Source organism: Ensifer sp. ENS08, from assembly GCF_014852195.1.
Classification (GTDB): domain Bacteria; phylum Pseudomonadota; class Alphaproteobacteria; order Rhizobiales; family Rhizobiaceae; genus Ensifer; species Ensifer adhaerens.
Genome location: NZ_JACVBF010000004.1, coordinates 225,486 through 340,828 on the forward strand (window position 1 = coordinate 225,486; position 115,343 = coordinate 340,828).

Below are 115,343 nucleotides of genomic sequence, written 5' to 3' on the forward strand. Positions count from 1 at the left end.
TATCAGCTCCCGCCGGAGGACGCCTTCCCGGCCCGGCTCGAAAAGGCGCTGAAGGAAAAGGGCTTCGACGTGACGATCGCGAACGCCGGCGTTTCCGGCGACACGAGTTCCGGCGGTCTTGCCCGCATCGACTGGTCGGTGCCGGATGGTACCAAGGGCGTGATCCTCGAGCTTGGCGCCAACGACGCGCTGCGCGGCATCGCGCCTGAAGAGACCCGCAAGAACATCGAGGCGATGATCACCCGGCTGAAGGACCGCGGCATCGCCGTGCTGCTCGCCGGCATGATGGCGCCGCCGAACATGGGCGCCGACTACGCCGCCCGCTTCAACCCGATCTATCCGGAACTCGCCAAAAAATATGGGCTGGAACTCTATCCGTTCTTTCTCGACGGCGTGGTGACGGAGGCCAAGCTCAAGCTCGAAGACGGCATGCATCCCAATGGCGACGGCGTCGGCGTCATGGTCGAGAAGGCCCTGCCCGTCGTCGAGCGGTTTCTGGCAACGCTGAACAAGACGGAGTGATGACATCGTCCACAGTTAAGGCAACGTTAATATTCTGAAGCGTCAAATACCAGTTGCGTGCAGATGCGATGCGTGATTCGCTAAGACATCTGCAAGAGATTCGGGGAGCTCGCCATGCCGAGACTATTCACCGCCCTCGAAATTCCGCGCAATGCTGCAATGAGTCTTTCATTGCTGCGCGGAGGTCTTCCCGGAGCTCGCTGGATCGATGTGGAGAACTACCACATCACCCTGCGCTTCATCGGTGACGTCGACTGGCGCACCGCCGACGAGATCATCGACAAACTCGATCGCATCGAACGTCCTGAATTCCAACTGCAACTGAACGGCACCGGCGCCTTCGGCTCGAAGAAGCCCCACTCGGTCTGGGCCGGCGTTACCAACCATCCGGAAATGTATGCGCTGCAGGCCGAAATCGAGCGCATCTGCCAAAGGCTCGGACTGGGGCCGGACCCGCGCAAGTTCACCCCGCACGTGACGCTGGCGCGGCTGCGCTCCAGCCGTGTCGAAGACGTGGTCGAGTACCTCTCGGGGCGCGGCAACTTCATGACCTCGCTCTTCACGGTCTCCCGCTTCGTGCTACTCTCGTCGCGCGATTCAGTCGGCGGCGGACCGTACCTGACGGAAGAGGTTTTCCCGCTTCACGAGGTGCGTTCGCCGAGCCTTTCGAGCAACGACGAACATCCGGCCTCCAGCATCTGGTAAAGCGCCTCGAAGGCTTCCCGCCCTTCGTAATAGGGATCCGGCACGTCCCGCAGGTCGCCTGACGCATAATCGAGAAAGAGATGCACCTTCTGCGCCGTGCCATCCGGCGCGAACCTTTTCAGCGTGCGGACATTGTTCTCGTCCATGCCGAGGATGAGGTCGAAATCACTGAAATCTGCCGCGGCCACCTGGCGTCCGCGCAGCGCAGAAATATCGAAGCCGTGCCGCCGCGCCGTCTCTATCGATCGCCGGTCCGGCGGATCGCCGATATGCCAGGCGCCGGTTCCGGCCGAATCGATCTCCAGCGCTAAAGCCAATCCCTTTTGCACCGCCAACGCGCGCAACACGCCCTCGGCAAGCGGCGACCGGCAGATGTTGCCGAGACAAACGAAAAGAACTCTGACTGGTTTCATGCTATTCAGATTCGAACGCTGGAGACAGTTGACGCTTATACGCGACAGCTCGGGCTTCGAACAGGCGCATGGGAGGAGACAAGCAATGGCAGCGGAGAGACTGGACGAGGCGACGATTGCCGACAACCTTCACAAGATGGAAGGTTGGGTGCGGGCCGAAGACGGCAACTCGATCTGGAAGGCGTTCCGCTTCAAGAACTTCGTCGAGGCCTTCGGCTTCATGACCGAATGCGCGATCGTCGCCGAGAAGCTCAACCATCACCCGGAATGGTTCAACGTCTACAATCGCGTCGACGTAACGCTGACGACCCATGACGCCGGCGGATTGAGCGAACTCGACTTCAAGCTGGCGGCGCGCATGGACAAGGCTGCGGCAGGCCGCATGCCCGATCATTTGAAATAGGACGCGGAATTCCCATATTGAAAGCGCCGGAGCGCCGCGCGTTCACGAGAACGCCTGGCGCCCGAGAATATAGCGGAAGCGGGACGATGGACGACATCAAGATTGGTGAAATTCTCTTGCCTGGCGAAGAATCCGAGCAGGAGCGGCGGGAAAAGCGCGTGAAGCGCCGCTTCTGGCCGACCTTTCGCCGAGCTGCCCGCCAGATCCCATTCAGCCGCGACCTGGTTGCCGCCTATTACTGCGCCATCGATCCGAAGACCCCGACACGCACCCGCGGCATCCTGCTTGCAGCCCTCGCCTACTTCGTGCTGCCGATCGATATCATCCCCGACGTGCTGGCCGTCGTCGGCTTCTCCGATGACGTTGCCGTCTTGACCGCGGCCTTTGCTGCCATCAGCGGGCAGATCAAGGAAACGCACTATACCAAGGCCGACGAGACGCTGGCCGATACGCCGGAGAGCTGACGCCGGACGCCGCCTGTCCGGTTGTGGCGCCGCATTCCCGCCCGAAAGTCAAACTCTTGCCTAATTCTTTGTGGCATAGATCTGCAAGTGACGCTGGTCGCGCGCTTTGGTGCGGCTGACGCCATGCAATGGCTTGGGGCAGGAAACCTTCTGGAACGGGCATTCCGAGGCAACGCGCATCCTCGATCGAGCCCGGTTCGGCGAAGGCGCGAATCGGCGGTCGAAAGGCACTGTGCGATGGGGCAAACCGCTCCATTTCGGGGCTAAAGCCGCGGTTTTCGGCCACCGTTGACGGTTTGGTAACCTGAATTAAGTCAAAACAAATCAAATCATGACTACGCGTCGCCCGTCTGACCTGTTTCGGGTGATCGAAAAGCAAGAAAAGCGGCAGGACCTCATGTTTGTAAGAAAGATCGCAACCGCAATCGCACTCGTTCTGGCCACCGCCAGCATGGCTGCCGCCCAGTCTCCGACGCGCATCCAGCAGTTCAACGCCTGGGGCGCCTATTCCTACAATGCCGGCGGCGGCAAGGTCTGCTACGTCCTTTCGGTTCCGAAGGAAAAGAGCCCGGCCGGCGTCGACCATGGCGACATCTTCTTCCTCGTTTCCCAGCGCCCCGGCCAGAACATCAGCTACGAGCCTCAGGCAATGATGGGCTATGCTCTGCAGGAAAACTCCAAGGTCAACGTCGTCATCGACGGCCGCACCTTCGTGATGTTCACCAAGGGCAATTCGGCCTGGGTCGAAAATGCTGCCGAAGAGCCGGCACTGGTTGCCGCCATGAAGAACGGCAAGGCCATGTCGGTCAACGCCAAGTCGCGCAAGGGTACCGCGACCTCCTACTCCTACTCGCTCTCGGGCATCTCCGCTGCGCTGAAGCAGATCGAAGCCTGCAAGTAATCGCGAGACCGAAAGTCACGCGTAGGGGCCGGCTGCAAAGCCGGCCTTTTGCGTTCAAGGGGCCTGCCTCGTGACTCCCAGCCAAAACAATGCTAAAGGGCGGCCAACTTGAGAGCCTCCGCGCCCCGATAGGCCGCTTTCGATGGCTCGACCGATTTCAATTCGCGCATCAGGACGATTTCCGGACCCGCTCTCCGGACGGCCTCTCGCCGTATGACAGGACATCATGAGCATGGCAGCCACTGAAATTCTGAACCGGGTGGAAATCGCCAAGGCGCCGCAGGTGCGCGCAGCCGTAGAGGCGGAAAAGCCGTCGCTGATCGGACTTCTGCGCGAGGACATGGCCAAGGCACTGGTCGAAAAGGGCGTGCCGGAACGCCAGGTCAAGATGCGCGTCAGCCAGCTCTGGCACTGGCTCTACGTGCGCGGCGTCTCCGACTTCGATCACATGACGAACGTGTCCAAGGACATGCGCGAGATGCTGAAGCAGCATTTCACCATCGCGCGCCCGGAGATCGTCGAGGAACAGATTTCCGGCGACGGCACCCGCAAGTGGCTGTTGCGCTTCCCGGCGCGCGGCGCCGGACGACCGGTCGAGATCGAGACCGTCTACATTCCCGAGGAAGGCCGCGGCACGCTCTGCATTTCGAGCCAGGTCGGCTGCACGCTCACCTGCTCCTTCTGTCACACCGGCACCCAGAAGCTGGTGCGCAACCTGACGGCCGAGGAAATCCTCGCGCAGCTGCTGCTTGCCCGCGACCGGCTCGGCGACTTCCCGGAGCGCGACACCCCGCAGGGCGCGATCGTGCCGGCCGAAGGCCGCAAGATCACCAACATCGTGATGATGGGCATGGGCGAGCCGCTCTATAATTTCGAGCAGGTCAAGACCGCCCTTCTGATCGCCTCTGACGGCGAAGGCCTGTCGCTGTCCAAGCGCCGGATCACGCTGTCGACCTCAGGCATCGTGCCGGAAATCTATCGCACCGGCGAAGAGATCGGCGTCATGCTGGCGATCTCGCTGCATGCCGTGCGCGACGACCTGCGCGACATGCTGGTGCCGATCAACAAGAAGTACCCGCTGAAGGAACTGATGGACGCCTGCCGCGCCTATCCCGGCCTTTCCAACGCCCGCCGCATCACCTTCGAATACGTGATGCTGAAGGACGTCAACGACAGCCTCGAAGACGCCAAGCAGTTGGTGAAGCTCCTGAAGGGTGTGCCCGCGAAGATCAACCTCATCCCCTTCAACCCCTGGCCGGGCACCAACTACCAGTGTTCCGACTGGGAGCACATCGAGAAGTTTGCCGACTTCATCAACCAGGCCGGCTACGCCTCGCCTATCCGCACACCACGCGGCCGCGACATCCTTGCCGCCTGCGGCCAGCTGAAGTCGGAATCCGAACGCATGCGCAAGGTCGACCGCCTCGCCTTCGAAGCGATGATGATCGCCAATCACGGCGAAGATTGAGACGAAGCGCCTCCTCGGGTCCTTCGTTCCTCGCCCATCACCCATCGATGAAGAACTTTGATGGGTGATGCAGTTCCTATCGATTGATTTCATGTCATCGGTTTCCTAAGAAAGCGGGACATCAATTGGAGGACAACCCATGCGCTCACTTCTCATCGCCCTTGCCGCCACGGTGGCATTCACCCTGCCCGCCCGTGCCGATGAGGTGACCGTCGCCGTAACCGCGATCGTCGAGCATCCGGCACTCGACGCGGCACGCGACGGCGTGAAGGACGCGCTGACCGCCGCCGGCTACAAGGAAGGCGAGAACCTCAAATTCATCTACGAGTCGGCCCAGGGCAACCCGGCGACCGCCGCGCAGATCGCCCGCCAGTTCGCAGGCGAAGCGCCGAACGTGATCGTTCCGATCTCGACGCCGTCGGCCCAGGCGGTCGTCTCCTCGACCCGCGATATCCCGGTCGTCTTCACCGCCGTTTCCGACCCGATCGGCGCCCAGCTGGTCAAGGACATGGACAAGCCCGGCGGTAACGTCACCGGCCTCTCCGACATGTCGCCGGTTGCCGAACACGTCGCCCTGATCAAGGAAATCCTGCCGAACGCCAAGTCGATCGGCTACCTCTACAATTCCGGCGAAGCCAACTCCGTTTCGCTGCTCGCGGTGCTGAAGACCGAGGCCGAAAAGGCCGGCCTGACCGTCGTCGAGTCCGCCGCGACCAAATCGGCTGAAGTCCAGGGTGCTGCCCGTGCCCTCGTCGGCCGCGCCGATGCGATTTACGTGCCCACCGACAATACGATCATCTCCGCGCTTGAAGGTGCCGTCGCCGTCGCCGAAGAAGCCAAGCTGCCGCTCTTCACCGCCGACACGGACTCGGTTGCCCGCGGCTCGCTCGCAGCCCTCGGCTTCAACTACTACGACGTCGGCAAGCAGACTGGCGAAATCGTCGTTCGCATCCTCAAGGGCGAAAACCCGGGTGATATCGGCGTCAAGGTTGCCGCCGGTTCCGACCTGGTGATCAACAAGAAGGCCGCCGAGAAAATGGGCGTCACCCTTCCGGAAAGTGTCGTAAAGCGCGCAACCCGCGTCGTTGAATAAGGCTTTCGGCCTTTTCAGGTTCAAGTTTGTTGCGTTTTGCCCGCCTCCGTTCCATACGGGGGCGGCTCGCTATGAGGGGCCCGGAATACCGGAGGCCGCTCCAAGTTTCTAAGCCGCACATGCGCCCGGCCGTGCGCCCCATGTGCCAAGCGGGAGCGTCGCGCTCATAAGCACAATCAGGCGCGACAGGTAGAAAAGAGGGTCTGGGGTTGAGTCTAATTGCTTTCTGGGGAGCCGTGGAGCTGGGGCTGGTCTATGCCTTCGTTGCCCTCGGCGTCTTTCTCGCATTCCGGGTTCTCGATTTTCCCGACCTCACGGTCGACGGATCGTTTCCGCTGGGCGCCGCCGTCACCGCGGTCCTGATCATCGCCGGCGTCAATCCGTGGCTTGCCGCCTGCGTGGCGATGGTCGCGGGTGCTGCAGCCGGCATCGTCACGGCGATGCTCAACGTGCGCTTCAAGATCCTCAACCTGCTCGCCTCGATCCTGACGATGATCGCACTGTTCTCGGTCAACCTGCGCGTCATGGGCAAGCCGAACGTCGCGCTGATCAACGCCGACACGATGCTGTCACCCTTCTACGGCCTCGGCTTGCGCGATTTCTACGTCCGGCCGCTGTTTATCGGCGTGCTCGTGGTCGTCGCCGTCATCATCGTCTGGCGCTTCCTTGAGAGCGATGCCGGCCTTGCGATGCGCGCCACTGGCGCCAATGCCCGCATGGCCCGCGCACAGGGCGTCGACACCAACCGCCAGATCTATCTCGGCATGGCGATCTCCAACGCGCTCGTCGCCTTCGGTGGCGCTCTGTTCGCCCAGACCAACGGCTTTGCCGACGTCACCTCGGGTGTCGGCACCATCGTCGTCGGGCTTGCGGCGGTCATCATCGGCGAGACGCTGCTCGGTGCCCGCGGCATCCTGATTGCGCTGATCGGCTGCGTGCTCGGCTCGATCCTCTACCGCATAGCGATCCAGCTGGCGCTGTCGACCGACATGCTCGGGCTGCAGGCCTCCGACCTCAACTTCGTGACCGCGGCACTCGTCACCTTCGCCCTCGTCCTTCCCCGTCTGCGTCGTGGAGGTGCGGCATGATCAGCGTCAACAACATCGAGGTCATCTTCGGCAAGGGCACGCCGCTGCAGAAGCAGGCGCTGAACGGCGTCAGCCTGACGATCGAGCAGGGCTCATTCGTCACCGTCATTGGCTCCAACGGCGCCGGCAAGTCGACGTTGCTCGGCGTGCTCGCCGGCGACGTGCTGCCGAGTGCCGGCCAGGTGACGATCGGCAAGACAGACGTCAGCCGCAAGGGTACCGCTGCGCGCGCGGGCCTCGTCGCTCGCGTCTTCCAGGATCCGCTGACCGGCAGCTGCGGCGCACTCTCGATCGAGGAAAACCTGGCGCTCGCCGCCAAGCGTGGCGAAGCCCGCGGCCTCACAGCCGCGCTCGGCTCCAAGCGCCGCGAACATTTCCGCGAGCGCATCGCCGAGCTCAACCTCGGCCTTGAAAACCGCATGGGCGACCGCATGGACCTTCTGTCCGGTGGCCAGCGCCAGGCGGTCTCGCTGGTCATGGCGACGCTCGCAGGCTCCGAAGTGCTGCTGCTCGACGAGCATACGGCAGCCCTCGACCCTGGCATGGCCGAGTTCGTGATGAACCTGACGCAGAAGATCGTCTCCGAGCGCAAGCTCACGACGATGATGGTCACCCATTCGATGCGCCAGGCACTCGACTACGGCCACCGCACCATCATGCTCCACGGCGGCGAGATCGTGCTCGACGTCGCCGGCGACAGCCGCAAGGAACTGCAGGTCGAGGACCTGATCGCCATGTTCCGCCGCATCCGCGGCCAGACGCTCGACGACGATGCGCTGCTGATCGGCTGAGTACAGAAGACTAATTCACAACAAGGCCCGGGCATCCAAGATGTCCGGGCTTTTTGTTTTTGTTTACCGAGCCGTCGTCATGAAAATCTTCACCGCAAACACCGAGAAGACGCCGGCGAAGCTGAAATCAAGTGCCCGCATCACGCCCCTGTTGCGCTGCAGCCAGGAGGCAAGCCAGTCGGCGGTGAAGACGACCAGCATGTTCACCGGCATGCCGATGGTGATGAAGAACAGGCCGAGGAACAGAAGCTTGCCGGTGACCGAGGGATCATCGGCGCTGACGAACTGCGGCAGGAAGGTCATGAAGAAGATGATGACCTTGGGGTTCAACAGGTTCACCCAGAAGCCGGCCGAGATGTTGGCAAGCGCCTTGCCTTCCGTCGGCTCGACCTTCTGCACCGAAATGCTGGAGCCGAAGCGCATCGCCTGCACCGCAAGCCAGAGCAGGTAGGCGGCACCGCCGGTCTTGAGGATGGTGAATGCGGTTGGCGAGGCGGTGATCAGCGCCGAGATACCGAACGCGACGAGCAGCGTATGCACAACGATGCCGAAGCTGGTGCCGAGCACGACGAAGAGCGCGGCCTTCTTGCCCTGGGCGAGCGCCCGGCTGATCGAAAGCGTCATGTCCGGGCCGGGTGTGGCCGCCAGAAGCAGCGTCGCAGCGGCAAAGGTCAGGAGGGTCGGCTGGCTGGGAATGAAGTCCATCGTCGTTTCCTCGGCACGGGGGTCGCCTCCAGTAATCCTGCGCCTGCGCTTTTGCCAGCGGATTCGCATCGTCAAGCGTTCTAGCGCTTGTATCGCCGCAGGTTCTGGCTAAAGTGCCGCAGATTTGCACGCGGCATCGCCGCCCTCCCCAAGACCAGACGGACGGAAACCATGGCATCGCATAAAGACGTGAAAAAGGTCGTTCTCGCCTATTCGGGCGGTCTCGACACCTCGATCATCCTGAAGTGGCTGCAGACCGAACTCGGCGCGGAAGTCGTCACCTTCACCGCCGACCTCGGCCAGGGCGAAGAGCTCGAGCCGGCCCGCAAGAAGGCCGAAATGCTCGGCATCAAGGAGATCTACATCGAGGACGTCCGCGAGGAATTCGTCAAGGATTTCGTCTTCCCGATGTTCCGCGCCAACGCCGTCTATGAAGGCGTTTACCTGCTCGGCACCTCGATCGCCCGCCCGCTGATCTCCAAGCACCTGATCGATATCGCCAAGAAGACCGGCGCCGACGCGATCGCCCATGGCGCGACCGGCAAGGGCAACGACCAGGTTCGCTTCGAGCTTTCCGCCTATGCGCTGAACCCGGACATCAAGATCATCGCGCCGTGGCGCGACTGGTCGTTCAAGAGCCGTACCGACCTGCTCGAATTCGCCGAGAAGCACCAGATCCCGGTTGCCAAGGACAAGAAGGGCGAAGCGCCGTTCTCCGTCGACGCCAACCTGCTGCACTCCTCCTCCGAGGGCAAGGTTCTCGAAGACCCGGCACTGGAAGCCCCTGAGTACGTGCACATGCGCACGATCTCGCCGGAAGCCGCTCCCGACCAGGCCACCGTCATCAAGATCGGCTTCGAGCGCGGTGACGCCGTCTCGATCAACGGCGTACGCCTGTCGCCGGCAACCCTGCTTGCCAAGCTCAACGAGTACGGCCGCGACAACGGCATCGGCCGTCTCGACCTCGTCGAGAACCGCTTCGTCGGCATGAAGTCGCGCGGCGTCTACGAGACCCCCGGCGGCACCATCCTGCTCTCCGCGCACCGCGCAATCGAGAGCATCACGCTCGACCGCGGCGCCGCCCACCTCAAGGACGAGCTGATGCCGCGCTACGCCGAGCTGATCTATTACGGCTTCTGGTTCTCACCGGAGCGCGAGATGCTGCAGGCCGCAATCGACAAGAGCCAAGAGCATGTCGAAGGCGAAGTGACGTTGAAGCTCTACAAGGGCAACGTCATGGTCATCGGCCGCGAGAGCGACAAGTCGCTCTACTCCGACAAGCTCGTCACCTTCGAGGACGACCAGGGCGCCTACGACCAGAAGGACGCCGCCGGCTTCATCAAGCTCAACGCGCTGCGCCTGCGCACGCTGGCCGCGCGCAACCGCTAAGACGACGCGTTTTGAAAAAAGAAGCCTCCGCGACCCGTTCGCGGAGGCTTTTTCGTATGCAGGGCGAAGCGGTATCGATGCCGATGTCGCACCAGATTTCTACTCCGCCGCTTCCGAAAGCGGATCCTTGACCGGCACGGCGAGCGGCTGCGAGCGAACGTTGCGGCGATACCAGACATAGCTCAGGATGCAGACGAGGCCGAAGCATGGAATGATCGTGCCGAGCGCCCGCACCGGAGCGCCGACCGCAGCGGCGATCGCGCCACCAAGCAGCCCCGAGCCCATCTGTACGAAACCCATCACTGCCGACGCCGTGCCAGCGATGTCCGGAAACGGCGCCATCGCCGCCGTCATCATATAGGGCATGACGAAGGCGATGCCGAAGGCATAAATCCCGATCGGCAGCATGACCGAGAGGAAGCTCGGCGGCAGCACGTGCATGGTGTAGGCAAGCGCGAGGCTGGCCGCACCGATGAAGACGAGGCCGGCCGGCACCAGCGCCTGCGGCGTGAAACGCCGCATCAGCAGCCGCACCACCACGGTTCCCGAAAAGAAAAGGCCCGACTGCATCAGCATGCCGACGCCGAACTCGGTCGGTGTCAGCCCCACCGCATTGATCAGTACGAAGGGCAGCATGGTCGCCCAGGCATAAAGTGCGCCGACCGCTCCGCCGATCACAAGTGTCGAGGAAACGAAGCGGCTGTCGCTCACCAACCGCCGATAGGCCGCAAGGATGGGCTTCAGGTGGCCCTTGGCCGGATCCGGGGTCGCGGTCTCGGCCATGAAAAACTGCACGGTGAGACAGGCCATGGCGGCAAAGCCGACCATCAGGAAGAAGATCGACTGCCACCCGAAGAGACCGAGCGCCAGGCCGCCAAGCGTCGGGGACACGGCGGGTCCGAGGGCCAGCATCATGCCGATCATGTTCATGATGCGTGCGGCCTCAGTCCCGGTGAACTGGTCGCGCACGATCGCACGCGCCACGGTCATCCCGACGGAGGCGCCGATGCCCTGCACCAGGCGGCCGGCCAAAAGCACCGCGACGGAAGGCGCAAAGGCCGCCATCAGGCTGCCGACGAGGTAGATCGCCATGAAGATCAGCGTCGCGCGGCGGCGACCGATGACATCGGAGAGCGTGCCGGACACCAACTGGGCAAAGGCGAAGCCGGCGAAATAGAGCGACAGCGTCATCTTGATCGCCGCTTCGCTGGAGGAGAAGGCGCGCACCAGTTCAGGCATCGCCGGCGTATACAGCGCCATGGAAACGGGGCCGAGCGCCACCAGGAAGGCACCGATGATGCTTGTGCGCCGCTCGCTCATGCGACGCGTCATGGCGCGGCTCCGACCCGGACTTCGGCCTTCTCCGCTGTCTCCTTACCGGCAAGGCACGGATCGAGCTGACGCAAATTGTCACGCAGGATGCGCAGGTTGGAACAGAGAAGCGCGCGCGCTTCCGAGTCCAGCCCTTCCGTATAGGCATCCATCATTTCGCGAAGACCGGTCATCAGCTCGTTGAACAACGGACCGGCCTTTTCGGTGATGACGACATTCTTGGCGCGGCGATCCGCCGGATCGGGAACGCGGGCGACGAGCCCGTTCGCCTCCAGCCTGTCGAGATAGGCCGACAGCGTCATCGGCTCAATGCCCATGCGTGTGGCGATTTCGGCCTGTTTGATGCCCTCGGTGAGCGCCACCTGGATCAGCGTGCGCGCCTCGCCAGGCGTGATGCCCAGATCCATGGCATTGACCTTGCGGTCGAAGGCCCCGCGCAAGAGGCGCGAGACATCGGTCAGAAGCATTCCAATGGTTTCGGATTCTAGCTTGAAGGGCATCATGATCGTTCACAGGTGATATAATAAGTTTTACTTATCATACCCTGTGAAAACGTTCAACGCGGAAGGCCATCTTTCCCTTGCCAGTTTAACGGTAAAACTTGCAAGGATTCAACGTATTACCTTCGCAATCCCGCGCGGGACCGTCGTTGTTGTGTCTCAGCCCTCAAGCTCCTCGCGCAGCATTTCGAGCTCCAGCCATTCCTCTTCCATGCGAGCGAGGTCGGCACGCAGCTTTTCCAGCTCCTGCGCCAGCTTCGCAAAAGCATTTGGATCTTTTGTGAAAAGATTGGGGTCCGCCATCTTTTCTTCGCGCTTGGCAGCCTCGGCTTCCGCCTTGGCAATCTCTTTCGGCAGGTTTTCGAGCGCGAATTTCTGCTTGTAGGAAAGCTTACCCTTGGCAGCCTTCGGCGCTTCGGCGACAGGGGGCGCCGCCTCGGCCTTGGCCTTTTCCGCCTTCTCGGCCTTGCGCTTCTCCTCGATCGCGCCCTTGCGCTGCGCCATCATGTCGGAATAGCCGCCGGCATACTCGATCCAGCGTCCATCCGGCGCCTCCGGATTGGCCGGCGCAATCGTCGAGGTGACGGTGCGGTCGAGGAAGTCGCGATCGTGGCTGACGAGGATCACCGTTCCGGCAAAACCGGCGACGATCTCCTGCAGGAGGTCGAGCGTCTCGATGTCGAGGTCGTTGGTCGGCTCGTCGAGGATCAGAAGGTTGGTTGCGCGCGCGAGGATGCGCGCCAGCATCAGCCTTGCGCGCTCGCCGCCCGAAAGCTCGCGGATCGGGGTGCGCGCCTGCTCCGGCTGGAACAGGAAGTCCTTCATGTAGCCGGTGACGTGGCGCTGCTCGCCATTGACCAGCAGGTTGTCGCCGCGCCCGTCGGTCAGGTAGTGCGCCAGCGTTTCGTCGAGATTGAGGTCTTCGCGCTTCTGGTCAAGCGTCGCGATTTCCAGATTGGTGCCGAGCTTGACCGTGCCCGTATCCGGCTCGATCTGCCCGGTCAGGATCTTCAGGAGTGTCGTCTTGCCGGCGCCGTTCGGGCCGACCAGACCGATGCGGTCGCCGCGGTGCACGCGGATCGAGAACGGCGCGACGATGGTGCGCTCGCCATAGGCCTTGGTGACCTTCTCCGCCTCGATCACCAGCTTGCCCGATTCCTTGGCGTCGGCGGCCGTCGCCTGTACCGTTCCCTGCGGCCCCTTGTGGCCGCGATAGGTCGCCCGCATGGTCTGCAGCTCACCGAGGCGGCGCATGTTGCGCTTGCGCCGTGCGGTCACGCCGTAGCGCAGCCAATGTTCCTCGCGCTCGATCGCCTTGCCGAGCTTGTGCTGCTCCAGCTCCTCGGCCTCCAGCACCTCGTCGCGCCAGGCCTCGAAATGGGCAAAGCCGCGGTCGAGCCGCCGCGACTGGCCACGGTCGAGCCAGACGGTCGCGGTCGAGACCTTCTCCAGGAAGCGCCGGTCGTGCGAGATCAGAACGAGCGCCGAACGGCTGCGGATCAGTTCGTCTTCCAGCCATTCGATCGTCGGCAGGTCGAGATGGTTGGTCGGCTCGTCGAGCAGCAGGATATCCGGCTCCGGCGCCATGACGCGGGCAAGCGCCGCGCGACGCGCCTCGCCGCCCGAAAGGCGCTTCGGGTCTTCCTCGCCGGTCAACCCCAGGTGCTGCAGCAGATAGGCGACGCGATAGGGATCGTCACTCGGGCCGAGTCCTGCCTCGGCATAGGCCTGCACGGTGTCGTAGCCGTCGAAATCCGGCGCCTGGTGCAGATAGCGGATGGTCGCGGAGGGATGGCGGAAGATTTCGCCCGACTGCGCCTCGGCCAGACCCGCGGCAATCTTCATTAGCGTCGACTTGCCCGAGCCGTTGCGGCCGACCAGACAGATGCGGTCACCCGGTTCGACTTGAAAATTGGCGCCGGCTAGCAGCGGCGCGCCGCCGAAGGTGAGGAAGATGTCGTCGAGTTTCAGAATGGGAGGCGCCAAGGCTCAGGCTCCGGAAAGATCATAGGGGCGGGCGAGCACAATGGCGCGACCGCTCTGGAGAGTGAAGCGAAGGGGACCCTCCGCAACGTTGGAAACGGTTCGGGACGAGCCGAACGGCAAGGTGAAATCGTCGAGCGGATAGCGCGCATTGACGATCGAAAGACCGGTAAGCTCGGTCAACCCGAGCACCGAGAAGAGGCAGCCCTTGGGTAGGTCGAGGTCGAGCGAGCCGGCCAGCAGCGGATAGGCCTCTTCCTCGCCCGAGGTCATCAACACGGAAAGGCCACGCTCGGCAAGGGCGACGGCATGCAGCAGGTGCATGAAGGCGTGATCGCTGCGGGTACCGCCGAGGGCGCCGGCGAAAATCAGGCGATCGGCTCCACGCGACAACGCCGCCTCGACCGCGATCTCCCCGTCCGTCGCGGCCTTCGCCGCCGGATAGGGCTCGCGCGGGACGGAGGCGTAGTCCGCAAGGAGGGCTTCCTCGGTCGAGTCGAAATCACCGACCCAGACATCCGGCACGATGCCGAGCAATCGGGCATGGCGCATGCCGCCGTCAGCCGCAATGAAGCGACTTGCGGCCAGCTGGTGAGCCAGCCGGTCGGTCAGCGAAAGGGCGCCGCCAAGCAGAATGGTGAAGGTCGATCGAGCCATGGCAAAGCCCATAGCGCAAAGGACCGCCGAAGGAAAACGAAGAAAACCGTCGACCGAGCGGTTCTCGATATTTTGGTCAGACCGTCAATGCCCCTCGGGCACCGGATCGGGGAAAAGCATGCCGGCATAAATGCCGGGAGTCGAATCCGGAATTTCGACGGCGCCGGCCACCCGCTCGTAGAACTTCGCCGGCCCGACGCCGCCGATAATCGCGTAGCCATAGCCGGCCTCGCGCATCGCCGTGAGGCTTGCAAGCAGCAGCGCCTCTCCGATCCCCTGTCCGCGCATGCTTTCGTCGACACCGGTCGGACCGAAGAAGCCGAGTGCCGTTACGTCGTGGCAGGAAAAGCCGACGATCTTTTCGTCATGGACCGCGACGTGCATGCGCGTCGGGGTGGAGGAAAAGGCGGCTTCCGCCTCGCCCGCCCATCCGGCACCGAAAGTCTTTTCAATCCAGGAAACGACCAGGCGGCGCTCCGGCGCCATGGCGCGGCGAATGCTGATGCCAAGGCCAAGCTTCGACTGAGGTTCAGCCGGCAGGGCATAAAGTCGAACAAGCATATCGGGCATGACATTTCCTCCTCGCTGCCGTTGTGTAGCGCAGTTGGCGGCATACGCAAACACGAGCCATTGTGCTGGCCAGGCGTCCCCTTGCTTCGCCGTAAACATCGCTTGCCATGGGACCGAGGCAGCGGTAAATCTCTTGCCGCTCTAACGGGGTGCCTCCCGACCGCATTGCGGCCGGAGGCTGAGAGGCGTCAAAACGCCAACCCGCGGAACCTGATCCGGCTCATACCGGCGGAGGGATTAGACGCGATCGGATCGATACGCCCTTTTCCCATGCAACAACGAACTTTGGGAGAGAGGTCCTCGCCATGTGCAATTCATCGCAACTTAAATTCTTTAGCCGGCTAGCCCTTGCGACGGCCGCAAGCCTTGTTTTCTCCGGCGCCGCGACCGCCGCCGACAAGACGCTGACGGTGTACACCTATGAGAGCTTCATCACCGAATGGGGCCCGGGCGCCAAGGTCGCAGAAGCCTTCGAGAAGACCTGCGAATGCAAGGTCAACTATGTCGGCGTGGCCGACGGCGTCGAGTTGCTCACCCGCCTGAAGCTCGAAGGCGAGGCCTCCAAGGCCGACATCGTGCTTGGTCTCGACACCAACCTCGTTGCGGAAGCCAAGGCAACGGGCTTCTTCGCGCCGCACGGCGTCGAGGCAACCGGCGTCACCGTTCCCGGCAACTTCTCCGACGACACGTTCCTGCCCTATGACTACGGCCACTTCGCCGTCGTCTACGACACCGAAACGCTGAAGACGCCGCCGAAGAGCCTAAAGGAGCTGGTAGAAGGCGATCCGTCGCAGAAGATCGTCATCGAGGATCCGCGAACGTCGACGCCGGGCCTCGGCCTCCTGCTCTGGGTCAAGGCCGTCTATGGCGATGAGGCGGGTGCCGCCTGGACGAAGCTGAAGGACCGCGTTCTGACCGTCACCCCCGGCTGGTCGGAAGCCTATGGCCTCTTCACCAAGGGCGAGGCGCCGATGGTGCTGTCCTACACCACGTCGCCGGCCTACCACATGGTCGCGGAAAACACCGAGCGCTACCAGGCCGCTGCCTTCTCCGAAGGGCACTACATCCAGATCGAAGTCGCCGGCATGACCAAGAACGCCAAGGAGCCGGAACTGGCAAAGCAGTTCCTCGCCTTCATGACCGGTCCGGACTTCCAGTCGATCATCCCGACGACGAACTGGATGATGCCGGTCGCAGCCACCAAGGAGCCGCTGCCGGACGCCTTCAACAAGCTGGTCAAGCCGGAAAACACCTTCCTCCTGCCCTCGGAGGAAGTCGCCAAGAACCGCAAGGCCTGGATCGACGAATGGCTTGCCGCCATGAGCAAGAACTGAGGCCGGATTGTTCGCACTGCGCGAAAATCGCATGACAGTGGTCGCCGGGGCAGCCTGCCTCGGCGTCTTCGTACTTTTCGTCGGTCTTGCGATCGTCGCCTTGCTGAGCCAGACGGGCGGCGCGAGCGACGATGCGCTGTTCGACGCCTACATCTGGCGCGTCACCCGCTTCACGCTGCTGCAGGCGACCCTCTCGACGTTGCTGTCGGTGCTCTTTGCCATCCCCGTCGCCCGGGCGCTGGCGCGACGGCCGCAGTTCCCCGGCCGCATCTGGCTGCTGCGCTTGATGGCGCTGCCACTCGGACTGCCGGTTCTGGTTGGCGCACTCGGGCTGATCGAGATCTGGGGGCGGCAGGGTTTCCTCAATTCCGGCCTGCGCTGGCTCGGCCTCGCGCAGCCCGTCAGCATTTACGGCCTCTTCGGTATCCTGCTCGCCCACGTCTTCTTCAACATGCCGCTTGCGGCGCGCCTGTTCCTGGCCGGGCTCGAGCGCATCCCCGCCGAATACTGGCGCAGCGCCGCCAATCTCGGCATGCCGTCACCGGCACTCTTTCGCTTCATCGAATGGCCCGTCCTGCGCGGCCTCCTACCGGGTGCCGCCGGCCTCGTCTTCATGCTCTGCGCCACCAGCTTCACCCTCGTGCTGACGCTCGGTGGCGGGCCTGCGGCCAGCACAATCGAAGTGGCGATCTACCAGGCGCTGCGTTTCGATTTCGATCCGCCGCGCGCGATCGCGCTGTCAGCCCTGCAGATCGCCATGACCGGCCTGCTGCTGCTCCTGCTTCGTCATCTGGCGACCGAGCCGGAAGAGGGCATGACCGGTGGCCGCACTGTGCGCCGTTTCGATGGCGCGTCAAGGATCGCACGCCTGAGTGATGGCACCTGGATCACGCTTGCCTTTCTGTTTCTCGGCGCGCCGCTGGTCGCGGTTCTCATCTCCGGACTCGAAGCCGATCTGCTGAAGCTCGCCCGCGATCCGGCGGTGCACCGGGCGCTGCGGACGAGTGCGGCAATCGCGCTCGCCTCGGCACTCGCCTCCGTCACCATGGCAGCCGTGATGATCCGGGCGGCGGCAACCGCCACCGCGCCGCGTCACGCGACGTCGCTCTCCCGCGGCTTTGCCGGTGCCATCGGTGCCAGCACCTCGCTGATCCTCTTGGTGCCGCCGGTGGTGCTCGGCGCCGGATGGTTTCTGCTTTTGCGTCCCTTCGGTGACGTCGCGCGCTTTGCACCTGCCATCGTCGTTGCGATCAACGCGCTGATGGCGCTGCCCTTCATCCACCGCATCCTCGCGCCGGCAATGGCGACCCATGCGGCACGGTCCGAACGGCTGACGGCAAGCCTTGGCATTCGTGGTTTTGATCGTCTGCGATGGATCGACTTTCCGGCGCTGCGCAAGCCGCTATTGATGGCCCTTTCCTTCGCCATGGCGCTGTCGCTCGGCGACCTCGGCGCCGTCGCTCTCTTCGGCAGCCAAGACATGGTGACGCTGCCGTGGCTGCTCTATAGCCGTATGGGCAGCTACCGCACCGCCGACGCCGCCGGTCTCGCCCTTTTCCTCGGGCTTCTCTGCCTGATATTCACCATCCTCGGCACGGCCAATGACAGCCGGCCGGAAGGACGCAAAGCATGATCGATCCCGTTCCCGCGATAGAGTTGCGCGATGTCGAGGTCCGCTTCGAAACGGCCAAGCTCACCTTCGATTGCACCATCGCCAAGGGGGGCATCGTCGCTGTCGCCGGTGCCTCGGGCTCCGGCAAATCGACGCTGCTCCACCTCATTGCCGGGTTCGAGGATCCCGATCGCGGCGAGGTGCGCATTCTCGGCGAGAACGTTGCCGATCGGGCGCCGTCGGAACGGCCGGTCTCGATGATCTTCCAGGACAACAACCTCTTCGCCCATCTCGACGTCGCGACCAACATCGGCCTCGGCATCGACCCGGCGCTTCGGCTGAGCGCAACCGACCGCGAGAAGATTGAAGACGCGCTCCGCCGCGTCGGGCTCGAAGGCTTCGGGAAAAGGCTGCCGCCGACGCTTTCAGGCGGCGAGCGCCAGCGCGTCGCCCTCGCCCGCGCGCTTGTGCGAAAGCGCCCCCTGCTGCTGCTCGACGAGCCCTTCGCAGCGCTTGATCCCGGCATGCGCGCCGGCATGCGCACGCTCCTGCGGGAACTGCACGAGGAGGAAGGCAACACGATCCTGGTGATCACACACCATCCCGAAGACGTGAAGGCCCTGGCCGACGGCGTGCTTTTTCTCGACCAGGGGCGTATCATCGCAAACGACACCCTCGACCGCTTCCTGGCGCGGCGGGACAATGCGGCGATCGACCGCTTTCTCGGCAATACTTGAAGGATGGATCGGATTCTCCACGCCCTTGGCCGATTGCCACAATTTGACCGCGGCGGGACAATGCGGCGATCGACCGCTTTCTCGGCAATACTTGAAGGACGGATCGGATTCTCCACGCCCTTGGCCGATTGCCACAATTTGACCGCGGCGCCATGCGACGCGCGAAATATCCGGCAAGGGCGCGAATATTCCCGCATCCGTTGCCGTGATGCCACGGGGCAACTATTTCTACCGAGACAAACTAGGCAGGTGGCGCTGAAATCAGATACAGCAAGACCAGGACTGAGAGGTCGCGGCAGAGCAACGCTGCCGGGCTGAAAAAGTAGGACTTTCAACGCTGTCGTACCACTTGTCCGCAGGATGCGGGCGGAGCGATGGATGGGAACGGGCTGAGGCATGGAGAGGCATACAGTCACACACGACCGGTTCCCGCCGAAGGGCGGACGGCTGCGTGGACGCGCCGTGGTTGCATTGCTTGCGACCACGCTCCTTTCCGCATGCCAATCCGTGATCGAGCAGACCTACCAGCCGACCGTTTCGCCCTCCTCCAATCCGCAGATCGTCGAGGAAGTCCAGAAGAACGATCCGCGGGCGCAGCTGGGCGCGCGCGAACATCCGCGCATCGTCGCAAGCTACGGCGGCGAGTACAAGGACGCCAAGACCGAGCGCCTGGTCGCGCGCATCACCGGCGCGCTGACGGCGGTCTCCGAGAATCCGCAGCAGTCCTATCGCATCACCATCCTGAACTCGCCGGCGATCAACGCCTTCGCGCTGCCCGGTGGTTATCTCTATGTCACCCGCGGCCTGCTGGCGCTTGCCAACGATGCCTCCGAGGTCGCAGCCGTGCTGTCGCACGAGATGGCGCACGTAACCGCCAACCACGGCATCGAGCGTCAGCAGCGCGAGGAAGCCGAAGTGATCGCCAGCCGCGTGGTCTCCGAAGTCCTCTCCTCCGATATCGCCGGCAAGCAGGCGCTCGCGCGCGGCAAGCTCCGGCTCGCGGCCTTCTCGCGCAACCAGGAACTTCAGGCCGACGTGATCGGCGTGCGCATGCTCGGCGAAGCCGGCTACGACCCCTATGCAGCGGCGCGCTTCCTCGATTCGATGGCCGCCTATAGCCGCTTCACGGCGGTCGATCCGGAATCCGACCAGAGCCTCGACTTCCTGTCAAGCCACCCGAACGCGCCGCAGCGTGTCGATCTCGCGCGTCGGCACGCCCGCGCCTTCGGTCCGGAAGGCACCAGCGGCGACCGCGGTCGCGACTATTATCTCGCCGGCATCGACGGCCTGCTCTATGGCGACAGCCCGCAGGAGGGCTACGTGCGCGGCCAGACCTTCCTGCACGGCCAGCTCGGCATCCGCTTCGACGTGCCCGCCGGGTTCCAGATCGACAACAAGGCCGAAGCGGTTCTGGCGACCGGCGCCGGCGACATCGCCGTGCGCTTCGATGGCGTCGCCGACACGGGCGGCCGAAGCCTGACGGACTATATCGCCAGCGGCTGGGTCACCGGCCTGAAGCCCGACACGACCCGGCAGATCAGCGTCAACGGCCTGGAAGCCGCAACCGCGCGCGCCTCCGCCGACCGCTGGGATTTCGACGTGACGGTCATCCGCATCGACACGCGGATCTACCGCTTCCTGACCGCCGTGCCCAAGGGGTCGAGCGCACTCGAGCCGACCGCAAACCAGTTGCGCAGCACGTTCCGCCGCATGACGGCCGCTGAGACGCAGTCGCTGAAGCCGCTGCGGATCCGGGTGGTGACGGTCCGGCCCGGCGACACGATCACCACGTTGTCGGCCCGCATGATGGGAACCGATCGTAAGCTCGACCTCTTCCGGGTGATCAATGCGATGCAGGTCAGCTCGACGGTGAAGCCGGGCGACAGGGTGAAGATCGTTTCCGAATAGGATTGAGACAGGCGCAGCTGAAGCGCGTTCGGTTGCGGGCGTGAATTGCCTGCCATCTGCTAGGCAAGCACGTCGCGAGGCGCCTGAACGGTCACGAACGAAAGCACGCTGCGCCAATCGTCATCGCCAAATTGACAGCGGACAGTGCCGCTTCCCGGCGCAATGCGGGGTTCCGGCGAATAGTACGGGCATGGCGGCAGACGGTCGGCGTCAGGCGGTCAATGAATGCCTGCGGTCAGCGCCGGCGCTCGCGTCGCCAAGGCCGCCCGGAGCTTCTCCAGCGCCCGAGTTTCGATCTGGCGCACACGTTCCTTGGATATGCCGAGATCGATGCCGAGCTCTTCGAGCGTCGCTCCTTCTTCCGTCAGCCGCCGGGCGCGGATGATGCGCATTTCGCGCTCCGTCAGCGCGCACAGCGCGTCGCGCAGCCACACACGTGCCCGTTCGCCGTCGATCATCTCGCTCACCTGCTCGTCCGGCAGCGGCGCGTCGCTGGCGAGGAAATCCAGCCGTTCACCGCCATCGGAATCACTGCCGCCGACCGGCGCCTGCAGCGAGGTGTCGCTGCCGGAGAGACGTGCATCCATCGTCTGCACATCGGCGATACTGACGCCGAGGGCAGCCGCAATCTCCTCATGCATAGCCTGCGATGTAAGCTGCCTGTCGCCCTGGGCAAGCCGGGCGCGAAGACGCCGAAGGTTGAAGAACAGGGCCTTCTGCGCCGAACTGGTGCCGCCGCGGACGATCGACCAGTTGCGCAGGACATAGTCCTGCATCGACGCCCGGATCCACCAGGTGGCATAGGTGGAGAAGCGGACCTCGCGGCTCGGCTCGAAACGGGCCGCCGCCTCCAGGAGACCGATATGGCCCTCCTGGACGAGATCGCCCATCGGCAGCCCGAAATTGCGAAACTTCGCGGCCATCGAAATCACCAGACGCATATGCGACATGGCGATCTTGTTGCGGGCTTCCTGATCGTTGTCGTTTCGCCAGGCTTGCGCCAGCTTGTGCTCCTCGTCGCGCTCGAGATAGGGCGCCTCCATTGCGATCTTGATCATCCGCCGGTCTGCAGTGAGAGTCTTCATCGATCACTCCGTGACTGGCGCCGGGCGCCATTGCGTGTGAAGTCCAAAAGGCCGGACGGATGCAGTGTCCGGCAGCAGGGGGCGTCTCGCGCCGCGATGTCGAAACTTGAAGAAACGACGCGGCGCCCTAACTTCGAAGTCACGAACCTGAACGGTGACGGGATCACAGAAGCAAGATCGCCCGGCGCGAAAGCGGCGCGCTTCTGCCGGCCTTTATAAATGCGCCCGGACGGCAAAAGTTCCATGCGATCAAAGAAAAAGCCCGGCGCGATGGCCGGACTTTTTGGTAGTCTCAGTGCAGTCGGACAGCTTATGCAGCTTCGTCCTGAGCGTCGTCTTCGTCGATCGCCTTGCCGCGCTTCGGACCCTTGCTGAGGTTGGCCTCGACGAGGCGAACAGCTTCGGTTTCCGACATCTTGTTGACGGCAGCGATTTCGCGCGCCATGCGGTCGAGGGCAGCTTCGTAGAGCTGGCGTTCGGAATAGGACTGTTCCGGCTGGTTTTCGGCGCGGTAGAGATCGCGCACGACTTCCGCGATGGAAATCAGGTCGCCGGAATTGATCTTGGCATCATATTCCTGGGCGCGGCGCGACCACATGGTGCGCTTCACGCGAGCCTTGCCCTGCACAACCTTCAACGCGCGGTCGACGAAATCGGTTTCGGAGAGCTTGCGCATGCCGATGCTGACGGCCTTGGCCACTGGCACTTTCAGGCGCATCTTGTCCTTCTCGAAATCGATGACAAAAAGCTCAAGCTTCATGCCGGCGACTTCCTGCTCTTCGATCGCCACGATCTGGCCAACGCCGTGGGCCGGATAGACGATCGATTCACCGGTCTTGAAGCCCTGGCGTGTCGAAGATTTTTTCTGCTGGGTCGTCATTCGTTTCAAAAACTCCCTGTTTCGCGCCGGCCATTCTGGCCGGGGCCGGGTCAGTGAGGCCCGGGATAGACGGGGATACCGCCGGGTGGGTACATCCTGGTCCGTCCAAGGAATGCAAACAGCCTCATAAAATGCGGTCACAACAGAGCAACGCCATGTTGCGTACTAGGGAGAAACCGCGTTTTGGAGATCGTTTGCTTTCGTGATGGTTTTCGGGCGCGCAAAAACACCCTCTGTGGATCAGTAGAAGGAACCTATCACAAAAAAGTGCCGAAATCAATAATTTGCTGCATGGCAGCCATCAAGCCACCATTCTCGCAACTGCGAGCGCGGCTCGTGTTTTCCCCAGCTTTGCGCCCCGGGGGCAGCTTTGCTTCGTCAGCCTCGACGAACGGCGGCGACCGCTTCGTCTCAGTCGCCCTGGCCCGGCTCGGTCGAGAAGAACTTCTCGTACTTGGCTTCGACGCCGTCCATCTCCTTCGCTTCCGGCATCGGATCGCGCTTGACGGTGATGTTCGGCCACTTCGAAGCGAAATCCGCGTTCAGTTTCAGCCACATATCAAGACCCGGCTCGGTATCCGGCTTGATCGCCTCGGCAGGACATTCCGGCTCGCAAACGCCACAATCGATGCACTCGTCGGGATGAATGACGAGGAAATTCTCACCCTCGTAGAAGCAGTCCACGGGGCAGACTTCGACACAGTCCGTATACTTGCAGCGAATGCAATTGTCGGTCACGACATACGTCATGAGGTACTCCAGCCAATGCTCACGTTTGATGGCAGACGGCAATCAATGGTGATGCTCGTCGTCCGCGCATGCTAGGAATGTCCGGCGCGCATAGCTGCCGAAGCAAACCCGATGCACCCAACGTGGGTCTGTCAGGTAAAGGCTTTATGGACCCTTTGCAAGAATATTCAATGCGCGAAACGCCACCGCAAAGGCAGAGTTTTCTAAAGGCTGTCGCGCAAAAGCGCGTCGTGTTTTACAGCCAGCGGCGGGCAGGGTTCGCGGCGCCCATCAGTCCTCGCGCGGATCGAAATCGGGCTTTAGCCGATCGGTTTCCCGCCGCTCCTTCTTCGTCGGCCGGCCCGCTCCGCGCTCGCGCGTGGCAAGCTCGTAGGCCGACAACTTCTCCTTCGGCTGCTCTGGCGTCAGATCGTCGTAAAGCAGACGCGCTTCCTCATAGGGACCGCGCCGCTCACCCGGGCCCAGGACCCGGACGATCAGACTGCGCCGGTCGAGCGCAAGTTCGAGCATATCGCCCGTCTTCAATTGAAACGACGACTGCGTCACGCGCTCGTCGTTGACGGCGACACGGCCATCCTCGATCGCCTTTTGCGCAAGCGATCGGGATTTGATCAGCCGCGTGAAAAACAGCCACTTGTCGAGACGCTGGCGCGATGCCGGGTTGGACGCAGGCTGTTTTTCCATGGTCTACCTTACTTCTTCATCTGCTCCTTGAGAGCAGCAAGCTTGGCGAAGGGCGAATCCGGATCCACCGGCTTTTCGCGACGCGGCGGACGCGCCTCGAATTTGCCCTGACCCGGCTTGCCGCCGCGGTCGTGACGATCATGACGCTCGCCGCGATCCTGACGCGGGCCGCCTTCCGGCTTGCCACCGTCATGGCGCTTGCCACGCGCCTGCTGACCACCCTTACGCCCGCCTTCACGTCCTTCGCCCTGGCCCTGGCCCTGGCCTTGGCCACGCCCGTGGCGCTGACCGCCGCGACGCTGGTCGCCCTCGTGGCGGCCACCGCCTTGGCGCTGGTTGTCCTGACGGGTGCCGGGACGCCAGAGCAGAACGGGCTTGGCTTCGACCGGCTCGCCGGTCTCCGTCACTTGGGTCTCGGTCACCTGAGCCTCAGCAGGCTGGGCCCCGTCGGCAGCGACGGCAACGTCAGCTTCGGCCTTTTCGGCCTCGGCAGCAGGTGCCTCGACGACTGCAGTCTCGGCTTCTGCCGCACTGTCGCCGGCATCGGCGTCATCAACCGCAGCGACCGGTTCGGAAGCGGCGGCAGCAGCCGCAGCACCACCATCCTGACCCATGAGGAAGGCCTGGGCCTCCTCGGCCTTGACGCTGTCTGCGCGGTAGCCGAGGCCCTTCAGGATCTCTTCCATGTCGTCGGGCGTTGCACCGAGGATCGAGAGCATAGAGGTGGTCGCTGTAAAGCGGCGACCGTCATAGGCGCCTTCCGGACGCGGCTGCGTGCCCGGCTTCCACTGAAGGAGCGGTCGGATAAGGTCAGCGAGGCGCTCGAGGATATCGATGCGCACCGCACGCTTTCCGAGGAAGCGGAAACCGGCGAGCTTGTAGAAGGTCCGCTCGAAAGACGGATCGGTAACGACAGACGTACGGCCGGCGGCGAGCATCGGGATGAGGTCGCCATAGCCGGGCTTGTCGAGGCCGTCGTTCTTCAACGCCCAGAGGAGCGTGATGAGTTCGGCCGGAGCCGGCTTCAGGAGCGCCGGCAGGAAGATGTGGTAGGCGCCGAAGCGAACGCCGTACTTGCGGATCGAAGCGCGACCGTCCTGGTCGAGCGACTTGACGTCGTCTGCGACATCGCGGCGGAACAGCACGCCGAGGTTTTCGACGAGCTGGAAGGCGAGGCCCTTGGCGAGACCTTCGAGATCTTCAGCGCGCGAAATATCGTCGAGCGGCTTCAAGACCGTTCCGATGTGATGGTTCACGAAACGCTCGATGCGCGCCAGAACGTGCTCGCGGGCGTTCGCCTGCAACTGATCGTCGGCCAGCAGGATGACGCGCGGGCGCATGACGTGGTCGCTTGCCGTCAGACGGGCGACGGGATCGCCGAGCCAGCGCACAAGACCATCCGACGAAAGCGCCAGGTCGTTGTTGCCGGAAGCATGCAGCCGCGCGGCGCGTGCCTCAAACTCGAGCGCCAGCGCCTTCTGGGCAGCACCCTGCACAGCCTTGGCATCCGGGCCATCGCCGCCGGTCGCCAGCGTAAACCGGAAACCGGTTAGTTGTCCTACGTGATGACCTTCAACGAAGACATCACCATTCACACTGATTTCAGCTTCCAGCATAGCATTCTCTCTCAGGCGCTTCATGAGCACAGATGTCCTGCGATCAACAAAGCGTTTCGTCAACCGTTCATGTAGTGCGTCGGATAATCGATCTTCAATTTCCCGCGTCTTTTCTTGCCAGTGTGTCGGATCGGCCAGCCATCCCGGCCGGTTCGACACATAAGTCCATGTCCTGATCTGCGCGATTCGCGCCGAAAGTGTGTCGATCTCACCGTCCGTATGATCGGCCCGCCTGACCTGCTCGGCCATGAAATCTTCGTTTACGGTACCGCGGCGGACAAGATCCGCGTAGATCGTCGAGATCAAGTCGGCATGTTGAGCCGGTGTAATGCGCCGATAGTCCGGCAGCGCGCAGGCTTCCCACAGTTTTTCCACCCGCTCCGCATTGGTCGTGATGTCGACGACCTCAGCGTAGCGGGCCAAATGCTCGAACGCCTGCTGGTCTACTGCAGGTAGCGCCCGGGCAAGGCCGAGAACCGTCGGCGCGGCCTCAAGACTCTTCTTCAGAGCGGCAATCGACGCGTAGTCGAACGCCTTCGAGCGCCATTGCAGCACCTTCACCGGATCGAATTCATGCGCCTCGATACGGTGGACCAGCTCGTTGTCGAAGGGATCGACGCGGCCGGTCACACCGAACGTACCGTCACGCAAGTGCCGGCCGGCGCGGCCGGCGATCTGCGCGAGTTCGGCCGGGTTGAGATTGCGGAACTGATAGCCGTCGAACTTGCGGTCCTGCGCGAAGGCGACATGGTCGACGTCGAGATTGAGGCCCATGCCGATCGCGTCGGTCGCGACCAGGTATTCGACGTCACCTTCCTGGTAGAGCGCCACCTGCGCATTGCGCGTGCGCGGCGACAGCGCGCCGAGCACGACGGCGGCACCGCCACGCTGGCGGCGGATCAGCTCGGCGATCGCATAGACCTCGTCGGCAGAGAAGGCGACGATTGCCGTGCGGTGCGGCAGGCGGGTGATCTTCTTCGAACCCGCATAGAGCAGTTGCGACATGCGCGGCCGTTCGACGACGGTGATGCCGGGCAGCAACTGCTCGAGGATCGGCCGCATCGTTCCGGCACCAAGCAGCAGCGTCTCGCCGCGACCGCGCAGGTGCAGGATCCGGTCGGTGAAGATATGGCCGCGCTCGAGATCTCCGGCAAGCTGCACTTCATCGATCGCGACGAAGGACGCCGTCGTCTCGCGCGGCATGGCCTCGACGGTGCAGACCGAATAGCGCGCGCGATGCGGGGTGATCTTTTCCTCGCCGGTGATCAGCGCGACATTGTGGTGGCCGACCCTTTCGACCAGGCGCGTATAGACCTCGCGCGCGAGAAGCCGCAGCGGCAGGCCGATGACGCCGCTGTCGTGCGCAATCATGCGCTCGATCGCGTAGTGCGTCTTGCCGGTATTGGTAGGCCCGAGCACCGCGGTGACACCGCGGCCGCTCAGGATCATGGGGTGAACGGACACGTCATCGATCCCGGGCATTCAGAAATTACGGCAGCGTCTTTTCACGCTGGCGGCAAACACATGCCCACGCACCGAGCCAAACGCAAGGGGCGCCGACAACTAAAACCATCGCTTGGCATCTCTTAGCCCATTGCACCACCTGTTGTGGTCGGCGCAATCGACAATTGGAACAGCCGTGGAACGAATCGGCGACGAATCGACGACTCATTGTGATTCACTGTATGTTCACGACTACATATAGATTTCAACGCCGAACGTTGCACCACATGCTGAATCTGGAGCTGATTCCGCGCATCAGGCCCTTTGGCGCGCAACAATCCCGGCTCTGCCATTCCCTGACAGGTCCAAGGATTCCGAATCCAAGACTCTGGAAAGCCTGGAAAATTTTTCACGAAATTCGTCAGGGATTCACCCAAGTGAGAGAATGAGAATCGCAGTTTAGAGTCGCGACCAGTGCGGGAACATTCGGCAGCGACTCGCAGACCGCGCGTCATTCCACCTTTGTTCTCCACAAGATATAGTGTCTACGCCCCACTCCGGCAACGGAACTGCCAGCGCAACTTCAGGATTTCGAGCGGGATTCTCAGCGCTGCCGCCGCATGGAAACGGCGCCTCGAAAGGCGCCGTCCGGTAATGTTCGGCTTGTCTGATGCTCAGACGAAAAACTGTCCGCCGTTCGCCGAAATCGTCGAGCCGGTGATGAAGCCGGCATCGTCGGAGGCGAGGAACACCACGCAGCGGGCGATTTCTTCCGGTTCGCCGAGGCGGCCAACCGGGATCTGCGGGATGATGCGCTCGTTGAGCACCTTCTCCGGCACCGCCCGCACCATCTCCGTGCCGATATAGCCGGGGCAGATCGCGTTCACGGTAATGCCCTTGGCAGCCCCTTCCTGGGCGAGCGCCTTGGTGAAGCCGAGATCGCCGGCCTTGGCCGCCGAATAGTTGGCCTGACCCATCTGGCCCTTCTGGCCGTTGATCGACGAGATGTTGATGACGCGACCGAAGCCACGGTCACGCATGGCCGACCAGAGCGGATGCGTCATGTTGAAGAGACCGGTGAGGTTGGTGCCGATCACCTCACCCCATTGCTCCGGCGTCATCTTGTGAAACATGGCATCTCGGGTGATGCCGGCATTGTTGACGAGCACATCGACCGGACCGAGATCGGCCTCGACCTTGGCGATGCCCTCGGCACAGGCCTGATAGTTGGAAACGTCCCATTTGTAGACCGGGATGCCGGTTTCCTGCTTGAAGGCCTGAGCCTTCTCGTCATTGCCGGCATAGTTGGCAGCCACCTTGTAGCCGGCATTCTTGAGTGCGATGGAAATTGCCGCACCAATGCCGCGCGACCCACCCGTGACCAATGCTACCCTGCTCATATGCGCCTCCCACTTGATCAGTTCAGTTTTTCGAATGCCTTCTGCATCAGCTTTTCGCCGACCTGTTGCCCGTAGAGCCCGGCGGCCGCTTGAAACTGCGGCGTAGCCAGCGCGGACAGAGCCACCTCGCACTTCTCCAGCGCGAGACCCATCATCACCGCGGAGAGCTGCTCCAGCGACACCTTCAATGCGCCGCCGTCATCGTTCAAGGCCGCGACCATCACGTCCTTGAAAACGCTCTCCTCGTCGGAAGTCGTATGTTCCAGCATGCACTCTACCAGCCGCGCCTCGTTAAGAGGCGCGGGATTGGCATGTGCAGAAACGATCGGCGAACCGGCCAGAAGCAGGGAAAATGGAACCCACCTGGCGCTGTTCATGCCGCCAGACCGATCAGAACCGCTCGACGCACATGGCGACGCCCATGCCGCCGCCGATGCAGAGGGTTGCAAGCCCCTTGGAAACGCCGCGGCGCTTCATTTCGAACAGCAGCGTGTTGAGCACGCGGGCGCCCGACGCGCCGATCGGGTGACCGATGGCGATCGCGCCGCCATTGACGTTGACGATCGACGGATCCCAGCCGAGGTCTTTGTTGACCGCGCAGGCCTGGGCAGCAAAGGCTTCGTTGGCTTCCACCAGTTCGACATCGCCGATCGCCCAGCCGGCCCTTGCCAACGCCTTGCGCGACGCCGGGATCGGGCCGGTGCCCATGACCTGCGGATCGACGCCGGCGGTTGCCCAGGAAACGATACGGGCGAGCGGCTGGATGCCGCGCTTGGAGGCCTGCGCCTCGGTCATCAGCAGGGTGGCTGCGGCGCCGTCATTGAGGCCGGAAGCGTTGCCGGCGGTGACCGTGCCTTCCTTGTCGAAGGCGGGGCGCAGCTTCGTCATCTGATCGAGCGTTGCGCCGTGGCGGATATATTCGTCCTGGTCGACGGTGACGTCGCCCTTGCGACCCTTGACGATGAAGGGAATGATCTCGTCGGCAAAGCGCCCGGCCTTCTGGGCGGCTTCGGCCTTGTTCTGCGAGGCGAGCGCGAACGCATCCTGCTCCTCGCGGCTGAGCTGCCACTGGCGAGCGACGTTCTCGGCGGTGATGCCCATGTGATAACCGTAGAAGGCGTCGGTCAGGCCGTCCTTGATCATCGTGTCGATCATCTTGAAGTCGCCCATCTTCACGCCGCCGCGAAGATGCGAGCAATGCGGCGCCATCGACATGGACTCCATGCCGCCGGCGACGATGATCTCAGCATCACCGGTTGCAATCTGCTGCATGCCGAGCGCGACGGCGCGCAGGCCCGAGCCGCAGAGCTGGTTCATGCCCCAGGCGGTCTTTTCCTGAGGAACGCCCGCCTTCATCGCCGCCTGGCGCGCCGGGTTCTGGCCTTCGCCTGCCTGCAGCACCTGGCCGAGGATCACCTCGTCGACCTCGGCAGCCTCGACGCCTGCGCGCTCGAGCACGCCCTTGATGACGGCAGCGCCAAGTTCGTGCGCCGGCGTATTGCCAAAGGCACCGTTGAAGGAACCGACCGCGGTGCGGCCGGCGCTGGCGATCACGATGGAGGGATTGCTCATGGGACGTTTCCTCAGATCTTCTTGCCTAATGCAGGCAGACTGGCAAAGCGCGCGACGCAAGTCAAACGCCTTGATGCAGTGCCACAAAAGCGTCACCTAAAACGCAACCGCAAGATTTTGCACTTGCGTCGCCGCAACGCACAAAGACATTGTCAGCGGCGCGCTTTTGCGGATACTCTGAAAAACGCAATAAAGACGGGATGATGGGGGAGAGGAGACCCTGATGGCGAAGCACGAAGGCCAGATCGTTATCAAAAAATATGCGAACCGGCGGCTCTACAACACCGGGACCAGCACCTATGTCACGCTCGACGACCTGGCTGTGATGGTGAAGAAGGGTGAGGACTTCATCGTTCAGGATGCAAAATCCGGCGAGGACATCACCCATTCCGTGCTGACGCAGATCATCTTCGAGCAGGAGTCCAAGACCGGCAACACGCTGCTGCCGATCTCCTTCCTGCGCCAGCTGATCTCGTTCTACGGCGACCAGATGCAGATGGTGGTGCCGAGCTATCTCGAACACTCGATGCAGGCTTTCACCGAGCAGCAGTCGCAGATGCGCGAGCAGATCAACAAGGCCTTCGGCGACACGCCGCTCGGCAAAAACCTGCAGGTTCCGCTGCAACTTGTCGAAGAGCAGGTGCGTCGCAACACCGAGATGTTCCATCAGGCCATGCAGATGTTTTCGCCCTTCATCACCGCGCCGCCCGTGAAGGAAACAAAGAAGGCCGAAGCCAAGGATATCGACGAGCTGAAGGAGCAGCTTCGCGCGCTCCAGACCAAGCTCGACAATCTCGGCTAAGCAGGACCACCAGGCAGGAATACGGTTCCTGCCTTCACCTCACCTGAACAGAGATCGCGGAAATCGGGGCGGCGTCGCCCCGAACCGTCTGGACCTAGAGGCCGATCGACACGTCCCGGCCGGCCGAGCGCATCGACACGGCAAAGCCGGCGATAACATCGATGAAGCTGATGGTCATCAGGATGAAGAAGAGCTGCGTTGCCGCCGGTGCGAGCAGCAGAAATTCGATCAAAAAGACGATGAACAGGATCATCGAGAGCAGATGATCCATCAGTGCGCGGCTGCTCGTGCGCGTCGCTTTCAGCAATTCGACGAAGAGCAGCAGCAGGGCGCCGACGATCAGAAGGTCGCCGAAGCGCATCGTCCAGGTCGCGCCTGATAGCATGGAGAGCGACACCATGTCGGCGTTCAGGCCGGCGAGGCCGCCGAACATTCCGATCATCGCGAGATTGTAGATTGCAAAAGGCAGGATCAGCAGCGGTATGGCAGCAAGCATCAGAACTCCTTGACCGCGTTTATGGGGAACCATGTTTATGCGGCGTCGTCACGCAAGGCGCCAGCGATACCACGGCGTCCAAGCAAGATCATGTCAGATGCAAAACAAAAGGGCCGGCAGAGCCAGCCCTTTGAACCTAATCCGCGAACGGAAACGCTTATGCGCTTTCCTTCGGGGTCAGAACCTGACGGCCACGGTACATGCCGGTCTTCAGGTCGATGTGGTGAGGGCGACGCAGTTCGCCGGAGTTCTTGTCTTCGACGTAGGTCGGGGTCTTCAGAGCGTCAGCCGAACGGCGCATGCCACGCTTGGACGGGCTCGTTTTTCTTTTAGGTACAGCCATTTCATTCTCCACTTATCGGGCAAACACTGTTCAGCAGCCGAAATGGCCGTGTAAAACAGATGTTAATCACGGAAATTTGGCGCGCTTATACATGGACAACTGCCGTTTGACCAGTCCCCACGGGCAATTTTTCGACTCGACCTTTTCAGACCTCGTCTTCGGCGACGACCCACGGCTCTGCGCGGGCGGCCTCCTCCCATTTCAGGAACGCCGGATGTGCCTTCACGCGGTTCATGTAGCCGAGCGTTTCTCGATCCGCAACGAGATCATAGACGTCGAAGCGGTTAACCACAGGCGCGTACATCGCATCGGCCGCGCTGAAGGACCCGAAGAGGAACGGGCCACCGGAACGCGCAAGCGCCTCCGTCCAGATCTGCTCGATACGTGCCACGTCCGCGCGGACGTCCGCGCCAACGTCCAGCGCCTGCTTTGGCCGACGGATGTTCATCGGGCAGGCACCACGCAGAGCGCGAAAACCGGACAGCATCTCCATCGAATAGCTGCGCGCCCGTGCGCGCGCCTGAGGGTCGGCCGGCCACAGCCCGGCGTCGGGAAAGAGTTCGGCGACATATTCGATGATCGCCAGCGATTCCCAGATAAGCAGGTCCCCGTGGCGCAGCAGCGGCACCTTTCCGGTCGGCGAGATCGCCCGGATCTCCGGATTGCCGGCGGCGAAATCGAACGGAATGACCACGTCCGAGAAATCGATGCCGACTGCCGTCATCGCGATCCATGGCCGCATCGACCAGGACGAATAGTTCTTGTTGCCGACATAGAGTGTAAGTCCGGTCATTTCTGTTCCTTGATTGCTGGTCTCTCCGAGAAAACGATCAGTTCCTCGAAATGGTTCATGTCCTCGAACGAGCAGAAGGCCGGCGGATCGAGCGCGATCACCGGCGCCTGCTCGCGCAGAAAAGCGAGCTGCTCGTCCAGCATCGCCTGCCAGCGCGGCAGCGCCGCATCGTCGAGCCAGTCGACGGGGTAGGCATAGGTGATGTGGAATTGGTAGTCGTCATGATCCGGATGGCGATAGCCGAAGGCTTCCGCGAAAGCGTCGCGCCAGGCCTTGAGACCGGCACGGTCGGCGGCACCGTCGCCTTCGAGCGCAAGGCCCGTCGGCGTGATCTCGGTCACGCGGGCGCGGAACTGCTCCAGCGGCGCAAAATGCGCAAGCCGTTCGCAATAGTGCGCCGTCATCACCTCGATCGGCGTATCGAGCGGCATGCCAGCCGGCCAGTAAGGGAGCTTCCGGCGGTGTTCGATGATGCCCTGGAAGATCGTCATGTGCAGGCTGGACGGGTGGGTAAAGGCGAACTGCCCCGCCTCGGGCATCGCCATCACCCGGTCGCGCACCGCAAGCACGGCGGCCTCGGACGGCGATCCGGCGGCAACGTGAGACACAACCGTGTTGCCCGGTTCCGAAAGGAACTGGCCTTCGGTGTTGTAGCGCGTTCCGAGATGTCTCGGCGGGGCATCGTTGGCGCTGCGGCCAAGGGCGAGAAGCGAGGGGGAAATCAAGGTCATGGAGCAATCGGGCCTTTCGAAGGGAGAGAGGCCCAGATGGCAGAACTCTACAACGCGAGCATGACATCGCCCGACGAGCCCATCCAATGAAAAGGTCTGATCCTAATTATAAAGGCAGGTGATGTAACCGCCGGAGCGGCTGGCGCGGCGCTCGATCAGGTTCGCCAGACGCTTGAGACCGCGGCCTGGTTTTCCGGCGTTGCGCTCCTTCGGATTGGGCAGCGACACCGCAAGCAGCGCCGCCTGCCGGCGCGAGAGCTTCGACGCCGAAACCCCGAAATGATGGCGGGCGGCCGCCTCGATACCATAGATCCCGTCGCCCCATTCGGCGATGTTCAGATAGATCTCCATCATCCGCCGCTTGCTCCACACGAAGTCGGCGGCGACCGCCAGCGGCAGTTCCATGCCCTTGCGCAGGAAGGAGCGACCGTTCCAGAGATAGAGGTTCTTGACCGTCTGCATCGGAATGGTGCTCGCGCCGCGGGTCGATTCCCCTTCGAGCGCATCCTCGACCACGCCCCGCATCTGGCCCCAGTCGACGCCGTCATGCGCGCAAAACTGCCCGTCCTCCGACATCATCACCGACTGCACCAGAACCGGGGCGATATCATCGAACTCGACCCATTGCCGATCGTAGCCGCGCAGCAGCACGAGATCGCGCAGCATGAGCGTCGAGACGGGATGGATGAACTCCACCAGGTAGAGAACGATCAGCGCGTAGGGAAGGACGAGAAAGCCCAGGACAGCCAGGACGATCTGGCGGCGACGCGTACGCAACGTCCGGCGAAGCGAAGACCAGCGACTGGAAGGCAATTCGCCCTCCTCGCGCGCTTCCGGAACGACGTTCGCGGCCTGACTGTTCACCTCGCTGTCCATCCGCTTCTCTTAGTGCATGCGCAGGCAGAGTTGAACGGGCTTTCTGGCAAAAGGCAAGGCGCGGAGAAGGCTGTCCCAGGGAAAGCGCGCGGCTGCGACACGAATCCCCGTTGAAAGCCCTCTTCGCCCATGTCAAAGAGCGCGCATGAGCCAGGACACATCGCCTTTTACCCGTCGCCTCGCCACCAATGCCCGCACCGTCGAGGGTCTGCTGGAACGTCTGCTCGGCCAGACGACGGAAGCCGACGAAATCGCCCGGCCGGCAAACCTGCTCGCGGCCATGCGCCACGGCGTGCTGAACGGCGGCAAGCGTCTGCGCCCCTTCCTGGTGATCGAATGCGCCGATCTGCTCGGCGGCAATCGCGATGCGGCCTTGCGCGTCGGCGCGGCGCTCGAATGCGTGCATTGCTATTCGCTGGTCCATGACGACCTGCCGGCGATGGACGACGACGACATGCGCCGCGGCCAGCCGACCGTGCACAGGGCCTTCGATGAGGCGACGGCGATTCTTGCCGGCGACAGCCTGCTGACCTTCGCCTTCGATATCATCGCAGCACCCGAGACAGCGCTTTCGGATGCGCAGAAGGTGGAACTGATCCTGGCGCTCGGACGCGCCGCCGGCCACGGCGGCATGGCCGGCGGACAGGCGCTCGACCTGGCCGCGGAAAAGTCGCCACCGGACGAGGCCGGGATCGTCACGCTGCAGGCGATGAAGACAGGTGCCCTGATCCGCTTTGCCTGCGAGGCTGGCGCCATCGTCGCCGGCGCCGCGAAGGAGGACCGCGCGCGGCTTCGCGCCTTCGGCGAAAAGATCGGCCTTGCCTTCCAGCTTGCCGACGACCTGCTCGACCTTACCGCGGATGCTGAGACCATGGGCAAGGCAACCGGCAAGGACGCCGCCCGTGGCAAGGGCACGCTGGTCGCGCTCAACGGCCAGACCTGGGCGGAAGACCGGCTGGAGCAACTGGTCGCCGAAGCCGAAGCGCTGCTTGCGCCCTATGGAGCGCGCTCGGCCATTCTCGTCGAAGCCGCCCGTTTCATCGCCAATCGCAGGAGCTAGATCCATGAGCAAATACTGGTCGCCGATCGTCTCCAAGCTGAAGCCCTACGTGCCTGGCGAACAGCCGCGCATCGCCAACCTGGTGAAGCTCAACACCAACGAATGCCCCTACGGCCCGTCTGAGAAGGTGCTCGACGCGATCGCCGCGGCAGCGAGCAGCGATCTTCGCCTTTATCCGGACCCGCTGGCGCTGAAGCTGCGCCAGGCCATCGCCGTACGCTATGGCGTGACCGCCGAAGAAGTCTTCGTCGGCAACGGCTCGGACGAGGTGCTGGCGCACATCTTCGCCGGCTTGCTGAAGCACGACGCGCCGCTGCTCTATCCGGATATCTCCTACAGCTTCTATTCGACCTATGCGCGGCTCTTCGAGATCGACACGGTCGAGATCCCGCTCAGCGATCGCTTCGAGATCGATCTCGCCGACTACGACCGGCCCTGCGGCGCGATCATCCTGCCGAACCCGAATGCCCCGACCGGCATCGCTTTGCCGCTCGCCGACATCGAGCGGCTGGTCGCAAGCCATCCGGACCAGCCCGTCGTCATCGACGAGGCCTATGTCGATTTCGGCGGCCAGTCGGCCGCGGAACTGGTTTCGAAATACGAGAACCTCTTGGTCGTCCAGACCTTCTCCAAGTCGCGCGCGCTTGCGGGCTTGCGCGTCGGCTTCGCTATTGGCCAGAGCCCGATGATCGAGGCGCTGGAACGGGTGAAGGACAGCTTCAACTCCTATCCGCTCGGCCGCCCGGCCCAGGCCGGCGCCATCGCCGCGATCGAGGATGAAGCCTGGTTCGAGGAGACCCGCGCCAAGATCATCGCGTCGCGCGACCGGCTCACGGCCGAACTGACAGCGCGCGGCTTCGAGGTGCTGCCTTCGTCGGCAAACTTCGTTTTCGCACGGCATCCCGGCCATAACGGAGAAACGCTGATGAAGGCGCTCCGCGATCGCGCCGTGCTGGTGCGCCATTTCGCCAAGCCGCGCATCTCCGATTTCCTGCGCATCACCATCGGCACCGATGCCGAATGCGCGCGCCTGATCGAGGCGCTAGACGAGATCCTCTAAGTTGTCTCGGTGACATTTTCGCCGTTTCAAACAAGCGATGGACTGATCTAGCCTCCGGCGACCGAGCCGGAGCTTGTCTTACATGTTCGACCTGACGCCCTATCTGCCGCAGCTTCTCATTGCCTGGACCGCCTATCTGATCGCGACCGCATCGCCGGGGCCGGCGATCCTGGCGATCATCACCACCTCGGTCAGCCAGGGACGAAAGGCGGGCCTGGCGCTTGCCCTTGGCGTTCTGACGGGAAGTTACACCTGGGCAATGCTGACGGCCTCCGGTCTCTCGGCGCTGATCCGCGCCTATGGCCACGCGATCATCGTGCTCAAGATCGCCGGCGCCTGCTATCTCTTCTGGCTCGCCTATAACGCGCTACGCGCCGCCATGCGCAGCGACAAGAGCGCGATCGTACCGACGGCAAAGGTGCAGACCTCGCTGAAGCGGCTCTATCTCAAGGGGCTCGGCATCCACCTGACGAACCCCAAGGCGATCTTCTCCTGGATCATGCTGGTGTCACTCGGCATGCCCGCGGGCGCGCCGGTCGGCGTTACCGCCACTTTTATCGGCGGCTGCATGGTCTTGGGTCTGATGACCTTCTGCGGCTTTGCGATCGTCTTCTCGCTCACGCCGGTACACCGCGCTTATCTCAAGTCCAGGCGGTTGATCGAGAGCCTGATGGCCGGCTTCTTCGCCTTTGCCGGCTTCAAGCTGCTGACATCACGGCTCTGAGGCCACAGCGTGGACAAAGCGCGGCTGCTTACTCAGCGGCCGCCTGGCCGCGGCCGTAGCGCTTCTCGATATAGTCGGAAACCAGCGTCTCGAAGTCGCCGGCAATGTTGGGGCCGCGCAGTGTCATTGCCTTCTCGCCGTCGATGAAGACGGGGGCGGCCGGCATTTCGCCGGTGCCGGGCAAAGAGATGCCGATATCGGCATGTTTGCTTTCGCCCGGGCCGTTGACGATGCAGCCCATGACCGCGACCTTCAGGCCCTCGACGCCGGGATACTTCTCGCGCCAGACCGGCATGTTGCGGCGGATGTCGTCCTGGATCTTCTGGGCGAGTTCCTGGAACACCGTGGACGTGGTGCGTCCGCAGCCGGGACAGGCGGCAACAACAGGGATGAACTGACGGAAACCCATGACCTGCAGCAATTCCTGCGCCACCTGCACCTCGCGGGTGCGGTCGCCGCCGGGCTCAGGCGTCAGCGAAATGCGGATCGTATCGCCGATGCCCTGCTGCATGAGGATGCCGAGCGAAGCGGACGAGGCGACGATGCCCTTCGTGCCCATGCCGGCCTCGGTGAGGCCGAGATGCAGTGCGTGGTCCGAGCGGGCCGACAACATGGCATAGACGGCGATCAGGTCCTGAACGCCGGAAACCTTGGCCGAAAGGATGATGCGGTTGCGCGGCAGACCGATCTCTTCGGCGAGTTCCGCCGAGAGCAGCGCCGATTGCACGATCGTCTCGCGCGTCACCTCTTGCGCCGTCAGCGGAAAACCGTTCGCCTTGTTCTCGTCCATCAGCCGCGTCAGCAGTTCCTGGTCGAGCGAACCCCAGTTGACACCGATGCGCACCGGCTTGTCGTAGCGGATCGCCATCTCCACGATCTCGGCGAACTGCTTGTCCTTCTTGTCCTTGAACCCGACATTGCCCGGATTGATGCGATACTTCGCAAGCGCCTCGGCGCAGGCCGGATGATCGGCAAGCAGCTTGTGGCCGATATAGTGGAAGTCGCCGACGAGCGGCACGTCGAGACCAAGGCGCTCGAGCCGCTCGCGGATCTTCGGCACCGCCGCCGCACTCTCGTCGCGGTCGACGGTGATGCGCACCAGTTCCGAACCGGCCTTGTGCAGCGCGGCCACCTGGGCCACGGTCCCATCGATATCGGCCGTATCGGTGTTGGTCATCGACTGGACCACGACCGGTGCGCCGCCCCCGACGATGACGCCGCCGACATCGACGGCGACGGAGGCGCGGCGGGGCTGCGGATCGAAATCGAAGGCGGAAGACATGAAGGCCTCTTCGTGGGTCACTGAGCCGGGCGAGGATGCGGGCAGAACCCGCATGGACTTTCCTCAACTCGCCCTGGCCATTTGCCCATCAGGTGGATGAGGAAAGCCTGATTGTCAACGGCGACATCATGCCCTGACGGCGATTTGATGGCGCCGTTCCGTCTCAGTGCCCCTTAGCGTGATCCGCATGGATCGCATGGTGCGACAAGAGAAGCACGACGATGAAGAGCAGCGGCACCGAGGCGAAGATGATGGCAAAGCCCGTATGCTCGGCAACGAAGCCGATCAGCGACGGTGCGAACAGCATGCCGGAATAGCCCATGAAGGTCGCGACCGAGAGCCCGATGCCCGGCTGCAGGCCCGGCATGTTGCCGGCGGCCGAGAACGCGATCGGCACCATGTTGGAGATGCCGATGCCGGCGATCGCAAAACCGAGGATGGCGATATAGGCATTGGGCGCCGTGCCCGCGACGATCATGCCGACGAGTGCCGTGACGGTGCAGATGCGGAGCGTCCGTTTGGCGCCGAAGCGATCCCGCACGAAATCGCCGGCAAAACGCATGGTCGCCATGGTGGCGGAGAAGGCGGCAAAGCCGAAGCCGGAAAGCTCAACGGAGGCGCCAAGCTCGTTGCGCAGATAAAGCGCACCCCAGTCGAGCACTGTGCCCTCAGGCACCATCGAGAACAGCGCCATGATGCCGATCAGCCAGGGGAGCGGCGTCATCGGCAGGCGCAGCTTTTCCTTGGCTGCGCCTGGATGCGGCTTGTCAGCCAGGATCATCGGCCAAGCGGCGACGATCAGTACCAGGCAGATCGCAGTGACGACAAGGACATGCGGCAGCACACCGAAGCGGGCCATGAGGAAGCCGCCGATACCGGCACCGATCAGGCCGCCGAGGCTCCAGTAGGCATGGCAGGACGACATGATCGCACGGCGCATGGATTTCTCGACCTCGACCGCATTGGCGTTCATCGCGACGTCCATCGCGCCGGCAAAACCGCCAAGCAGGAACATGGCGACAGCCGCCGTCCAGACATCGGGGACAAGCGTCAGAAGCAGAAGCAACGGCGACAGGATGATGGCGGTGACCTTGACCACCTTCTGCGACCCCACACGGGCGATGTAGCCGCCGGCAATCGGCATGAGTACCAGCGAGCCAATACCGAACATCAGGATCAACAGGCCGAGCACGCTTTCGCTGATGCCGAGCCGGTCCTTGAATTCCGGGATCTTCGGCGCCCAACTGCCGATGACGAAGCCGTTCAATAGGAAGAGCAGCGAAACCGCCAGCCGGTTGCGGGTCATGTAACCCTGGCGGACGGTCGCGGAAGGAGAACGTTGGTCCATGGTCTTGCCTCTGTGCCGGGTCGCCCGGCTCAAATTGTGATTTCGATCAGATTTCCATCGGGGTCGCGAACAACAGCCTCATAGAAGCCATCGCCGGTCCATCGCGGCTTTGCGACCAGAATGCCCTTAGCCTCGGCGCGCGCGGCCATCGCCTCGACCGCCTGCTCGCTCCCGAGCGACAGCGCCACATGGGCAAGGCCGGTACGTTCTTCAGCCGGATCGGCCGGCCCAACCCAGGGGCCTTCCATGATCTCGAATGCCGGCCCGTCGCCAAGCGTCAGGAACCGCGAGCGAAAGCCCGGCCGCCGTCGGCTTTCATAGATCTCGCCGACTTCGGCGCCGAAGAAGGACGACCAGAAGCAGGCAATCGCCTCGAGGTCCCGCGTCCAGAGCGCCACATGCGTGATCGTCGTCATTCCGTCTCTCCCGCCATCAGGACCTCTGCCCTTGTCGCCTCGAAGGCCGACCGATACTCGGCCGACGCATCCGCCTCGAGCAGCAGCGTCACCTTGTCATTGATATCAACGACCCCGTGCGCGGCGGCCGTACCGAGCTTGTCGCTGGTGACGGCGACAACCAGGCGCCGGCTGCGCAACGCAATGAGCCGCTTGAATTCCGCATCCTCGAAATAGATCGCCGTCAGGCCCGCAACGGCGTCGGCGCCGCACGTGCCGAGAAAGCAGAGATCGGGTCGGAGCAGCTCCGCATCGCGCTGAGCCCGCGCGCTGATCGCCGCACCGACGGCACGGTTGAGCGGGCCGCCGAGCAGGATCAGATCGACACCCGGCTTCTCCATGAGCGCGACGGCAATCAGCGGTGTGTTGGTGACGACGGTGACCGGCAGCTCCGGCTCGATCAGTTGCGCGATCGCAAGATTGGTCGAGCCGGCATCGAGAAACACGGTCATATCAGGCTTGATCAGGCCGACCGCCGTGCGCGCCAGCGCCGCCTTGCGTTCCGGCGCCATCGCCACCCGTTCTCGCAATGTGCTGTGGGCCGCCGGCGCGACCGGAAGTGCGCCACCATAGACGCGCTCGCACAGTCCTGCCGCGGCCATTTCCCGGAGATCGCGGCGGATCGTGTCTTCTGAAACGCTAAGCTCAGCCGCAAGATCAGCAGCCAGCACCCGGCCATTGGCCTTCAACCGCTCCTGGATCAGCGTCTTTCGCTCACGAAGAAGGAGTTCCCCTGACATTTTCACCAACCGTGCATAAACGTGCATGAATCGCCATAAATGCGCATAGCAATTTTTGAAACCGTTTTCAAGCCGGCACAGCGCCCAAATCGGAGCGGCGCGCGAATTTCGACAAACCGTGGCTTTTGCGCGCAATCGGGGTCAATTCGAGGAAAATTCTTCATCAAAACGCTCAGGAATTGGTGTTTTATACGCTCAGATCGCCGATTTTTTATGCGATTGTCCGCTCAATCCGGACGCCGGGCCGGGCAAGAAAGAAGATGGAAAATCACGATGAAACTCCTCCCCACGCTGTTTGCCGCCGCTCTGATGCAGGTTGCCGCACTTGGCTCCGCTGAAGCCGGCGAGAACCTCGATGCGATCAAATCTGCCGGTGTCCTGAAGATCGGCACCGAGGGCACCTATGCCCCGTTCACCTATCACGACGCCTCCGGCGCGCTCGTCGGCTTCGACGTGGAGATCGGCCAGGCCGTCGCCGAGAAGCTCGGCGTCAAGGCTGAATACCTCGAAGGCAAGTGGGACGGCCTGATCGCCGGCCTCGACGCCAACCGCTACGACACGGTCATCAACCAGGTCGGCATCACCGAGGAGCGCAAGAAGAAGTACGACTTCTCCGAACCCTATATCGCCTCCAAGGCCGTGCTGATCGTCAAGAGCGACAACGAGGAGATCAAGGGCTTTGCCGATCTCAAGGGCAAGAAGTCGGCCCAGTCGCTGACCAGCAACTTCGGCAAGCTCGCAACCGCGTCCGGCGCCGAACTCGTCGGCACCGACGGCTTCGACCAGTCGATCCAACTCGTCTTGACCGGCCGTGCCGACGCGACGATCAACGACAGCCTCTCCTTCCTCGACTTCAAGAAGAAGAAGCCCGACGCCCCGGTCAAGATCGCCGCTGAGCAGGCCGATGCCGACTTCTCCGGCATCATCATCCGCAAGGGCGAGCCGGAACTTCTCGAGGCGATCAACAAGGCGCTCGTCGACATCAAGGCCGACGGCACCTACGACAAGATCTCGCAGAAGTACTTCGGCGCCGACGTCTCGAAGTAACCCGATCACTGGGCCCTCGGCCGGTTTCTCAGCCGGCCATTCTCGGCTATGAAAAGCGATCCGTTCCGGACCCCGGGGCGGATCGCGCTTTTTGAAAGGCTCGCCCTTGACCACCTGGCTCCCACTGATGCTGGAATCCTTGCCGTCCCTGCTCTGGGCCGGCCTGACCTTTACCATCCCCCTGACGCTGCTTTCCTTCATCTTCGGCCTGATCCTGGGGCTCGTCACCGCCGTCGCCCGGCTCTTCGGGCCGGCACCGGTCGCCTGGATCGCGCGCTTTTACGTCTGGGTGATCCGCGGCACGCCGTTGCTGGTCCAACTGTTCGTGATCTTTTACGGCCTGCCGAGCGCCGGCATCCTGCTCGACGCCTTCACCGCAGCGCTCATCGGCTTCTCGCTGAATGTCGGCGCCTACACCTCCGAGATCATTCGCGCGGTGATTTCGTCGGTCCCGCGCGGACAATGGGAGGCAGCCTATTCGATCGGCATGAGCTGGAGCCAGGCGATGCGCCGCACGATCCTGCCGCAGGCAGCCCGCGTCGCCGTGCCGCCATTGTCGAACACGTTCATCTCGCTGGTGAAGGATACGTCGCTTGCCGCCGCCATTACTGTGCCCGAGATGTTCCAGACAGCGCAGCGCATCGTCGCCACCACCTACGAGCCGCTGATCCTCTACATCGAGGCGGCGCTGATCTATCTTGCCATGAGCTCCGTTCTTTCCGCCCTGCAGGTCAGGCTGGAGCGACGCTTCGCCCGCTATGGCGGCTTCCTGGAGGCACGCACATGATCGAGCTCTCCCACATCGAAAAGCGCTTCGGCGACAATCTCGTGCTGAAGGATATTTCCGTGACGCTCGCCGAGGGCACTGTGACCGCGCTGGTCGGCCCGTCCGGCGGCGGCAAGAGCACGCTGCTGCGCTGCATCAACCTTCTGGAGATCCCGACCTCCGGATCGATCAAGCTTGGCGACGAGAAGCTTGAATTCGCCCCTGGCCGCAAGATCGGCTGGACGGCGATCCAGCGTCTGCGCCGGCAGACCGGCATGGTGTTCCAGAACTTCCAGCTCTTCCCGCACCAGACCGCACTCGGCAATGTCATGGAAGGCCTCGTCACCGTGCTGAAATGGCCGGCGGACAGGGCAAAGACCCGGGCAATGGAACTGCTCGAAAAGGTCGGCATGGCGCACAAGGCCGACGCCTGGCCGGCAACACTTTCCGGCGGCCAGCAGCAGCGCGTGGCGATCGCCCGTGCCCTTGCCCCTTCGCCGCGCGTGCTTCTCTGCGACGAGCCGACCTCGGCGCTCGACCCTGAACTGGCGGAAGAAGTGGTCGAAGTCCTGAGCCGGCTTGCCCGCGAAGGCACCACCATGGTCATGGCCACCCACGACCTCCGGCTCGCCTCGCGCGTTGCCGACAAGGTGATCTTCCTCGACGGCGGCCTCATCGTCGAAAGCGGCGCGCCAAAGACGATCTTCTCGGCGCCCGAGCGCGAGCGAACGAAGAAGTTCATTGCCTCGCTCAGCGCTCCGCACGACTACGAGATCTGAAGGGAAGCATTGGGACCGGTTCCATTGGCCTAGGCGCTAAGCAGCCGTCGTCTCATCCATCGCAAAACAAAAACGGCCGGATTCGCATCCGGCCGTTTTTGTCTGTCCGTTTGGCAAACGCTTACGCGTCGAAGACGATCAGCAGGTCCTTGGCGTCGATCTGGTCGCCGGCGCGCACCAGAACTTCGGCGATCGTGCCGTCCTTCTCGGCATGCAGCGCCGTTTCCATCTTCATCGCCTCGATCGAGAGCAGCACGTCACCGGCCTTAACCGCCTGGCCCGGATGAACCGCGACCGTGGAGATGACGCCCGGCATCGGAGCGCCGAGCTGGGCAGCATTGCCGCCTTCGGCCTTGCGGCGCACGGCGCTCGTCGCACTGCGGTTGCGGTCCGGTACCTTGATCAGGCGCGGCTGGCCGTTGAGTTCGAAGAACACCTTGACCATGCCCTTCTCGTCCGGCTCGCTCTTGGCCTGGTGCAGGATCACCAGCGACTTGCCGCGCTCGATCTCCGGCTGCAGCTCCTCGCCCGGTCCAAGCCCATAGAAATAGGCCGGCGTCGGCAGCACGCTGACCGGACCATAGGTGTCGGCCGCGACCGCGTAATCGGTGAAGACCTTCGGGTACATCAGGTAGGAGGCGAACTCGAAATCGTCGACCTTGCGCTCGAGCTTGTCCTCGATCGCCTTGCGCTCCGCGTCGAGATCGGCCGGCGGCAGCAGCGAGCCGGGAACGGCGGTGTAAGCCTTCTCGCCCTTCAGCGCCTTCTTCTGCAGCGCTTCCGGCCAGCCGCCCGGAGGCTGACCGAGATCGCCCTTCAGCATCGAGACGACCGAATCCGGGAAGGCGATATCCTTGGCCGGGTTCTCGACGTCGGCGACCGTCAGGTCTTGCGAGACCATCATCAGCGCCATGTCGCCGACCACCTTGGAGGACGGCGTCACCTTGACGATGTCGCCGAACATCTGGTTGGCATCGGCATAGGCCTGGGCAACGCGGTGCCACTTGGTTTCCAGCCCGAGCGAACGGGCCTGCTCCTTGAGGTTGGTGAACTGACCGCCCGGCATTTCGTGCAAGTAGACTTCCGACGCCGGTCCCTTGAGGTCGCTTTCGAAGGCGGCGTACTGGTAACGCACTGCTTCCCAATAGAAGGAGATGCGGCGGATCCATTCGGGATCGAGGCCCGGATCACGCTCCGAGCCGCGCAGCGCCTCGACGATCGAGCCGAGGCAGGGCTGCGAGGTGTTGCCGGAAAGCGCATCCATCGCCGCATCGACCACATCGACGCCGCTATCGACCGCGGCAAGCACGGTTGCAGCCGCAATGCCCGAGGTGTCGTGCGTGTGGAAATGGATCGGCAGATCCGTCGCTTCGCGCAGCGCCTTGAACAGCACGCGCGCGGCGGCCGGCTTCAACAGGCCCGCCATGTCCTTGACGGCGATCATGTGCGCACCGGCCTTTTCGAGCTCGGCCGCCAATGCCGTGTAGTACTTGAGATCGTACTTCGGGCGGGCCGAGTTCAGGATGTCGCCAGTGTAGCAGATTGCCGCCTCGCAGATGCGGTTCTCTTCAGCAACGGCCTCCATCGACACGCGCATGTTGTCGACCCAGTTGAGGCAGTCGAAGACGCGGAAGACGTCAATGCCGCCCTTCGCCGCCTGGCGGACGAAGTACTTCACGACGTTGTCGGGGTAGTTCTTGTAGCCGACGCCGTTGGCGCCGCGCAAAAGCATCTGCAGCAGCAGGTTCGGCGCGTCCTCGCGAATGCGGGCGAGACGATCCCACGGGTCCTCGGTGAGGAAGCGCATGGAAACGTCGAAGGTCGCACCACCCCAGCATTCGAGCGAGAACAACTGCGGCAGCGCACGAGCATAGGTGCCGGCGACGCGGGCGATGTCATGCGTACGCATGCGGGTCGCAAGCAGCGACTGATGGCCGTCGCGCATCGTCGTATCGGTCAGGAAAACCTGCTTTTCACCGCGCACCCACTCGGCGAATTTCTTCGGGCCGAGCGCGTCGAGCTTCTGCTTGGTACCGGCGGGGATTTCGCCCTGGATGAACGGCACGACGGGCTTGGCCGCATCCGCCGGCGGCTTCGGGCGGCCCTTGGCCTCCGGATGACCGTTGACGGTGACGTCGGCGAGATAGGTCAAGAGTTTCGTCGCACGGTCCTGGCGCCGGACCTGCTGGAAGAGTTCCGGCGTCGTATCGATGAAGCGGGTGGTGTAGGTGTTGTTGCGGAACTGCTCGTGGCCGATGATCGCCTCGAGGAAGGTGAGGTTGGTCGCCACACCGCGGATACGGAATTCGCGCAGCGCCCGGTCCATGCGGCTGATCGCTTCCTGAGGCGTGCTGCCCGAGGCCGTGACCTTCACCAGCAGCGGATCGTAGTAGCGGGTGATGTAGGCGCCGGTATAGGCCGTGCCGCCGTCGAGACGGATGCCGAAACCGGCCGCCGAACGATAGCCGGTGATGCGGCCGTAGTCGGGAATGAAGTTCTGTTCCGGATCTTCCGTGGTGATGCGGCACTGCAGCGCGTGGCCGTTGAGGCGGATGTCAGCCTGGTCAGGCACACCCGATTGCGGCGTGCCGATCGCCTCGCCGTCGAGAATGTGGATCTGCGCCTTGACGATGTCGATGCCGGTCACCACTTCGGTGACGGTGTGCTCGACCTGGATGCGCGGGTTCACTTCGATGAAGTAGAACTTGCCGGTGTTCACATCCATCAGATACTCGACGGTACCGGCGCCGATGTAGTTGGTCGCCTTGGCGATCTTCAGCGAGTAGTTGGCCAGTTCCTGCCGCTGCGCATCGGAGAGGTAGGGCGCCGGCGCGCGCTCGACGACCTTCTGGTTACGGCGCTGGATGGAGCAGTCGCGCTCGAACAGATGCACGACATTGCCGTGGGTGTCGCCGAGGATCTGGCTTTCGACGTGGCGGGCGCGCTCGACCAGCTTTTCGAGATAGACCTCGTCCTTGCCGAAGGCGGCCTTGGCCTCGCGCTTGGCTTCCGTCACCTCGCGGATCAGATCCTTCGGATCGCGAATGGCGCGCATGCCGCGTCCGCCGCCGCCCCAGGAGGCCTTGAGCATGACCGGGTAGCCGATCTCGGCGGCGAGGCGATGGATTTCCTTTTCGTCGTCCGGCAGCGGATCGGTGGCCGGCACGACCGGAACGCCGACGGAAATAGCGAGGTTGCGGGCTGCGACCTTATTGCCGAGCTGACGCATCGTCGCCGGGCGCGGACCGATGAAAATGATGCCGGCGGCGTCACAGGCATCGACGAATTCCGGGCTTTCCGACAGCAGGCCGTAGCCCGGATGAATGGCGTCGGCACCCGAGAGTTTGGCGACGCGGATCACTTCCTCGATCGACAGGTAGCTTTCGATCGGGCCGAGGTCGCGCGCAAGATGCGGGCCGCGGCCGATCTGGTAGCTTTCATCCGCCTTAAAGCGGTGCAGCGCGAGTTTGTCCTCTTCCGCCCATATCGCGACCGTTTTCAGACCGAGTTCGTTTGCAGCGCGAAAAACGCGGATGGCAATTTCAGAACGGTTGGCAACAAGGATCTTCGAGATAGGCAAGTCGGTCTCCTCAATGACTTGATATTGCGGGAAATGCTGCACCCGCGAAATAAAGTATTAGCGGGTCACCGGGCAGAGCGCAATTTCAGATGCGACAGGAAACCGAATGCCTTTCGACTTTAGGAAATCAGGCCGAGACGGAAGGCGATCGCCACGACGTGGTGGCGGTTCTTGGCCTTCAGCTTTTCCTGGATTCCGTTCATGTACCAATCGACCGTGTGGCTCGAAATATCCAGCACCTTGCCGATGTCGTTGGAGGTCAGTCCGTCGGCGAGATAATTGAGGGCTTCCATTTCGCGCCGCGTCATTTGCACTTCGACACGCGAACCGAGCTCGGCCGAAACCTCGGGGTCGGTCAGGTCCAAGAGCTTCCAGAACAGCCGCTTGGCGATCGAGTCGAACAGGCTGATCTCGACAGGGCTCAGGTCGACGACGCGGCCGCCGACCGTCAGGTTGCCGAGCAGACCGCGCCGGCCGTGCACCGGGAAGATGTAGCCGTCGTAGAGACCGTGGTTGCGGGCCTCGATCATCATGCTTTCCATGCGCTTGCGATGCGGATCGGAGCGGAAAGCAAACAGCGTATCGCGCCAGCGGAAACCACGCTGGGCATGGCCGAGATAGCGGATGGTCGGGTCGATCACCACGAACTTCTTGCGGATATAGATCTGCGGCCAGCCCTCGGGCCAGCGACCGGCAAGCAGCAGCCTCAGCGGGTTGTCATGCGGCTTGGGCTGGCGCACGACGCCGTAGAAGTCGAAGCCGCAGCGATCGAGCAGGCGCTCGAATTCCGGGATGATTTCCTCGCGTGTCTTCATCTCCTCCAGAAGCGCGAGAAACTGTACGAGCAGCGTAATGTTCATGGATCACCTTCCAGGTCGATGCATATGGTCGCATTTCCGAATCCGGACATAAAGGCACCGTTCAGCGACCATTCATGTTGCACCCGCGATAATCCGTCATACCACGCCCGGTCTTATGCGAAATATGCAAGAAATCGGAGTTGGCACGACAGATAGCAGACTATGAATATTCTCGCCAAGCTCACAGACGAGCGAAACGGGAAAACGAGTGGCTGCCCTGCGTCCGGCTACGGCTTCCCATTGCCGCAAAAGACCGTCTCAGCGCGGCCCCGAGTGCTCTAACGGCGCGAGGCTTCAATGCTCGCCATGGGGAACCTCGAGGACGCGGGTGCATCCGCCGCAGAAGGTCTGCGGCGCGTCAAATCCGGTACCCGGAAGGGGTGAGACAGTGTCATTGTTCCAGGTGTATGCAAGAGCGCTCCAGTATCTTGCGGTTCACAAGTTTCGCGTCTCAGCGATCGTGCTTGCCAACGTCGTTCTGGCAGCGATCACAATTGCCGAACCGATCCTGTTCGGTCGTATCATCGACGCCATCTCGTCGAAGGGCGAAGTCACGCCGATGCTGCTCATGTGGGCAGGCCTCGGCGTCTTCAACACCGTCGCCTTCGTGCTCGTCGCCCGCGAGGCCGACCGGCTGGCCCATGGCCGCCGCGCCACGCTCCTGACGGAAGCCTTCGGCCGCATCGTTTCCATGCCGCTTGCCTGGCATAGCCAGCGCGGCACGTCCAACGCCCTGCACACGCTGCTTCGCGCCTGCGAAACCCTCTTCGGTCTCTGGCTCGAATTCATGCGCCAGCATCTGGCGACCGCCGTCGCCCTCGTTCTGCTCGTTCCGACCGCCTTTGCCATGGACGTGCGCCTGTCGCTCGTGCTCGTCGTTCTCGGCGCGCTCTATGTGGTGATCAGCAAGGTGGTCATGAGCCGCACCAAGGAGGGCCAGGCTTCGGTCGAGAACCACTACCACACGGTTTTCTCGCACGTTTCCGACGCGATCAGCAACGTTTCGGTCGTGCACAGCTACAACCGCATCGAGGCTGAAACCCGCGAGCTGAAGAAGTTCACCGAGCGGCTGATCTCGGCCCAGTTCCCGGTACTCGACTGGTGGGCACTCGCAAGCGGGCTGAACCGCGTCGCCTCGACCATCTCTATGATGGCGATCCTCGTGATCGGTACCGTGCTGGTGCAGCGCGGCGAACTCGGCGTCGGCGAAGTCATCGCCTTCATCGGCTTTGCCAACCTGCTGATCGGGCGCCTCGACCAGATGAAAGCCTTCGTCACGCAGATCTTCGAAGCTCGTGCCAAGCTCGAGGACTTCTTCACCCTCGAAGACGCCGTGCGCGAACGCGACGAGCCGGCCGGTGCGACCGAGCTGCCGCCGGTTGTCGGCGAGGTCGAGTTCCGCAACGTCTCCTTCGACTTTGCCAACACGAACCAGGGCGTGCACAACGTCTCGTTCACCGCCAAGGCCGGCCAGACGATCGCCATCGTCGGCCCGACGGGTGCCGGCAAGACGACGCTCGTCAACCTCTTGCAACGCGTCCACGATCCGCGCGACGGCCAGATCCTGATCGACGGCAACGACATCTCGAAGGTGACGCGCAAGTCGCTGCGCCGTTCGATCGCCACCGTCTTCCAGGATGCGGGCCTGATGAACCGCTCGATCTCGGAAAACATCCGGCTTGGCCGTGACGACGCGACGATCGAGGAAGTCATGGCTGCCGCCGAAGCGGCTGCTGCCTGCGACTTCATCGAGGGCCGCACGACCGGTTACGATACGGTCGTCGGCGAGCGCGGCAACCGTCTGTCGGGTGGCGAGCGCCAGCGTGTGGCCATCGCTCGCGCCATCCTCAAGAACGCGCCGATCCTGGTGCTCGACGAGGCGACCAGCGCGCTCGACGTCGAAACCGAGAACCGCGTCAAGGATGCGATCGATGCGCTGCGCAAGAACCGCACGACCTTCATCATCGCCCACCGCCTGTCGACGGTGCGCGAGGCCGACCTGGTGGTCTTCATGGACCAGGGCCGGATCGTCGAGATGGGCGGCTTCAACGAGCTCAGCCAGAGCAACGGCCGCTTTGCAGCCCTGCTCCGCGCCAGCGGCATCCTGACGGACGACGACGTCCGCATGAGCCACACGGCAGCGTAACGCTCGCCCGACGTCAGGCAAATCGTACATCAAGCCACCCGCGGTCAGCCGCGGGTGGCTTTTCTTTTTGGGCAAGCGCCGCATCAGGAAGTCTTGTCATTCGCCAAATTATTGGTAGACGGGAATTCCGGCTTCAATTCCAAGGGAATCACCAATGCCGGATATCTCCACCATCGCTCTGTTTGCCGCCGCAAGCCTCGTGCTGACCGCAACGCCCGGCCCTGACATGCTGCTGATTGCGTCTCGCAGCCTCAGCCAGGGCCGTGCCGTCGGGTTTCTCACCTATGCCGGCATCGCGCTTGGCACCTACTGCCATGCGCTCGCGGCGGCGCTCGGCCTCTCGCAGCTCTTCCTCACCGTACCGGTTGCCTATGAGATCGTGCGCTGGGCGGGCTGCGCCTATCTGCTTTATCTCGCCTGGAAGACGGTACGTTCGCATCCCTCGGGCGCGTCCCCGACGTCGACGCTCAAGCGGCTCTCACGCCGGTGGGTCTTCGGCGAGGGACTGATGACCAACCTGCTCAATCCGAAGATGGCGCTGTTCGTGCTGGCCCTTTTTCCCCAGTTCGTGGACCCGAATGGCGGGTCGATGGTCCTGCAGATGCTTCTGCTTGCGACCATCCTGAACGGGATCGGCTTACTCGTGAACGGCACTGTCATCCTTGTTGGCAGCCATCTGCGCGCAAGACTTTCCGGCTTCCGGCGTTTCCCGAAACTGCCGCAATACCTTCTCGCCGGCGTGTTCACGGGGCTTGCCTGCCGCCTGGCGCTGGGTTCCCGAACCTGATGCTGACGCACGGTCAAGGGTGGCGTTTGCTACGCCGCCCTTAGCGGTTTGGCAGACGCGATGCCGCGCAGCCATTCAAGATAATAGGCATAGGCAAAGTGCAGGCCGATGCCGGCGAGCACGAAGAGGCTGCCGAAGACCGGGTTCTTCCCCGTCACGAACAGCAGCACCTGGCCGGACATCGCCAGGATCGTGCCGAAGATGAAGATCGGTAGCGAATGCCGGCCGACCACCGCCAGCGGATGGTCGCGGTCGAGTTTGGCGAGGTTGCTGATTCGAGGCGTCACCGCGATGACGTAGCCGAGCGCCAGCACATGCAGCAATCGCGGCGTGGACAGGAAGGTCTTATCGAAGCCTGTCAGAACGGCCGGAAGACCGAAGGAGAGGTCGATGCTCCAGAACGAGAACAAGACCCAGACGGCGGAAACGGCAAGATAGGCACAGGACAGCATGATCAGCCAGGGCCAGCGCGGCAGCGATCCGCCGTTGCGCACATAGGTCATCATCACCACGCCGATGACGAACAGGAACTGCCAGGACCAGGGATTGAGAAACCAGTAGCCCTCGTCGAGGAAGTTCGACGGCACGAACTTGAAGATGCCCGCAGCGAACCACAGCGCGGCCGAGAGCAGAAGCAGCAGTTTCTTGCTGACGCCGTTCAGCCAGAGGATGCCCGGCAGCAGCAGGAACAGCGCCGCATACATCGACAGGATGTTGTTGTAGCCGAGCTGATGTCCCAAGAGCACCATGGCAACGATGCCCTGCTCCGTCTGCTCCACCATCGGGCGGATGTTGATCTCGCCGATCAGGTCCTGCCTTCCGAAGTAGATCGCGCCGCCGGCAAAGATCGCCAGCGTTACGATGCTCGTCATGATGTGGGCGACGTAAAGCGCCAGGGCCCGGCGCCAGATTTTGAGCGTCATGGCCAGCCGACCGCCGGAGACGAACTTGCCGCCATAGGCGATCCCGACCGAGAGGCCCGAGATTAAGACGAAAGCTTCAGCGGAATCGGAAAAGCCGAAGTTCTTGTGGGTCAGGTATTCGAGATATTGCCCGGGAACGTGATTGACGAAAATCGTCAGAAGACACAGCGCCCTGAACACATCAAGGCGTGTGTCACGCTCCTTCGGAACCAATCGGGCGGACATCGGGTCGACGCCACCCTGAAAAGTCTTTTGCAGCATGCGGTCCGTTTTCCAGGATTTGGCGCCCCTGCCCCATCCCTGTTGAAACGGGTACCGACGTCCCGCCTTTCGCGCGATGCCCGGCACCATGAAGGAGAGCGGGAGGCCATCTGCAGGCGGTTTCCCGCCCGGCACCCCGCTCATGAAATCTACAGCGCCGCGCGTCTTATCAGACGCGCAAAGGTCGCTGTAGGACTTTGAATTCCTGCACGACGCTCAGCCGTCGAGGTCGCGCCGCCGGCAAATCCGCAAAGAAAAACCGGCCTTGCCCTTGCGGGAACAAAGCCGGTTTCATCCTGTCTTCAATGCCGGCCGTTACAGCAAAATGCCTTCATGCGCGTTTTTTGTGACACTATTGTTGACGCTGACGATCGGCTCGCCACTTTTCTTGTCGCGTTCGACCGCAATCTTGTGCCGCGCGCCATTGAGCGTCACTTCGGCCGAGTATCCGTTCCAGGCTGCCGGCAGCACCGGACGGATGACCAGCCTGTCGCCCTGCCGGCGAATACCGAGGATGCCCTCGACGCCGACACGGTAGAGCCAGCCGGCAGATCCCGTATACCAGGTCCAGCCGCCACGCCCCGCCAGATCGCCTTCGCCGTAGATATCGGCGGCAACGACATAGGGCTCGACGCGATAGTGTTCCGCCGCTTCGCGGTTTTCGGCATGCGAGATCGGATTCAGCATCTGGAAGACCCGCCAGGCCTCTTCCGCCCTGCCCTGTTCGGCAAAGGCCAAGGCGACCCAGGTGGCGGCGTGAGTATATTGCCCGCCATTCTCGCGCACGCCGGGCGGATAGGCCTTGATGTAGCCCGGATCCTGCGACGTCCGCTCGAGCGGCGGTGTGAACAGCCGCACGATGCGCTGGTCGGGGTCGACCAGTTCAGCCATGACCGCGTCCATCGCCTTCAGCGAACGCTGCTCGTCGCCTTCGCCCGAAAGCACGCTCCAGGACTGAGCGATCGAATCGATCCGGCACTCCAGAGCCTCACTGGTGCCAAGCGGCGTGCCATCGTCGTAATAGCCGCGACGGTAGTAGTCGCCATCCCAGCCGGCGGTCGCGAGCGCCTTCTTGAGCGCTTCGAGATGCGCCTCCCAGCGCGTGATGCGCGCCTCGTCCTTGCGCTCGCGCGCGAAGGGCAGGAAGCCACGCAGCGTGCCAGCCAGGAACCAGCCGAGCCAGGTGCTCGTGCCTTGCCCCTTCTCGCCGACCCGGTTCATGCCATCGTTCCAGTCGCCGGCAAGGAACAGTGGCAGGCCGTTCTCACCGGTCCGCTTGATCGCAAGATCGAGTGCACGGGCGCAATGCTCGTAGACGTCGCCGACCTCTTCGGAAATCTCCGGCTTGTAGAAGGCGTCGTGCTGCCCCGCTTCGAGCGCCGGGCCAGTGATGAAGGCAAGCTTCTCGGCAAGGAGATCGGACGTGCCGGTCACCGTGCAATAGCGGGTCACGGCATGGGCGAGCCAGACGACGTCGTCGGAGATCATCGTGCGCACACCGGCGCCGGTTCCCGGCAGCCACCAATGCTGCACGTCGCCTTCGGTAAACTGGCGGGAGGCAGCGTTGAGGATCTGTGCCCGGGCGAGTTCCGGACGATGGATCAGGAACGCCAGCGTATCCTGCAACTGGTCGCGGAAACCGAAGGCACCGCTTGCCTGATAGAAGGCCGAGCGCGCCATGATGCGGCAGCCGAGGCTCTGATAGGGCAGCCAGTTGTTGATCATGGCGTTGAAGGCCGGATCCGGCGTTTCCACCTTCACGATGTCAGTGAATTCGCGCCAGAACGTCTTGTTCGCCTCAAGCACCGTGTCGAACGCGGTCTCACGCAGTTCGCCGATGATGGCTCGAACCTGATCGTCCGTATCGGTATCGCCGAGGATGAACGTGACCTGCCGTTCGGCACCGGGCTCGATGGAAATGTCCGTTGCGACCACGGCGCAAGGATCGCCGTCGACATCGACGGAGCCCGAAAGATCGGCACCCGAAGTGACCGCCTGCGGCGCCAGAATGCCGCCGATCGCGCCCAGGAACTCCCGGCGGCTGGCGGTGTAGCCGGCCGCATCGCCGCCATCGACGGCGAAGAAGGCGGATCGGCCGGCAAAATCGATGCTGTAAGGGTTGGTTGCCACCAGCGCCTCGGCCGTCTCGTCCCATTTCGAAAGGACGAAGGGCGCCGAACGGGCACGGTTGTTGCCAAGTACCCACTCGTTGTAGCCGTAGAGCCTCAACTGCCGCGCCGACGCCGCACGGTTGCGGACAGACACGCGGACGAGCTTGGCCGGCAGGCTGCGATGCACCGTCTGGACGACCTCGATCTCAAGGTCGTCCTGGGTGCTGCGGAAGATCGAATAGCCGAGCCCGTGCGCCGTCTCGAAGACGACGGAACGGCGGCGCGAGAGCGCCGCATAGGGCGTGGCGACCATGCCGCTTGCCATGTCGCGGATGAAGATGGCTTCGCCCGGCCGGTTGACGACCGTATCATTGGTCCAGGGCGTCAGCTGGTAGTCGCGCGAGTTGCGGCTCCAGGAATAGGCCGCACCCTCGGCCGAGATGTGGAAGCCGAAAGCATCATTGGAGATGACATTGATCCACGGCTGCGGCGTCGCTTCGCCGCCGCGCAGGCGCACGACGTATTCGCGACCGCCATCGGCGAAACCGCCGAAGCCGTTCCAGAAGGAAAGACCATCGCCCTTGATTTCCGCCGGGGCGGCATCCGCGTCCTCCTGCGGCGCTGCCAGCAGCGGGCCTGAGAACTCAGCGCTCTTTTCGGAGCCTTTCACCGGTGCCGGCGAATAGAGCGAGTTGGCGCGGGCGATCTGGTCGGAGATCGTGCCGTTGCGGGCATGGAAGACCGCGCGCGAGGCCGACAGCAAGGTCGACCACGTCTCCGCCTCCATCAGGTCGCGGCGCACCGAGAAGATGTGCTGGCGCGGACCGTCCGAGAGACCGCGAAGCCTCAGGTTTTCGCACATGGAGTCGAGCGCGTGCTGCATGTCCTGGGCATAGGACGAGGCGCGCTCGTTGATGATCACGAGATCGGCGGTGATGCCGCGGGCGCGCAGGTATTCCTGGGCGCGCAGCGCCTCACGGGCGATGCCGAGATCGCCGTCGTCATTGATGCGCAGGCAGAAGATCGGGTAGTCGCCCGAAATCGCCAGCGGCCAGAGCTTCGACTGAGAATCCAGGCCGGCCTGAACCGTCGCCGAATCGGCGCGCAGATGCATGTCCGGATAGACGAGGTAGCGGCCGAGCATCTGGAAGCTTGCCGCTTCCTGCGAGGTCACGCCGACATGGCGCATCTGCACCTGGCTGCGGGTCCAGGCGTGGATGAGCTCCTGGTTGAAGGTCTCCGGATGGCGGTAGCGGTCGATCGCGCGATCGACCTCCTCGCGGCTCGGGGCGGCGATCGTCCAGAAGACGACGCTGACCTTCTTGCCGGCGGGGACGCGCACGACCCGGCGCAGCGACATGATCGGATCGAGCGTGAAGCCGTCCGTGCCGGAAAGCACCGCATCCGTATCGAAGGCAGCGGCTTCGGCAAGCGTGCGGCCCGGGCCGATGAAGCGGCGACGGTCGGTCTCGGCTTCCGTATGGCGATCGCTGCCCGCATTGTCGGTGACGAGATGCGCCACTTCCATGTCCGGATCGCCGGAGCTGCGCTTGTTGCGGCTGACGCGGATGACATCGCCGCGGCGGCTGATTTCCGTGCGCAGGAACATCTTCGAAAACGCCGGGTGTGCGCTGTCGGCCTCGTCTGTCGAAAGCACAGGCTCGGCATAGGAGGTCACTTCGATGAAGCGGTCCTGGGTGCCGGTGTTGAGCAGCATGACCCGGCGCCCTTCGGCATCGTGTTCGGTGGCGACGATGCATTCCACCTCGCTGGTGAGATCACCGACGGTCTTGACGAATTCCGCCTTGTCGTCGCCGAAGCGCGTCAGCATCTTCTCACCGGCCGCGCGTCGCGGCTCCGACGTCGCCGACCACCAGTCGCCGGTCGTCGTATCGCGCAGGAAGATGAAGGTACCGGTACGGTCCTCGACCGGATCCGGCTTCCAGCGGGTAACCGACTGGCCGTTCCAGCGGGCGTAACCGGCGCCGTTGGCCGTCAGCATCACCGAGTAGTGGCCGTTGGAGAGGAACACGGTCTCGCGGTCCTGCGAAAGCGGGTTCTCGATGATGCGGACCTCAGGGCGCAGGAGATCGTCCTGGCCCTTGCCGACCGATTCCGGCTCGCGCTTGGCATTCATGATCGGAATGTCGCGCGGCGCCTTTTCCTGCAGCAGCAGTTCGGCGGCTTCGATCACCGGATCGGCGTGGAACCACTCGCGCAGGCGGCCGTTGAAGACGACGTTGGCGACAGCCGCGATCGACATGCCATGGTGGTGGGCATAGTAATTGCGAACCACCGCGCACTTCTGGCCCTCAGGCACGCGCGTCGGCGTGAAGTCGACGGCGTCGTGGTAGCCGTATGCGCCGAGCGCGCCGACCTCGCGGAGACGCCCGAGGTTGGCGAGCGCCGACTTCGGATCGTACATGCAGGCGAGGATCGAGGCGTAGGGCGCGATGACCGCGTTCTGGCCGAGACCACGCTTGAGACCGAGCGTCGGCACACCGAAGTTGGTGTACTGGTAGGTGAGCTCGTGGTCACGCGCGTTGAAGGCGGCTTCCGAGATGCCCCACGGCGTGCCGAGGCGACGGCCGTGGTTGATCTGTTCCTTCACGACCAGATTGTTGGTCTGGTTGAGGATACCACCCTGACGCTCCTGCATGACCAAAGGCGGCATCAGGTATTCGAACATCGAGCCGGACCAGGAGATCAGCGCACCGCGTGCGCCGATCGGCACGATCGGCCGGCCGAGCTTGTACCAGTGCTCCGTCGGAAGATCGCCCTTGGCGATGGCAAACAGGCTGGTGAGACGAGCTTCCGACGCAAGAAGATCGTAGCAGGCCTCGTCGAGCTCGTTGGCGTTGACGCGGAAGCCGATCGACAGCAGGCGCCGCTCCGGACGGAACAGGAAACCGAAATCCATCGAGAAGGCGATGTCGCGTGCCCGGTCCTTCATCACCAGCAGGCGCTGGCGCAGCGATTCGATTGCGCCGAGATCGAAGACGCCATCGGCTATATGGGCTTCGCAGGTGGTGACGAGTGAGTTGGCCCACTTCGTCACTTCGCTGCTTTGCGGCGTGCGCACCTCATGGTCGAGATTGACGGTGAGCTTGTGCATGTCGCGCGCCAGAACGGCCAGGTTGATCACCCGGATCGAAGCGAACTCGTGTTCGCGCATGATCGCAGCGAGCGCGTTCTGGAAGCCGACGATGCGTTCTTCGATCAGGCGACGCAACGGACGCACGGTCTTGCGGTCGTCGGGCAGGTCGCGCAGCACTTCCTGAAGGATCGCAGCGACGTCGCCGATACCGGTGAGACTGCCCTGGACATGCGCCGACGGCGCTTCGGCCCAGTCGCGACACATCGACGACACGGCGATCAGATGACCGGCCAGATTGCCGCTGTCGACCGACGAAATGTAGCGCGGCTCCATGGTTTCGAGCGTATTCGTCCGGTACCAGTTGAACAGGTGGCCGCGATATTTCGGCATCCGGTCGATGGTGGCGATCGTCTGCTCCAGCCGGTTGATCGTCTCCTCGAAGCCGATCCAGCCGAAATCGCGCGCCGACATGACGGAGAGCAGATAGACGCCGATATTCGTCGGCGACGTCCGCTCGGCGAGAACCGGCTGCGGCGTTTCCTGGAAGTTGTCCGGCGGCAGGAAGTGCTGCTCGGCGGTGACGAAGGTCTCGAAGTATCGCCAGGTGCGGCGCGCGATCAGGCGCATCTCGTCGATCGCCTCATCGGAAACGACAAGCTGGTCTTCGGTTTCGGCCGACTGGCTGACGAACCAGGCAACGGCTGGAGACAGGGCCCACAGCAGCGCAAAGGGAATGCCGATGAAGGGCAGGCCAGTGTCGGAAATCGCCGCAAGGGCCAGCGAGATCGCCGACAGCGCCGGCGCAACCCACATGGCGCGGTAATAGTCGCCAATGGTGCCGTGGCCGGCGCTCTGCACCTGCGCGGCCGTGCGCCATTCCAGCATCAGTTTGCCGCTGACGAACGTGCGGTAGAGCGAACGCACGATGGCGTCGCCCATCATCGCCGCATTGTGGGCGATGAAGACGATGCGCAGCGCGACCTGCGCGTTGGCGGCACGGACTTCGTTCAACACCGCATGCAGGTGCGCTCGGGCAACGATGTCGTTGCGGCGCGGCAGGAGGCCGTTGATCAGCGATAGCGTCGGCGCCACGAACAGGCTGAAGATCAGCACGATCTGCCAGATCAGCGCTTCGGTCGGCTCCATGTAGTACCAGCCCATGACCGAGGCGACGAGCCAGGCAAGCGGGATCAGCGAGCGGCGCAGGTTGTCGTACATCTTCCAGCGTCCGAGCATCGACAGCCCGTTCGACAGATTGAAGATATAGGGCAGCAGCTGCCAGTCGCCGCGCGCCCAGCGATGCTGGCGCGACATTTCCACCTCGTAGCGGGTCGGGAAGTCCTCGACGAGTTCGACGTCGGTCACCAGCGCGCAACGCACGTAGGAGCCTTCGAGCAGGTCGTGGCTGAGAACGGCGTTTTCCTGGATGCGCCCCTTCAGCGCCGCCTCGAAGGCGTCGACATGATAGAGGCCCTTGCCGGTGAAGCTGCCTTCGCCGGCAATGTCCTGATAGACGTCCGAAACGGTGAAGACGTAAGGGTCGATGCCGCGGTTGGAGGAGAAGATGCGCTGGAAGGCGGAGGCTTCGCTGCCCGTCGTCAGCGACGGCGTGACGCGCGGCTGCAGCAGGCTGTAGCCGGCGATTACGTTCTGCGTCTTCGGATCGACGACCGGACGGTTGATCGGATGGTACATCTTGCCGACGAGCTTCGTCACCGCATCGCGCATCAGGCGCGTGTCGGAATCGAGCGTCATCACGTACTGAACGTTGTCCGGCACCGTGTTGGCGCCCTGCAGGAACGAGGTGTCGCGGTCACCGCGCAAGAGCATGTTCAGCTCGTGCAGCTTGCCGCGCTTGCGCTCCCAGCCCATCCACACGCCTTCCTGCTCGTTATACAGGCGGCGGCGATGCAGCAGGTAGAATCGGGTCTTGCCGTCATAGGCATAGCGCGCCGAGAGCTGAGCGATCTCGCGCTTGGCATAATCGAGCACATCGGCGTCGGTACTCGATTCCTCGTCCTTGCTGTCAGCCCAGTCGCTGACCAGTGCAAAGTAGATCTCACCGCGCGGGTTGGCGAGATAGTGGACCTCGAGATTGCGCACCAGTTCGTCGACGTGATCGCGCTTTGAAATCAGGCACGGCACCGCAACGAGCGTGCGGGCGTCCTCGGGGATCCCGTCGAGGAACTCGTAGCCGACCAGCCGCGACGGTTTGACGAACAGCGTCACCAGCGTGTTGAACAGGCCCATCGCGCCTTCCGAGGCCGGCAGCGCGAAAAGCAGCAGCATGATCAGCTTCGCGCCACTCGGGATCGCCATCGGGCTGACGAAGGAGTAGACGGCGATCATCGCCAGGATGGTCAGAAGGATGTTCGGCCCGGCGATCGCAAACCAATCGAGCCTGCGGCTGAGGCGAATGATGGTCTGCAGCACCGACGGCCGGTAGCTGATCTTCTTTTCCAGAAGCTTGCGTTGCTTGCCGACGAGGAAGGATCCGACATTCGGCTGCTGCAGCGGCGCTTCCGTCTCGGCAGCGACTTCCGCCTCGCGCACCATCTGGATGGCGATTTGCGTCACTTCGAATTCGCTGTGCCCCGAACGGCGCGCCAGCTTTTCGATCGTGTCGCGGTACTTGTTGCGCGACCCGAAATCGAGCGCCGCATAATCGGAGCCTTCACGCAGCGCCGCATCGATCTTGCTGACGCTTTCGAACCAGACGGCCCAGTCGGTGTCGTCGATCTCGCGCAGGCTGCGGATGATGTTGCTCATCGTCGCATTGCCGGACGACAGACGGTTCTGCTCGGCGACCAGCGCGCTTTCGACATCGCTGCCGCGCTTCTCGAGCTGATCCTCGATCCAGCCGATCACGGCGCCTGAGGTCTGCGACCCGTCACGCATGCGGTAGAGCAGTTGCGCGACGAAGGTGTTGTCGGCCGCCAGCGCTTCCGATTCCGCAAGCAGCGTGCGCGACTTTTCCGGCTCGCTGAGGCGAATGATCTGGTCGGCGACGTCGTTTGCCTTGCGCCGCATGCCGCGCGAGCGTTCGACGCGGATGGCAATCCGACGCAGGTTCTCGATCAGCACGAAGCGCAGGATCGACGGCAAGGCCCAAAGTTCGCCGATCTTGAAGGTCTCGTGCTTCTGGAAGCCCTCGACCATCGCCGTGATGCTTTCGCGCGTCACCGTGCTGTGGGTGTGGGCAGCGTAGAGCCAGGCGAGCGCCATGGTGCGCGGGATCACCGTGCCCGAAACCGAAATCGTCGGGAGCTGGCGATAGAACCGGCGCGGGAAATCGCGCCGCACTTCCTGGATCGCCTCTTCGACGACGTGATGGTTGTCGAGCAGCCATTCGGCGGCCGGCGTGATCGTTGCCCCGGCCTCGACGTCCGCGGCCGTCGCCCGGTAGACGCGCAGGATCTCGTTCTCGTTCTCGCGATGCCGCGGACGGAACTCGAACGGGAAGAAGCCCGGCAGCGAGGAGACACCCTTTGCCGCGAGATCCTCGCCGCATTGCCGGAGGTCCTCCATCGAAAAGAAGGTGGAGCGGATCGAATCGTTGTAATCGATCTGCTTCGCTTCCGGTTCGCGCGGTGAGGTGGGCGGCGTAGTTTGGAGCTGCATGGGTACGGGTTCTGAATCCAACCGGGGTTGATCGGCCCGGCCCTCGTCGGGGTGCCGGGTTGGCTGCGGTCCTGAGAAATCAGGCTGAGCCGGCGCGTTGCTAGACACGGTCATGTGTCCTCCCATCCACCGTCATTTCCCGGGAAACCGGGATCTGGCGGTAACAGGCACCGCCCTCGACTGGGCATCGGAGATCGCAAAGCCGGCGGCGCATTGGTTTTCAAGGCCGCGGTGATGCATGAAAATGGCATTTTTTAGCCGTGGTGCCAACAGCTTGCAAGGATTGCTCATACAAGATCGGACGTTTTGCGCACAGCCGAATCAAGCCGGAACCGGCCGCTGTGCGCGCCCCCAGTGGCACTTCGATACAACTCTTTCAAATGCCCTCTTTCAAGCTTCATCGCGGGTGGCAGACGAGGCGAAACGTGATGGGGCGAGGAAGGTTCCCACGAATTTTCGACAAAAGCACCGCAGGTCAGCCCACCTGCTCGGTGATCCACTCGCGAAACGCCAGGCTGATCGGGTTTTCGAGCTTGCCCTCGGGCACCGCGAGGTAATAGCTGTTTTCCGTCTGCATCGGCCGGTCGAGCACGATCTGCAGCGTGCCGGCGGCAATTTCCTGCTCGATCAGGTAGCGTGGCAAAAGAGCAAAGCCGAGCCCGGCGGTCGCCGCCTCGATCACCATGGAAAACTGATCGAAACGGTTGCCGCGATAAGCGCCGCGCCCGTCCATGTCGTTGGCCTCGAACCATTGCGCCCAGAGTTTTGGCCTTGTGGCGAGATGGAGCATCGGCCCCGTGACGATATCTTCAGGGGAGGCAACCGGATGGGTTGCCAGCATGGCGGGACTTGCGGCGGGCACGATGATCTCACTACAGAGATAGCTGCAGGTGGCGCGCGCCCAGACCGGCTGCCCGTAATGGATAGCCAGATCGAAATTCTGCTCCTCGAAATCGAACGGCGCAGAGCGCGAGGCGATGTTGATCACCGTGTCCGGATGGCGCTTGAGGAAATCGGGGAGACGCGGTACCAGCCAGCGGCTGCCGAAAGTCGGCAATGACGCGATCGAGAGCGTTGAATCCGCCCGGGCAGACGCCATCGCCCGCACCATCAGTTCCTCGGTCTGGTTGAGCAGGCGGCGCACCTCCGGCAGAAACTTCTGCCCGGCATCCGACAGGATCACACGCTGGCGCACACGCTCGAACAGGAGTACCCCGAGCTGGTTTTCGAGATCCTTGATCTGGCGACTGACGGCGCTCTGCGTGAGGTTCAGCTCGGCTGCGGCCTGCGTGAAGCTGCCGTGTCGCGCCGCACATTCGAACGCCTGCAGCGTCGTCACGTCGGGAACCAGTCTTCGGCTCAACTTCATTCCGCCCTCGCATCAACATAGTCAGAAGCAACGCGATCAATGGCCAGTTCGATCGGATATGATCCGAAATGAGAATGACCTTGTCCTTCACCCATAGCGCGAGGCGAGCCCCAGTGAAAGAGAATAGTTTCGTATCCGCCGACGACATCCGCTCGGCCTTTTCCGCAGCCATGTCGGTCATGTACCGCGAAGAGGTGCCGGCCTACGGCACGCTGATGGAGCTGGTCGCCAAGGTCAACGACGATACGCTCGCCGCCGACCCCAAGCTGAAGGAGCGCCTCGACGCGACGGATTCGCTCGACCGCATCTCCGAGGAGCGCCACGGCGCGATTCGGCTCGGCACCCCCGCCGAACTCGCTATGATGCGCCGCGTCTTTGCCGTCATGGGCATGTACCCGGTCGGCTACTACGATCTCTCGACCGCTGGCGTTCCCGTGCATTCGACCGCCTTCCGCCCGGTCGGCGACGCCGCGTTGAAGCGTAATCCGTTCCGCGTCTTCACCTCGCTGCTCCGTCTCGACCTCATCGCCGATGAAGCGCTGCGTGCCGAAGCCGAAGTTATTCTGGCCGCGCGCCAGATCTTCACCGCCGGCGCCGTCGAACTCACGGAAAAGGCCGAGCGCGACGGCGGTCTCGACAAGGTGGATGCAGAGCGCTTCGTCTCGGAAGTGCTCGAAACATTTCGTTGGCACGACAAGGCCAATGTCAGCCCCGACATGTACAAGCGCCTGCATGACGCCCATCGCCTGATCGCCGACGTCGTCTCCTTCAAGGGCCCCCACATCAACCACCTGACGCCGCGCACGCTCGACATCGACAAGGTGCAGGCGCTGATGCCGGCATACGCGATTGCCCCGAAGGCCGTCGTCGAGGGGCCGCCGACCCGCAAGTGCCCGATCCTGTTGCGCCAGACCTCGTTCAAGGCGCTCGAAGAGCCGGTTTCCTTCAAGGATGCCGACGGCACCTGGAAGGAAGGCTCGCACACCGCCCGCTTCGGCGAGATCGAACAGCGCGGCATCGCGCTGACACCCAAGGGCCGCGCGCTTTACGACGAACTGCTCGACGCCTCGCGCAAGATCGTCCGCCCGGCGGCCGACGGTTCCAACGCGCGCGAATACGAAGCGGCACTTGCCGGGGCTTTCGAGCCTTTCCCGGACACCTGGGCAGGCATCCGCGAAGCCGGGCTCGGCTACTTCAGCTATTCGCTGACGGAAAAAGGCCGCAAGGCCGGCGTCTCCAGCAAGCACGACATCGAAGCGTTGATCGCCGCTGGCCTCGTCCAGTTCGACGCGATCGTCTATGAAGACTTCCTGCCGGTCAGCGCCGCTGGCATCTTCCAGTCGAACCTCGGCGACGGGGCGCAGCAGGATTTCGTCGCCAGCCCGAACCAGAAGCGCTTCGAGGCCGATCTCGGTGCGACCGTGCTCAACGAGTTCGATCACTATGCCGGTATCGAGCAGGCTTCGATCGAAAGCTGCATTCAGGCCTTGACCGGCGCCATCGCTGCGGAATGATGCTTCCCTGATGATCGACCAACTGCACATCGACGCGCTCACCGACATGCTTGGAGACAAGGGTGTCGTCACGCGTCCGGAAGACCTGGAAGCCTACGAGACCGGCGCGCGCTATGATCGCGGCCGGACGCCGCTCGTGCTGCGGCCGGCGACGACCGAAGAGGTTTCCGCCGCTGTCGCCTATTGCGTCACCAACGGCATCGCGCTGATCCCGCAGTCCGGCAACACCGGCCTCGTCTCCGGCTCGACGCCGGATCAGTCGGGCGACGAAGCCATCCTCAGCCTCGACCGGCTGGCAAAACGCTTCGAACTCGACCTCGACAACCGCTCGGTTCGTCTCGACGCCGGCTTCCGGCTGTCCGATCTCAACCGGCGGCTGGAAGAGCACGGCCTGTTCTTCCCGATCGATCTCGGCGCCGACCCGCGCATCGGCGGCATGATCGCCACCAATACCGGCGGCTCACGCTTCCTGAAATACGGCGACGTGCGCCGAAATACGCTCGGCCTCAAGGTGGTGCTGGCCGACGCGGACGGCACCGTGCTCGACCTGCAATGCGACTTGCGCAAGAACAACACCGGCGTTGACTGGAAGCAGATCTTCGTCGGCACATCGGGCGCCTTCGGCATCGTCACCGAATGCGTGCTCAACCTCGAGCGCCTGCCGCAGCAGACGGCAACGGCACTGCTGGTTCCGGCGAGCGGCGCCCATGTGATGCCGCTGCTGCGCGCCATGGAAGAACGCCTCGGCGCCTACCTTTCGGCCTTCGAGGGCATGTCGAGCAATGCCGTCAAGGCAGCCTTTGCCCACGTGCCGTCGCTGAAAAACCCGTTCCAGGCTGGCCAAGTCCCTGACTACGTCATCCTCGCCGAGATCAGCGGCACCTGGGCACCGCGCGAAGGCGAACAGTCGCTCGACGCCGTGCTGGAAACGGCGCTGGCCGAAATCTGGGAGATGGAGGAGGCACCGCTCGCCGACGCCTTCGTCGGTCCGCCGCACGAAATCTGGGCGCTACGCCACGCGCTGTCTGAGGGCGTCAAGCACTTGGGCAAGCTGATCGCCTTCGATGTCTCCTTCCGCCGGGGTGACATCATGGCCTTCTGCGACCATATGAAGGCCGAAATGCCCTCGAAATTTCCCGACGTGACCGTCTGCGATTTCGGCCATATCGGCGACGGCGGCGTGCACTTCAACCTCGTCGTGCCGAAGAACAGCGATCTTCTCAAGGACGAGACTTTCGAACCCCGGCTACGCGAATGGGTTTTCGCCGTCGCCGTCGAGGAATATCACGGCAGCTTCAGCGCGGAACATGCGATCGGCCGCCGCAATCAGGCCTATTACGACTTTTATACACCAGACAAACTCAAGGACATGGCCGCGGGCCTGAAGACGCTGACCTCGCCGGGAAAGCTCGGCAGTGTGCGTTTCGGATAGGCCAGAGCGGAATGAGGAAAGTGTGTGCGGTCTTCCGCCGACATTTCGCTCCAACGAATGATCTAAACCAATAAAACGGGAGTCAGACCATGAACATCGCAACCAAGAAAGTCGACGTGACCAAGGAAGCCGCAGCGCTTCTCGAAAAGATGGGCGTCGCCAAGGAACTCTACACCGGCGGCGACATGCCTTCCTATAGCCCGGTTACCGGCGAGAAGATCGCGGCCCTCAAGACGGTTTCGGCCGCTGAAGCCGCCGCCAAGATCGACCAGGCCCATGAAGCTTTCAAGGCCTGGCGCCTGGTTCCCGCCCCGAAGCGCGGCGAACTGATCCGCCTGCTCGGCGAAGAACTGCGCGCCTTCAAGGCCGACCTCGGCCGCCTGGTTTCGATCGAAGCCGGCAAGATCACCTCCGAAGGCCTCGGCGAAGTGCAGGAAATGATCGACATCTGCGATTTCGCAGTCGGCCTTTCCCGCCAGCTCTATGGCCTGACGATCGCCACCGAGCGTCCCGGCCACCGCATGATGGAAACCTGGCACCCGCTCGGCGTCGTCGGCGTCATCTCCGCCTTCAACTTCCCGGTCGCCGTCTGGTCGTGGAACACCGCACTGGCGCTCGTCTGCGGCAACTCCGTCGTCTGGAAGCCGTCGGAAAAGACCCCGCTCACGGCGCTTGCCTCGCAGGCAATCTTCGAGCGCGCGCTCGCCCGCTTTGGCGATGCGCCGGAAGGCCTGTCGCAGGTCCTGATCGGTGACCGCACCGTCGGTGAAGTTCTCGTCGACAACCCCAAGGTTCCGCTCGTATCGGCCACCGGCTCGACGCGCATGGGCCGCGACGTCGGCCCGCGCCTCGCCAAGCGCTTTGCCCGCGCCATCCTCGAGCTCGGCGGCAACAATGCCGGCATCGTCTGCCCGTCGGCCGATCTCGACATGGCGCTGCGCGCCATCGCCTTCGGCGCCATGGGCACCGCCGGCCAGCGTTGCACCACCATGCGCCGCCTGTTCGTGCATGAAAGCGTCTACGACCAGCTCGTTCCGCGCCTGAAGAAGGCCTACGGTTCGGTCTCTGTCGGTAACCCGCTCGAAACCACCGCCCTCGTCGGCCCGCTCGTCGACAAGGCTGCCTTCGACGGCATGCAGAAGGCAATCGCCGAAGCCAAGTCGCATGGCGGCACCGTCACTGGCGGCGAGCGCGTCGAGCTCGGTTATGACAACGGCTACTACGCCAAGCCCGCTCTCGTCGAAATGCCGAAGCAGGCCGGACCGGTTCTCGAAGAAACCTTCGCGCCGATCCTCTACGTCATGAAGTACAGCGACTTCGACGCCGTCGTTGCCGATCACAATGCAGTCGCAGCCGGCCTGTCGTCCTCGATCTTCACCCGCGACATGCAGGAATCCGAGCGCTTCCTCGCCGTCGATGGCTCGGATTGCGGTATCGCCAACGTCAACATCGGCACCTCGGGCGCCGAAATCGGTGGCGCCTTCGGCGGTGAGAAGGAAACCGGCGGCGGCCGCGAATCCGGTTCGGACTCGTGGAAGGCCTACATGCGCCGCGCCACGAACACGGTGAACTATTCGAAGGCTCTGCCGCTGGCGCAGGGCGTGTCGTTCGACATCGAATAATCGGCGCACCCAGGTAGGTAGAGACCATGACCATCAACGCAACGGTCAAGGAGGCGGGCTTTGAGCCCGCCTCGCGGATCTCCTCGATCGGAGTGTCCGAAATCCTCAAGATCGGCGCCCGCGCGCAGGCCATGAAGCGCGAAGGCAAGCCGGTCATCATCCTCGGTGCGGGCGAGCCGGATTTCGACACGCCCGACTTCGTCAAGGACGCCGCCTGCGAGGCGATCAAGCGCGGTGACACCAAGTACACCGCCCTCGACGGCACGCCGGAACTGAAGAAGGCGATCCGCGAAAAGTTCCAGCGTGAAAACGGCCTTGCCTACGAGCAGGACGAGATTACGGTTTCGACCGGCGCCAAGCAGATCCTGTTCAACGCCATGATGGCGTCGATCAATCCGGGCGACGAGGTTGTCATCCCGACGCCCTACTGGACCTCCTATTCGGATATCGTCCAGATCTGCGAAGGCACGCCGGTTCTGATCCCCTGCGACGCCTCCTCCGGCTTCCGGCTGACCGCCGACAAGCTCGAGGCTGCAATCACGCCGAAGACGCGCTGGGTGCTTTTAAACTCGCCTTCGAACCCGTCGGGTGCCGCCTACAGCGCGAGCGACTACCGGCCGCTGCTCGACGTGCTCCTCAAGCATCCGCATGTGTGGCTGCTGGTCGACGACATGTACGAGCACATCGTCTATGACGGCTTCCGCTTCGTCACCCCGGCCCAACTCGAGCCCCGCCTCAAGGACCGCACGCTCACGGTCAACGGCGTCTCCAAGGCCTATGCCATGACCGGCTGGCGCATCGGCTATGCCGGCGGTCCGCGCGACCTGATCAAGGCGATGGCTGTCGTCCAGAGCCAGGCGACCTCCTGCCCCTCCTCCGTCAGCCAGGCCGCTTCGGTTGCCGCGCTGACTGGTCCGCAGGAGTTCCTGAAGGAACGGACCGCCAGCTTCCAGCGCCGCCGCGATCTCGTCGTTACCGGCCTCAATGCCATCGACGGTCTCGATTGCCGCGTCCCGGAAGGTGCCTTCTACACCTTCTCCGGCTGCGCCGGCATGCTCGGCAAGGTCACGCCCTCGGGCAAGGCAATCGCAACGGATACGGACTTCTGCGCCTACCTGCTCGACGACGCCCATGTCGCCGTTGTTCCGGGCTCGGCCTTCGGTCTCTCGTCGTTCTTCCGCATTTCCTATGCGACCTCGGAAGCGGAACTGAAGGAAGCGCTCAAACGCATCGCCGACGCCTGCGCTCGGCTTTCTTGACAAACTCCGGATGGCGCCTCGGCGCCGTCCGCTCCTAGAACGTCGGCGGCGTGCAGGCGCTGATCACTTCGCAAGGCACCGGCCCGACGCAGCGGAAACGATGCGGCCGCCGGCTTTCAAAATAATAGGCATCCCCCGGTCCCAGGATCCGCCGCTCATCGTCGACGGTGACCTCGATACGGCCCGACAACACGATGCCCCCTTCCTCGCCGTCATGCACCAGCGGTACCTTCCCCGTGTCGGCGCCCGGCTGATAGACCTCTTTCAGGATCTGAAGGCTGCGGCCGAAGAGGTTTTCGCCGATCTGCCGGTAGGAAATCGGCCCCTTGCCGATCTCGACCAGTTCCTCCGCCGCATAGAACGCCTTGCGCGGTCGTTCCGGTTCGAAGGAGAAGAATTCCGCAAGCCCAATCGGAATGCCGTCGAGAATACGCTTCAGCGCACCGACGGAAGGATTGGAGGCGTTCGACTCGATCAGCGAGATCGTCGAATTGGTGACGCCGGCGCGCTTGGCCAGTTCGCGCTGCGACAGATTGTGCATCAGGCGGAGATGACGAAGCCGGTTTCCGATATCGACGGTCATATGATCCGAACCTTGGTGTTCAGGTTGTTCGAAATAGCGTAAACACGCGACGACTGTACAATAAATTTCAATGAGTTAACTGACAGCAGAAAAGGACTTGTTTGGCAAATCAAATCATGGCGTCAATCGCCGAACTCAGGAGGATGCCATGAACCAGCACACCAAACCCAACGCCCCCGTTCTCGACAGCTATTGGATGCCGTTTACCGCCAACCGGCAGTTCAAGCAGGCTCCGCGACTGCTCGCGTCCGCCGAAGGGATGCACTACACCAGCACCGATGGCCGCACGATCCTCGACGGTACCGCCGGGCTCTGGTGTGTGAACGCCGGCCACGGCCGCCGCCAGATCGCCTCTGCCGTCGAGCGCCAGCTGTCGACCATGGATTTCGCCCCGTCTTTCCAGATGGGCCATCCGATTGCCTTCGATTTTGCCGAACGTCTCGCCGAGATCGCGCCCGGTCCTGAGGGCCAGAAGCTCGACCGCGTCTTCTTCACCGGTTCGGGTTCTGAATCGGTTGACACGGCCCTGAAGATGGCGATCGCCTATCAGCGCGCGATCGGCCAGGGCACTCGCACGCGCCTGATCGGCCGAGAACGCGGCTATCACGGTGTCGGCTTCGGCGGCATTTCGGTCGGTGGCATCCTCAACAACCGCCGCGTCTTCCCGCAGCTTCCTGGCTCCGACCACCTGCGCCACACGCATGACCCCGCGAAGAACGCCTTCGTCAAGGGCCAGCCGGAACACGGCGCCGAGCTTGCCGACGATCTCGAGCGGCTGGTGGCGCTGCATGGCGCCGAAACCATCGCCGCCTGCATCGTCGAGCCGGTCGCCGGCTCAACCGGCGTGCTGATCCCGCCGAAGGGATATCTTGAGCGTCTGCGCGCCATCTGCGACAAGCACGGCATCCTGTTGATCTTCGACGAAGTCATCACCGGCTTCGGCCGCCTCGGCGCCGCCTTTGCCACCGACTTCTTCGGTGTAACCCCGGATATGGTGACGGCGGCCAAGGGTCTCACCAACGGTGCGATCCCGATGGGCGCGGTCTTTGCCAGCCGCAAGGTGCATGACGCGCTGATGCATGGGCCCGAAAACGCGATCGAGCTCTTCCACGGCTACACCTATTCCGGCCATCCGGCCGCCTGCGCTGCCGGTATCGCCACGCTCGACATCTACCGCGACGAGGGCCTCATGACCCGCGCCGTCGAGCTGCAGGACGCCTGGCACGACGCCATGCACTCGCTGAAGGGCCTGCCTTATGTCATCGACATCCGCACGATCGGCCTGATCGCCGGCATCGAGTTGCAGTCGCGCGACGGCGCAATCGGCGCCCGCGCCTACGACGTCTTCGTCGATTGCTTCGAGAAGGGCCTGCTGATCCGCGTCACCGGCGACATCATAGCCTTCTCGCCGCCGCTGATCGCCGAAGAGAAACATTTTGGCGAGATCGTCTCGATCCTCGGCGATGCGCTGAAGCGCGCCAAGTAAGCCCAAGCGACGCACGACAAGGCAACGCCGCCGCCGAAGATCTCGGCGGCGGCGTCTGCATTTCGATTGCACACCTGAATCCGGCTAACGTCTCTACGCGCGAGGCGCGTCCTAACGAATCAACAGCGCCCGGAAATCGTTGACGTTGGTTCCGGTCGGTCCGGGCACGAAGAGATCGCCGCTCACGTCAAAGGCCGACCAGGCGTCGTGCCGGGTAAGATGTAGACGTGGATCGATGCCAGCCGCCCGCATGCGGGCAATGCTCTGCCCATTTGCAAAGGCACCGGCATTGTCTTCGGAGCCGTCGATGCCGTCCGTATCGGCGGCAAGCGCATCGATCCCCGACACGCCGTCGATATCGAGCGCCAGCGACAACAGGAACTCGCTGTTGCGCCCGCCCTTGCCGTAGTCCTTGCCCGAAATCGTCACCGTCGTCTCACCACCGGAAAGCAGTACGACCGGCTTGCCGAACGGCCGGTCTCTCAGCGCCACTTCGCGGGCAAGCGCTGCATGCATGCGACCGATATCGCGCGCTTCACCCTCGATCGCGTCCGAGAGTATATGCGCCTCGATGCCGAGTTCGCGCGCCTTGGCCGCCGCCGCTTCGAGCGAAACGCTTGCCGAAGCAACGACGTGACACTCATGCGCGGCAAACCGCGGATTGTCCGGATCGGGCGCTGCAGCGGCCTCCGAGCGCAGATGCGTCACCACTTGGTCGGGAAGTTCCATGCGATAGCGGGCAACGATCTCCAGCGCCTCGGCCGCCATGCTGCGATCCGGAACGGTCGGCCCCGAAGCGACGAAGGCCGGGTTGTCGCCGGGTACGTCCGAAACGACCAGACTAACGACACGCGCCGGAAAGGCGGCTGCAGCGAGCCGCCCGCCCTTTATCCGCGACACGTGCTTGCGAACGACGTTCATAGCCGAGATCGGCGCGCCGGAGGCAAGCAGCGCCTTGTTGACGGCGATCTCGTCGGCGAGCGTCAAACCCTCAGGCGGCGCCGGGAGCAGGGCCGAGCCGCCACCGGAAATCAGCGCGATGGCCAGATCGTCCGCCGTCAAACCGGCCACGGCCTTCAGCAAGGCATCCGAGGCAGCAAGCCCCGCCTCATCCGGCACCGGATGAGCCGACTGCAGCACAGTGATCGTCTCACACTGTTCGATCGGTCCATGACGGGCGACGACCGTTCCGGAGAAGGGATGCTTCCAGAGCTTCTCGAAGGCGGCGGCCATCTGGCTTGCCGCCTTGCCCGCGCCGACGACCACCGTCCGCCCTTTCGGCGGGGCGGGCAGATGCGCCTTGATCGCCTCATAAGGATCGGCGGCTCGAACGGCTTCCTCGAAAAGCCGGGTCAGGAAGAGGCGCGCATCGATCATGGCGTCCCTCAGCCGGCGATTTCGAGATCGTAGACGAAGATGCCGGCAATACCGCCCTCGGCCGCAGCAACGATCTTGGCGCCGGTCTTGCGGTGCTCCTCGTCTTCCAGATAGGCATCGCGCGCCGCCGCGTCAGTGAAGTCGACGATGAAGCCTTCGGCAAAGCCCTTGTCCATGCCCACTTCCGGGCTGACATTGGCGCCGATATGGGCGGCAAGGAATCCCTGTAACCTGGCCCTCAGCGCGGCAATCTCCCCGAAGATCACCGCCTTCTCCTCGCTGGAGATTTCGGGGCGGAAGCGAATGAAGACACAATGGCGGATCATGGGGACCTCAACGGATATCGGCGCGGGCGCGCGGGCGGCTGTCGTTGCGTTCGTGGGCGAAGATCGCCGGCGGCAGGGGCTGGCGCTCGCGGATGATGTCGGCGCCCTTCTCCCCCATCATGATCGTCGGCCCGTTGGTGTTGCAAGAGGGAACGCGCGGCATCACCGAGCTGTCGCAGACGCGCAGGCCTTCAAGGCCACGCACCTTGAGATCGAGCCCGACCACCGCCATCGCGTCCGTGCCCATCTTGCAGGTGCCGACGGGGTGATGGTCGGTCTTGGCGTTGGCGCAGCCGTAGTCGAAGAACTGCTCATCGCTGACGACCGAATTGCCCGGCAGGCGCTCCGCCAGCACGAAGGGCTTGAGCGCCGCCTGCTGCATGATCTCGCGGGCGATCTTCAGGCCTTCGATGGACATCCTGCGATCATGCGGATCCTCCCAGTAGTTGGGATCGATCAGCGGCGCTGCCGCCGGATCGGAGGAGGAAAGCCGCACCGTTCCGCGCGAGCGCGGATGCAGATAGGCGGAGTTCAGCGTCACGCCGGCATTCTTCAGCTTTTCGACGCCCGCCTCGATGCCCGAGCCGAGACCGAGATGGAACTGGATATCGGGCGAGCGGGCGTTCGGATCGGCATACCAGAAGCCACCGGTCTCAAACAGCGACGACGCCACCGGGCCCGAGCGGAAGAGTACATATTGCAGGCCGGCCCATAGCGTACGATGGAGTTTTGCGACGCCGTCATAGGTGTGGTCGCCGGTGCATTCGGAAATGACAAAGAGATCGAGGTGATCCTGCAGGTTGCCGCCGACACCCGGTAGGTCATGTTTTACCGCGACACCCACCGATTTCAGGTGATCGGCAGGCCCAATGCCGGACTGCAACAAGAGCTTGGGCGAACCGATGGCGCCGGAGGAAACGAGCACCTCGCGCTCCGCCCGGATGATCTCGCTGCCCTTGCCGGTGACGACTTCGACGCCGACGGCACGTGTACCCTCAAGCACGATCCGCGCCACGCGCGCGCTGGTGCGAACCGTCAGATTGCGGCGATCCTTAATCGGCGAAAGATAGGCAAGCGATGCGCTCGAGCGGCGGCGATTGCGCTGGGTGAGCTGATAGAAGCCGACGCCCGCCTGCTGGCGACCGTTGAAATCATGATTGTAGGGAATGCCGAGTTCCTGACCGGCGCGGATATAGGCGTCGCAGATCGGCAGCGCCGCCGTGGGCATCGAGACACCGAGCGGGCCGCCACAGGCGTGATAGTCGTCGGCAAAGCGCTGGTTGTCTTCTGAGCGCTTGAAATAGGGAAGAACGCTGCGGTAATCCCAGCCGCTGCAGCCGTCTTCGGAGGCCCAGAGGTCGTAGTCGGCGGCGTTGCCGCGGGTATAGAGTTGGGCATTGATCGACGAGCCGCCGCCGATCACCTTGGCCTGGGTATAGCGTAGCACCCTGCCCTTCATGTGCTTCTGCGGCACGGTCTCCCAGCCCCAGCTGGCAACGCCCTTGGTCATCTTGGCAAAACCTGCCGGCATGTGAAACAGCGGATTCCAGTCGCCGCCGCCGGCCTCCAGCAAAAGGACACGGACCGCTGGATCCTCGGAGAGGCGATTGGCGAGAACGCAGCCGGCCGGGCCGGCGCCGGTGATGATGTAGTCGTAGCTCATTCCCTGTCTTCCCTCCGCCGTCACCAATTTGGAACGTTCCAAATTTTCGACGTGTTCAATTCAAATCCTGCCCGCTTGCGAGCCTCAATAATCCTGCGCGTTTCCTAGAGACGGCCGATCGAAAGCCCGCCATCCGCCTGGATGACCGAGCCGGTGGCAAAGCCGAATTTGCCGCCGGCAAGGCCGGCCGCGATATTGCCTATGTCATCGGGCTCGCCCCAGCGCCGCATCGGCACCAACCCGCCGTCAATCAAGCCATCGTATTTCGCCGAGACGCCGGCGGTCATGTCGGAGCGGATGATACCCGGCCGGATCTCGAAAACCGAGATGCCGGTATTGGCAAGCCTGAGCGCCAGCCCCTGGCTGAAGGCGGCAAGGCCGGCCTTGGTCATGCAATAGTCGAGCCGCTCGGGCGACGTCATCGTTGCCGAAACCGAGGTGATGTTGATGATCGACCGCGGTGCTACATCAGCCGGATCCGTCAGCATCGAGACGAGCACGGCCTGGGTGAAGAATACCGTTCCCCGCAGGTTGGTGGCGACGATCGTGTCGAAATTTTCCGGCAGCAGATCGAGGAAATCACCCCGCATTACCGAGGCGATGCCGGCATTGTTGACGAGGCAGCGGATCGGACCGAGCTCGGCGCGAACACGCTCGACAGTCGCCGCATGGCCGCTGATATCGGCAAGGTTCGCTTCGATGTAGATCGCCCGGCCGTGGTCGCCGGAAAGTTCCGACAGCGTCTGGGCGGTCGTCGCGTCCGCCGCACCGAGGCCGGTGAGCGCAATATCGAAGCCCTCGCGGGCGAGCGCACGGGCGACGCCGAGACCGATGCCGCGGCGGCCGCCGGTGACGATGGCGACGGGGCGCGTCGATGACGTCATGATCGAAACTCCCTAGTGGCGATATGGTCGGCGACCCTGAGCGCCTGGGCAGCAACGGTCAGCGCCGGATTGACGGCAGCCGATGTCGGCAGGAAGCTCGCGTCGACGACGAAGAGGTTCGGGTGGTCGTAGGCGCGACAGTAGGTGTCGAGCGGCGCATGGTTCGGGTCTTTGCCCATCCGCACCGTGCCGCACTGGTGTGACGGCGTGCGTTTGTCGAAAGCCTGGGACAGCACGATCGGATAACCGGCTGCCTTGAAATGCGCGCGCATCTTCGCTTCGAGCCCGGACAGCGCCTCCATGTTCGAGCGTCGCCACTGCATGATGATGCCGTTGCCGTCGACCATGATGCGGCTTTCCGGGTTCGGCAGGTCCTCCGTCATCATGTACCAGTCGACCGCATGGCCGGCCATGAAATCGAAGGCAAACCGCGGCGCCCAGAGGGGCGCATTGGCCTTGAGGATGTCACCGTTGATCTTGCCGAGCAGCTGGACGTTGCCGAGCGGCAGGCCATCCCTGCCGCCGGTGAGGTAATAGTCGTTCAGCATCAGCGTCTTCTGGTAGATGCTGTCGTTGCGCTTGAACGGGTTGATTGCCAGCATGGCGCTGCAATTGTGGTTCATGAAGTTGCGGCCGACCTGGTCGGAGGCGTTGGCGAGCCCCTTGCCGTCGCCGGAACGCAAGAGGATGGCGGCCGAATTGATCGCGCCCGCCGACAGGATTACCAGCTTCGGCGACAGCTTCTTCTTCTCGCCCCTGTGGGTGTAGTGGATCGCCTCGATCCGGCCGCCGGGTCCCGCCTCCAACGTGTCGACATGCGCCGAGGTGATCAGCTCGATATTGGGATCCTTCAGTGCGGAAGCGAGCGATGCGGTTTCAGCGTCCATCTTGCCGTTGCCGGTGTTCGGAAACCCGTCCCAGGGCGTGTGCCCGCCGGCAAGCCAGGCGTCGATGTCGACGCCGAGCGGCAGCGTTGCCGGATTGAGCCCCTGCGCCTTCAGCTCTGCACGGGCCCGGGCAATCGCCGGCTCGTCCGGCACCGGGCCGAAAGTGTAAGGCGAGCTGTGGAACGGCTCCGTCGGGTCGTCGCCCAATTCGCCGCGCACCTCGAACAGTTGCTCGGCCTTGCCGTACCAGGGCTCCAGCTCCTCGTAAGGGAAAGGCCACGCCGGCGAAACGCCGCCGAGATGCTGCATCTCGGTGAAATCTTCGGCCCGGTAGCGCAGGAGCACCGCACCGAAGAGCTTGGAATTGCCGCCGACGAAGTAGAAGTTTCCGGGGTTGAACTCGGTTCCGTCGGGTTCGCGCCACATCTCCCTCGGGCGGAAGTGGCCCTTGACGAAGATCGAGCTGTAGCTGCGCGCCTCCGGCGTATCGGGCAGGCGGTCGCCACGCTCGAGGATGGCGATGCGGGCGCCGGAGCCGGCAAGCCCCGCTGCAAGCGTGGAGCCGCCGATCCCCGACCCGATAATGACGATGTCCGGCTGCTCCTGCATCGTTGGTTACGCGATCCGCTGCTGGCTCTGCGGATCGAAGAACACCGCCTTGTCGAGATTGAAGGCAAGGCGCGAGGTCTGCCCGGGCGCGATGCGGGCATCGGCCCTGAGCCGGGCAACGATCTCCTTCCCGCCGAGACGGGTGACCGCAAAGGTATCGGAGCCGGCCGGCTCGACCACCTCGATCAGGCACTCGCCCTCGGCGACCACCTTGGCATTGCGGTCGGCGCCATCAGGATCGGTCAGCGCTTCCGGACGGATGCCGAAGACGACGTCCTTGCCGGCATAGGCAGACAGTACGCCGTTGGCCCGAGGCACCGCAAGCTTCAGCGGCTCGGCATTCGGACGCGTCAGCGTGACCGCAATGTCGGAGCCGCTCTTTTCGATCCGCGCCGTCAGCAGGTTCATCGCCGGCGAGCCCATGAAGTCGGCGACGAACATGTTGGCCGGGTTGTTGTAGATCTCGGCCGGCGTCCCGAACTGCTGCAGCACGCCGTCCTTCAGCACCGCGATCTTGGTCGCCAGCGTCATCGCCTCGATCTGGTCGTGGGTCACGTAGACGATCGTCGTCTTCATGCGGTTGTGCAGCCGCTTGATTTCGGTGCGCATGTCGACGCGTAGCTTTGCGTCGAGGTTGGAGAGCGGCTCGTCGAACAGGAAGACCTGCGGGTTGCGCACCAGCGCCCGGCCCATGGCGACGCGCTGACGCTGACCGCCCGAGAGCTGGCTCGGCTTGCGATCGAGCAGATGGCCGATCTGCAGCATTTCCGAGACCTGCTTGATCGCCTTTTCGCGCTCCTCCTTCGGCACGCCGCGGATTTCCATGCCGAAGGCAATGTTTCCGGCGACCGTCATGTTCGGGTAGAGCGCGTAGGACTGGAACACCATGGCGATGTCGCGCTTCGAGGGATGCAGATCGGCAACCGAGCGGCCGTTGATGGCGATCTCCCCTGAGGTGATCGGCTCAAGCCCGGCGATCGTGTTGAGCAGCGTGGACTTGCCGCAGCCGGAGGGGCCGACCAGCACCAGGAAGCCGCCTTCTTCGATCTCCAGGTTGATATCCTTCAGGATCTCGAGCGAGCCGTAGGATTTGCGCAGGTTGCTGATTTTCAAGAAAGACATGAGCTTATCCTTTCACGGCGCCCGACATCAGCCCGCGAACGAAGTAGCGGCCGGACACGATGTAGACGATGAGCGTTGGCAGGGCGGCGAGGATCGCGCCCGCGAAGTGGACGTTGTATTCCTTGACGCCTGTCGAGGACGAAACGAGGTTGTTCAGCGCGACCGTCATCGGCGTCGAATAGGGGCCTGAGAAGGACGCGCCGAACAGGAAGTCGTTCCAGATGTTGGTGAACTGCCAGATGACCGAGACGACGATGATCGGACCGGAGGACGGCAACAGGATGCGCCAGAAGATCTGGAAGAAGCTGGCGCCGTCGATCTGCGCTGCGCGCACCAGCTCGGTCGGGAACGCTTCGTAGTAGTTGCGGAAATAGAGCGTCGTGAAGCCGATGCCGTAGATCACATGGACGAAGATTAGGCCCCAGATCGAACCGGCTATCCCAAGGATGCCGAGGATGCGTGCCATCGGGATCAGCACGATCTGGAACGGGATGAAGCACGAGAGCAGCAGCATGCCGAAGAAGATGTTGGCACCGGGAAAGCGCCACTTCGTCAGCACGTAGCCATTGAGTGCGCCGATGATCGTCGAGATTGCTACGGCCGGCACGACCATCAGGATCGAGTTGATGAAGAAGGGTTTCAGGCCGGTCGGCTGCACGCCGATCTGCGCCGTCGACCAGGCCTGAAGCCACGGCTCGACCGTAAAGGTCTGCGGCAGGTTGAGCATGCCGCCCTGGCGGATCTCGTCGAGCGGCTTCACCGAGTTCACCAGCATCACGTAGAGCGGCAACAGCGAATAGAGCGCAAAGAGGATCAGCGCGGTGTAGATCAACGCGCGGGTGAGGCGGTTGTGCGAAATGATGTTGTCTGGGCTCGGAGCGCTCATCAGCGTCGTGCTCCCCGGATTTCGGAATAGAGATAGGGAACGATGATCGAGAAGATCATCACCAGCATGATGATCGCCGAGGACGCGCCGATGCCCATCTGGTTGCGGGTGAAGGTGTAGGAATACATGAAAGTCGCCGGCAGCTCGGTCGCCTGGCCGGGGCCGCCGCCGGTGAGCGCGATGATCAGGTCGTAGGCCTTGATCGCCAGATGCGCGAGCACGACGAAAGCCGAGAGGAATACCGGCCGCATCAGGGGAATGATGATCCGGCGATAGATCGTCGAGGTCTTGGCGCCGTCGATCTGCGCTGCTTTGATGATCTCGTTGTCGACGCCGCGAAGGCCCGCAAGGAACATCGCCATGATGAAGCCGGTCGACTGCCACACCGCGGCAATGACGACGCAGTAGATCGCGTAGTTGCGGTCCTTGATCCAGTTGAACGAGAAGCTCTCCCAGCCCCAGAGGTGCATGGTGTTCTCAAGGCCGATGCCGGGATCGAGGAACCACTTCCAGGCCGTTCCGGTCACGATGAACGAGAGTGCCATCGGGTAGAGGTAGATCGGCCGCAGGAAGCCTTCGGCCCGGATCTTCTGGTCGAGCAGGATTGCCAGCCCAAGGCCGAGCACGGAGCAGATGGCGATATAGAGCGCGGCGAAGATCGCCAGGTTGCTCACCGCCCGCCACCAGTGCGGCAGCGCCCACAGCTTCGAATAATTGCTTAACCCGACGAAATTGTAGGACGGCAGCATCTTGCTGTCCGTCATCGACAGAAAGCCGGTATAAGCAATAAAGCCATAGACAAAGATCAGGACGATGAGGAAGCTCGGGGCAAGCACCAGCTTCGGTATCAGGTCCTGCAGGCGACTGCGGCTATCCATGAACGTTCACCACTTCTGGCGCGGCCGTCGGGAAATCCCTGATATCGGCATCCGCGCGAGGTTCTGGGTATCAAAGCGCCCCTCCCCGCGTCCTGTTGGCCACGGCGGTTCGACGGCGCCTGCATGTCGGAATAGGGTGTCCGGGGCGCCTAGAGTGCGCCCCGGAGCGAGCCCGTTACTTCGCGGCCTCGACGGCCGAGACCAGTTCCTTGACGGCCTCTTCGGACGTCAGTTCGCCGTTGAACTCGCGCGTCACGACGTCGTAGATCGCGTTCTTGACGGCAGCCGGGTTGGCATGGCCATGGGCCATGGAGCCGAAGAGCTTGCCGTTGGTGTTGGCTTCTGCCAGGTCCTTGATGCCCTTCTTGCCGCAGGCGTCGAAGTCCGTGTCCGGAACGTCGGTGCGGGCCGGGACCGAGCCCTTGACCACGTTGAAGGCCGACTGGAAGGTCGGGCTTTCGATCGCCGAAGCCATGGCGAGCTGGGCCGGAACCTTGTCGTCGGCAACCTTGAACATCGCGAACTGGTCGGAGTTGAAGGTCACGGACCCTTGCGTACCCGGGAAACGCATGCAGACGAAATCGGTGCCCGGCACCTTCTTGGCCTTCAGGAATTCGCCCTTGGCCCAGTCGCCCATGAACTGCAGGCCGGCCTTGTTCTCGATGACCATGGCGGAAGCGAGGTTCCAGTCACGGCCCGAGAAGTTGTCGTCGACATAGGAGCGGAGCTTCGTCATGCGGTCGAAGGCTTCCTTCATCTTGTCACCGCCGAGCGCTGCCGGGTCGAGATCGATGAAAGCCTGCTTGTAGAAGTCGGTGCCGAGCGAAAGCACGACGGCGTCGAAGATCGTCGCATCCTGCCAGGGCTGGCCGCCATGGGCGATCGGGGTGATCCCCTGGGCCTTGAAGTTGTCGAGCAGGGCAACCAGTTCGTCCCAGTTGGTCGGCTCCTTGCCGCCAGCCTTGTCGAGGGCGGCCTTGTTGATCCAGACCCAGTTGGTCGAATGCACGTTGACCGGCGCTGCGATCCAGTGGCCGTCATACTTCGAGAATTGCTGCAGGGCGGTCGGGATCACCTTGTCCCAGCCTTCCTTGGAAGCGGTCTCGTCGAGGTTGCCGAGTGCGCCTTCCTTGGCCCAGTCGAGAATGTCGAAGCCGAGCATCTGCACGGCGGTCGGAGCGTTGCCCGCGGTGACGCGAGCGCGCAGAACCGTCATCGCTTCCGTACCGCCACCGCCGGCAACCGGCATGTCGGTCCAAGTGATGCCCTTGCTTTCCAGGTCCTTCTTCAGAACGTCGAGTGCGGCGGCTTCGCCACCGGATGTCCACCAGTGCAGAACTTCCACATTTTCGGCTGCGCGCGCGGCGGTGGCCGCCATCATCAGCGCCACAACGGCCGTCGTCGTCATCAACTTGCGCATCGTTTTCCTCCCGTTTGCAAGTTAACGAGGCGGAACCTCCTCCACCCCGGAATTCGCGCCGCTTCAGCCAGCGGCTGGCCATTTAAAACGTTATAAATTCAGCAAGTCAAGCATTCCGCCATTTTGTATTTTAGCACCTTCGGAACCGTTTGAATTTACTGAATTATATAGCTCACATTAGCTATTGCAGTGCAGCACGCCGTGCCGCGATGCGAGATTTAAAACGTTTTCATGATTCGATTGCCTAAGCCCTCGCACCACGATACAAACACCGCTCCCGCCCGCGTTCAGAAAGACTAGCATTGGCCGATCCCTCCAAGCCCGCCCACGCCGAAGACATTGGTTCTGCCGTCAAGCGCGGCAAGCCGACCCTTCGCACGATCGCGGAAATCACCGGCCTTGCGGTCACCACCGTTTCGCGTGCCCTTTCCGATGCGCCGCAGATCTCGCTCGATACCCGCAAGCGAGTGCGCGAGGTCGCAGACGAGATCGGCTATTCGCCCGACCGCGCCGCCCAGCGCCTGAAGACCGGCCGCACCAATGTCATCGGCGTGCTGCTCGACCCGCACGAGGAAATCCTCGGCTACGGCACCTCGATCATGAGCGGCATCGCCAAGGCACTTCAGGGCACGGCCTACCACCTGATCGTCATGCCGAACTTCCTGAACTCGACCAATGTCGAGGCGGTCAACTACATCACCCGCAACGCGATGGCCGATGGCCTGATCTTCTCGCGCACGGAACCGCTCGATCCCCGGGTCCGATTGCTGTCCGATCTCGGCTTTCCCTTCGTCACCCATGGGCGCACGGAGCTTTCCACCCCGCATCCCTATGTCGACTACGACAACTTCACCTTTTCCTACCAGGCGACGAAGCGCCTGATCGCCAAGGGCAGGCGCAAGCCGGCCCTGATCAGTGGCCCCGCCGATTTCACCTTTGCCGGCCATCTTCAGCACGGCTTCATGACCGCCGTGCGCGAGGCGGGCTGCGCCTACGAAATCCTCTCGGGCATCGATCTCGACAGCCCGGCAGGCGCCATCCGCGACCGCGTGCGCCAGCGCTACGCCGAGCCCGATCCACCGGACAGTTTCATGTGCGGCGGCGAAGTCTGCGCGCTCGCAACCATCACCGGCATGAGCGATTGCGGGCTGACGCTCGGACGCGAATACGACATCGTCGCCAAGCAGACCTCGCATCTCCTGAGCGCCATCCAGCCGCAGGTCGAGACGATCTACGAGGACCTGACGGCGACCGGCGAGGACATGGGCCGGGTGCTCCTGCAGAAGATCGGCGGCGAAAGCGACGTCAGCAAGCTGCAGCTGCTGCTCTGTCCGCAGATCCCATCGAGCTTCGGCGCGGCCGGCTGAGCGGGCGAACACGGCACGCAAGGCGGTGTCACGTGACGCTGCCTCCTGCCCCAATGTTCTCCCCATCGTCCGCATGTCCTCTCCTCCCCTGTTTCAGCCTTAGCGCGGCATCCACCAGCCGGTACGCGGCCCCATATGCATGTTGAGCGTCTTGGTCTCGGTGTAATCCTCGACCGAATGCCGGCCGAGTTCGCGGCCGAGGCCGGACTGGCGGTAGCCGCCGAAGGGCAGTTCCGACGCACCATCCATGAAGGTGTTCATCCAGATGGTGCCGGCGCGCACGCGGCGGCCGATCGTCAGGCAGGTGTCGAAGTCGCGGCTCCACACCCCGGCCGAAAGACCATAGTCGATCGCATTGGCGATGCCGATCGCCTCTTCCGTCGTCTCGAAGGTCAGCACCGAGAGAACCGGGCCGAACACTTCTTCGCGCGCCACCGCCATGTCCGGGCGCACGGAAGAAAGGATCGTCGGCGCCATGAACTGGCCCATGCCGAGATCGAGCGCGGTGCCGCCATGGGCAACCGCAGCGCCATCCTTGGAAGCAGCAGAAACATAGCTGGCGATCTTTTCCAGATGCTGCGGCGTGATGATTGCGCCGACCTGGGTTTCCGGATTGAGCGGATCGCCGACCTTCACCTTGGCCGAGAGCTCGGCGATGCGGCGCGTCACCTCGTCGGCGATGTCACGGTGCAGGATCAATCGCGAGCCGGCATTGCAGCATTCGCCGGCATTGAAATAGGCGCCGAAGACGGCGGCATCGATGAATTCGTCGAGATTGGCGTCGGGGAAAACGATCTGCGGGTTCTTGCCGCCGAGTTCCAGCGAGACCTTCTTCAGCGTCTGGGCAGCATTGGCCATGGTCAGGCGGCCGACGCCGGTCGAGCCGGTGAAGGACACCATGTCGACATCCGGATGCGTCGTCATTGGCGCGCCGACCTCCGGCCCCGTGCCGGTGATGATGTTGACCACGCCGGCGGGAACGCCGGCGGCTTCGAGGATTTCACCGAGCAGCAGCGTCGAGGCCGAGGTCAGCTCGGACGGCTTGACGACAGTGGTGCAGCCAGCGGCCAGCGCAAAGGGCAGCTTCTGGCTGACGATCAGGAACGGGAAATTCCAGGGCGTGATGATCGAGACGACACCGATCGCCTCGCGCAGCACGACGCCAAGTGTACCGTCACCGAGCGTGTTGTAGCTTTCGCCATGCAGATCGCGGGCGAGAGCCGCGGCGTAGCGCCAGATATCGGCGGCACCGCCGAGTTCGCCCTTGGCTTGGCTGATCGGCTTGCCGGATTCGATCGCATCGAGATAGGCAAGCTCATCGGCGCGCTCGGCAATGATATCGGCTGCGCGCAAAAGCACCAGCGAACGCTGCGAAGCGGTCATGCGCGGCCAGGTGCCCTCGTCGAAGGCACGGCGTGCGGCAGCAATCGCTTTTTCGGCGTCGGCCTTGGTGCCCGCCTGATAGCGGCTGACGACGACGCCGTGGCCCGGCGCCACGCGCTCGATCGTACGGCCCTCGGCGCTGTCCACCCATTTGCCGTCGATCAGCATCTGGAAGGCGCGAACCTTTTGGCCGTCGATCGGCTTGGGTTTCACGAGCACGGTCATTACCATTCTCCCTTGAATTGGGCTTCACGCTTTTCGGAGAAGGCAACGACACCTTCCTTGAGGTCGCCGGTCTTGGCGACAAGGATCGAGCCGAGCGCTTCGACTGCGGATCCGTTGTCTTCGCCATTCGCCGAAGCGAGCATCAGTTTCGAAATCTCGAGCGCCGCAGGCCCGCGCTTGGCGACACGCGCCGCATAATCGCGGGCAGCTGAAAGCACCGTGCCGGTCTCGACGACGGCATCGACCAGACCTTCGCGCAGAGCAGCCTCGGCGGTGAACATCTCGCCGCCCAGCACCATGCGCCTGACGATCTGGGCGCCAAAGCGAGAGACGAGGCGCTGCGTGCCCGACCAGCCGGGAACCATGCCGAGGCTCGTTTCCGGCAGCCCGATCTTGATCTGCGCTTCGGCCAGCCGGATATCGGCGGCCGCCGCCAGTTCCAGCCCACCGCCAAGCGCATGGCCGTTAAGAGCGGCGATGACGGGCATGCGCAGCGTCGCCAGCCGCTCGAACACGCGGTGGCCGAACCGTACCCAGTCATGCCCGAAGGCAGGCGCATCCATACCGCCCCAGGCCTTGATGTCACCGCCGGCCGAAAATGCCTTGCCCTCGCCGGTGAGGATGACGACACGCACATTGCGGTCGGCTTCAATCTCGTCGCAAGCCGATGCCAACGCCTTCAGCATGTCGATATCGAAGGCATTGAGCTTGTCCGGACGGGCAACCGTCATGGTCGCGATCGGTCCATCAACCTCGATGCGGATACGGCCTTCAGCCACGGTCGCCTCCCTGAAGCCGGCGCGCCGGCTTCTTCGGCAGTTCAAGACCAAGCAATGCATCCTGGAACAGACCCGCATCCATGGTCTTCAGTCTGTCGGAAACGATCAGTGGGAATTCCGACTGGTCGAGAATATGCGCCTGCAGGTCGACGCCCGGCGCGATCTCGGTCAGCATCACGCCCTCGGGCGTCAGCTTCATCACGCAGCGCTCGGTGATATAGGTGATGTCCTGGCCCTGCTCGATGCCGCGACGGCCTGAGAAGGTGACGTGTTCGACCTCGTTGACCAGCTTCTTCAGCTTGCCTTCCTTTTCGATCACCAGTTTGCCGTCGGCGACCGCGAGCTTGGCGCCGGCATTGAACATGCCGGAGAAGACGATCTTCTTCGCCCGTGCCGTTATGTCGACGAAACCGCCGGCGCCGGCCGTCACATGTGGGCGGAAAGAGAGTTTCGACACGTTGACCGAGCCGTTGCGATCGATCTCAAGGAAGGAGAGCAGCGAGGCATCGAAGCCGGCGCCCTGGAAATAAGTGAACTGATAGGGCGAGGGCATGAAGGCATCGGCATTGGACGCGCAGCCGAAGGCGAAGTCGAGCAGCGGCACACCGCCGACAGCGCCCTGCTCGATCACCCAGGTGACCGCACCGTGCAGCCCCTCTTCGAGCAGGATGCGCGGCACATTGGCCGAAATGCCGAAGCCGAGATTGACGGCGCTGCCGGCTTCAAGCTCCTGCGCCACGCGGCGGGCAATGACCTTCTGGATATTGAATTCCGGCACCCGGAAACTGTCGAGCGGCCGGAAGATCTCGCCGGAAATCGCCGGATCGTAGAGCGTCTGGGTCGTCTGCTTCTGGTCGGGATCGACGATGACATAATCCACCAGCACGCCCGGCACGCGCACGTCGTGGGGTTTCAGTGAGCCTTCCTTGGTGATGCGCTTGACCTGGGCAATGACGATGCCGCCATTGTTGCGGGCAGCGAGCGCCTGGTCGAGACCACCGAGATAGGCGCCCTCGTGCTCATAGGTGAGATTGCCGCGCTCGTCCGCCGTCGTCGCGCGGATGATCGCCACTTCCGGCGCGATCGCCTTGAAATAGAGCCAGTCCTCGCCTTCGAACGAGACCTTCTTAACCATGGGCTCAGCCGCGGCCGAAGCATTCATGGCGCAGCCTTCGCGCGACGGATCGACGAAGGTGTCGAGGCCGACCTTGGTCATCACGCCCGGGCGCTTGGCCGCGGCCTCGCGGTGCATGTCGAACAGGATGCCGGAGGGCACGTTGTAGGCCGCCACCTCGTCAGCGCCGATCATCTGCCAGATCAACGGCGGTTCCGCACTCGACGGACCCGAGGGATAGGAGCCGCCGATGATCTTCTTCAGCAGACCCTTCTTGGCGATATAGTCGACGCCCTTGATGCCGCTCATGTCGCCGGCGGCAATCGGATGCAGCGTCGTCAAGTCGCGTGGGTGGCCGGTCGTCTCGAACCGCTCGCCGATCGCCTTGAGCATCAGATCCGGGCAGCCGAGGCCGCTGGACGAGGAGACCGAAACCACCGCGCCATCCGGGATCAGGGCAGCCGCTTCGGCCGGCGAGATGTGCTTGTTCATCGACATGAGTTCAAAGTCCCGTTTCGATCGCCACGGCCTGGCCGGTGGCCGCCGCCTTGACGACGGCAAGGCCCGTTGCCAGCGACCAGACGCCATCCTCGCCCGTCGCAGATGGACGGCCGTTGCCTTGGGCAGCGGCATGGAAAGCGGAAAGCGCTGTTTCGTAGAGATTGCGGTGGTCGAGGGCGAGCTCGCTCTCGCCATCGGCGCTGCGGAGCGTCACCGTGCCGATCGGCTTCTGCGTCATCACGTTGCGGCCGATCAGCGATCCTTCGGTGCCATGCACCTCAAGACCGGTCTCTGCGTATTTGGTGGTGAAGGCATCGTGGAACTGAGCGATGACGCCGGAGCGGAAGTGGATGACACCCATGACGCCATCCTCCAGGCCTTCCTTGCCCATGCCGGCACTGTGACTGATGGCAACGGCCTCGATCGGATCGTCGTTGAGGATGAAGCGCAGCGTATCGGCGTCATGCACGGTGATGTCGAGAATGACGCCGCCGCCGGCGTCCGGCCTCTCCAGTCGCCAGCCCTGGAGATGCGGCGGCAGATAGACCGCGTGGAAGACGCGGGCTGCAATCGGCCGGCCGATCCTGCCCTCGGCGATCGCATCGCGCATTGCGCGGTGGCTGGCGGCATTGCGCAGGTGGTGGTTGGTAGCAAGAACGACACCCGCTTCCTGCGCTGCGCTCACCATGTCGCGCGCATCCTCCAGCGTCATCGCCAGCGGCTTCTCGCAGAGCACGTGCTTGCCGGCAGCGATCGCCGCCAGCGTCTGCTCGCGATGCAGTTCATTGGTGGTGGAGACATAGACAGCATCGACATCGGGATCGCCGACGAGTTCGGCAACAGTGGTCACCGACTTGGCGATGCCGTTCTCCTCGGCGTAAGCCGCGCCGCGCTCCGCGCTCGTGCTCATGACGGAGACGACCTCGCCTCCGGCGGCGCGGATTGCGCCGATCACCCATTCGCGCGCAATCGTGCTTGCGCCGATCAGACCCCACCGTGTCATGCCAGTGCCTCCCTTTTTCTCTCGACTGCTGCGCCGCAGCTCTGGCGAACGACGAGACGAACCGAACCGACGATCGCTTCCGGCTCCGCCTTACCGGCCTTGATCTGCTTCAACAGCAGTTCGGCCGCCCGTTGGCCCATGCCTTGCGGATCGACGGACACCGTCGTCAGCGCCGGAACTGCTGTCTTCGCCTCGATCACGTCGTCGAAACCGATAACGGCGAAATCGGCACCCGGCTCAAGCCGCCGGGCCCTCAGGCCATCGCAGACGCCGAAAGCGACCGCATCATTGAAGCAGAGTGCGGCCGTCGGCCGGTCGGCGAGCATCATCGCCTGCTCCACCGCCGTCACCCCGCCGGCACGCGACGGCGCCGAACCGATGATCAGCGATTCCGAAACCGGCATGCCGGCCTCGACGAGCGCATCGCGGTAGCCGCGCATGCGCGCCTCGAAGACGGCGGTGTCGGAAAAGCCGCCGAGGAAGGCGATGCGCTGGTGACCACGTTCGATCAGATGACGCACCGCGGCCACGGCACCAGCGTGGTTGTCGGAGATCAGCGAAGAGACATTTGCACCGGCAATGTCGCGGACGACGAGCACGACGGGAATGCCGCTCTCGACCAAAGGCGCAAGATCGGCCGCTTCGGTGCCACGCGCCGGCGAAATGATCAGGCCGGAAACGCCATGCTCGCGCATCGACGCGACCACTTCGCGCTGGCGCTCGATCTTTTCGCCGGTATTGGCAAGAAACTGCACGAAGCCTGCCGATTGCACGACCGCATCGACGCCGACGGCGAGTTCCGCAAAGAAGCTGTTGGTGAGATCGTTGACGACGATGCCGATGATCTTGGACTTCGATTGCCGAAGATTGGCAGCGCCGCGATTATAGACATAGCCGAGATCGCGGATGGCGGCATTCACCTTGGCGCGCGTCGCCTCATTGACGAGCGAGCTGCCCTGAAGAACGAGCGACACGGTCGACTTCGACACGCCGGCAGCGTGCGCAATATCGATGACCGTTACCCTCTCCTTGACCACAGCATCCTCCCGAATTCTTCTGCCTGCTTTCTTCTTTCATAATTGGAACGTTCCAATTTGGTCAAGAGTTGGCTGATCACTTTTTTCACGTCCGGCCGCGCTCGGTGTAGACAAAAGGCACCTTGAGAAGCGTAGCAATCTGCGGATTGACGGATTATTTAATTGAATTTCAATGACATTATCGGAGATCAGCAATCGTCTGGAGGAGGATCGCCTCGCCTGAAAAACATTGCCGCTTGCCATTTGGAACGATCCAAAGTATTCCAAGGCAAACGTCCGCGGAGGAGACCAACCCCAATGACAAGCCTGACGCTGCCGCGCCAAGACGGCTCGCTTGAACAGTATCGCCTGACCGGAACGCCGATCGAACGGCCCAACACGCCGCCGACCTTCAACCGCATCGCCTACGCGGCCGCCCATGTGGTCTCGGATCCGCTCAAGGATCTCGATCCCTGGGGCAACCCGGCGATCGACTGGGACGCGACGATGGCGTTTCGCCATCACCTCTGGAGCCTGGGTTTCAAAATCGCCGAGGCGATGGACACCGCCCAACGCGGCATGGGCCTTGCCTGGCCGGGCGCGCAGGAGCTGATCCGCCGCTCGCTCAGCGATGCGCGGCAGGTAGCGGGCGCCGATCTTGCCTGTGGCGCCGGCACCGACCATCTTGCGCCCACCGATGCGCGCTCGCTTGACGATGTGATTGCCGCCTATGAGGAACAGGTCGGCTTCGTCGAAGGCGAGGGGGGCAGGGCGATCATGATGGCAAGCCGGGCGCTCGCCCGCGTCGCGCAATCGGCCGACGACTATCGCTTCGTCTATGGCCGCATCCTCGGCCAGACCAGGCACAAGGTGGTGTTGCATTGGCTCGGCGACATGTTCGATCCGCAACTTCGGGGCTATTGGGGTTCGGAGAATTTCGACCAGGCGCTCGATACGGTGCTCTCGATCATCGAAGCCAACCGCGACAAGGTCGAAGGCATCAAGATTTCGCTGCTCGAAAACGCCAAGGAAGTGGCACTGCGCAATCGCCTGCCCGAAGGCGTGCTCTGCTTCACCGGCGACGACTTCAACTATGCCGAACTGATCGAGGGCGACGGCACGAAGTACAGCCACGCGCTGCTCGGCATCTTCGATGCGGTGGCGCCCTCCGCTTCCAAGGCACTTGCGGCGCTGGCGAAGGACGATCTCGCCACCTTCCGCGGCGTGATCGAGCCGACCGTACCCCTGTCCCGCAAGATCTTCGAGGCGCCGACACAGTATTACAAGGCCGGCGTCGTTCTCCTCGCCTGGCTGAACGGCCACCAGCGCCACTTCACCATGCCCGCCGGCATGCAGTCCGCCCGCGGGGTGCTGCACTACGCCGATATCTTCCGCCTCGCCGACCGCGCCAATGTGCTCGACCGGCCGGAACTGGCGCTCCAGAGAATGAAAAGCCTGCTATCGACCCTCGGCGTGGACCAAAGCGCCTGAGAAAGAGCGGCGCTTGAGAAATGACAGACGGCGCCTTCCGGGCGCCGTCTGTTCGATCGGGAGCCGGGCGGGGACCGGCCGGATGATCAGAATGTTGCCGTCAGGCTCATCCAGAAGCGGCGGCCTTCCATGACCGTGTTGAAATCGGTCTGCTCGACTTCCTTGTCGAAGAGATTGTAGACCGCGGCGTTCAGCGTCAGGCCCTCGCCGACATCATATTTCGTGCCGATATCGACCGTCGTATAGGCGTCGTACTTGCGGCCCTGCTGGCCGTTGATCGTCACCGGCTTGCCGTTGGTGCCGATGCGCGGGCCGGCGGCGATCTCTTCGCCGTGATAGTTGACGGAAGCCCAGGCTTCTAGCCCTTCGACCGGCGTGTACCAATCAGCCCTGAGATTGGCCATGTGTTCCGGCGTGCGCGCCAGCGGGAAGCCGGCAAAGGTGCCGGTCTTCTGTTCGGACTGCGTGTAGGTGTAGCTCGCGCGAAGTGTCAGATCCGGCGTCGCATTCCAGGTCGCGGTCAGCTCGACGCCCTGAATGATCGCGTCGTCGATATTGTAGTTGTACCAGAGGCGGTAGTTCGGGTCCTCGCTCCAGCGCACCGGATTGCCGGCCGAATCCAGCACCATCGAGTTGGAGATCTTGTCCCGGAAATCCGTATAGAAATAGGTACCACCGAGAATGACGTCGCCATTGTCCCAAACCGCGCCGATTTCATAGCTCGTGCTCGATTCGGCCTTCAGGTTCGGGTCGGCGATGATCACGCCGCAGGTGCCGGTCGGACCATAGGAGCAACCGCCACCGCCGGTCGTATAGGCATAACCCGGCGCGATGCTGCGGATATCGGGCGCACGGAAGCCGGTGGAAATGCCGCCCTTTACCGTCAGCATGTCGGTCGCGTTCCAGACGCCGTAGATGCGCGGGCTCAAGTGGTAGCCATATTCCTCATGATGATCGAGACGCAGGCCCGTGGTCAGCGCGAAGTCATCGACCATGCGCCATTCGTCTTCGGCAAACAGCGCCCATTGCGTCGCCGAGAAGGTCTCGTTCAAGCCCGTGCGTCGACCCGGGTTCTGGTCGGAAAGCCGCGCCTCGAAATATTGCCCGCCAGTCACCAGCGTGTGGCTGCCGCCGAGATCGAAGGGAGTGGTGAACTTGCCGTCGATGACGGTGTTGCGCACCTCGGGCGCGCGCGGCTGCTTGACGAAGCGACCGTCTGCCTGGCTGTAGTTGTAGGTCCGGCGCTCCGCCCATTCCTGCAGGATGGAGAAGTCAGACGTCGTCGGTCCCCAGCGCCCCGTATGGGAGAACGACCAGTGATCGCGGTCGTTGTCGTTGTAGGTGCTGACCGCGCGCGGTCCAGGCTCGATCGTCTTGCCGACATTGGCATCGCGGCGAAGCCGTGCGGTCCCGCCTTCGAGGAAGAAGTCATGATCCTCGTTCGGCGTATAGGAAAGCCGCGCCGTCAGATCGTGTTCCTTCGAACCGGTGATGCCGGAAAGGAACCTGTCCTCACTGCGCTTCAGGCCGCGGCCCCAGATCTGTACGCCGAGCGTGTCTTTCAGGATCGGCCCGCTGGTATAGAACGACATTTGGCCCGAATTGCCGAACTGCTTGTGCTGCTGCATCGTGCCGTCGGTGGTGAACGAGCCGGTCCAGCTGTCGGCGACCTTGCGGGTGATGATGTTGATGACCCCACCCATGGCATCGGAACCGTAGAGCGACGACATCGGCCCACGGACGATCTCGATACGCTCGATGGCGGCGGCCGGCGGAATGAAGCTCTGCTCGAAACCGGAGTTGCCATTGGTGCGCGCGTCACGCGTGCTCTGGCGCTTTCCGTCGACAAGAATCAGCGTGTAGGAGCCGGGCAGGCCGCGGATGAAGATGTCGCGCTCGTTGGCGACACCGGTCACCGCAACCCCTTGCGCGTCGCGAAGCGCATCGGTGAGATCGCGGAACGACCGCTTTTGCAGGTCTTCGCCCGAGATCACCGTGATGCTCGCCGGCGCATCCTTGACGTTTTGCTCGAACCCGGTCGCCGTCACCACAATCTGCTCGAGTTCGGTCGCCTTCTCCTTTTCCTTGGCCTTCTGTGCCAAGGCTTCCGTCGGCACCGTCAGCGCCGTGCCGGCGAGGCAGGCGCAGACGAAACGACGTGGCCATCCGGCCGAGACGCACCGGTTCCAGCGGACCCCTTGCCGCTGCCCCTCGGTTTCGGTCTCAGGCCCCATCCGCTTCATCATCTTCGCCCCGCATATATCTTGAGTAATGAACTCCACTTAGTTATTGGCGAGGGAGACGGTCAACGACGCTGTTTTGGAACCATTCCAAATACGAAACGACGCAAAACAGCGCCCGCGAATATGCCGGATGAGACAGAAAGGCGGGACGGAACCATGGCGAAAGCAACGGCGAGCGTGACAGGAGGCGCGTCGGCCTCCAACGAACGTCAGACGGATCTGAGCAAGCTGCGCCTGCTCCTGGCGCTGGACGCACTGCTACGCGAAAACAGCGTCAGCCGTGCCGCTTCAAGCGTCGGTCTGCAGCCCTCGGCAATGAGCCGCTTGCTCGGTCAATTGCGTGAGGACTATGCCGATCCGCTGTTCCTGCGCACAGGCCATGGCCTGCGCCCGACCCCGCTTGCCGAGTCTCTGCGGCTACGCGTGCGCGCTCTTGCCGCAGAGACCGAAGCCCTGCTTGACGCACGCTCCGCTGGCTCTGCGTCCGCACCCACACAGACTGGTCACGCCGGCTGGGGAGGGCAGGCACTGACCGACGCACCACCGCTGGCGGCCCGGCCAAGCCGCCTGCTTGAGGGGGAGCCGGCACCGGAACAGTTCGCCGCAAAGCTAGCCGAAATCGGGGACGATGCCGCCCCTGAACGACGATTGGCTCGCTGCATCGCGACTGTCGGCACCGGCGCCGGCCGCAGCCGCCCCTTGAGCAAAGAGGAGGCCGAGGACGCGCTGGCGATCATCCTTGCCGGCGAAGCGGACCCGGTGCAGATCGGTGCGCTGATGACGGTGCTGCATTATCGCGGACCGACGGCGGTGGAGGTGGCCGGTTTCGTGCGCGCCATGCGCCGCCATATCGGCGCAATTGAACCGGGAAACGGCATCGCCGACCTCGATTGGCCCTGCTACCTCTCGCCCAAATTGAAGACTGCGCCCTGGTTCCTGCATGCGGCACGGCTTGTCGTCGATGCCGGGCATCGCGTCGTGCTCCATGGAAGCTACGGTGAGGAGGGTACGGATCGGCACAAGCTGGAGGTGGCCGCTTCCGCAGCCGGCATCCCGATCTGCACGTCGATCACGGCCGCCAAGACAGCGCTTCGGTCGGCAGGCATCGCCTATCTGCCGCTCTCGGCCTTTGCGCCGCAGGTCTATCGCTTGCTGGGGCTCTATCGGCTGATGGAGATGCGCATGCCGCTAAACGCCGCCATTCACCTCATCAATCCGATGGGCGGACGGACAAGCCTGCTCGGAGTCGCCAATCCCTCGAGCCGCACGCTCAGCCGCGACATCGCCATGCTGCTCGGCACGAGAGAGTTGACGATCCTCGGCAACACCCGCGACCACGCTGAGTTCACGCCCTACCGCCAGACGCCCCTTTTCCGCCTTGTCGGCGGCGAAGCCTCCGACGTCATCATTCCCGCGAAAATCGCGCCGCTGGCCGAACCGCGCACCGGCTTGAGCAGCCGCGAATACTGGCAGGCGGTTTGGACTGGTGCTGCCCGCGACGAGCGCGCGGAAACCACCATCATTACGACGGCGGCTGCCGCCCTTGTCAGTCTGCGCAATCACGACGACTTCGAGGCTGCTTGCGAGACAGTGCGGGGACTTTGGAACAACCGATCACGCCGGATGGCGTGATCGGAGATCGGCGTGGCTCAGGCAGCCAGGCCCTTTTTCGCGAGCATCGCATCCGGGCTCGGCAGTTTGCCGCGAAAGGCCTTGTAGGCATCCTCCGGATCGATCGAGCCGCCGACCGAATAGATGTTGTCCTTGAGGCGGGCGGCCATGGCCGGATCGAAGGCGTTGCCGGTTTCCTCGAAGGCGGCGAAGGCATCGGCGTCGAGCACTTCCGACCACATGTAGGAATAATAGCCGGCCGAGTAGCCGTCGCCCGAGAAGACGTGCAGGAAGTGCGGGCTGCGATGGCGCATGACGATGGATTTCGGCATGCCGATCTCATCGAGCTTCTTGGCTTCGAGCGCCATCGGTTCCGCCGTCTCCGTGGCCGTATGATAGGCCATATCGACCAGTGCGGACGACGTGAACTCGACTGTTGCGAAGCCCGAGTTGAAGGTTCGCGCCGCCAGCACCTTGTCGAGCAGCGCCTGCGGCATCGGCTCGCCGGTCTGGTAGTGCACCGCATAACGCTTCAGGATCTCCGGCACCGTCAGCCAATGTTCGTAAAGCTGCGACGGCAGCTCGACGAAGTCACGCGACACACCCGTGCCGGACACCGAAGGGTAGGTGACGTTGGATAGCATGCCATGCAATGCGTGCCCGAACTCGTGGAAGAGCGTTCGGGCATCATCGAGCGACAGCAGCGCGGGCTTGCCCTCGGCGGGCTTGGCGAAATTGCAGACGTTGTAGATGATCGGCAGCTCGCCTTCGGCGCCATTCTTCAGCTTGAGCTTGTGCTGCGACTGGAACGAACTCATCCACGCACCGGAGCGCTTCGAAGACCGGGCGAAGTAGTCGCCAAGGAACAATGCCACCAGCTTGCCGGATGCATCCTTGACCTCGAAGACGCGCACGTCGGGATGGTAGGCGGCAATGCCCTTCTTCTCCGTCGCGGTAATGCCGAACAGACGCTTGGCGACATCGAAGCAGGCCTCGATGATCTTTTCGAGCTGCAGGTAAGGCTTGAGTTCGCCTTCGGAGAAATTGAACTTCTCGGCGCGGAGCTTCTCGGCGTAATGGCGCCAGTCCCAGGGCATGACGTCGTGATTGCGGCCCTCGTCGGCAACGAGCCGGGCAAGCTCGGCCTCTTCCTCGCGGGCGCGGGCAACCGCCTTTTCCCAGACTTGCATCAGCAGGCCGTTCACAGCAGTGGGCGTCTTAGCCATGGTATCGTCGAGCTTCAGCGACGCGAAGTTGTCATAGCCGAGCAGCTTCGCTTTTTCCGCACGCAAAGCCAGCATCTCGGCGATCAGCCCGCGATTGTCGGTGTCGCCGCCATTTTCACCGCGCGCGATCCAGGCGCGGAAGGCCTGCTCGCGAAACTCGCGATTGTCGGAGAAGGTCAGGAACGGTTCGATGATCGAGCGCGACAGGGTGACGGCATACTTGCCCTTCTGGCCGCGGTCTTCGGCGACCGCCGCCATGGCGTCGCGCAGGAAGTCCGGCAGGCCGGCGAGCTGTTCCTCGCTCCCCAGGAACAGAACCCAGCTCTTCTCATCGGCGAGCACGTTCTGCCCGAACCTGGCGCCGAGGCCGGCGAGTTTCTCGTTGATCGCTGCCAGCCGCTCCTGCTCCGGCTTTGCGAGCTTGGCGCCGGATTTGACGAAACCCTTCCAGTGGCGCTCGAGTACGCGCGTCGCTTCAAGATCGAGGCCAAGCCTTGCGCGCCCTTCCCACAGCGTGTCGATGCGCTTGAACAGCGCCGCATTCATGCCGATTTTCGAATAGTGCCGGGACATCTTCGGCGCGATATCGCGCTCCAGCGCCTGGATCGTCTCGTTGGTGTCGGCGCCGGCCTTGTTCCAGAAGATCGAGGATACGCGCGACAGTCCGTCACCGGCGATCTCCAGCGCAATGATCGTGTTTTCGAAGGTCGGCGCCGCCGGGTTTTCGGCAATCGCGTCGATCTCCGCCTCATGTTCCCTGAAAGCCGCGTCGAACGCCGGAGCAAAATCCTCGTCCTTCACCAGGTCGAAACGCGGCAGGCCTTCGTGGCCGGTCCATGCGGTGAGCGCGGGATTGAGCGGGGTGCTGGTGGTCATCAGAAATCCTTTCGCATGCGGTCCGACGCGGGGCCGGGGAGGGGCGTCGTGATCTATGACATCAGGACGCGGAGGCAATTGAGGTGGTCGTGAGGGGGCTTGCCGTCAAGGCCTGCGCAAACCGAGAAGCCCGGGGGCAGCGTGCCAGACCGCCTGAACGGCAAAGCCGATGAACAGGAGACCGGAGAGCCGGACGATCGTGAGTTCGTGGCGTCGGTAGAAACGCCGCACGACCGAGGTGCCGATGATGACGATCAGGATCAGATCGGCCACGAGAAATCCGATCAGCGAGACGCCGAGCAGCGCCGGCAGCGCATCGAACTCGAGCGCGTTGGCCGAGCTGGCAAGCAGCGCCGTGAAGGTTGCGAGCGCCACCGGATAGCCCTTGGGATTGGTTAGTCCAAAAATCAGTCCGCGCCTCAAAGGACGCTCGACTGTCACGAGCGCGCGGTTCTCGCCGGCGGGGCGTGCGCGCAATGCCGTCCAGCCGATCCAGCCGAGATAGGCGCCGCAGAAGAGGCCGAGGATATCGAAAATCGTCGTGCCGACAGAGCGCGCGCCGACGATTGCGACCAGCGCCAGGGTCGACCAGAGAACGTCACCGGCAAGGTGTCCGCCCATGAACAAGGCGCCTGCCTTGCGCCCCTGGCCGGCGCCGATGCCGAGCAGCGCCAGAAACGCCGGTCCGGGAATAAGGACATAGGAGAGGGCGGCGAGAAAGGCTCCAATCAGCAGCGTCTCGGACATGGCGGGTTCCCAGTTGTGTTACCCGCATTCGATCCGGAGGCACCGTTTCAGTCAAGAGGAAAGCTAAGCCAACTATAGGACGACGCGGGTGAGCGCTTGCCGGAGGGCCGGCCAGTAAAGGTCAGGTTCTTGGTCGTGGCGCGGATATGGGCGGCGACGGCGTGAACAAAATTGCGCATGTTTTTCTCCTCGAGGGATCGACGGCCAGGCAGGTACGCGGCTTCTGGGCCATGATCGCAGTGCCTCGACCGATCAGCTGTTCCGTAGGGAACGTTCCGCTCGCGGGCGCGCACAAATCTTTCGTTTCGCCGATTTCCCTCGATACGAAGTTGCGCTAGAACGCGGCCGAGTTTTCCCCCCGCGAGAAGGACTATCCATGACTGTGCGCAACCTCTTCCTTCTGCCCGGCGACGGCATCGGCCCGGAAGCCATGGCGGAAGTCCGCAAAATCATCGCCTACATGAATGCCGAGCTTGGTGCCGGCTTCGTGACGGACGAGGGCCTGGTTGGCGGTTCGGCCTATGACGCCCACGGTCAGGCGATCTCGGAAGAGGACATGGCAAAGGCGCTTGCCGCCGATGCGGTGCTGTTCGGCGCCGTCGGCGGTCCGAAGTGGGATGCGGTGCCCTACGAGGTTCGCCCGGAAGCCGGTCTGCTGCGCCTGCGCAAGGATCTCGAACTCTTCGCCAACCTGCGCCCGGCGATCTGCTACCCGGCGCTTTCCGCCGCCTCGTCGCTCAAGCCGGAACTGGTCGAAGGCCTCGACATCCTGATCGTGCGCGAATTGACCGGTGGCGTCTATTTCGGCGAACCGAAGGAGATCATCGATCTCGGCAACGGCCAGAAGCGCGGCATCGACACCCAGGTCTACGACACCTACGAGATCGAGCGCATCGCCGGCGTCGCCTTCGAGCTGGCCCGCACCCGCAACAACCGCGTCTGCTCGATGGAAAAGCGCAACGTCATGAAGTCGGGCGTGTTGTGGAACCAGGTGGTGACCGAGACGCACAAGGCGAAATACTCCGACGTCCAGCTCGAGCACATGCTGGCGGACGCCGGCGGCATGCAGCTGGTGCGCCAGCCCAAGCAGTTCGACGTCATCGTCACCGACAACCTGTTCGGCGACATGCTGTCGGACGTGGCGGCGATGCTCACCGGCTCGCTCGGCATGCTGCCGTCCGCCTCGCTCGGTGCACCGGATGGCGTCACCGGCAAGCGCAAGGCGCTCTATGAGCCGGTGCATGGCTCGGCGCCGGACATTGCCGGCAAGGGCATTGCCAACCCGATCGCCATGATCGCCTCGTTCGCCATGTGCCTGCGCTACTCCTTCAACCTGGTGAAGGAAGCCGACAATCTGGAGAAGGCGATCGCCAACGTGCTCGACCAGGGCATCCGCACCGGCGACATCATGGCCGAAGGGGCGAAGAAGGTCGGCACCACCGAGATGGGCGACGCCATCCTTGCCGAGTTCAAGGCGCTGTCGGCGTAAGCGACAACCGATCCCGGATCGGCGTCACGCCGACGCCAACAGGCCTACGAAAACCAACACCTCCGGAGCGCATCCGGAGGTGTTTTGCATTCCACGGCCTTGAATTTGCCAAAAGAACCGACACATCGGAAAAAGATGGATCGGGGCCGCCTGGCGCGGGAAGCGCCCTGCATCGTGCCCCGACAGGAACAGACAATTGCCGCGCGATCTGGGTGGCAGGATGGGAGAACCATGAACCGACCACTTGCGGCCACCGGATGGATCGTGCTGACAACAGCCATCCTCGTGTTCGCGCTCATCCCGCTCGATCCGTTCCTGTCACAGCGCGCGCAAGGCCTGCCGGACAACATCGTCACCTTCAATGAAAGGATCACCGATTTCGGTACCTTTGGCTGGATGATCTATCTTTCCGGTATCCTGCTTGCGGGGGCCTTCGTGCTGCGCCGGGCGGCAAGCCAGGGGCCGCTTCAAAACAAGGCGCGCACTGCCCGCGACCTCGCCGCCTATTTCCTTTTGACGATCGGCACCGCCAGCGCGTTGGTGCATACGCTGAAGCTCCTGATCGGCCGGGCACGACCGGAACTCTTTGCCGAGTTCGGCGCCTACAGCCTGACGCCGTTCGCCGCCAGTGATCTCTATGAGAGCTTTCCGTCCGGGCACTCGACTGCGGCCGGTGCGTTTTTCGGCGTCTTCGCCATGCTGCTGCCGAGACTGAGGCCACTCTTTCTGGTCCTGGCGCTGACGATCGGTGTTTCCCGCGTCATCGTTGGCGCACACTATCCAAGCGACGTCGCCGCCGGGCTGCTGCTCGGCCTTTGGACATCGGTGATGATGGCGTTTGTCTTCGCCAAATACGGTCGCCTGTTTCGCCTCGGCCCGGGCGGTTGGCCGCTTGCCGGACGCAGCGAGCCGACCCAATAAAAAAGCCGGCGCGGAAGACCGCGCCGGAGTCAGGAGAGCCATAATAGCTCGGGGAAGATTTGAGGTGCTCCCGGGATTTGTTCTCTCCGGGAGCGCCGGGCTTAATCCATCGCGTGGATGTCGCGATCCTTCGTTTCCGGCAGGAACAGGAGGCCGATGACCAGCGTGATCCCTGCAAAGACGATCGGGTACCAGAGGCCGTAGTAGATATCGCCCTGGGCAGCACTCATCGCGAAGGCCGTTGCCGGAAGCAGACCGCCGAACCAGCCGTTGCCGATGTGGTAGGGCAGCGACATGCCTGTGTAGCGGATGCGGGTCGGGAAAAGTTCGACCAGCAGGGCTGCGATCGGGCCGTAGACCATCGTCACGTAGATGACGAGCACGGTGAGCACCGCGATGATTGTCGTCCAGTTGACGTTGGCAGGATCCGCGACCATCGCGTAGGTGCCGCCGCCGGCGATCGTGTAGACGGCCATTTCGGTGGCAGCGCCCACTTCATCCTTGGTCAGCAGCTTGTCGGCGATGAGCTTTTCGGCCGGAAGCATGGTCTTTTCGCCGCCGCGGACAGCGGCTGCGTCAAGCGACAGTTCCGGGTTGGCGGTGACAAAACCGTCAAGCTTGGCGTCCGGAACCTTTGCCGCGCCACGAACCAGCGGGTAGCCGGCATTGTGGAGCGCCATGTTGGTCTGCTTTTCGAAGGCGGCGTTGGCGGCCTTGGCACCATCGCCAGCAGCGACTGCGTCGTAGCTGTTGATCGTGGTGTCGCCGACCTTGACCGTCGCGGCCGTGCCCGCTGCTGCCGTCGTGACGACGTCGTAGGGAACGGAGTTCTTGGTGAGGAACGCAGTTGCGATGTCGCACGAGGTGGTGAACTTCGCCGTGCCCGTCGGGTTGAACTGGAATTTGCAGTCGCCGGGAGCCGCGGTCACCGTTGCGCGAACGGTTGCCTGGGCTTCAGCGAGTGCAGGGTTACCGGCCCAGGTCAGCGCCTTGAACAGCGGGAAGTAGGTGAGCATCGCAAGCAGCAAACCGGCCATGATGATCGGCTTGCGGCCGATCTTGTCGGAGAGCCAACCGAAGAGCACGAAGAAGCCCGTGCCAATCAAAAGCGAGGCGGCGACCATGATGTTGGCCGACTGACCGTCTACTTTCAGGACGCCGGTCAGGAAGAACAGCGCGTAGAACTGACCGGAGTACCAGACCACGGCTTGTCCGACGACGGCACCGAACAGCGCCAGAAGCGCGATCTTGGCGTTCTTCCACTGGCCGAAGGCTTCCCGAAGCGGCGCCTTGGAGCCCTTGCCCTCTTCCTTCATCTTCTTGAAGGCCGGGGACTCGTTCATCTTCAGACGGATCCAGACGGAAATGCCGAGAAGCACGCAGGACAGCAGGAACGGAATGCGCCAGCCCCAGGCGGCGAAGGCTTCCTTGCCGAGCGCGAACTGCACGAGCAGGATCACCACCAGCGACAGGAACAGACCGAGCGTCGCCGTGGTCTGGATCCAGGACGTGAAGTAGCCGCGACGCCCATGCGGCGCGTGTTCGGCCACGTAGGTTGCCGCACCGCCATATTCGCCGCCGAGCGCCAGGCCCTGCAGCATGCGCAGCACGATGAGCAGGATCGGCGCGGCAATGCCGATCGAGGCAGCGCCGGGCAGGATGCCGACCAGGAAGGTCGACAGACCCATGATCAGGATCGTCACGAGGAAGGTATATTTGCGGCCAACGAGGTCACCCAGGCGACCGAAGACGAGCGCGCCGAACGGGCGAACCAGGAAGCCCGCGGCAAAGGCCAGAAGCGCGAAGATGTTACGCGTCGTTTCCGGGTAGGAACTGAAGAAGGTCGCGCCGATGTAGACGGCGAGCGAACCGTAGAGATAGAAATCGTACCATTCGAAGACGGTACCGAGCGACGAGGCGAAGATGACCTTCTTCTCCTCGCCGGTCATCGGACGCGTTTTTGCGTCGTCCGCTGTCGCGACATTTGCCATTTTGATAATCCTCCACTCCAAAGGAGCGCCCATTGGCTGGTCCAGCATTCCTCCCTCGAACGTCCGGACGTGGTGCGCCTGAAATGAGGATGTCAGAAAAGTGTCATCACAGGCAGAGATGCTTTCGGCTTATGACTTTCGTCTAATGCGGCGATCGATCGCGGGCAGGGCGGGGGCGTGCCGGCGCGCGGCAATGTCTTGACTCTTCCCCAAAACCGCGTAAGAGCAGCGACGAACGAGGAAATCACCACCATGCGACCGATCGGTCCAGCCATCGCTGCTTTGATCCTGCCGGCTCTTGCCGCGGGGCAGGATGTCGATTTTTCGTTCGCTTGCAAAACAACGGCCAAAACGACGACGAAAACCGTCTGACGTCTCTGGCCCTCCGCTCTCTCCCCGGTTTGGCCGGGGACAGGAACCCTCGCGGCAGGTCGCGCGGTTTCCCCCTCACCCGACGAGGAGAGACAGAAAAGAGAGCTTAGATCATGGGTTTCAAGATTGCAGTCGCAGGCGCCACCGGCAATGTCGGCCGGGAGATGCTGAACATCCTTTCCGAACGCGGCTTTCCCGCGGATGAAGTGGTCGCCCTCGCTTCCGCCCGCTCCCAGGGCACCGAAGTTTCCTTCGGCGACAAGACCCTCAAGGTCAAGAACCTCGAAAACTACGACTTCTCCGACACCGATATCTGCCTGATGTCGGCTGGCGGCGCCGTATCGCTGAAGTATTCGCCGAAGATCGGCCAGCAGGGCTGCGTCGTCATCGACAACTCCTCGGCCTGGCGCTACGACGCCGAAGTGCCGCTGATCGTTCCGGAAGTGAACCCGGACGCGATCGCGCAGTTCACCAAGAAGAACATCATCGCCAACCCGAATTGCTCGACCGCCCAGCTCGTCGTCGCGCTGAAGCCGCTGCACGACCACGCCAAGATCAAGCGCGTCGTCGTCTCGACCTACCAGTCGGTTTCCGGCGCCGGCAAGGACGGCATGGACGAACTCTTCAACCAGACCCGCGCGGTGTTCGTCGCCGACCCCATCGAATCGAAGAAGTTCACCAAGCGCATCGCCTTCAACGTCATTCCGCACATCGACGTGTTCATGGAAGACGGCTACACGAAGGAAGAGTGGAAGGTTCTCGCCGAGACCAAGAAGATGCTCGACCCGAAGATCAAGGTGACCTGCACCGCCGTGCGCGTTCCCGTCTTCATCGGCCATTCCGAATCGGTGAACATCGAGTTCGAAAACGAGATCACCGCTGACGAAGCGCGCGACATCCTGCGCGAAGCGCCGGGTTGCCTCGTCGTCGACAAGCACGAGAACGGCGGCTACGTCACGCCTTACGAGTGCGCCGGCGAAGATGCGACCTACATCTCGCGCATCCGCGAAGACGCAACCGTCGAGAACGGCCTCAACCTGTGGGTCGTTTCCGACAACCTGCGCAAGGGTGCCGCTCTGAACGCGATCCAGATTGCCGAGCTGCTGGTCAATCGTGGCCTCATCAAGCCGCGCAAGCAGGCTGCCTGAAAACGGCATTAGAACCACTCACTCCCGCCAGGCTCTTTCGAGCCTGGCGGGTTTCCTGTTTCACGAGGGGCCGATCCTTCCCGGATTCACGTGAAACCACGATAAAGTTACCTGCCGCTTGCGGTAGGTGACACGGCCGGCGAAGGCTGGCATTTTTAAGAGCAACGAGATTCGGGCTATGACGGGGTATTTCATGCACAGGGCGAAGTGCGCAGCAGTGGGGCTTGCCGCCCTGATTTCGACTGCAGTTTTTCCGGCGGTGGCATCGGCCGCCCAATGCGGCAATGATGGAAGCGGCTTTGAGGCCTGGGTGCAGAACTTCAAGCAGCAGGCCTCCGGCAACGGCATCAGCCCGCAGGTGCTCGACCGTGCACTCTCCGGCGTCTCCTACAACAAGGCGACGATCCGCGCCGACCGCGGCCAGAAGAGCTTCAAGCTGTCGCTCGAGCAGTTCATGCAGAAGCGCGGCGGCCAGGTGATCATTTCCCGCGGCAAGAAGATGAAGCAGCAGAACGCCGCACTCTTTACCAGCATCGAGCGGCGCTACGGCGTGCCGGCTGGCCCGCTGATTGCCATCTGGGGCATGGAAACCGGCTTCGGCGGTTTCATGGGCAAGGAGCACACGCTCTCGGCCGTTTCGACGCTGGCCTATGACTGCCGTCGCTCGGACTACTTCACCAACCAGCTCTATGCGGCCCTGCAGCTCGTGCAGCGCGGCGATCTGAGCCCGGATGCGCGTGGCGCCGCCCACGGCGAAATCGGCCAGACCCAGTTCCTGCCCGCCAACGTCCTGAAATACGGCGTCGATGGCGATGGCAACGGCCATGTCGACATGGTTCGCTCCAAGGCCGACGCGCTGGCATCCACCGCCAATTTCCTGCGCGGCCATGGCTGGCAGCCGGGCGCCGGCTATCAGCAGGGCCAGGCGAACTTCGCTGCGATCCAGGGCTGGAACGCCGCAAGCGTCTACCAGCAGGCGATCGCCATCATCGGCGCCGAGATCGACGGTCTCTAGGATTTTCGTCCTTCGGAACGCATAACTAACCAGACAAAGGGCCCGGTTCGAAAGAGCCGGGCCTTTTTGCTGACCGCTTACATTCCCGGGCGGGAAAAATCGCCCGTCACCGGGTCCATCACCCAAAGTTCGCCGGTCGAGATGTCGAACCAGGCGCCGTGCAGGTGGAGCTTGCCCTTGGCCTCGAGGATCTGGACGCACGGGAAAGTGCGCAGATTGGCAAGCGAGTTGCGGATCGAAACCCGCTCGAGCGCACGCTGGCGCTCCGCCTGCGTCATCACGTCGTTGCTCTGGATTTGTTCAGCCGCAGGCCTCAGCAGATGCATCCAGCGACCGATGAAATCGCCCGATGACAGAGGCTCCGCATCGGGATCGAGTGCCGCTTTGATACCACCGCAGCGGCCATGGCCCATGACGACGATGTCGCTGACGCGCAGTGACTGCACGGCGAACTCGAGGGCTGCCGAAGTGGAGTGGTAGTGACCATCCGGCTCGTAGGGCGGCATGAGATTGGCGACGTTGCGCACGACGAAGAGTTCGCCCGGGCCGCTGTCGAAGATCGTTTCCGGCGCAGCGCGCGAGTCGCAACAGGCAATCACCATCGTCTTCGGCTTTTGACCGGTTTCCGCCAGCGCCTTGTAGCGTTTCTGCTGCTCGCTGAAGCGACCGTTCATGAAGTTGTGGTAGCCGTTCAGAAGATAGTCCGGAAAACGCTGCTGCTGCTTGTCCATCGATTGCTCCGCTCGTGCTTCAAGGCGGCATGGCCGGCTTTCGCCCACCTGCGCCTCCGTCATGAAAATGATCGCGATCTAAAATTCAATCCACGATGCCATAGGGGTGGCGGTCCGTGAACAGCTTCTTCACTTGCGCCGCATCTGATTCGGATGAACCAGTCGGCGCATCTGCACCATCGCCATTGGCGTCGATAGGCTCGACGCGTCCTGCTCGATGGTCAGTTCATCCGCGCCGCGCTTGACGCTCCGCGCGATGATCTCAAATACGCTCGCAGTCGCCATCTGCAAGGCACGTTCCTCTGAAAGTCCTTCAAGGATCCGGGCGAGAAACACCGCCGCCAACAGGTCGCCCGTACCATTCGGCGGGTTTTCGACCAAACGATGTTCGGCAAGCAGGGCGTGGTTGCCCGAGAGAAAGAGATTACCGGTCCCGCCGCTCATCATCGGCACGGCAGACGTCACCAAGACGCGGGCCGGACCGAGGCCGAGCGCTGCGTCAAGGATCGCCGTGTTCGTCTCCAACGTCGCCCCGGCAAGCCAGGCAAGCTCGTAACGGTTCGGGGTCGCGAGATTTGCAAGCGGCAGCAACCGGTCGCGAATGCCAACCGCCGTGGTTTCCGGCACATAGAGAACGCCAGCATCGCCGATCACGGGGTCGCAGGCGTAGATCAGTTTGGGATTGCGCTCCTTCAGCGCCGTCACCAGCCGGGCCACGCTTTCGGCCTGTCCGGCCGAGCCGAGGTAGCCCGAAAGCACGGCACGCACCTCTCCGGCCCAGGGTGCTGCAATGAGGTCATCGATCACCGACCCGAAATCCTGATCGGAAATGGTGACCCGCGTCGAGCGGCCGTGGCCCGGATGCCAGGGGAGGATGACGGTCGGCAGGGCCCAGACTGGATGCCCCAAAGTTTCAAGCGCGAAGACCACGGCCCTGTTGCCCACCTTGCCGCGCACGACATGGCTCGAGATGACGATGACGGCGCCGGGCAGGGAAGGCATTTCGGGCATCGACCAGTCCAATCCTACGATCTCGAAACTCTGTTCACCCGACTGTCACCCCCCTGTCAACAGCCGATGGCAGATAGGCTCCGGAGAAGCCTCTGGCGTTTTCGTGCTTTTTCTTCGATTTTCGAGCAATTTTCGCGAAATTACCTTCGATTTAAATGGATTTAAGCTGTTTTCACGTGAAATTCTCCGATTTTGGGCTCGATTTTGCCGAAATCAGCGTAAAAAGCGGTCGCCATTAGCCATGGTTCTGATAGGGTTTGGCCTATCATGAATGGGAGAGACTTCATGGGCGTGAAATACAATCCGAAGCGGGACAGACACATCGACGCAGCGAAGGCGGCCGCCATCAAACTGGGCGTCGAGGCGCTGGCGCCGGAGATCCTCTTCGGTGGGGCCAGCAACGATGACCTCGATCTCTATTCGGCGGACATGCTGGCGCTGACAGCCGCCCATGCCTATCAGGAACTCGCCCGCTGGGATGGCGGCAAGCCGCAGGTTTCCGTCGAAACCGTCGCCGGTGTAGCACCTGGCGGCACCGAGGTGTCGATCATCGCGGTCACCGAACGCAACATGCCGTTCCTCTATGATTCGGTCATGGGGGAAATCACCAGCACCCACCGTGACATTCACCTCGCGATCCATCCCATCCTGGTCAAGGAACCGGGCAAGCCGGCAAAGCTCTTCGATCCCGAAGAGGAAAGCGATCCGTCGCACCGCGTCAGCCATATCCAGATCCATCTGACGAAGCTCGCGCCGGTCGAGGCCGAACAGCTCAGCAACCGCATTCGCGACGTGCTGGAGCAGGTGCACCAGGCTGTGCACGACTGGCCAGCGATGACCGCGCTGCTCGATCATGCGATGCAGGAGCTGGAGGCTTATAATGCCTCGCGCAAGAAGAGCGACCGCGACGAGGCGCTCGCCTTCCTCCGCTGGCTGCGTGACAACAACTTCACCTTCCTCGGCATGCGCGAATACACCTATTCCGGCAAGGGCGGAAAGGCGATGGTCGAGCGCGGCAAGGGCAGGGGCCTCGGCATGCTCTCCAATCCCGATGTGCGCGTGCTGCGCCAGGGCAAGGACGCGGTGCTGACTACGCCTGAAATTCTCGCCTTCCTCGAAAGCCCGGATTTCCTGATCGTCACCAAGGCCAACGTCAAATCGGTCGTCCATCGCCGCGCCTATATGGATTATATCGGTGTCAAGCGCTTCGACGCCGACGGCAATGTCGCCGGAGAACTGCGCATCGTTGGCCTCTTCACCTCCTCGGCGTATACCCGCCAGGCGGCCGAGATCCCGCTGCTGCGCCACAAGATCGAAAAGATCGTCGATCACTTCGGCTACGATCCGCAGAGCCATTCCGGGAAGATGCTCGACAACACGCTCGAATCCTATCCGCGCGACGATCTCTTCCAGATCGATGTCGGCCTGCTCGCCGCTTTCTGCGAACAGATCAACGAACTCGGCGACCGGCCGCGCATCCGCGTGCTGCCACGCATCGACCATTTCGACCGCTTCGTCTCGGTCATCGTCTTCGTGCCGCGTGAACAGTACGATTCGGATGTGCGCGAAAAGATCGGCGACTACCTGAAGACGGTCTATGACGGTCGCGTCTCCGCCTACTACCCGGCCTTCCCGGAAGGGGGCCTTGCCCGCGTCCACTTCATCATCGGCCGCTCCGCCGGCAAGACGCCGCGCATTCCGCAGGCCAAGCTCGAAGAAGCCGTTCGCGGCATCGTCACCCGCTGGATCGACCGGTTCGACCTGCTTGCCCGCAAGGACGGCATCGAGCTCGATGTCGACAATGCCTACCAGTCGTTCTTCACGCCGGCTGAAGCCTATGCCGATCTGGCCGACATCGCCGCCTGCAAGGGCCCGGATCCGATCCGCATCGAGTTCTACCACTATCCGCGCGCCGTCTCGCGGCCGGACACCGCCGAGCTCAAGATCTTCCACGCCAGCGAACCCGTGTCGCTGTCGCGCCGCGTACCTTTGCTTGAAAACCTCGGCTTCCGGGTCATCAGCGAACAGACCTACGACATCGGCGTCAATGCCCATGGCGAAGAGAAGCGCAAGGTCGTGCTGCACGACATGGAGCTGATCCATCGTGATGGCCTTGCGCTGAACCTCGAAAAATCCGGCCCGGCGCTGGAAGAGGCGTTCCTGGCCGCCTGGAACGGCGCGATCGAGGACGACAACTTCAACCGGCTGATCCTGCTTGCGGGCCTCAACGCCCGCGAAGTGACGGTGCTGCGCGCCTATGCCCGCTATCTGCGACAGGCCGGCATCACCTACTCTCAGGGCTATATCGCCGACACGCTGAACAAGTATCCGGCGATTGCCGCCGATATCTTCAAGCTGTTCTTGACCCGGATGGATCCGAAGCTCGAGGAAAAGCCACGGGCCAAGAAGTGCAACGCGCTGCTGTCGGCGATCGAGGACGCGCTCTCGGCCGTGCCGAGCCTCGACGAGGACCGGATTCTGCGACGCTACGTCAACGCGATCGAAGCGACGCTCCGGACCAACTACTTCCAGCATGACGCCGACGGCAAGCCGCGCGCGGTGCTCGCCTTCAAGCTGGACCCGAAGCAGCTCGACGGTCTGCCGGAACCGCATCCGTTCCGCGAAATCTTCGTCTACGGCACCGAGGTCGAGGGCGTGCACCTGCGCTTCGGCAAGGTCGCCCGAGGCGGTCTGCGCTGGTCGGACCGTGCCCAGGACTACCGCACGGAAGTGCTCGGTCTGGTGAAGGCGCAGCAGGTCAAGAACGCCGTTATCGTGCCCGTCGGCGCCAAGGGCGGCTTCTATCCGAAGCTGCTTCCGGTGGGCGGCACCCGCGACGAAATCTTCAAGGCCGGCACCGAAGCCTACAAGACCTTCATCCGCACGCTGCTGTCGGTCACCGACAACATCGTCGGCCAGGATGTCGTACCGCCGGCTGACACGCAGCGCCATGACGGCGACGACCCTTACTTCGTCGTTGCTGCCGACAAGGGCACCGCGACCTTCTCCGACACGGCCAACGGCCTTGCACAGGAAGCGGGCTTCTGGCTCGACGACGCCTTCGCATCGGGCGGTTCCGCCGGCTACGACCACAAGAAGATGGGCATCACCGCCCGCGGCGCCTGGGAGACCGTCAAGCGGCACTTCCGTGAGATGGATACCGACATCCAGACGACGCCCTTCACCGTTGCCGGCGTTGGCGACATGTCGGGCGACGTCTTCGGCAACGGCATGCTTCTGTCCGAGAAGATCCGCCTCATCGCAGCCTTCGATCATCGCGATATCTTCATCGATCCGAATCCGGATATCGATGGGTCCTTTGCCGAGCGCAAGCGCATGTTCGACCTGCCGCGTTCGAGCTGGCAGGACTATGACCGCAAGACGCTTTCGAACGGCGCGATGATCATCTCGCGTGCCGAGAAGTCGGTGACGTTGACGCCTGAGGCGATGGCCGCCATCGGCCTCGACAAGCAGAAGGCAACGCCCTTCGAGATCATGAACGCGATCCTGAAGAGCCAGGTCGACCTGCTCTGGTTCGGCGGCATCGGCACCTATGTGCGCGGCAGCAACGAAACGGACGCCGAAGTTGGCGATCGCGCCAACGACGCCATTCGCGTGGCAGCCGAAGAGGTCCGCGCCCGTGTCATCGGCGAGGGCGCCAACCTCGGCGTCACCCAGAAGGGCCGCATCGGCTTCGGCCTGAATGGCGGCCGCTGCAACTCGGATGCCATCGACAACTCGGCGGGCGTCAACTCGTCCGACGTCGAGGTCAACATCAAGATCGCGCTGGCTTCCGCCATGCGCGATGGTCGCCTGACCCGTCCGAAGCGCAACACGCTGCTCGCCTCGATGACCGAGGAAGTGGGCCACCTGGTGCTGCGCAACAACTACGAGCAATCGCTGGCGATCTCTCTGACCGCCATGCAAGGGCTCGGCAACCGCACGACGCTCGGCCGGCTCATGACCCGGCTGGAGGCCGACGGCCATCTCAACCGCAAGGTCGAGACGCTGCCGACCGACCAGGCCATGACCGAGCGTTACCAGGCGGGCAAGCCATTGACCCGCCCGGAAATCGGCGTGCTGCTCTCCTACTCCAAGCTCGTTCTCTTCGATGAGCTGATTGCGAGCGAGCTGCCCGACGATCCGTACTTCACGGCGACGCTCGAGCGTTACTTCCCGGGCAAGATGCGCAAGGCCTATGCCGGCGATATCCACGGTCACCGCCTGCGCCGCGAAATCATCGCGACGATCCTCGCCAACGAGGTCATCAACCGCGGTGGTCCGGCCTTTGTCTCGACCCTGACGGACGCCACCGGCTTCCTCTCGGCCGACGTCGTCAAGGCGGCAGTGCTGGCGCTCGACGGCTTCGACCTGCCGCGGATCTATGACGAGATCGACGCGCTCGACAACAAGATCGGCGGCGGCCTGCAGAACATCCTCTACCAGGAAGTCGGCCGCATCTTCACGCTCGTCACCGAGCGGGCGCTGCGCACCCATGCGGCGACCGGCTCGGTCTCCGAGGCCGTATCGCGCCTCGGCGACGGCCTGCAGAAGCTGCGTGCGACCATGCGCACTGCAGTGTCCGGCGAGAGCGCCGAAGAAGCCCGGTTGAAGACGGCAGCCTTCGTCGAGGGTGGCGTCCCCGCCAAGCTCGCCGAGGAAATCTCGGAACTGGCGCTGATGACGCTGGTGCCCGAGATCATGCAGATTGCCGCAGAAACCGGCGAGACGCTGAGCCGCACGGCGCAAGGTTATTTCGCCGTCACCGACACGCTTCGCATCAACCGTCTGCTTGCGGCATCCGATCGCGTTCCGGCAACCGAGCAGTTCGAGGCCATGGCTCTGTCACGCGCCGTATCCGATATCGCGGCGGCACGCCGGGATATCACCGCGGCAGCCCTGCGCGAGCAGAAGAAGGAGCGCAACCCGGTTGCGGCCTGGGAAGAAAGCGAGCGCGTCCGTGTCGCCCAGGCGACTGGCCAGCTGCGCCTTCTGACCGAGAAGGGTGAAACGACGCTTGCCAAGATCACCGTCGCTGCAGGTCTCCTCAACGACCTGGCACGCGGAAGGGCCAAGTAACGGTACCAAAGAGGATGCGGGCAGTTTTTTCGCCCGCGTCCGGTTCCAGACCTTTTGGAATCGGTTCAATTGAAGATAGGCTGCGCCGCGCGTTCGAGGGGACGCGTGGCGCAGTCGTTTCGGGAGGGGACTTTGCAGATTTCGGCCGAGGGGACTGAAGACCAGCCACGCACGTCCCGTGCGGGCATCGGCGGCTGGATGCTGTTCGACTGGGCCGCGCAGCCCTTCTTCACCGTCATCACGACCTTCATCTTCGGCCCCTATTTCGTATCGCGGCTGACGGAGGACCATGCGGTCGGCCAGGCGATGTGGGGCTACACGCTCACGGTTTCGGGCATCATCATCGCGGTTCTTTCGCCGGTGCTCGGCTCGATCGCCGACGCCACCGGGCCGCGCAAACCCTGGATCGCCTTCTTCGCCGTCATCAAGATCGCATCGCTGGCTATGCTCTGGTTCGCAGCCCCCGGCTCGCCGATCCTCTATCCGGCGATCTTCATGATCCTCGCGACGGTCGCGGCCGAGTTCTCGATCGTCTTCAACGATTCGATGATGCCCCGTCTGGTGCCGGAGAAGGACGTGGGGCGCATTTCCAACATCGCCTGGGGGCTCGGCTATCTCGGCGGCATGATCGTGCTGGTCGCCGTCGTGGCCTTGCTTGCCGGAAGTCCTGAGACCGGCAAGACGGCACTTGGCATCGACCCTCTGTTCGGCCTGGATCCGGCGAAGGGGGAGGATGCACGCATCACCGGCCCGATCTCCGCCGTCTGGTACCTCGTCTTTATCCTGCCGATGTTCCTGTTCACGCCGGATGCCACCAAGGCGGCGATGTCGCTCGGCAAGGCAACCGTCACTGGCCTCAGGGAGCTCAAGGGCACGCTCGTCGAGCTTCGGGAAAGGCGTGGGATCCTGCGCTTCCTGATCGCGCGCATGGTCTTCCAGGACGGCGTCAATGGTCTGCTGGCACTCGGCGGCACCTTCGCGGCCGCGATGTTCGCCTGGCAGACCCTGGAGCTCGGCGTCTACGGCATCATTCTCAACGTCGTCGCGATCGGCGGCTGCCTCTGCGCCAGCTGGCTGGATGCGCACCTTGGCTCCAAGGTGATCGTCACCGCCAGCCTGATCTGCCTGACGATTGCCACGATCGGCATCGTCTCGACGGGCCCCGGCTTCACGCTCTTTGGGCTGCTGCCGCTGTCGATGGAAGATACCGGCGGCCTGTTCGGCACGGCCGCCGAAAAGGCTTACATTCTCTACGGCCTGCTCGTCGGTGTCGCCTTCGGCCCCGTTCAGGCCTCGTCGCGCTCCTACCTCGCCCGCAGCGTCAGCCTCGACGAGGCCGGTCGCTACTTCGGCCTCTATGCGCTGTCCGGCCGGGCCACCTCGTTCCTCGCCCCCGCATCCGTTGCCACGATCACGCTTGCCACCGGCTCGGCACGGATCGGCATGATGGCGCTGATTGCTTTTCTGGTGATCGGCCTGCTGATCCTTCTGCGCACGCCCTATCCGGCCGATGACGGTCGCAAAAAAGCCGCCGCATCCTGGGGAAGCGACGGCTTCTGACTGTTGGGCCTTAGCGGCCAATTCCGGACAGACGCCCAGCGCCCGCCCCGACGATCTTAGTGGCGGAAGTGGCGCATGCCGGTGAAGACCATGGCGACGCCATGCTCGTTCGCAGCCGCAATCACCTCTTCGTCACGCATGGAGCCGCCCGGCTGGATGACGGCCGTAGCACCCGCGGCGATCGCCGAGAGCAGGCCGTCGGCAAACGGCAGGAAGGCTTCGGAGGCAACAGCCGAACCCTTGGTGAGCGGCGTTGCAAGGCCCAGCGCCTTTGCGGCTTCTTCGGCCTTGATCGCGGCGATGCGGGCGGAATCGACACGGCTCATCTGGCCGGCGCCGATGCCGGCCGTCTGGCCGTCCTTGGCATAAACGATCGCATTCGACTTCACGTGCTTGGCCACCTTGAAGGCGAACTTCATGTCTTCGAGTTCCTGGGGCGTCGGCGCGCGCTTGGTGACGACCTTGAGTTCGAGATCCTCGACCATGCCGTTGTCGCGCGTCTGCACGAGCAGGCCGCCCGAGACGGTCTTTGCGGCAAGACCCGGAATGCGCGGATCCGGCAGGCCACCGGTCGCAAGCAGACGCAGGTTCGGCTTGCGGGCAATCACGGCCTTGGCCGCATCGCTGACCGAAGGCGCGATGATCACTTCGGTGAAGAGCTTGACGATCTCTTCGGCCGTCTCCGCATCGAGCTCCTGGTTGAGCGCGATGATGCCGCCGAAAGCCGAGGTGGAATCGCAGGCAAGCGCCCGGCGATAAGCTTCGGCAAGCGTCGCCGCGGTCGCGACGCCGCAAGGGTTGGCATGCTTGATGATCGCGACCGCCGGTGCCTTCTCCGGCAGGAACTCGGCCACCAGCTCGAAGGCGGCATCCGTGTCGTTGATGTTGTTGTAGGAGAGCTGCTTGCCTTGCAGCAGCGTCGCCGTGGCGACACCCGGGCGGTTCTCGCCCGTCAGGTAGAAGCCTGCCTTCTGGTGCGGGTTCTCGCCGTAGCGCATCTCTTCCTTGAGTACGCCGCCGATCACCCGGTGACGCGGCATCGGGGTGTCGAGCGCTTCGGCAAACCAGTTGGAAATGGCCGCGTCATAGGCGGCAGTCCGGGCATAGGCCTTGGCGGCCATCTTCTGGCGGAAGGCATAGGTCGTCTTGCCGGAAGCAAGCTCTTCGAGCAGCACCGGATAGTCGGCCGGATCGGTGACGATCGTCACATAGGCATGGTTCTTGGCCGAGGCGCGGATCATCGCCGGGCCGCCGATATCGATGTTTTCGACCGTCGTCGGGTAGTCACCACCCTTGGCCCTGACCTCTTCGAAGGGGTAGAGGTTGATGATCGCGAGGTCGATGGCGGTGATGCCGTGCGTCGACATGGCCGCAACGTGATCGGCATCGTCACGGATCGCCAAGAGGCCACCGTGAACGCCTGGATGCAGCGTCTTCACGCGGCCGTCCATGACCTCGGGAAAGCCGGTCAGCTCGGAAACGTCGCTCACCGGCAGGCCAGCCTCGGAGAGTGCCTTGTGGGTCCCGCCCGTCGAAACGAGCCGGATGCCCTTTTCGTTAAGGGCGCGCGCGAGCTCGACGACGCCCGTCTTGTCGGAGACGGAGAGGAGGGCGGTGCGGACCGTAACCTCGTTCGGGGCGGGGATTTTCTTGGAGGCGACAGCCACAACCATGCTCCTTTGGCGGCGCCGGACGCCCCGGGAGGAAGCTCCGGCGGTTGAGATGGCTGCCCGTTAGCATAGCTTGCCGGGCGAAGGAACCTCGCCGGGCCTGAAGATCGCGATGAATCTGGATCGGATCGATCCAAATTCATCAATGCGATCGCTCCTGAAACGCGAACGGAAAACTTGAGGCGCTTCGTTGGGCGTGCCCGTCGTCAAGACAGAAGGCTCAGTTCGCGCGTGAAAACGTCCACTGGATCTCCGGCTGCTGCGCAATCGCAAAGGTCACCGTCAGCTGCTGCGAGGCCCGGATACCCGAAGGATCGGCAAAGAAGATGTCCTCCTCGACGGCAAGATCACCATCCTGGCAGGCAAACAGCCAGATCTCGCCATCGGGCGCCGTCAGGAAGATCTCGCGGGCGCTGTTCTGGCGAATGGCGACCGCCGGGTGAATGTGGAACCGCGCCACGGCAATCGCGGTATCGCTTGCCTCCGGGTCGCTGCCGTCGGCGCGCGACAGCCGGTCGCGACCGCGGACCATGCGACCGCCGTTCAAAACACCGATACCACGCTCGTGGACCAGGCCGAAGGCGGCAAGATAGCCATCGTGGCTTGCGGTCACCGACTCGAGCCCGCCCGCTTCGTCCTTGCGGGCCGCCGACACGTGCTTGACGCCCGACGTCATGATCGGTCCGAGAAAGCGCGATTGCGAGAAGCGCGACGACGACGTGTCGTTGACCGTCACGGTCGAATGGGCAGCCGTCATCCGCGCCATCTGGCGGAATCGCTCCCCGGCAAACTTCGGGGCGCCGGAATTGACGACGAAGCGCGTCTTGCCCGAGGACATTTCGAAGGACAGGCAGCCGGCATGGGCACTGCGCGACAGGTCTACGGAAAGCGGCCGGCCGGTGTCCATAATGACAACGGTGTTTTCCATGGCCATACGTTCGTAGTGGGCGTGCGGCAGGGAGCGGAAGGGTTCGCCGGCCGTCTCGTCATAGCGCAGCACCGACGCCAGTTCATGCGCCAGAACCGAGGTAGCACCATTAAACAGCGCGAGTTCGCCGCCCTGGTGCCGGAAGAAGCGCAGGGCCGGGTACATCCGGTCGATGCAGGGAATGAGGCGCGACGGCACGTCATGCCCGAGATTAACGTAGGTCTGGCGGAGTGGCAGCAGATCCAGCAACAGCTCAAGGCCCGCGCGCGGACTACGCGAGAAGTGGCTGCCGTCGGGCAGGATCTGGCGGTCGAGTTCGAGATCGAGATGGCGCGATGCCTTGCGGATGGCGCCGGGCGATGCCGGCATGGAAACCGACGCCATGGCAAGCGCAAGCCGCACCCGAAGCCTCTGCTCGCCGTCGCGCACCGTATCGGCGATATGCCTGAGATAGCGCACCTGCAGCGCCAGGCTTTTCAGGAAACGGCGGTAGAAGCCATGCTCGGCATTGCGCAGCACCACCGGCGAATGGGACAGCCAGGCGATGATGCGCTGCGCCATGATATCCGCATCCCAGGCGATGCCGCCGAGATCGCGTCCATGGGTGCCGATCCAGTCGTCGACGATCTGCCGCAGCCGGACGAAACCCGCATCCTCGCGGATCGCCCGCAGGTGCCGCAGCCAGCCGAAGGAATGCAGCCGGGCCGCAAATTCGCGCGACGGCAGATCGATCTCGAACGGCGACTCGCCCTCCGTGTCGAGCACGCGGCCGGCAAGAGGGAAGCGCCCGGCAAGAATTTCTTCCGCGACAAAGGGATCGACGGCCCTCAGATCCGTCGGCGCAACGATCAGGCGATTGGGGGTGGAGCCGGTAAAGCGCAGAGTGGAGACGCGCCCGATCGACAGGCGACGCGACACGCGGCGCCAGCCTTCACGCACATACAGGTAAGAAAGCCTTCGCCTGCCGGAAAACAACATCAACGCCGCCGGTTACCTCATTTCTGGCACGATCACTCACATCATCGGAGCGCGCCAGGACCTCGCGCCAGCGTCCGCATGGTGCCGCGAAGACCATTAAACTTTTATCAATCCTGCCATCTTTGATAGGCTTCCCGGTCGAAAGCGTCAAATGATGCGGTGAAACAGGGCCTTGAGGCCCGGTTCCAGCTGCTGAAAGCTCAGTTTGCGCTGTTATTTGCGCCGAATCACCGCCGCGTAGAAACCATCGAGGCCGCTCGAAAACGGTGCATCGAGCGGCAGCATGGCCGGCGTCGTCCGCATTTCGCCGACCTGCGTGATCGCATCCTCGAGCCCCGGCCAATCCGCTGCAGAAATCGGAACGCGCTCGTAGCTTTCGCCGGAACCGATAACCCGGGCAACGACCTCTTCGCCTTCACGCGGGTCGAGGGAGCAATTCGAGAAGACGACGGTGCCACCGGGCTTGACCACCGTCAGCGCATGACGAAGCAGCCGCTCCTGCAGGTCGGCAAGCTTTTCGATGTCTTCCGGTCCCTTGGTCCACAACACATCAGGGTGACGTCGTGTCGTGCCGGTCGAGGAGCAGGGAGCGTCGAGAAGCGCCGCATCGAACAGGGCTTCCGGCTGGAAGTCCGCCATGTTGACTTCCTTGGTCTCGGCCTCGAGCCCCAGCCGCTTGAGATTGCCCTTCAGCCGGCGCAAGCGGCTGCCGGACTGGTCCAGCGCCGTCACTTCGGCGCCAGCAAGAATGAGTTGGGCCGTCTTGCCGCCCGGTGCGGCGCAGAGATCGACGGTCCGCTTGCCCTTGAGGTCGCCAAAGAGCCGCGCAGGGATCGATGCAGCCGCGTCCTGGACCCA

General features: G+C 63.3%; 91 protein-coding genes and 1 riboswitch (2 of these 92 cut by a window edge). Of the genes, 37 read left to right on the plus strand and 54 right to left on the minus strand.

What is annotated here, in order from left to right; genetic code table 11:
- Both IB272_RS13130 and thpR read left to right on the plus strand, forming a co-directional pair.
- Positions 1–522, plus strand: partial view of an arylesterase gene (locus tag IB272_RS13130; protein ID WP_234798767.1) — the 3' portion only. Its footprint begins 81 nt before the window's first position; only the last 522 of its 603 coding nucleotides appear in the window; its start codon lies beyond the left edge, outside the window; its stop codon occupies positions 520–522.
- A 114-nt stretch (positions 523–636) separates the two neighbouring features.
- A complete protein-coding gene (thpR, locus tag IB272_RS13135) occupies positions 637–1,227 on the plus strand; it encodes an RNA 2',3'-cyclic phosphodiesterase (protein ID WP_060521463.1) in 591 nt (196 codons plus the stop codon).
- Here the strand turns inward: thpR and IB272_RS13140 are convergent.
- Positions 1,164–1,640: a low molecular weight protein-tyrosine-phosphatase gene (locus tag IB272_RS13140; protein WP_113135843.1), complete on the minus strand. Its 477-nt coding sequence runs from the start codon at positions 1,638–1,640 to the stop codon at positions 1,164–1,166. The two genes, thpR and IB272_RS13140, sit on opposite strands and share 64 nt — an antisense overlap.
- Positions 1,641–1,725: 85 nt before the next feature.
- Between IB272_RS13140 and IB272_RS13145 the strand changes: the two genes are divergently transcribed.
- The 7 genes from IB272_RS13145 (at position 1,726) to IB272_RS13175 (ending at position 7,848) form a co-directional block, all read left to right on the plus strand.
- Complete coding sequence (locus IB272_RS13145; RefSeq protein WP_034802855.1) at positions 1,726–2,043, plus strand: 4a-hydroxytetrahydrobiopterin dehydratase; 318 nt, start codon at positions 1,726–1,728, stop codon at positions 2,041–2,043.
- Between the two features lie 86 nt (positions 2,044–2,129).
- On the plus strand, positions 2,130–2,507 hold the full coding sequence (locus tag IB272_RS13150; RefSeq protein WP_034802857.1) for a YkvA family protein: 378 nt from the start codon (positions 2,130–2,132) through the stop codon (positions 2,505–2,507).
- Between the two features lie 397 nt (positions 2,508–2,904).
- Entirely contained in the window at positions 2,905–3,408 is a 504-nt protein-coding gene (locus IB272_RS13155; protein ID WP_034803141.1) for an invasion associated locus B family protein, read from the plus strand.
- A gap of 232 nt (positions 3,409–3,640) precedes the next feature.
- Complete coding sequence (gene rlmN, locus IB272_RS13160; RefSeq protein WP_034803143.1) at positions 3,641–4,876, plus strand: 23S rRNA (adenine(2503)-C(2))-methyltransferase RlmN; 1,236 nt, start codon at positions 3,641–3,643, stop codon at positions 4,874–4,876.
- Between the two features lie 139 nt (positions 4,877–5,015).
- Positions 5,016–5,969, plus strand: a complete 954-nt coding sequence (locus IB272_RS13165) for an ABC transporter substrate-binding protein (protein ID WP_060521466.1) — start codon at positions 5,016–5,018, stop codon at positions 5,967–5,969.
- Between the two features lie 209 nt (positions 5,970–6,178).
- Positions 6,179–7,057, plus strand: coding sequence for an ABC transporter permease (locus IB272_RS13170; RefSeq protein ID WP_043622284.1), 879 nt, complete (start codon positions 6,179–6,181; stop codon positions 7,055–7,057).
- On the plus strand, positions 7,054–7,848 hold the full coding sequence (locus IB272_RS13175) for an ABC transporter ATP-binding protein (protein ID WP_060586546.1): 795 nt from the start codon (positions 7,054–7,056) through the stop codon (positions 7,846–7,848). The genes IB272_RS13170 and IB272_RS13175 overlap by 4 nt, the downstream gene beginning before the upstream one ends.
- A gap of 63 nt (positions 7,849–7,911) precedes the next feature.
- On the opposite strand, the gene IB272_RS13180 is transcribed toward IB272_RS13175, so the two are convergent.
- Positions 7,912–8,553 carry a LysE family translocator gene (locus IB272_RS13180; protein ID WP_060586547.1) on the minus strand — a complete coding sequence of 214 codons (642 nt, stop codon included), beginning with the start codon at positions 8,551–8,553 and terminating at the stop codon, positions 7,912–7,914.
- Positions 8,554–8,724: 171 nt separating this feature from the next.
- On the opposite strand from IB272_RS13180, the gene IB272_RS13185 reads away from it, so the two are divergent.
- Positions 8,725–9,942: an argininosuccinate synthase gene (locus IB272_RS13185; protein ID WP_034802869.1), complete on the plus strand. Its 1,218-nt coding sequence runs from the start codon at positions 8,725–8,727 to the stop codon at positions 9,940–9,942.
- Positions 9,943–10,041: 99 nt separating this feature from the next.
- On the opposite strand, the gene IB272_RS13190 is transcribed toward IB272_RS13185, so the two are convergent.
- The 5 genes from IB272_RS13190 to IB272_RS13210 all read right to left on the minus strand — a co-directional run bounded on the left by IB272_RS13190 (position 10,042) and on the right by IB272_RS13210 (position 14,984).
- Entirely contained in the window at positions 10,042–11,274 is a 1,233-nt protein-coding gene (locus tag IB272_RS13190; protein ID WP_113135842.1) for a multidrug effflux MFS transporter, read from the minus strand.
- Positions 11,271–11,774, minus strand: a complete 504-nt coding sequence (locus IB272_RS13195) for a MarR family transcriptional regulator (protein ID WP_060586623.1) — start codon at positions 11,772–11,774, stop codon at positions 11,271–11,273. Before IB272_RS13195 ends, IB272_RS13190 begins: the two co-directional genes overlap by 4 nt.
- A 159-nt stretch (positions 11,775–11,933) precedes the next feature.
- Entirely contained in the window at positions 11,934–13,760 is a 1,827-nt protein-coding gene (locus IB272_RS13200; RefSeq protein ID WP_060586550.1) for an ABC-F family ATP-binding cassette domain-containing protein, read from the minus strand.
- Positions 13,761–13,763: 3 nt separating this feature from the next.
- Positions 13,764–14,414 carry a thiamine diphosphokinase gene (locus IB272_RS13205; protein ID WP_060586625.1) on the minus strand — a complete coding sequence of 217 codons (651 nt, stop codon included), beginning with the start codon at positions 14,412–14,414 and terminating at the stop codon, positions 13,764–13,766.
- 84 nt (positions 14,415–14,498) lie between these two features.
- Complete coding sequence (locus IB272_RS13210) at positions 14,499–14,984, minus strand: GNAT family N-acetyltransferase (RefSeq protein WP_060586552.1); 486 nt, start codon at positions 14,982–14,984, stop codon at positions 14,499–14,501.
- A gap of 135 nt (positions 14,985–15,119) precedes the next feature.
- Positions 15,120–15,238: riboswitch (TPP riboswitch) on the plus strand.
- 51 nt (positions 15,239–15,289) lie between these two features.
- Here IB272_RS13210 and thiB point away from each other — a divergent pair.
- The 4 genes from thiB to IB272_RS13230 all read left to right on the plus strand — a co-directional run bounded on the left by thiB (position 15,290) and on the right by IB272_RS13230 (position 20,575).
- Positions 15,290–16,318: a thiamine ABC transporter substrate binding subunit gene (gene thiB / locus IB272_RS13215; protein ID WP_060586554.1), complete on the plus strand. Its 1,029-nt coding sequence runs from the start codon at positions 15,290–15,292 to the stop codon at positions 16,316–16,318.
- 7 nt (positions 16,319–16,325) lie between these two features.
- Positions 16,326–17,951, plus strand: a complete 1,626-nt coding sequence (gene thiP / locus IB272_RS13220) for a thiamine/thiamine pyrophosphate ABC transporter permease ThiP (RefSeq protein WP_281436398.1) — start codon at positions 16,326–16,328, stop codon at positions 17,949–17,951.
- The gene (thiQ, locus tag IB272_RS13225; RefSeq protein WP_060586556.1) at positions 17,948–18,667 is read left to right on the plus strand and encodes a thiamine ABC transporter ATP-binding protein; all 720 of its coding nucleotides are present in this window, start codon (positions 17,948–17,950) and stop codon (positions 18,665–18,667) included. The genes thiP and thiQ overlap by 4 nt, the downstream gene beginning before the upstream one ends.
- Positions 18,668–19,063: 396 nt before the next feature.
- Positions 19,064–20,575 carry a M48 family metalloprotease gene (locus tag IB272_RS13230; protein WP_060586557.1) on the plus strand — a complete coding sequence of 504 codons (1,512 nt, stop codon included), beginning with the start codon at positions 19,064–19,066 and terminating at the stop codon, positions 20,573–20,575.
- Between the two features lie 218 nt (positions 20,576–20,793).
- On the opposite strand, the gene IB272_RS13235 is transcribed toward IB272_RS13230, so the two are convergent.
- From IB272_RS13235 to IB272_RS13270, 8 genes are all read right to left on the minus strand, one after another.
- On the minus strand, positions 20,794–21,660 hold the full coding sequence (locus IB272_RS13235) for an RNA polymerase factor sigma-32 (RefSeq protein WP_034802890.1): 867 nt from the start codon (positions 21,658–21,660) through the stop codon (positions 20,794–20,796).
- A 310-nt stretch (positions 21,661–21,970) separates the two neighbouring features.
- Entirely contained in the window at positions 21,971–22,540 is a 570-nt protein-coding gene (locus tag IB272_RS13240; RefSeq protein ID WP_034802893.1) for a CarD family transcriptional regulator, read from the minus strand.
- A 411-nt stretch (positions 22,541–22,951) separates the two neighbouring features.
- Positions 22,952–23,290, minus strand: a complete 339-nt coding sequence (gene fdxA, locus IB272_RS13245) for a ferredoxin FdxA (RefSeq protein ID WP_060521473.1) — start codon at positions 23,288–23,290, stop codon at positions 22,952–22,954.
- Positions 23,291–23,560: 270 nt separating this feature from the next.
- Positions 23,561–23,974 (minus strand): RNA-binding S4 domain-containing protein, encoded by a 414-nt coding sequence (locus IB272_RS13250; RefSeq protein ID WP_060521474.1) that lies wholly within the window; start codon positions 23,972–23,974, stop codon positions 23,561–23,563.
- Positions 23,975–23,982: 8 nt separating this feature from the next.
- On the minus strand, positions 23,983–27,039 hold the full coding sequence (locus tag IB272_RS13255) for a helicase-related protein (protein ID WP_060586630.1): 3,057 nt from the start codon (positions 27,037–27,039) through the stop codon (positions 23,983–23,985).
- 668 nt (positions 27,040–27,707) lie between these two features.
- Positions 27,708–28,433 (minus strand): beta-ketoacyl-ACP reductase, encoded by a 726-nt coding sequence (locus IB272_RS13260; RefSeq protein WP_034802902.1) that lies wholly within the window; start codon positions 28,431–28,433, stop codon positions 27,708–27,710.
- 17 nt (positions 28,434–28,450) lie between these two features.
- Positions 28,451–28,810: a hypothetical protein gene (locus tag IB272_RS13265; protein ID WP_034802905.1), complete on the minus strand. Its 360-nt coding sequence runs from the start codon at positions 28,808–28,810 to the stop codon at positions 28,451–28,453.
- A 13-nt stretch (positions 28,811–28,823) separates the two neighbouring features.
- Positions 28,824–30,005 (minus strand): acetyl-CoA C-acetyltransferase, encoded by a 1,182-nt coding sequence (locus tag IB272_RS13270; protein ID WP_034802919.1) that lies wholly within the window; start codon positions 30,003–30,005, stop codon positions 28,824–28,826.
- A 223-nt stretch (positions 30,006–30,228) separates the two neighbouring features.
- Between IB272_RS13270 and phaR the strand changes: the two genes are divergently transcribed.
- The gene (gene phaR / locus IB272_RS13275) at positions 30,229–30,807 is read left to right on the plus strand and encodes a polyhydroxyalkanoate synthesis repressor PhaR (RefSeq protein ID WP_034802922.1); all 579 of its coding nucleotides are present in this window, start codon (positions 30,229–30,231) and stop codon (positions 30,805–30,807) included.
- A gap of 94 nt (positions 30,808–30,901) precedes the next feature.
- Here the strand turns inward: phaR and IB272_RS13280 are convergent, their stop codons facing one another.
- The 5 genes from IB272_RS13280 to mtgA all read right to left on the minus strand — a co-directional run bounded on the left by IB272_RS13280 (position 30,902) and on the right by mtgA (position 34,046).
- Positions 30,902–31,303, minus strand: a complete 402-nt coding sequence (locus IB272_RS13280; RefSeq protein WP_034802925.1) for a membrane protein — start codon at positions 31,301–31,303, stop codon at positions 30,902–30,904.
- A 157-nt stretch (positions 31,304–31,460) separates the two neighbouring features.
- The gene (rpmF, locus tag IB272_RS13285; RefSeq protein ID WP_034802928.1) at positions 31,461–31,646 is read right to left on the minus strand and encodes a 50S ribosomal protein L32; all 186 of its coding nucleotides are present in this window, start codon (positions 31,644–31,646) and stop codon (positions 31,461–31,463) included.
- A gap of 145 nt (positions 31,647–31,791) precedes the next feature.
- Positions 31,792–32,439 carry a glutathione S-transferase family protein gene (locus IB272_RS13290; protein WP_034802931.1) on the minus strand — a complete coding sequence of 216 codons (648 nt, stop codon included), beginning with the start codon at positions 32,437–32,439 and terminating at the stop codon, positions 31,792–31,794.
- On the minus strand, positions 32,436–33,170 hold the full coding sequence (locus tag IB272_RS13295) for a DUF1868 domain-containing protein (RefSeq protein ID WP_060586560.1): 735 nt from the start codon (positions 33,168–33,170) through the stop codon (positions 32,436–32,438). The genes IB272_RS13290 and IB272_RS13295 overlap by 4 nt, the downstream gene beginning before the upstream one ends.
- Positions 33,171–33,272: 102 nt before the next feature.
- The gene (gene mtgA, locus IB272_RS13300; RefSeq protein ID WP_060529995.1) at positions 33,273–34,046 is read right to left on the minus strand and encodes a monofunctional biosynthetic peptidoglycan transglycosylase; all 774 of its coding nucleotides are present in this window, start codon (positions 34,044–34,046) and stop codon (positions 33,273–33,275) included.
- A 145-nt stretch (positions 34,047–34,191) separates the two neighbouring features.
- Between mtgA and IB272_RS13305 the strand changes: the two genes are divergently transcribed.
- From IB272_RS13305 to IB272_RS13315, 3 genes are all read left to right on the plus strand, one after another.
- Positions 34,192–35,106: a polyprenyl synthetase family protein gene (locus tag IB272_RS13305; protein ID WP_060586561.1), complete on the plus strand. Its 915-nt coding sequence runs from the start codon at positions 34,192–34,194 to the stop codon at positions 35,104–35,106.
- A 4-nt stretch (positions 35,107–35,110) separates the two neighbouring features.
- On the plus strand, positions 35,111–36,166 hold the full coding sequence (gene hisC / locus IB272_RS13310; RefSeq protein WP_060586562.1) for a histidinol-phosphate transaminase: 1,056 nt from the start codon (positions 35,111–35,113) through the stop codon (positions 36,164–36,166).
- 82 nt (positions 36,167–36,248) lie between these two features.
- A complete protein-coding gene (locus tag IB272_RS13315) occupies positions 36,249–36,890 on the plus strand; it encodes a LysE family translocator (RefSeq protein WP_034802945.1) in 642 nt (213 codons plus the stop codon).
- Between the two features lie 28 nt (positions 36,891–36,918).
- Here IB272_RS13315 and ispG read toward each other — a convergent pair whose 3' ends face one another.
- From ispG to IB272_RS13335, 4 genes are all read right to left on the minus strand, one after another.
- Positions 36,919–38,172 (minus strand): flavodoxin-dependent (E)-4-hydroxy-3-methylbut-2-enyl-diphosphate synthase, encoded by a 1,254-nt coding sequence (gene ispG / locus IB272_RS13320; protein WP_034803175.1) that lies wholly within the window; start codon positions 38,170–38,172, stop codon positions 36,919–36,921.
- 163 nt (positions 38,173–38,335) lie between these two features.
- Positions 38,336–39,520 (minus strand): MFS transporter, encoded by a 1,185-nt coding sequence (locus IB272_RS13325; RefSeq protein ID WP_034802948.1) that lies wholly within the window; start codon positions 39,518–39,520, stop codon positions 38,336–38,338.
- Positions 39,521–39,549: 29 nt separating this feature from the next.
- Positions 39,550–39,936, minus strand: a complete 387-nt coding sequence (locus tag IB272_RS13330; protein ID WP_060586568.1) for a glyoxalase/bleomycin resistance/extradiol dioxygenase family protein — start codon at positions 39,934–39,936, stop codon at positions 39,550–39,552.
- Positions 39,933–40,715, minus strand: a complete 783-nt coding sequence (locus tag IB272_RS13335; protein WP_113135854.1) for a DeoR/GlpR family DNA-binding transcription regulator — start codon at positions 40,713–40,715, stop codon at positions 39,933–39,935. Before IB272_RS13335 ends, IB272_RS13330 begins: the two co-directional genes overlap by 4 nt.
- 273 nt (positions 40,716–40,988) lie before the next feature.
- Between IB272_RS13335 and IB272_RS13340 the strand changes: the two genes are divergently transcribed.
- The 3 genes from IB272_RS13340 (at position 40,989) to IB272_RS13350 (ending at position 43,307) form a co-directional block, all read left to right on the plus strand.
- Entirely contained in the window at positions 40,989–41,762 is a 774-nt protein-coding gene (locus IB272_RS13340) for an amino acid ABC transporter substrate-binding protein (protein ID WP_060586572.1), read from the plus strand.
- A 106-nt stretch (positions 41,763–41,868) separates the two neighbouring features.
- Positions 41,869–42,549: an amino acid ABC transporter permease gene (locus IB272_RS13345; protein WP_089044284.1), complete on the plus strand. Its 681-nt coding sequence runs from the start codon at positions 41,869–41,871 to the stop codon at positions 42,547–42,549.
- Entirely contained in the window at positions 42,546–43,307 is a 762-nt protein-coding gene (locus tag IB272_RS13350) for an amino acid ABC transporter ATP-binding protein (RefSeq protein ID WP_060586573.1), read from the plus strand. Before IB272_RS13345 ends, IB272_RS13350 begins: the two co-directional genes overlap by 4 nt.
- A 121-nt stretch (positions 43,308–43,428) precedes the next feature.
- On the opposite strand, the gene pyc is transcribed toward IB272_RS13350, so the two are convergent.
- Together pyc and IB272_RS13360 are read right to left on the minus strand one after the other, a co-directional pair.
- Positions 43,429–46,887: a pyruvate carboxylase gene (gene pyc, locus IB272_RS13355; RefSeq protein WP_060586575.1), complete on the minus strand. Its 3,459-nt coding sequence runs from the start codon at positions 46,885–46,887 to the stop codon at positions 43,429–43,431.
- Between the two features lie 119 nt (positions 46,888–47,006).
- The gene (locus IB272_RS13360; protein WP_034802969.1) at positions 47,007–47,747 is read right to left on the minus strand and encodes an autoinducer binding domain-containing protein; all 741 of its coding nucleotides are present in this window, start codon (positions 47,745–47,747) and stop codon (positions 47,007–47,009) included.
- A 388-nt stretch (positions 47,748–48,135) separates the two neighbouring features.
- Here IB272_RS13360 and IB272_RS13365 point away from each other — a divergent pair, with 388 nt between their 5' ends.
- Both IB272_RS13365 and IB272_RS13370 read left to right on the plus strand, forming a co-directional pair.
- Positions 48,136–49,893: a glucan ABC transporter ATP-binding protein/ permease gene (locus tag IB272_RS13365; RefSeq protein WP_034802972.1), complete on the plus strand. Its 1,758-nt coding sequence runs from the start codon at positions 48,136–48,138 to the stop codon at positions 49,891–49,893.
- Positions 49,894–50,047: 154 nt separating this feature from the next.
- Positions 50,048–50,680, plus strand: coding sequence for a LysE family translocator (locus tag IB272_RS13370; RefSeq protein WP_060586577.1), 633 nt, complete (start codon positions 50,048–50,050; stop codon positions 50,678–50,680).
- 29 nt (positions 50,681–50,709) lie between these two features.
- On the opposite strand, the gene opgC is transcribed toward IB272_RS13370, so the two are convergent.
- The 3 genes from opgC to IB272_RS13385 form a co-directional block, all read right to left on the minus strand.
- A complete protein-coding gene (gene opgC, locus IB272_RS13375; RefSeq protein ID WP_060521488.1) occupies positions 50,710–51,864 on the minus strand; it encodes an OpgC domain-containing protein in 1,155 nt (384 codons plus the stop codon).
- 315 nt (positions 51,865–52,179) lie between these two features.
- Entirely contained in the window at positions 52,180–60,807 is an 8,628-nt protein-coding gene (gene ndvB / locus IB272_RS13380; protein ID WP_060586581.1) for a cyclic beta-(1,2)-glucan synthase, read from the minus strand.
- 361 nt (positions 60,808–61,168) lie between these two features.
- Positions 61,169–62,062 carry a LysR family transcriptional regulator gene (locus IB272_RS13385; RefSeq protein ID WP_034802979.1) on the minus strand — a complete coding sequence of 298 codons (894 nt, stop codon included), beginning with the start codon at positions 62,060–62,062 and terminating at the stop codon, positions 61,169–61,171.
- A gap of 113 nt (positions 62,063–62,175) precedes the next feature.
- On the opposite strand from IB272_RS13385, the gene IB272_RS13390 reads away from it, so the two are divergent.
- From IB272_RS13390 to IB272_RS13405, 4 genes are all read left to right on the plus strand, one after another.
- A complete protein-coding gene (locus tag IB272_RS13390) occupies positions 62,176–63,576 on the plus strand; it encodes a VOC family protein (RefSeq protein ID WP_060586583.1) in 1,401 nt (466 codons plus the stop codon).
- A 10-nt stretch (positions 63,577–63,586) separates the two neighbouring features.
- Positions 63,587–65,008: an FAD-binding oxidoreductase gene (locus IB272_RS13395; RefSeq protein WP_113135839.1), complete on the plus strand. Its 1,422-nt coding sequence runs from the start codon at positions 63,587–63,589 to the stop codon at positions 65,006–65,008.
- Positions 65,009–65,097: 89 nt separating this feature from the next.
- A complete protein-coding gene (locus tag IB272_RS13400) occupies positions 65,098–66,630 on the plus strand; it encodes an aldehyde dehydrogenase family protein (RefSeq protein ID WP_034802987.1) in 1,533 nt (510 codons plus the stop codon).
- A 26-nt stretch (positions 66,631–66,656) separates the two neighbouring features.
- Entirely contained in the window at positions 66,657–67,889 is a 1,233-nt protein-coding gene (locus IB272_RS13405) for a pyridoxal phosphate-dependent aminotransferase (RefSeq protein ID WP_192444453.1), read from the plus strand.
- Positions 67,890–67,923: 34 nt separating this feature from the next.
- Here IB272_RS13405 and IB272_RS13410 read toward each other — a convergent pair whose 3' ends face one another.
- Positions 67,924–68,472: a cupin domain-containing protein gene (locus IB272_RS13410; protein WP_060521493.1), complete on the minus strand. Its 549-nt coding sequence runs from the start codon at positions 68,470–68,472 to the stop codon at positions 67,924–67,926.
- Between the two features lie 148 nt (positions 68,473–68,620).
- On the opposite strand from IB272_RS13410, the gene IB272_RS13415 reads away from it, so the two are divergent.
- Entirely contained in the window at positions 68,621–69,958 is a 1,338-nt protein-coding gene (locus tag IB272_RS13415; RefSeq protein WP_060586584.1) for an aspartate aminotransferase family protein, read from the plus strand.
- Between the two features lie 111 nt (positions 69,959–70,069).
- On the opposite strand, the gene IB272_RS13420 is transcribed toward IB272_RS13415, so the two are convergent.
- From IB272_RS13420 to IB272_RS13460, 9 genes are all read right to left on the minus strand, one after another.
- Positions 70,070–71,335 carry a glycerate kinase gene (locus IB272_RS13420; RefSeq protein ID WP_060586588.1) on the minus strand — a complete coding sequence of 422 codons (1,266 nt, stop codon included), beginning with the start codon at positions 71,333–71,335 and terminating at the stop codon, positions 70,070–70,072.
- An 8-nt stretch (positions 71,336–71,343) separates the two neighbouring features.
- Positions 71,344–71,661, minus strand: a complete 318-nt coding sequence (locus IB272_RS13425) for a Dabb family protein (protein ID WP_060586590.1) — start codon at positions 71,659–71,661, stop codon at positions 71,344–71,346.
- 7 nt (positions 71,662–71,668) lie between these two features.
- On the minus strand, positions 71,669–73,324 hold the full coding sequence (locus IB272_RS13430) for a GMC family oxidoreductase N-terminal domain-containing protein (RefSeq protein ID WP_192444454.1): 1,656 nt from the start codon (positions 73,322–73,324) through the stop codon (positions 71,669–71,671).
- 104 nt (positions 73,325–73,428) lie between these two features.
- Entirely contained in the window at positions 73,429–74,208 is a 780-nt protein-coding gene (locus tag IB272_RS13435) for a 3-ketoacyl-ACP reductase (RefSeq protein ID WP_060521495.1), read from the minus strand.
- Positions 74,205–75,704 carry a GMC family oxidoreductase gene (locus IB272_RS13440; protein WP_060586593.1) on the minus strand — a complete coding sequence of 500 codons (1,500 nt, stop codon included), beginning with the start codon at positions 75,702–75,704 and terminating at the stop codon, positions 74,205–74,207. Before IB272_RS13440 ends, IB272_RS13435 begins: the two co-directional genes overlap by 4 nt.
- A 6-nt stretch (positions 75,705–75,710) precedes the next feature.
- Positions 75,711–76,826, minus strand: a complete 1,116-nt coding sequence (locus IB272_RS13445; protein ID WP_060586596.1) for an ABC transporter ATP-binding protein — start codon at positions 76,824–76,826, stop codon at positions 75,711–75,713.
- 4 nt (positions 76,827–76,830) lie between these two features.
- Positions 76,831–77,712, minus strand: a complete 882-nt coding sequence (locus IB272_RS13450) for a carbohydrate ABC transporter permease (RefSeq protein ID WP_034803016.1) — start codon at positions 77,710–77,712, stop codon at positions 76,831–76,833.
- Positions 77,712–78,590: a sugar ABC transporter permease gene (locus IB272_RS13455; RefSeq protein WP_060521497.1), complete on the minus strand. Its 879-nt coding sequence runs from the start codon at positions 78,588–78,590 to the stop codon at positions 77,712–77,714. The genes IB272_RS13450 and IB272_RS13455 overlap by 1 nt, the downstream gene beginning before the upstream one ends.
- Before the next feature lie 175 nt (positions 78,591–78,765).
- The gene (locus tag IB272_RS13460; RefSeq protein ID WP_034803022.1) at positions 78,766–80,010 is read right to left on the minus strand and encodes an ABC transporter substrate-binding protein; all 1,245 of its coding nucleotides are present in this window, start codon (positions 80,008–80,010) and stop codon (positions 78,766–78,768) included.
- A gap of 302 nt (positions 80,011–80,312) precedes the next feature.
- On the opposite strand from IB272_RS13460, the gene IB272_RS13465 reads away from it, so the two are divergent.
- On the plus strand, positions 80,313–81,377 hold the full coding sequence (locus IB272_RS13465; RefSeq protein WP_034803036.1) for a LacI family transcriptional regulator: 1,065 nt from the start codon (positions 80,313–80,315) through the stop codon (positions 81,375–81,377).
- 99 nt (positions 81,378–81,476) lie between these two features.
- Here IB272_RS13465 and IB272_RS13470 read toward each other — a convergent pair whose 3' ends face one another.
- The 5 genes from IB272_RS13470 to IB272_RS13490 are packed head-to-tail and all read right to left on the minus strand — an operon-like array spanning position 81,477 to position 87,419.
- Complete coding sequence (locus tag IB272_RS13470; RefSeq protein ID WP_060521498.1) at positions 81,477–82,985, minus strand: aldehyde dehydrogenase family protein; 1,509 nt, start codon at positions 82,983–82,985, stop codon at positions 81,477–81,479.
- Positions 82,985–83,764: an enoyl-CoA hydratase/isomerase family protein gene (locus tag IB272_RS13475; protein ID WP_090295199.1), complete on the minus strand. Its 780-nt coding sequence runs from the start codon at positions 83,762–83,764 to the stop codon at positions 82,985–82,987. Before IB272_RS13475 ends, IB272_RS13470 begins: the two co-directional genes overlap by 1 nt.
- Complete coding sequence (locus IB272_RS13480; protein WP_192444455.1) at positions 83,757–85,376, minus strand: acyl CoA:acetate/3-ketoacid CoA transferase; 1,620 nt, start codon at positions 85,374–85,376, stop codon at positions 83,757–83,759. The genes IB272_RS13475 and IB272_RS13480 overlap by 8 nt, the downstream gene beginning before the upstream one ends.
- A gap of 4 nt (positions 85,377–85,380) precedes the next feature.
- Entirely contained in the window at positions 85,381–86,382 is a 1,002-nt protein-coding gene (locus IB272_RS13485) for a Gfo/Idh/MocA family oxidoreductase (protein WP_060586599.1), read from the minus strand.
- The gene (locus IB272_RS13490; RefSeq protein ID WP_034803047.1) at positions 86,379–87,419 is read right to left on the minus strand and encodes a LacI family DNA-binding transcriptional regulator; all 1,041 of its coding nucleotides are present in this window, start codon (positions 87,417–87,419) and stop codon (positions 86,379–86,381) included. Before IB272_RS13490 ends, IB272_RS13485 begins: the two co-directional genes overlap by 4 nt.
- 297 nt (positions 87,420–87,716) lie before the next feature.
- Here IB272_RS13490 and IB272_RS13495 point away from each other — a divergent pair, with 297 nt between their 5' ends.
- Positions 87,717–88,889 (plus strand): dihydrodipicolinate synthase family protein, encoded by a 1,173-nt coding sequence (locus IB272_RS13495; RefSeq protein ID WP_034803050.1) that lies wholly within the window; start codon positions 87,717–87,719, stop codon positions 88,887–88,889.
- 86 nt (positions 88,890–88,975) lie between these two features.
- On the opposite strand, the gene IB272_RS13500 is transcribed toward IB272_RS13495, so the two are convergent.
- The gene (locus IB272_RS13500; RefSeq protein ID WP_246810354.1) at positions 88,976–91,135 is read right to left on the minus strand and encodes a TonB-dependent receptor; all 2,160 of its coding nucleotides are present in this window, start codon (positions 91,133–91,135) and stop codon (positions 88,976–88,978) included.
- Between the two features lie 153 nt (positions 91,136–91,288).
- Here IB272_RS13500 and IB272_RS13505 point away from each other — a divergent pair, with 153 nt between their 5' ends.
- A complete protein-coding gene (locus IB272_RS13505; protein ID WP_113135837.1) occupies positions 91,289–92,764 on the plus strand; it encodes a glycosyl transferase family protein in 1,476 nt (491 codons plus the stop codon).
- A 17-nt stretch (positions 92,765–92,781) separates the two neighbouring features.
- Here IB272_RS13505 and IB272_RS13510 read toward each other — a convergent pair whose 3' ends face one another.
- The 3 genes from IB272_RS13510 to IB272_RS35375 form a co-directional block, all read right to left on the minus strand.
- A complete protein-coding gene (locus tag IB272_RS13510) occupies positions 92,782–94,845 on the minus strand; it encodes a M3 family metallopeptidase (RefSeq protein WP_060586601.1) in 2,064 nt (687 codons plus the stop codon).
- A gap of 105 nt (positions 94,846–94,950) precedes the next feature.
- Positions 94,951–95,592 carry a LysE family translocator gene (locus tag IB272_RS13515; RefSeq protein ID WP_060586602.1) on the minus strand — a complete coding sequence of 214 codons (642 nt, stop codon included), beginning with the start codon at positions 95,590–95,592 and terminating at the stop codon, positions 94,951–94,953.
- A 47-nt stretch (positions 95,593–95,639) separates the two neighbouring features.
- Positions 95,640–95,771, minus strand: coding sequence for a hypothetical protein (locus tag IB272_RS35375; RefSeq protein WP_268089491.1), 132 nt, complete (start codon positions 95,769–95,771; stop codon positions 95,640–95,642).
- 197 nt (positions 95,772–95,968) lie between these two features.
- On the opposite strand from IB272_RS35375, the gene leuB reads away from it, so the two are divergent.
- Together leuB and IB272_RS13525 are read left to right on the plus strand one after the other, a co-directional pair.
- On the plus strand, positions 95,969–97,081 hold the full coding sequence (leuB, locus tag IB272_RS13520) for a 3-isopropylmalate dehydrogenase (protein ID WP_192444456.1): 1,113 nt from the start codon (positions 95,969–95,971) through the stop codon (positions 97,079–97,081).
- 231 nt (positions 97,082–97,312) lie between these two features.
- Positions 97,313–98,002, plus strand: a complete 690-nt coding sequence (locus IB272_RS13525) for a phosphatase PAP2 family protein (protein ID WP_060583710.1) — start codon at positions 97,313–97,315, stop codon at positions 98,000–98,002.
- Between the two features lie 101 nt (positions 98,003–98,103).
- On the opposite strand, the gene IB272_RS13530 is transcribed toward IB272_RS13525, so the two are convergent.
- The gene (locus IB272_RS13530; RefSeq protein WP_060583712.1) at positions 98,104–99,993 is read right to left on the minus strand and encodes an MFS transporter; all 1,890 of its coding nucleotides are present in this window, start codon (positions 99,991–99,993) and stop codon (positions 98,104–98,106) included.
- 485 nt (positions 99,994–100,478) lie between these two features.
- Between IB272_RS13530 and IB272_RS13535 the strand changes: the two genes are divergently transcribed.
- Positions 100,479–101,513 (plus strand): aspartate-semialdehyde dehydrogenase, encoded by a 1,035-nt coding sequence (locus tag IB272_RS13535; RefSeq protein ID WP_034800169.1) that lies wholly within the window; start codon positions 100,479–100,481, stop codon positions 101,511–101,513.
- 193 nt (positions 101,514–101,706) lie between these two features.
- Positions 101,707–102,528 carry a lytic transglycosylase domain-containing protein gene (locus IB272_RS13540; RefSeq protein ID WP_034800180.1) on the plus strand — a complete coding sequence of 274 codons (822 nt, stop codon included), beginning with the start codon at positions 101,707–101,709 and terminating at the stop codon, positions 102,526–102,528.
- Between the two features lie 77 nt (positions 102,529–102,605).
- Here the strand turns inward: IB272_RS13540 and IB272_RS13545 are convergent, their stop codons facing one another.
- Both IB272_RS13545 and pdxY read right to left on the minus strand, forming a co-directional pair.
- Positions 102,606–103,259, minus strand: a complete 654-nt coding sequence (locus IB272_RS13545) for a carbonic anhydrase (RefSeq protein WP_060583714.1) — start codon at positions 103,257–103,259, stop codon at positions 102,606–102,608.
- Between the two features lie 129 nt (positions 103,260–103,388).
- Positions 103,389–104,270, minus strand: coding sequence for a pyridoxal kinase PdxY (gene pdxY, locus IB272_RS13550; RefSeq protein WP_192444457.1), 882 nt, complete (start codon positions 104,268–104,270; stop codon positions 103,389–103,391).
- A gap of 285 nt (positions 104,271–104,555) precedes the next feature.
- Here pdxY and IB272_RS13555 point away from each other — a divergent pair, with 285 nt between their 5' ends.
- Positions 104,556–109,349 (plus strand): NAD-glutamate dehydrogenase, encoded by a 4,794-nt coding sequence (locus IB272_RS13555; RefSeq protein ID WP_060583719.1) that lies wholly within the window; start codon positions 104,556–104,558, stop codon positions 109,347–109,349.
- Positions 109,350–109,481: 132 nt separating this feature from the next.
- Positions 109,482–110,909 carry an MFS transporter gene (locus tag IB272_RS13560; protein WP_060521509.1) on the plus strand — a complete coding sequence of 476 codons (1,428 nt, stop codon included), beginning with the start codon at positions 109,482–109,484 and terminating at the stop codon, positions 110,907–110,909.
- A 56-nt stretch (positions 110,910–110,965) separates the two neighbouring features.
- Here the strand turns inward: IB272_RS13560 and purH are convergent, their stop codons facing one another.
- The 3 genes from purH to IB272_RS13575 all read right to left on the minus strand — a co-directional run.
- Complete coding sequence (purH, locus tag IB272_RS13565; protein WP_060583754.1) at positions 110,966–112,576, minus strand: bifunctional phosphoribosylaminoimidazolecarboxamide formyltransferase/IMP cyclohydrolase; 1,611 nt, start codon at positions 112,574–112,576, stop codon at positions 110,966–110,968.
- Between the two features lie 223 nt (positions 112,577–112,799).
- Positions 112,800–114,485 (minus strand): heparinase II/III family protein, encoded by a 1,686-nt coding sequence (locus IB272_RS13570; protein WP_060583721.1) that lies wholly within the window; start codon positions 114,483–114,485, stop codon positions 112,800–112,802.
- Positions 114,486–114,698: 213 nt separating this feature from the next.
- Positions 114,699–115,343 carry the final stretch of an RsmB/NOP family class I SAM-dependent RNA methyltransferase gene (locus IB272_RS13575; RefSeq protein WP_060521511.1) on the minus strand. The gene runs 768 nt beyond the window's last position, so the window shows 645 of its 1,413 coding nt (coding positions 769–1,413); its start codon lies off the right edge, out of view; its stop codon occupies positions 114,699–114,701.

Coding starts and splice junctions, on each gene's coding strand:
- thpR (WP_060521463.1), top strand. CDS start 637: ATGCCGAGACTATTCACCGCCCTCGAAATTCCGCGCAATGCTGCAATG.
- IB272_RS13140 (WP_113135843.1), bottom strand. CDS start 1,640: ATGAAACCAGTCAGAGTTCTTTTCGTTTGTCTCGGCAACATCTGCCGG.
- IB272_RS13145 (WP_034802855.1), top strand. CDS start 1,726: ATGGCAGCGGAGAGACTGGACGAGGCGACGATTGCCGACAACCTTCAC.
- IB272_RS13150 (WP_034802857.1), top strand. CDS start 2,130: ATGGACGACATCAAGATTGGTGAAATTCTCTTGCCTGGCGAAGAATCC.
- IB272_RS13155 (WP_034803141.1), top strand. CDS start 2,905: ATGTTTGTAAGAAAGATCGCAACCGCAATCGCACTCGTTCTGGCCACC.
- rlmN (WP_034803143.1), top strand. CDS start 3,641: ATGGCAGCCACTGAAATTCTGAACCGGGTGGAAATCGCCAAGGCGCCG.
- IB272_RS13165 (WP_060521466.1), top strand. CDS start 5,016: ATGCGCTCACTTCTCATCGCCCTTGCCGCCACGGTGGCATTCACCCTG.
- IB272_RS13175 (WP_060586546.1), top strand. CDS start 7,054: ATGATCAGCGTCAACAACATCGAGGTCATCTTCGGCAAGGGCACGCCG.
- IB272_RS13180 (WP_060586547.1), bottom strand. CDS start 8,553: ATGGACTTCATTCCCAGCCAGCCGACCCTCCTGACCTTTGCCGCTGCG.
- IB272_RS13185 (WP_034802869.1), top strand. CDS start 8,725: ATGGCATCGCATAAAGACGTGAAAAAGGTCGTTCTCGCCTATTCGGGC.
- IB272_RS13190 (WP_113135842.1), bottom strand. CDS start 11,274: ATGACGCGTCGCATGAGCGAGCGGCGCACAAGCATCATCGGTGCCTTC.
- IB272_RS13195 (WP_060586623.1), bottom strand. CDS start 11,774: ATGCCCTTCAAGCTAGAATCCGAAACCATTGGAATGCTTCTGACCGAT.
- IB272_RS13205 (WP_060586625.1), bottom strand. CDS start 14,414: ATGGCTCGATCGACCTTCACCATTCTGCTTGGCGGCGCCCTTTCGCTG.
- IB272_RS13210 (WP_060586552.1), bottom strand. CDS start 14,984: ATGCCCGATATGCTTGTTCGACTTTATGCCCTGCCGGCTGAACCTCAG.
- thiB (WP_060586554.1), top strand. CDS start 15,290: ATGTGCAATTCATCGCAACTTAAATTCTTTAGCCGGCTAGCCCTTGCG.
- thiQ (WP_060586556.1), top strand. CDS start 17,948: ATGATCGATCCCGTTCCCGCGATAGAGTTGCGCGATGTCGAGGTCCGC.
- IB272_RS13230 (WP_060586557.1), top strand. CDS start 19,064: ATGGAGAGGCATACAGTCACACACGACCGGTTCCCGCCGAAGGGCGGA.
- IB272_RS13235 (WP_034802890.1), bottom strand. CDS start 21,660: ATGAAGACTCTCACTGCAGACCGGCGGATGATCAAGATCGCAATGGAG.
- IB272_RS13240 (WP_034802893.1), bottom strand. CDS start 22,540: ATGACGACCCAGCAGAAAAAATCTTCGACACGCCAGGGCTTCAAGACC.
- fdxA (WP_060521473.1), bottom strand. CDS start 23,290: ATGACGTATGTCGTGACCGACAATTGCATTCGCTGCAAGTATACGGAC.
- IB272_RS13250 (WP_060521474.1), bottom strand. CDS start 23,974: ATGGAAAAACAGCCTGCGTCCAACCCGGCATCGCGCCAGCGTCTCGAC.
- IB272_RS13255 (WP_060586630.1), bottom strand. CDS start 27,039: ATGATCCTGAGCGGCCGCGGTGTCACCGCGGTGCTCGGGCCTACCAAT.
- IB272_RS13260 (WP_034802902.1), bottom strand. CDS start 28,433: ATGAGCAGGGTAGCATTGGTCACGGGTGGGTCGCGCGGCATTGGTGCG.
- IB272_RS13265 (WP_034802905.1), bottom strand. CDS start 28,810: ATGAACAGCGCCAGGTGGGTTCCATTTTCCCTGCTTCTGGCCGGTTCG.
- IB272_RS13270 (WP_034802919.1), bottom strand. CDS start 30,005: ATGAGCAATCCCTCCATCGTGATCGCCAGCGCCGGCCGCACCGCGGTC.
- phaR (WP_034802922.1), top strand. CDS start 30,229: ATGGCGAAGCACGAAGGCCAGATCGTTATCAAAAAATATGCGAACCGG.
- IB272_RS13280 (WP_034802925.1), bottom strand. CDS start 31,303: ATGCTTGCTGCCATACCGCTGCTGATCCTGCCTTTTGCAATCTACAAT.
- rpmF (WP_034802928.1), bottom strand. CDS start 31,646: ATGGCTGTACCTAAAAGAAAAACGAGCCCGTCCAAGCGTGGCATGCGC.
- IB272_RS13290 (WP_034802931.1), bottom strand. CDS start 32,439: ATGACCGGACTTACACTCTATGTCGGCAACAAGAACTATTCGTCCTGG.
- IB272_RS13295 (WP_060586560.1), bottom strand. CDS start 33,170: ATGACCTTGATTTCCCCCTCGCTTCTCGCCCTTGGCCGCAGCGCCAAC.
- mtgA (WP_060529995.1), bottom strand. CDS start 34,046: ATGGACAGCGAGGTGAACAGTCAGGCCGCGAACGTCGTTCCGGAAGCG.
- IB272_RS13305 (WP_060586561.1), top strand. CDS start 34,192: ATGAGCCAGGACACATCGCCTTTTACCCGTCGCCTCGCCACCAATGCC.
- hisC (WP_060586562.1), top strand. CDS start 35,111: ATGAGCAAATACTGGTCGCCGATCGTCTCCAAGCTGAAGCCCTACGTG.
- IB272_RS13315 (WP_034802945.1), top strand. CDS start 36,249: ATGTTCGACCTGACGCCCTATCTGCCGCAGCTTCTCATTGCCTGGACC.
- ispG (WP_034803175.1), bottom strand. CDS start 38,172: ATGTCTTCCGCCTTCGATTTCGATCCGCAGCCCCGCCGCGCCTCCGTC.
- IB272_RS13325 (WP_034802948.1), bottom strand. CDS start 39,520: ATGGACCAACGTTCTCCTTCCGCGACCGTCCGCCAGGGTTACATGACC.
- IB272_RS13330 (WP_060586568.1), bottom strand. CDS start 39,936: ATGACGACGATCACGCATGTGGCGCTCTGGACGCGGGACCTCGAGGCG.
- IB272_RS13335 (WP_113135854.1), bottom strand. CDS start 40,715: ATGTCAGGGGAACTCCTTCTTCGTGAGCGAAAGACGCTGATCCAGGAG.
- IB272_RS13340 (WP_060586572.1), top strand. CDS start 40,989: ATGAAACTCCTCCCCACGCTGTTTGCCGCCGCTCTGATGCAGGTTGCC.
- IB272_RS13350 (WP_060586573.1), top strand. CDS start 42,546: ATGATCGAGCTCTCCCACATCGAAAAGCGCTTCGGCGACAATCTCGTG.
- IB272_RS13360 (WP_034802969.1), bottom strand. CDS start 47,747: ATGAACATTACGCTGCTCGTACAGTTTCTCGCGCTTCTGGAGGAGATG.
- IB272_RS13370 (WP_060586577.1), top strand. CDS start 50,048: ATGCCGGATATCTCCACCATCGCTCTGTTTGCCGCCGCAAGCCTCGTG.
- opgC (WP_060521488.1), bottom strand. CDS start 51,864: ATGCTGCAAAAGACTTTTCAGGGTGGCGTCGACCCGATGTCCGCCCGA.
- ndvB (WP_060586581.1), bottom strand. CDS start 60,807: ATGACCGTGTCTAGCAACGCGCCGGCTCAGCCTGATTTCTCAGGACCG.
- IB272_RS13385 (WP_034802979.1), bottom strand. CDS start 62,062: ATGAAGTTGAGCCGAAGACTGGTTCCCGACGTGACGACGCTGCAGGCG.
- IB272_RS13395 (WP_113135839.1), top strand. CDS start 63,587: ATGATCGACCAACTGCACATCGACGCGCTCACCGACATGCTTGGAGAC.
- IB272_RS13400 (WP_034802987.1), top strand. CDS start 65,098: ATGAACATCGCAACCAAGAAAGTCGACGTGACCAAGGAAGCCGCAGCG.
- IB272_RS13405 (WP_192444453.1), top strand. CDS start 66,657: ATGACCATCAACGCAACGGTCAAGGAGGCGGGCTTTGAGCCCGCCTCG.
- IB272_RS13410 (WP_060521493.1), bottom strand. CDS start 68,472: ATGACCGTCGATATCGGAAACCGGCTTCGTCATCTCCGCCTGATGCAC.
- IB272_RS13415 (WP_060586584.1), top strand. CDS start 68,621: ATGAACCAGCACACCAAACCCAACGCCCCCGTTCTCGACAGCTATTGG.
- IB272_RS13420 (WP_060586588.1), bottom strand. CDS start 71,335: ATGATCGATGCGCGCCTCTTCCTGACCCGGCTTTTCGAGGAAGCCGTT.
- IB272_RS13425 (WP_060586590.1), bottom strand. CDS start 71,661: ATGATCCGCCATTGTGTCTTCATTCGCTTCCGCCCCGAAATCTCCAGC.
- IB272_RS13430 (WP_192444454.1), bottom strand. CDS start 73,324: ATGAGCTACGACTACATCATCACCGGCGCCGGCCCGGCCGGCTGCGTT.
- IB272_RS13435 (WP_060521495.1), bottom strand. CDS start 74,208: ATGACGTCATCGACGCGCCCCGTCGCCATCGTCACCGGCGGCCGCCGC.
- IB272_RS13440 (WP_060586593.1), bottom strand. CDS start 75,704: ATGCAGGAGCAGCCGGACATCGTCATTATCGGGTCGGGGATCGGCGGC.
- IB272_RS13445 (WP_060586596.1), bottom strand. CDS start 76,826: ATGTCTTTCTTGAAAATCAGCAACCTGCGCAAATCCTACGGCTCGCTC.
- IB272_RS13450 (WP_034803016.1), bottom strand. CDS start 77,712: ATGAGCGCTCCGAGCCCAGACAACATCATTTCGCACAACCGCCTCACC.
- IB272_RS13455 (WP_060521497.1), bottom strand. CDS start 78,590: ATGGATAGCCGCAGTCGCCTGCAGGACCTGATACCGAAGCTGGTGCTT.
- IB272_RS13460 (WP_034803022.1), bottom strand. CDS start 80,010: ATGCGCAAGTTGATGACGACGACGGCCGTTGTGGCGCTGATGATGGCG.
- IB272_RS13470 (WP_060521498.1), bottom strand. CDS start 82,985: ATGACCGTGCTCGTGAAACCCAAGCCGATCGACGGCCAAAAGGTTCGC.
- IB272_RS13480 (WP_192444455.1), bottom strand. CDS start 85,376: ATGTCGATGAACAAGCACATCTCGCCGGCCGAAGCGGCTGCCCTGATC.
- IB272_RS13485 (WP_060586599.1), bottom strand. CDS start 86,382: ATGACACGGTGGGGTCTGATCGGCGCAAGCACGATTGCGCGCGAATGG.
- IB272_RS13495 (WP_034803050.1), top strand. CDS start 87,717: ATGACAAGCCTGACGCTGCCGCGCCAAGACGGCTCGCTTGAACAGTAT.
- IB272_RS13500 (WP_246810354.1), bottom strand. CDS start 91,135: ATGATGAAGCGGATGGGGCCTGAGACCGAAACCGAGGGGCAGCGGCAA.
- IB272_RS13505 (WP_113135837.1), top strand. CDS start 91,289: ATGGCGAAAGCAACGGCGAGCGTGACAGGAGGCGCGTCGGCCTCCAAC.
- IB272_RS13510 (WP_060586601.1), bottom strand. CDS start 94,845: ATGACCACCAGCACCCCGCTCAATCCCGCGCTCACCGCATGGACCGGC.
- IB272_RS13515 (WP_060586602.1), bottom strand. CDS start 95,592: ATGTCCGAGACGCTGCTGATTGGAGCCTTTCTCGCCGCCCTCTCCTAT.
- IB272_RS35375 (WP_268089491.1), bottom strand. CDS start 95,771: ATGCGCAATTTTGTTCACGCCGTCGCCGCCCATATCCGCGCCACGACC.
- leuB (WP_192444456.1), top strand. CDS start 95,969: ATGACTGTGCGCAACCTCTTCCTTCTGCCCGGCGACGGCATCGGCCCG.
- IB272_RS13525 (WP_060583710.1), top strand. CDS start 97,313: ATGAACCGACCACTTGCGGCCACCGGATGGATCGTGCTGACAACAGCC.
- IB272_RS13530 (WP_060583712.1), bottom strand. CDS start 99,993: ATGGCAAATGTCGCGACAGCGGACGACGCAAAAACGCGTCCGATGACC.
- IB272_RS13535 (WP_034800169.1), top strand. CDS start 100,479: ATGGGTTTCAAGATTGCAGTCGCAGGCGCCACCGGCAATGTCGGCCGG.
- IB272_RS13540 (WP_034800180.1), top strand. CDS start 101,707: ATGCACAGGGCGAAGTGCGCAGCAGTGGGGCTTGCCGCCCTGATTTCG.
- IB272_RS13545 (WP_060583714.1), bottom strand. CDS start 103,259: ATGGACAAGCAGCAGCAGCGTTTTCCGGACTATCTTCTGAACGGCTAC.
- pdxY (WP_192444457.1), bottom strand. CDS start 104,270: ATGCCCGAAATGCCTTCCCTGCCCGGCGCCGTCATCGTCATCTCGAGC.
- IB272_RS13555 (WP_060583719.1), top strand. CDS start 104,556: ATGGGCGTGAAATACAATCCGAAGCGGGACAGACACATCGACGCAGCG.
- IB272_RS13570 (WP_060583721.1), bottom strand. CDS start 114,485: ATGTTGTTTTCCGGCAGGCGAAGGCTTTCTTACCTGTATGTGCGTGAA.